Raw genomic sequence first — 82,028 nt, forward strand, 5'->3', positions numbered from 1 at the left:
ACGAGGTCGTGACCGCGGGGAAGAAGCGGATCACCGTGCCCTGGCTCTGGAACGGCGAGGGCGAGCCGCAGGTCCTCACGCTGAACCTTGTCATCGACGAGAACGCGTCATGACGGCGACTTTCCTGACGGAACTGGCGCACGACGCGGACCTCGCTCCTTTGTGGACGGCTGTGCACCGCAGGCTCTGCGCGGGCGTCCCGGCGGAGTCCATCGCCTCCGTGCGGGTGGAGAACCTGTCGAGTGCAGGAACTGCGGTGCTCCGATCATGGATCGACACGACCTCTCGCCGCGGTCGCGACCGTTCCGGTGTGAAAGTCGACGGCAGCTCGACCGTCGTTCCGCTCCGCGACGTGCTCGCCGCGATCGCCCTACCCGTCGCCCAGCTAGTTCCCCTGGTCGAACTCGCGGTCGGCCGTCCGGTCGTCAACAGCGCGGCATTGCGACGGCAAGCCTCTACACGACGACGTGATCTGTGGGCCGAGGTCGAGGCCCGGCTACCGCACCTGCCCGGACTCGTCGCACGGATGCGCGCTGCGGGCACCGACGACGTGGAATCGACCCGGCATTTTGTGCGCGCATTGGCCGAAGTCGTCGCGGCCCTGCCGTACCGTCCGCCGACAAGTCTCGCCAAGCTGGCCCACGACCTCGCCGGCGATCCGCACTACTTCGACCTCGACCGCAACACCGGTTCGCGCCTTGTGAGCGCGGTCGCCGAGTGGTCCGGCGAACCCGAACCTACCCGTCCTGACCATGCCCGCGGCCTGCTGGCCAGGACAGGCATCCTGGCAGACCGGCTGTCCTCGACGGTCCTGCTCCACCGGGTACGAGTGGTCGGCGACGGCCCGTTAGATCGCCGTCTGCGGGAAGTAAACACCCCTGTTGCCGTGACCCTGCTTGACCTGACTGTCCACCCGCCCATGTTCGCTGAACAGATCCTCACGGTGGTGGAAAACCCCTCGGTGCTCGAAGCCGCAATGGCTCGCGGCAGTCACCACGCGTTCGCCTGTACCAGCGGACATCTCGGTAGCGTCGACCACGCACTGCTCCAGCTCGCTATCGATCAAGGCGTCGCGCTCCGGTACGCGGGTGACCTCGACGGCCCAGGTCTGCTCATTGCTCGGCAAGTGGCCGAGATTTACGGGGCCACGGTGGTTGCCATGTCCGCCGACCTCGTCCGGCGCGCGGGAGCGGAACCGTCCGCCGTGCCGTTCGTCGGCGTCGACCGTGTCGAAGATGACCTTCGTGATGCCATCACCGCCTCGGGACGGGTCCTGTTCCAGGAACATGATGTCGTCCTGGACGAGCTGCTGTCACCTGACCGTGCAGCAGACCCTGCCGTTTGACCTGTACGGACGTAATTTCGGCACGCACAGGGCTAGTGGAGCGCTTCTTGCATCCGCGCCGAGGACCTCGCTTCTCGTTCTCCACCAGGGTCACAAAGCAACGACGCTCACCGTTGCTCCGGCGATAAGCACGAGCACCGGCAACGCAAACCAGAATCGGTGTGCGGTGCCGGTGACGCGCCTGCTCCATCTGTAGAGCCGTCCTGCCTCGTGACGTTGGTCCGCTTGGCCGATCAGCTCGGTGATCGTCATTGCCTTGCCTTCGAAGAACTCCTCGTCGAGGGCCGCGCGGATGTACATAGCACGCCGCCAGTTCCGCTCGTAGAGCTCGGTGTACGTGGTCGCGAAAGCAACACCGAGCAGTCCTACCAAAATGATGATGACGCCGAGCGGAAGGTCCTTCCGGGTGATGTTCCCGTCGTTGGCAATCACCGCGATCAACACCGACGCCACGACGATCATAAAGTTCACCACGTTCGAGCGCAGCGTCTCTGCGTGTCTGGCATGAGTCCTGAGATCGGTGTACATGCCCCAGAGAAGTTCCTTCCTGGCCTTGGTTCCGTCGGACAACTCGTCAGCCATGCCGTCGCTCCCTCACACGATCCCCATGCAGCCGATTCAGTTGATCACATTCGGAGTCTAGATTTCCCAACGTGGCTGACCGGCCGGGTAGGAGGCGACGATGAGTGAGCTCCAGAACGAGGACGGTTGGCTCGAACAGCTCGAACCGCAGGTCGTCAGCGCGTTGAAAGACTGGGTGTCACACCAGGAGTTCGACCTCTACCACGAAGGCTGGTTCAGCGGCGGACGCAGCGGCGAACCAGTAGGCCGCGCAATGTGCCGCTACAACGACGACACCCGTCAGGTGGTCGTCAAGTTCTTCAAACAGGACTGCCCCGCAAGGATCACCAACCTCCACATCGCAAGGCGGCAAGCCGGGTCCTTCAAACGGCACCTCGCCAAGACCGAACGACTGACCATTCCCCTCTGCGGCGACTGGCAAGCCGTCTTCATGGTGCTGGCAGGCGGAACGCTGCGCGCCATGCGACCACTCGTCGAGCTCGTCGACCGAGAGGAGATCGCACCCGACGACATAGGCGCGATCATCAAGTCGATCGTGGGCGGTTGGAATGAAGGCAAAGCGCCTTCGGAACCCCGCAGCGTCAAGACAGTGCTCGGCGGCATCCTGCGGCACCGCGAGTCCAGCGCGAAGAAGTGGGCCCAGTCACGAGGAATCTCGCTCAAGCGGACCTCGGAGCTCATCAACTGCAACGTCACAGACGTCGACTGCTACCTGCACAACCCCTTCGACCTCCTCACCGGAGATGCCTCACAACGCCAGATCGACCACTTTTTCATCGGCAAGGCGCACGGAGACCTCAACGGCCGGAACATCCTCGTACCTCTGAGCCCAACGGTCGACGCCAACTCGTACGCGCTCATCGACTACGACCGCTACAGTCCCGAGGCACCGCTGGCCAGAGACCCGATGCATCTTCTGGTCGCGCTTGCCCTGCATGAGTTCGAAAGCCTCAAGCAGCCGCTGTGGAGAGGTCTCGCAGAGGTTCTGGTCAACCCGGATCGTGCTCAAGTGAGTTCCAAACTCCAGCTCTTCCGGCAGATCAGCCAAGCAGTCCACAAGATGTCGCTACCGAGCGAGAAGGGTCTGACCGACAAGTGGAGCGAGCAGTGCCTGCTTTCCCTTGTGGGTGCCGGCCTCCTGCACCTCGGACGAGACCTCGACCGCAACGACGAGGACGAGGTGAAGGAGTGGTGCCTCTACCTCGCGGCGCTGGCGACCCAGACCTACATGGACGAGTTCGCCTCCAAGGCGCAAGCCTCCATCAGACCCGCGGTAGACCGCACGGGAAGCACGCCGGACGACGGCATGGTCGATCGCAAGGAGGATGTGGCAGGACTGCACGCCAGGCTGACCAACGGTCCGGGAGGCGTTGCGATCTTGCGCGGTGCTCAGGGCATCGGCAAGACCAGGCTGGTCAACGCCGTGCTTACTCGGCTGAAGGGGTACACACCGCACATCCACCGGCACACCGCGAACCCGATCACTAAGCTCGACACCGGCACTCTGGTCGACTACGTCGCGGCAAGCGCCGGCCAATCCGCACAGAACCAGCAAGGCTCGGCGTTTGTACGACTCGAAGTGGCGCTCAAGGCTCTCGGCGACGCGCCGGTGGTCATCGCGGTGGACTCTGCGGAGAACCTCCTCGATCCCGAGACAAAGCAACTGATCGACCCTGATCTGGACGACGCGCTAGAGGCTCTCGCCAACGCACGGGGCCATCGCGTGACGGTGCTTCTGGTCAGCCAGGAGGAGATGACGTCGCCGGGTGGCGCAGCATGGCCGGTCAGCCGATCATCGATCGTTCTGGACCAACTTCCCGAAGAGTACTTTCGCCAGTACCTCAAGAACCTTGACCACGACGGAACTTGCGATCCCGATGTACTGCCCGAGCAGCGCCGCGCCGAACTGCACGGCAAGTTGCTGGGCAACCCCCGGCTGGCGGAATTGGGACGGGCAGTCGTCTGCGAGGACGGCACAGGGCTGGACCTGCCCGCGCTCACCGAATTGCTGAGCAACCAGGACACCAGGCACGTCCAAGCGTTCCTGGTGCGCCACCTGCTGGACGGAGTCAGCCTGGTGAGGCGCCGGGTCCTCGAGGCGCTCGCGGCCTTCGGTACACCGGTTCCCGCCAGTGCCGTGATCGCGCTGCTTCCGAACAAGCGGCCCGACGTGGTGCGACGCGCTTTAACCTCGCTGACCGCCTCGAATGTCATCCAGACCGTCGACACCGACATGTACACCGTCTCGTCCCACGACGCACGGCTGATCCTTGAGGAGGACTCGGATGCCAACCGCACATTGTACTTCCGCGCCGCTTCCCAGCTCACCAAGCTGCAGATCCTGAATCCACGTCGAGTCGGCGACCTCCGAGTTCACCTCGCTCGAATCAAGGCTCTGTTGAACGCAGGCGAACATCGATCGGCCTACGGCATGATCGAGTATGTCCACGACCTGCTGGCTCAGTGGAACTGCACTTATCTACTCCGCGCCGATCGCGAGGAGCTGAAGGGCAAGCTCGACGATCCAGGTCTGGAACTGGCGAACCACAACGCTCTCGCCGGCATCTACACGTCCCTCGACCACTTCGACCGAGCGTCCGACGAGTTCGGGCGCGCGTTCAAGCTCGCGGAGCGGCTGCATCACGACGTCAGCAAAGTGAAGATCCATTTGAATCTGGCAGCCATGTACCGGCACCAGAACCTGGCCAACGAAGCGTTCAACCAGTACGACTGGGCCCACGAGTTGGCCGAGCGTCTGGACCGGCCGTTGGAACTCATGGGGGCGCTGGAAGGAATGTCTTTCTGCCATCAGCGGTTCGGGGAGTACGATCTCGCCTTCGACTGCGCCACGACCGCGCTCACCCTGCCCGATCGCCTGGGGCTTGCGGGCAGCGCCAACGATCAGCTACTGGCGGACACCCTCCGCGTATCGCTCGCGCTGAAGACGGCCCGATGGCACACAGAACTCGGTAGAACGCCGGAGGCGGACCGTATGCTGTCAGTCGCTCAGACCACCGCCGCCCGGCATCCCGACGGATGGCTGCCAACTTCCTACCTGGACGGACAAGCTGACCTGCTGTACTGCCGAGGCGACCGCCTGCGGGCCGAAGCTGTGGCACACAGCGCCGTCGACAGAGCACTTCAACTCAATGACCGGTTCACGTTGACACGAGCACGCACGACGTTGTCGATGATCTATCTGAGCACCGGTCGGCATCCTCAGGCTTGGGATGAGATCGATCGGGTGCAGCGCAGCCGCCGCGAAGGCCGGTCGCTGCTCGTCCTCGCGCTGCACGCGCTCGCCACCCATCAGCGGGGTGACCGCCTGTCTGCACACGACCGGTTTAAGCTCCTGCTCAGGCAGTCGACCGCACGTACGGACAGCGACTCCCGCGACTTCGCGGCCTGGGACTTCCGCGGCTTCGCACTGTGCGGACTCCATCTCCAGCAGCGAGGCGACCTCGGCGAAGCCGTCATGGCTTTCCAGAAGGCGCGAAGCCGGACGCCCCGGACACCGGTGTTGATTGACCAGATGAGGTTCTTGCTGGCGCAGTTGCACAGCGACGACCTGCAACCCGTGATTGACGCCGTTGGCTGAACGGCTCACAGCCAGCCGCTGGCCTGGGCGTGCAAGATCGCCTCGATCCGGTTGCGTACGCCCAGCTGACTGTAGAGGGACTGCAGCATTCGGAACATCGCTCGCTCCGAGTAGCCCACTCTGTCCGCGAGCTGTGCGACGGTGTCGCCCGCAACTAAGTGGCGCAACCAGGAAAGCTGGTCAGCTGTCGGGAAGAGGGCTGAGTCCGGGGTCGGACCTGTCGCCAGCGCGGCAGTCGCTTCCGCGGGCAAAACGGATCGCCCGCTGGCGGTCACCTCCACCGTCAGCTTCAGCGTCTCGGCGTCGAAGTTTCTGGGCAAGACCGATCTCGCGCCGGCCCGTACCGCTTTGACTCCAGGCACCCCCGACTCATCCTCGAGCACCGCGATGACCAGGTGAGATCTGGTCGGATCAGCTACCAATGCGAGCAAGTCCCAGTCGTCCTCGGTGAGCACACTCAGCAGTACGAGCGACGTACTGGCACGGCGTAACCACGTCCGGACGTCACGCGGTGTCTCCACGGTATGTCCGGCTGCCGACAACACAGCGGCGGTCCCCTGCCGGAACATCGGCAGAGGATCGACCACGGCGATCCGAGCGGCCACCTGGATGACAGACCTTTCCTGGAAGTGTGTGCGTAGATCATCCCTCTCGGGCCTGGCCAGTCGTGCTCGGCAGTCACCAACACGTCGAGTTGCGTCAGGGCCCCGCCCGCTGATCTGTCATGGACCGGCGCACACGGTCATTCCTAGCGTCGATATCCCTGATCTGCCGAAACGCAGGGGGACGCTGATGATCTACGACGACGACGACAGCAGACCGATCCACTACGAAATCCGCGCGAACGACTTTCCCGCACCTGTGCATCCGCCGGCGCACCCACCGACACAAGAGACCCAACGGCAGATCATCGAGCTCGCTCAGCAGCCTGGATGGACGGCGGATGCGGTGCACGCCCACTTTCGCCGCACACGACACGACATCTCGTTAGCCACCATCAAGTGGGTCTTGGCGCAGGCGTCCGCAAGGCAGCGGCGTTAGGGTGCACCGGTCGACCGACCAGAACTCCGCAGCGCTGTACGAACTGCTCTGGCAGCCAGGACTGCGTTTGCCTGTGGGGTACCAGAACTCTGAACTCGCCCGCTGAGCTGCAGTGATCGGGTTTCTGACGTCTGACGGCATGATCGTGAGCGTGGCGCTGCAACTGCTCTAACTCCTCTTTGTCCAGCTCGGTGGCTGGTTGGCTCTGCTTGTGTCGGACGATGTCGCGGAACGACCAGACCAACTCAGACTGCACGACGCCGCTGACATCCTGGACCACCTGACGAGCGTCGTCGGAGAAGAACCCGACGTAGTCCTGTTCGAGCTCGCCTACCGGCCGCTTCTACTGCGAGACCGGGAGACGAAGGCTTTGTACGTGCGGGCGCAACCATTCCGGCGGTGTTCCGGCTCCGCACCGCCGACCCATACTCGGGTGATGCCAGACCCGCCCAGGACGATCAACAAGGTCAGCGGACAGACGATCGGCGCGGTGGTCCAGGCCGAGCGGGTCGAGCGGATTGAGCTGAGTACCGGCCGCGCACGCCCGGTCGCCGTGACCGGACTGCCTCCCGCGGTGCCCGCCCTGGTGGGGCGCCGGGCGCAGCTCGCGCAGCTCGACGAGTTGTTGCGACCCCGCGAATCGACGGAGGAACCAGCGCGCGGCGTGGCGGTTGTCGCCGGGCTCGCGGGAGTGGGCAAGACTGCTCTCGCGCTCGCCGCGGCCCACGGCGCGTGGCGCGACGGGTGGTTCCCCGGCGGTGTCCTGATGATTGACATGCTCGGCTACGACCCTCCCGAGCTGCGGGTGAGTCCGGAGCAGGCGCTGGGAAGCGTGCTGGGCAACGTCGGCATCGCGGGCAAGCACATCCCGGCGGACGGGCCCGGCCGGGAACGCCTCTGGCGATCGGTGCTCGCGGAGCGCGCCGAGGCCGGCGACCGGATGCTGATCGTCATCGACAACGTGTCGAGCGCCCGCCAGGTGCGTCCCCTGCTTCCCGGGGTGCCTCCGCATCGCGTGCTGATCACGAGCAGGCACACGCTCGCCGACGTCGAGGCCGCCGTGCTCATCCGACTCGGGGTGCTGAGCGCGGATGAGAGCGCCTCGCTGTTGTGCCAGCAGCTCGACGGGGCGGTTGCCGGAGACCGCCGAGCTGTGTCGCGTTCCGTGCACGCGCGGGAGATCGCGCGGATGTGCGGCGGACTGCCCCTCGCGATCCGCATCGCCGGTGCTCTCCTCGCGGCCGACGTCGGGCAGCCCCTCTCCGAAATGGCCGGAACGCTCGCGGACGAACGCAGCCGCCTCGAGGAGCTGAGCTACGACGGCAGCTTCGCCGTCCGCTCCGCCTTCGACCTCTCCTACCGCCTGCTGGGGGAGACCGACGCGCGGCTGTTCCGCCTGCTCGCCGCGCATCGCGGCCGGGAGTTCCCGGCGGAGATCGCCGACGTCCTGCTGGGCGAGAGGTCGGGCCCGAGTCTGCGTCGGCTGCACCGGGCGAACCTCATCGAGGCGGGCAGCGAGCGCGGCCGGTGGCGCATGCACGACCTCGTGCGGCTCTACGCGCAGGAACTCGCTGCCGAGGAGGACGACTACACGGCCGTCGTCGAGAAGCTGGCTGGCCACTACCTGTCGTTGTGCGGGCGTGCGCAGCACCGGCTCAACGCTGCCGTCCGGACCTCGCCGGTCGACGAGGAGGTGAGCGATGTGCTGACCAAGGTCGACCTGGAGCTGCAGAACGTGGCCGCCACGGTCACGCAGCTGCACGAGCTCGGCCGCGACGACCAGGTGACCCGGTTGGCCGAGTCGATGTTCACTTACTTTGACCTCCGCAAGTGCTGGGACGTCTGGGTCCATGTCGACCAGGTGGCGCTGAAGTCGGCACTGCGCCGCGGCGACGGGGAAGCGGCGAGCAGGATCCGGATCAGCCTTGGCGTGGCACTGCGGGACCTGGGACGCTTCGACGAGGCGATCGACCTGTTCGGCCAGGCGCTCGCGCACTTCCGGTCGACCGGGCAGCACCGCCGGGAGGCCGAGGCGCGCAACAACCTTGCCGTCGTGCTGCGCAAACGCGGCCGGTTGGACAGCGCGCTGCGCGAACTCGACACCGCACTATCCATCTGGGAGCGATCGGGAGACGCGCTGGGACAGACCCGCGCGCTGAATAACTTGGGGTTGGTCCACTCGACCGCGGGCTCGCACGCGGTCGCCGTCGACTGCTTCGAACGCGCGCTGGAGCTCGCGCGAACGAGCGGCGACGAGAGGAGGAGAGCGAAGGTGCTGCACAACCTCGGCGCGGTGTGCCTGCGCCTCGGCCAGCTGGAGGAGGCCACGGCACACCTGCGGCTCGCCCTGGAGATCAGGCGGCGCCTCGGCGACCGGCACCGGGAGGCCAAGTCGCTCGCCATGCTCGGTACGGCTCTGCTGGACCTCGACCGGCCGGACGAGGGCACCGGCATGCTGCGCCAGGCACTGGTGGTGTTCCGCGGACTCGGAGACGAGCGCTGGGCCGACAAGGTCAGGACCTGGCTAGCCGGGGAAGGCTGATCTCATCGCCCGCAACCACTCCCGGACCTCCTCGGGCGCGGCGGCCTCGAGCACGGGATCGGGCTCGCGGCGCAGGCTGTGCGCGAGGAAGTACTCCTGAAAGGCGTGGTGCGCGAAGCGGAACAGCTGGACCCCGCCCGGCCCGCGTTCCCCGGCCGGGAGCAGGACGCTCTGCACGGCGAGGGCTTCCGGGTCGACGTCGGCGAACCAGCCCGGTCCGCCATCCAGCACGTCGTCGATCGGGACCACGGGCAGCAGCGTCAGCTCTCCCGTCGGTTCGACGGCGATCATCGCGCGTGCGGCGGCCGCCATGAGTTGGAAGGCGCGGTTCTTCGTGCGGTCCAAGGTCTCGGTACGGCCGGTGCGGATCGGGGGACGGGTCGCGTCACCGGTGATCTTGGGCAGGGCCCAGTCGCGTTCGACCTTGCGGTGCAGCCAGTCCGTCATCAGGTCGAGCCTCGACCGCTCCCGCAGGCCTTCCTCGCGGATGTCCTCGATCAGCATGGCCAGGAACAGCGGGCGGCGCGGGATGTCGCCGTACAACTTGCCGTACCCGTCGTTCTCGAGCAGACGGCGGAAGTCCTCCAGGCCGGCGTCGGGGCCGTCCAGCGCGAGTGACCGGTCGACCAGGACGAGCATGCCGGCCGCGGTCCATGGCCGCAGTTCCGTGGTGGCGATGTGCTGCACCGTGTTGGTGGTGGCCGAGATCGCCGCGCGCACCTCGTCCAGGCGGCTGTTCCAGAACTCGGTGCGCACGCTTACCAGCACCGGAACGTCGATCTTGCGGAATGTCCGGAGCAGGTCAAGCAACCCGGAACGGCGTTGCACCAACGGCGCCTCATCGAGGCCGTCGACGATCAGCAGCAGGTCTTCGCCGGGGGTTTTGAGCCTGATCTTGAGGCACTGAGGGGAGATCTCGTCCCACAACTGCCCGACCATGCCCGTCCACCCACCGCCGGTACGGCCTTCGCGTTGCAGCACCGCGGACATGACCTCCGCCAGGTGCATCTTCTCCGAGGTCAGCCGTGCGGCGGGCAGGAGCAGCACCCTGCGGCTGGTCGCCTTCGAGGCCCGCACGGCGAGGGTGGTCTTGCCGTAGCCGAACTCGCCAACGACCAGCTGGATCCCGCGCGTGGCTTCGACCAGGCCGGGCACCGGGTCGGCCACCCCCTCGCTCGGTTCACCGATCCTCTCCAGCCCCCTGTTGGAGAACGTAGCCCGGTACCGCCGGAACGGGACCTCGGTCACGGGGTCGTGGTGCGTGAGGCCGCTCAGCACCTCCGCCGCGCGGGCCGAGTACTCGGAGATCACCAGGTCGCACTGGTCGCTCACCGCCTGCCACACGTGCCGAGCCAGGTCGCGGTAGTCCCACAGGGTCGTCCACGCGACGTCACCGAGCGAACTCAGCGGCCGCAGCGCTTCCGCGACGGCCGCGTTGTACCGCTGGTCGCGATGGTCCCGGTTGTGGACGAACAGGTAGTGGTCGGCCCGCTGCCCGCTCTGCTGGAAGCGCCGGATCAGGCGGACGGAGTCCTCGGCGTGGCTCGTGAACCAGTCCTCCCCGGCACCGAGGTCGGCGAACTGAACCGCGATCAAGAGAGGCTCCCCGTGAGGGTTTCCCTTGTGCGCGAGGAAGAGGCCGGGGACGGTCTCGCTCGCCGTCGTCCGCACCCCACCGCCCAGCCCGCCGAACGCCACGGACAGCATTGCGCGCGCGACGCGGGCGAACTCGTCACCGGGTTCCGCCAGCCGCAGATGGCTTCTCGTGTTTTCGAACTGCTGTCGTTGCCGCCATGCCGACCTGGGTTCGGTCAGTGAGGGCGGCGTGGCTCCGGTCGACGCTCGTGCGCGAGGGACGTCCTCCTCGGCTGACTTGGGCGGGAGCTTCGCGATCTCGTCCGCGCCGATCGTCACCGGCGTGCCCGGTTCGAGCACGCCGAGCTTCGCGAGCAACGCCTTCAGCAGCCGGGCGGCGAGCTGGAAGAACCACCAGCGCTGCTCAGGGGTCAGGGTCGACCGGCCCGTCAGGATCAGCGCGCTGCTCACCTCGGCGGCCTGGAACTGCGCGCGCCAGTCGATCAGGCGGCCGCGCCGTTCGGCCCACCGGTCACCCGTCTTCCTGATCGCCGCGATCGCGTCGACCAGACCGGAGGGAAGCCCGCCCGGGCCCGTCTCCCCGGCGAGGAAGAACAACAGCCGGCGCGCCTGCTCCGGATCGGGGAGTTCGTCGAGCCAGTAGCGGACGACCGACATCAGCAGCGACGCCTGGTCCCAGGCCAGAGGCAGGTCGACCGAGTACGAAGCGAGGTCCACGAGCCGGAACCCGAAGGGCTCATCCTCCGGCGGTGTGCACACGACGTTGTTGACGTGCAGATCACCGTGGACCTTGCCGTGCTGCACGCGGAGCATGGCCGAACCGCTCAGCCGGGGCGCTAGCGCGAAGGCAAACGGGTTGGGCAGCGTGTCCCCCGTGATCTCCAGCCAGGCCGCGGGAGAACTGAGCAGTGCGGGAACGTCGCGCGCCCAGGCCGCGATCTTGCCTCCGGGCTCGATGCGCACGCCGAGGTGCCGGCTCATCATCTCGGCGAGGCTCAGTGACTGCGGGCGGGTGCCGGTCGAGTTCCACTTCTCCAGCAGCGACTCGCAGATCATTCCGCACGCCGTGGCGGCCGAAGGCGTGCCGATCGACTTCTGCACGGGGGCGTGGTCCCGCAGGCCTCCCGCGGCGAGCTCCTGGAACATCACGACGCTGCCGTCGGGACAGACGATCGAGTCGAACGCCAGGCAGACCAGGTGGTGTTCCGCGAACTCCGGCGCGTCCGCCAGTGCCGCCCGGTGGCGGCTCGCCTCGTTGTCCCTGGCGGACTCGGTGCCGAACGTCTTGGCGACGATTCTGCGTTCGGGAGCCCGGTCGTCCTGCTGCACGTGGACGATCGCGACACCGGCGGTGCTGTGCCCGTGCAGGGAGTGATCGACCTCGACGGACCTGCGGTTGACCGCGGCCCAGTCGGCCACGGCACGGCCCGGCACCTCGCCGAGCGCGGCTACCAGCGGTCTGAGGATCGAGTCGTCACTGGGCAAGGGAAACCTCCGTCACGCGGCGTGTGCGCTTATCGTATTGAGACGGCGTCGCTAGGGTTGGCCACCGGGAGGAACCTGTGGCGTCGGAAGACATCCTGGATCACGCGCTCGAACGACTGCTCGGCACCGCCGCGCCCGCACTGCGGGCCGTCGGAGCCGCACGAGGGTTGCGCTGGGAGCTCGACCGCCGGCTGGTGGAGGGACGATCCGGTGCGATAGTGGCGTTCGTGCGCGAAGTGCGGCCCTTGGGCGGTGGCACGAGGCGCGGCACGACGCCCTACCTGATGAAGCTCGACACCTACCCGGACGCTGGGGACGGTGAGTTCGCCCGCCACCGCAAGGCGTTCCTCGACGAGCCCGCCTTCGCGCACGCCTACCTCACGGAACTGGCTCCGGAAGGCCATGATCTCGTGCCGGTCGGCGACGGCAGGTGGATCGTCTTCCAGCGGGTGGCGACGCAGTCGGTGGACGGGTTGGGAGACAAGGAGGAGATCCACGACCTGGACGTGGTGTCGAAGGCGCTCGCGAGTGTCTGCGCCAGCGGCCCAGTCACCACGACCTTGGAACCGGTGCGGTGCGAGCCCCCCGACTTCGTGGGCTTCTGCGGCAGGGTCGTCGACGTCGTGCTGCGGGAGTGGGTGAGCGCGCCGGACCACGAGTCCATGAACGTCCCCGCGTACTTGAAGGCGCACCTGCTCAAACGCACGGACGAGGGCAAGCCGCTCCAGGTCGTCGAGAGTCTGCTCAAGCACGACTGGTTGCTGATCGGAACGGACCGCGAGCGGCAGCCGAACCCGTTCCCGCTCCTGCGCGCGGACGGCCCCGCCGCCGAGGTGATGGTGAAAGCACTGCTCGGCTGCGCCCACGGAGACCTGCACGTGGTGAACGTGCTCGCGCCGCTCGCCGCGCTCACGCCCGGCGCGCCGTTCCGGCTGATCGACCTGGCCAAGTACGAGTCACGCGGGCCGCTCGCCCGTGACCCGGCGGGGTTCCTGCTGCACATCGTCGTCCGGGTGCTGCGGCACTTCGACGAGTCCGCGCAGGACGCGATCAGCTGGTTCCTGTTCTGCGACGAGGAGGAACGAGCGGAGTGGATCGGCGATGTACCCGGATGGCTCGCCGATCTCGCCGAGACCGTCCGGCGGACCGCGGAGCGCTGGGCCCACGGGCACGTCCGGCTCGACGACTGGCGTGCGCAGTGGCGGCTGTCGTTGCTCGGGTGCGCCCTGATCCTGCTGGCCCGCGGTTCGACCCGGGTCGAGGACAGGGTCTGGCTGCTGCGGTTCGCCTCGCGGACCACGCGCCGCGTGCTGGGACCGAAGAGGCTTCCCACGAGCGGCCTCGCGACCGAGGTGACCCCGGAGATGCTCGTGGTCGCACCACCGGTCCCGTCCGGGAGCGAGGACGAGTCGTGGGTGGAGTGGTTCTGCGACGTCCAGCAACGGTTGTCGCGCAAGGCCGCCACGCCTGAGCACCGTCAGCGGCTGGCCGAGCTGCACCGGTCGGCGCTGGCCGGTGAGGACCGCGAGGACCAGTTCCTCGACCTCGCCCGCGAGATCGACCCGAAGCTCTTCCTCACCCGTGACGCCGGGGGCCACGACGGCCTGGTCGACGAAGTCCTTACCTGTCCGTTGGAGGAACACAGATGTGGCAAGGTGGTCCGTCCCCGGCCCGGCGAGGACCTGGCGCGGTGCTCGCTGCTGCCCGGCGGGATGCGGCACGAGTTCTGGTGACGCCGCGGTTGCGCGCGCTCGTCTCACGAGGTTAGGAGCACGTCGTGGGGGAGGACATCGACGCGAAGCTCGGCGTCGCCGCTGGACTCGTGGAGAGGTACCTGAACTCCGCGCGGCAGGACGACACGGATCTGGTCTACGCCGACAAGATCTTCACCGCCGCGCTGGACTCGTGCTCCGCCGGTCGCGAGTCGGTGGCATCGGGGTTCCACGACCACGCCACCGCCCTGTTCCTGCTCTTCCACGACGGAACCGACTGGGCGCTGCTGAAGCGCGCGATCGAGCGCGAGCAGTGCGCGATCGCCCGCGCCGCGCCCGACCACCCCGGCCTGGGCGTCATGTGGGCGCGCCTGGCGGAGATGCTGGAGGCCGCGGCCGCGGGGCGTTACGGCGTCGAGGACAATCATGACGAGCTCGCCGCGATCGTCGGCGCCGCGCAATCGTCCGGTTTCGAGACCGCCCGGCTGCACCTCGTGCAAGCGACGATCGCGCGACGCCGGTTCGACCGCGAGCCGGACCTCGCCGTTCTGGGCGAGGCGATCGACGCGGCACACCGAGCGGCCGAGTCGGCGGGAGAGTTCCTGGTGTCGGCGTTGATGAAGGAGGCCGACCTGCGGCACGTGCGCTGGCGCCGCGCCGATGATCGTGACGATCTCGACGCGGCCGTCGAGCTCCGGCTGCGCGCGCTGGAGGCGGGGCCTGGTCCGGCTCAGCTGTCGGCACTGCACGCGGGGTTGTGCGGCGCCTACCGCGATCGGTTCGAGCGGTTCCTCCAGGTGCGCGACATCGAGCGCGCGGTGTCCTTCGGCCGGCATTCGGTGCGTTCCTGCCCGGAGGATCAGGGCCGTCAGCGGGCGAGCTGCCTCACGAACCTGAGCGGGGCGTACCGCACGCGGTTCGAGCACACCCGTCGGCCGAAGGACCTCAGGCGTGCCGTTGTCCACGCGCGGGCGGCCGTCGACGCGAGCCCGCCCGGCGATCCCGAACGGCCTCGCCACCTGTCCACGCTCACGCTCGCGCTGTGGTGCGGGCTTCGCTTCCGCTGGGACCCGAGCGGTGCGGACGAGGCGATGCGCGCGAGCCGCGAAGCGCTGGAGTTGACCGGAACCGGACGCCACCCGCTGCGTCCCGCGCTGCTGGCGAACGCCGCGAACGTGCTGCGGGGTCAGGTACGAGTGGACGAGGGATCTGACCGACCTCAACGAGTCGGTGGCGATGATGAGATCGTCGGTGGACGCCACCGACAAAGGGGACGTCGCGCGATTCCGGCGCCGTGCCGGGCTGTGCGCGGCACTGTTGCGCAGGTTCGAGAACACCGGCGAGCGAGCGGACGTCAACGCTGCGGTCCGGGAAGCCACGGGAGCGTGGAAGGACGCGCCGGAGGACCACGGCCAGCGGCTCGGTCTGGGCATGAACGCCGGACTCGCGCTGTACCGGCGCTACGAGGCGTACCGGGCCGAGCGCGACCTGTTCGACTGCCTTCGCGCGTACGGTGAGACCGTCGAGGCTACCCCGGCCGACCACCCCGATCTCGCCCGCTGGCGCTCGCAGATGTCCGCTCCCGCGCGAGAGTTGTACCTCCTCACCGGCAACGAGGCGGATCTCGCCCTGGCCGTCAGCTTCGCGGCGGCGGGCGCGCACGGCACCGATGACGGGGGAGCCTGGTTCAACCTTGGCATGGCGCTTTCGCTGGCGCACGAACTAGAGGTGCTCGCCGGCGAGGACCGGAACTGCGGCCGAGCCGCCGAGGACGCCTTTCGGCAGGCCGTTCTCAGCGAGCGGACGGCACCCTGGAACCGTGCGGCCGCGGCAGTGCGGCTAGCGAGGCTGAGCGCCGGCCGCGCTGACTGGGAGGCCGCCGACGCGGCCTACGGCGAGGCGTTGCGGTTGCTGCCCGTGCTGACCGGCAGGGACCTTGGGTGGGACAGCCGCCAGCGTCAGCTGTCCCGCCTGGCTGGCCTCGGTGTGGACGCTGCGGCGGTGGCTTTGCGGCGGCATGACAGGGCGCGTGCGCTGCTGATCCTGGAGCAGGCCCGGGCAGTCCTCATCGGACAGTCCGTCGAGCAGCAGCACCACGTCGCGGCAGTGCGTCGCGTCGACGAGGGGCTCGCGGACGAGTTCGAGCAGCTGGCCGAACTCCTCGGTGCCGACACCGCGGCGGCGAGTGAGATGAACGCCGATCTCGTCACCTTCGCCGACCCCGCCGAGGCTCGTCGTGCTCTCGCCCGGAGGTGGAACGACGTGGTCGACACGATTCGACGCACGGTTCCCGGACAGGAGCGATTCCTCGCCCCACCGGAGATCGGTGAGCTGCTCGCGGCCTGTGCGGACGGCCCGGTCGTGGTCGTGAACGCCTCGCGGCACCGCTGCGACGCGCTCGTCCTGCGGTCGAATCGGATCGACGTCGTGCCGCTGCCGGATTCAGTGTGGGAGGAGGGAAACCGGTGTGCGGAGCGGTTCCTCGAAGCGACCGCCGCGAACGACGACGGCACGAACGGCGTGATCGTCAAGACCCTGGACTGGCTCTGGATGCAGATCGCCGAGCCTGTGCTGGACGCGCTCGGCCCCGCTGTCTCGCGCGTGTGGTGGATTCCCGCAGGAGTGTTGAGCGCCTTGCCGTTGCACATGGCTCAGAGCGAGGACGGCCTGCCCGGGGTCCTGGACCGGGTCGTGTCCTCGTTCGCTCCGACGGTGCGGGCGCTGACCCAGGCTCGGCGCCGTCCCACGACGAGACCGGAGTCGGACCTGCTGGTCGTCGCGATGCCGGAGACTCCGGGCCACAGGTCACTTCCCCGTGCCGCGCAGGAGGCGGCCGACATCGCCCGGCACGTCGACGGCAGGACTACGTGCCTGGAGGACGCCGACGCCGAGACGGTGCGCGACGCGTTAATGCACGCGGCCTGGGCACACTTCGTGTGCCACGCGCTCGCGAACCTCGTCGATCCAGCCGCCGGCGCGCTCCTGTTCGCGCGAGGCAGGCTGGCCGTGCGGGAGATCGCCGCGCTGCCCCGGCTCGACAGGTACCTGGCCTACCTCTCCGCGTGCTCGACGGCGAAGGGGGCGGGGCTGCTCGCGGACGAGGCCATGCACCTGGCATCGGCGTTTCTGCTGATCGGATTCCGTTCGGTGGTCGGAACCCTTTGGCAGGTCGAGGACGACGCGGCGAGGCGAGTCGCCGACGACTTCCACAGCGCGCTGCGGAAGGGGAAGGAGCCCGCCGTCGCCCTGCACGAAGCTGTCGTGAGCCTGCGTGCCGCGTATCCCCGGATGCCCGCGTTGTGGGCGGGTTTCGCGTACTTCGGTCCGTGACCGGACCCACTCCGCCGGGCCGATCAGCTGCCGGTCCTGCCACACCTGCTTCGCCATGTTTTAGTCCAGCACACCGGTGACCCGGCCAACCACCAAGTAACGTCCGGCAACTCCAGTTCCGGCAGCTGCCGATTGTGCAGCCGCGCGAGGCGGGTCACCCACTCGGAGGACAGCTCGAACTTCGTGGTGAGCCAGTGCATGGGTCTGCTGCACCGTTAGGTGACGTCTTGAGTTGGCTCGCCGCGACCGCGAGGTGGCCGACGTCTGGTGTGGCTCGCTCTTGGTCTGTTCGGGTGGAAGATGGACAGGACGTCGTCACGACGCCTCTGGCAGTTGGGTCTCGGTTGTGACCGAGGGAGCTGACTGTGGCCACGTTGACGAACGCTGAACTGGTTGCCGCATTGACGGGACGTCGCCGTCCAGCACCGTCTGAGGAGCCTGGCCTGAGGTTTGCGTTCTACGGCCGGATGTCGACGAGCACGTTTCAGGACGTCCAGACATCACGTGCGTGGCAGCGCGCCGTGTCGGATGAGTTGGTCGATGGTGTCGGCTCGGTTGTCGTGGAGTTCTTCGATGTAGGTGTGTCGCGGCGGTGGTCGTGGCTGGACCGTCCGGAGGCGGCGGCGTTGCTGGTCGCCGCTGCAGATCCTGATCGTGACTTCGATGCGGTCGTGGTGGGGGAGTACGAGCGCGCTTTTCATGGTGATCAGTTCCGTGAGGTCATGGCTCGGCTGAACGCACTGGGTGTCGAGGTATGGCTTCCGGAAGCGGGCGGCCCGGTGGAACTCGGGAGCCCTGTGCATGAGGCGTTGATGGTGTTGCTGGGTGCGCAGGCGCAGCGTGAGGTGGCGCGGGCTCGCCAGCGGGTGTTGGCGGCGATGCGTTCTCAGACGCGGTTGCAGGGCCGGTTTCTGGGTGGTCGTCCGCCGTATGGGTATCGGTTGGTTGATGGTGGTCGTCATCCGAATCCTGTGCATGGTCGGTGGGGTCGGCGGGTGCAGGTGTTGGTTCCGGATTCGGTGACGGCGCCGTGGGTGCGGTGGATGTTCGCCGAGCGTGCTCGCGGTCGTACGGTGGCGTCGTTGGTGCGCGAGCTCAACGAGCGTGGCGTGGTGTGTCCGTCGGGTGCGGATCGCGAGCGGAACGCGCATAGATCGGGGGAGCGGTGGATCGTCCGGACGGTAGCGATGATTCTGGAGAACCCGCGCTACACCGGTCGGCCCGAAGCAGTACAACTGGTCACGGACCTGGTGGACGTGCAGGCGGGCGCGGTTCGGGTGCGCTGCGGTGGAACCCTGTCAGCGAGTGGGAGGTGTCCGAGCGGATCGCGCATGAACCTCTCGTTGATGACGAGACCTTCGTTGCGGTGCAGGGAATGCGGGTGGCGAAGCCTGCCAAGGACGGCGAAGTCCGGTCTTACATACTGGCTGGTCTCGTTGTATGTGGTTTGTGTGGCCGACGGATGGATGGGCACTGGGTTCACGGGCGAGCTGGCTATCGATGCCGGCATGGCTTCACGAGCGCCAAGCGACGTTCCGACGGCGAACCGCGGAACATCTACGTTCGAGAAGACCACCTGCTCAAGGCCCTGCCACGCCTACTTGAGCGGACCGCTGGACCCGTGGAAGAAGGCGCGGGTGAGGAGTTGGTCGATCACGTCCGCGAGCAGCGTCTGCAGATTCACTATGACGATCGGTGTCTTGAAATTCGCTCCGTACAACTAACGTTTGAATCCGTGGAACCTGCTCGTCGCCCAGTTCAGCCAGCGCTTGCGTTGAATTGGTGTGCTGACGTAGAAGTGGCCGAAATATGAATTACCCCACGGGATTCTGTTGAATCCCGTGGGGTAAGAGAATGTCCGAGGACGATCTTGCTCGCTAAGCACACGCCTTACCTAGGCGATCACGGTCGGCGACCCGTCCTGTCCGTCCTGCGAGCACCAGATGTGGGACGGGGTGAGCGGGACGGGCGAACTCTGGTGTCTACCTGGGAAGACGGCCTAATCGGTGACAGTGGGACGGGGGAGCGCACGCCGTCCCACTGTCACTTTTCTGGGAGCGGCGCCGGGGCTCGGTGACGTCCAGAGAAGGGGACGGGACGCCCTCCTGGTGGGCGAACTATTCATGGCGGTCGCACGACGGGCTGCAAAGTGGCATCAAGAAGTCGAAGGCTGCGGTCGTCGTCCGAGGCATCACCAAGTGGCGTGCTTGCTCTAAGCGGGCCAGTATCAACGGCTAGTTAATGAAGCCGCGCAATTTGGATGCAATGGCCTCAGTTTCAGATATCGGCGCTTCCTCAACATGATGCCATTCGGTGCCGCCATCAGGAAGCGTTCCTGCGACGTGGAAGTGTACATGTGGGATTGTCTGATGTGCAGGAACGCCGTTGTTCTGCCAAACTGCGATGCCTTCTGCTATGTATGCGTCGGCAATCGCCCTGGTGGCAACCAATATCGCAGACATAATCGCTGATGCTTCTGGTTCGTTAAGGTCAAGAAGCGTTGGGCGATGAGATTTCGGTATGACAAGAAGGTGACCAACTCCACGCTGCTCGCGAGTTACGAGTGTGGCAGTAAGGTCGTCCTGTGTGAGTATGGTGAACGGGCGTGAACCGTTCAGGTACTCACAAAAAGGGCAAGGCTTGACCTGGGGAACGTCTATCGATGCGCTCATGAAGGCCTCAGGGACTTTAGGAAGGCTTGCAGTTCGAGCATGTCAAGGTTATCCGCGACTCTCTTCTCGACAACTATATTAAGGCGACTCGAAACCTTCTCTCGCCTGGACGAGAACATATATGAGAGCGCTATAAAGCGGATTGAATCCTGCGCCGGGAAATACTGGGATATTCGGGCCTGGCCGCCGCCTACAACTGCGATTGAAATTGGGTCGCCATTCCCTCGGGTTCTGGCTTCATCCCACACGTTATTCAGGCTGCGCCAAACTCCGTCGATGGTTCCGCGAGCCTCATTTCTGCTGTTCATCTTCGTGTACGCCACACAAAAGTATAGTTTTCGAACTGATGGCTCAATCGTCGCCACGGTTCCAATTGGGTAGGCGACTTGCTTGCCCGGCTTTCGATCTTCGACGGTAAATTTTTCCTCAAAAGCCTGTGATTCAAGCGCTGTTTCTAGTGCGTTGTCTAGTTTCTTGCGATCGCTCCTGTATACACGAGTGAGGAGCTGAGCTTGAACGCCCCTTTCGTCGATAATATGCGGAATCTCTGTGTCGAAGGTATTGGTCATTCCGATGACGATATTCCCGTCTTGCTCGAACAGGTCACCTTCAACGATGTGAATTTCCGTATTGGGAGAGCTGTAGCTTTGTTCGACAGGCCGCGGCCATGCGCGAATTAATCCATAGATGGCAGCCACGGTGACGATTCCGGCTAAGAAGTACGGTCCGATGGGAGGGAGAAAATTTGGAAAAAGGGCGTCGGTGATGCCTGTAAAGATGGCGAAGAGCCCGATGCTCGCTAGTGTCTGCGTCGAGAACTTCGCCCAGAATCGACGTTTTGTGAGATCCCTTCCGATGCTCATTGGAGCTACAGTCCAAGCCTGGTGTAAACCTCAGGCTTGTAGTAGCGGGGACCACCGGTTCCGTCGGATTTATGAAATGCTGGAACGTAGCTGTCGAGCGCGTATTGAATAATCTTGGCCTGGAAGGAAGTCGAGATAGTGTAGTACTCGCTGTCCAAGAATCGCTGAGGTATCAAAGCGCGGTCAATCGAGCGGTCCCCGTCCAGGTTCGCCACGACCACAGGTAGCCCGAGCTTCGCGATCACTTCAATCTCGTAGTACAAGAAGGATGCGCCGTCACCCGCTTTTGCCTTTCCTTTCGGGCTGCCCAAATAGATGACCTGCTTAGTATTAGCAAGACGGAGACGAAGGCTGCGCCGGATAGTTTCTGGGAGGCTGGTGTCCCGAGCTTGGGCGAGATCGTGAGCATTGTGGAAATCGAACTCCATATGCTCGTTCTCGCACCACGCTTTCATCATGTAATAGCTCTTGATGTCTTCGCTTGCAAAAGCAACATAGGTCTTGTTCCTGTAGCTCAAGTGCGGCGCTCCTGTCTTGCGGTTGACAGAGCGCAGGCTACTCGAAGCTGACCTCTACATGCACGTCTTAGGTTGTGAAAGATTGTCAAGGTATCAAGCAGTATGGTTATTTTGTGATCATTCCCGGCCTTGGCACCTGTTTCGAGGGTCGTCGACGCGCCGGTTGTCCTGTTTTTGTCAACTATAGAAGTACCTGATGAGCATCGGCTAGGGCGTGTCGCCGAGGAAGTGGCTCGCTCGTGTCTCTGGCGGTCAGGGTGGAGCTCACTGGAGTCGGCGTCGCAATGTGGGGCTGATGCCAATAACTCTCGTGCCGCCGTTCGCGAACCGGATGACATTGACGGCGCGCTCGCGCTCAAGAACCTTTAGGAACTCGTCGACGATGAACTCACTAGTGCCGACGGCAGCAGCAATGATGGGCAAGGCGTCTGGTTCGGTGGGTGTCTGATTAACCAGCGTCGTGATGATGCTAGTGTGAATATCGTCGATATTTGGCACGACGGTTGCAATTGTGGCCAGATATCCGGAGCTTGTCAGCCAGATATTGATAACTCCGCCACCAAGTGCTGGCGTGATTGTGACGTAGCCAGCCTCGGTGATTGCGTGAAGTGATTCCTCAAGCGCTTTTCCGGTTAGTCCTCCCTGCTCGGCGCGAGTTTCAACCAATGGCCAGTTACGTACCAATCCGTGACCGGCCTGCATGGCCTCAAGAAGAACGGCGGTAAGTAGGAACTGATCACTTTTGGTGAGTCCGGGAATCGTGGCGTGGGTGGAAGCGTAAGCCGGGCGAGGCGCTGTTACTGGGCGTCCCTCGAAGCTGTAAATCGCATTGGCGATTTGTTCTGCGGTATTTTTTACTCCTTCATCGGTACGATCACTGTTGATCCATACCAGATGTTGCAACGGCGCGGGCATATCGACACCGTCCAGTCGGACAGGGATGAGTCGAGTGCCGTGTGCGATCCTGCTGACGGTCGCATGGTCGAGTTCCTCGCGAACCCAGGGTTTCGTGGCTGAGTAAGTTGAAACTACGACGACTACAGCCTGGCTGAGTGCTAGCCCTTCGTCAAACAACTTTTTTACGAGGCTGTCGCCGGGCTTGATCTCCCATTTGTCGAGCCACGGCTGTATGCCGCGTCTGGCAAGTTCGCGCGCGAGAGGTTCCGCAAAGAGCGCCTTGTCTTCACTGGCATGAGAGAGGAAGGTGACAGGAGTAGATGGGGGCTGGTTGGCAGTCATTGGCTAAGCATGCCTGAGTTCCTGTGGCTGGCCAACGCGACACGGCGTCTTCGGGCTATTCAAGCTGTTGGATGTGTTGCATCGTCCATCAGAGTTCGCTAGCGCCGAGGGTGCAGAGAAGGCGGAAAGGCTTCATCTAGCGGGAGCAATCTTGATCCACTCATGCGGACCTTTGGCTCTCGACGCTTGCGATGGTCAATTTGCGTCTTGCCGCGTGGACGGATCTGCTCGTGACTCTGGCATCGGAGCGTGCCACTCTACGCACCTGGTGCAACCCGGGGCGCAGCGGCTGGAAAGCCAGCTCACGCACCGTTCACGTGCCTGAAAGATCCGCTCGTGATTCTCGTCAGGCTGCGGCGTCCGACGTTCCAGTCTCATTGTGGATGACGCTGACGAGGTGCGGCGTCCGGTGCTCGGTGTCGCGCCTGGTCAGGGGAAAGTCGGCGGACGGCCAGGCGGGCGGCGAATTCGCCGTACGCGACGGCGATGATCACGGCGAGAACCGCAACTAGGACCGTGTTAACTCCGCAGATGCACAACGCCCCGGCCATCACCGCTGTCGCTCCTCGCGTTTGGCGAGCGAGCGAAGCTGCGCCGACAGCATGGAGGCGAAGTTTTCGGCACCTTGCGGGAGGAAGCCGAGCAGCACTGGGCACGGGCTGGCGGGCAGTGTGACGTAGATCAGGTCATCTTCGCCGAGGTGCGCGTCGATCGTTGTGCTCGACCGAACGACGGCGACCACGTAGCCCGAGCCGAGAAGGCCTTCGGTCGCCGGGTGTCGTTCGCTGGGCATAGTCACGATGACCTCCGTTGCGAGGTGTCCGGCGGCGCTGAGGCGGACAGGAGGTGTCCACGCCGCCGGACGGCTCGGGGGACCGCTTGTGAGCGACCCATGTCAAACTGAAATCAACATCTCATCAGCACTTGGTCAGCGGAACGACCTGGCGGCGACATATAGGCGACATGGGTGAATCGGGAGGTGGGGCGGCGTGCGGACGTTCCGGACGGTCCTGGAACAGAAGATCCGGGAACGACGTCAGACCCTTCAGGAGTTCATCGACTTCGCTGAGGTGTTCGCGCGCGAGCACAACGAGCCGGGGACGATCGGCAAGCGTCATCTTCAGCGGCTCATCGCTGGTCGGAAGGCCTCTGGGGAACTGCTCGGGCCGACTGTCCAGCCGGCGACAGCGCGCCTGCTGGAACGGATCTTCGAGGTCGGGATCGACGACCTGCTGTCGCCACCGAAGCCACCCATGATCGTCGGTCGGCAACGGCCGGAACGGAACGCGGTCGAGTTGGCTGTTGCTCTTGACTGGCTCGACGAACGTGCGGGGTGGGAGCCGGGGACGAGCCGTTCGGAGGTGCGCGCGAGGCTTGACGCGCTCGACTTGGAGGCATTGCTGGACCGGGGAGCGCGGCGAGCAAGGGTTGGGCGGACGGCGTTGGCCCGCGCGCTCGTCGGGTACTACGGCGGCAAGGGCGTCTATCGGGCGGTCTGTGCGGATGCCGAGATCTTGACGAGCGTTGTGAGCCGTGCGGACTGGCTCGATCTGGCCTGCCCGCTCGGTGGTGCCCGTAGTGAGTTGACGCTGGCCGAGGAGACCAGCGACCACCGGGCGCTGGACGCGGTCGAGGCGTCGGCGGCCCTGTCGCGATTGGTAGAGTCGGTCGCGCTCGGCGTGCGGTTCGCCAACCTGCCGCTGTATCGCCTTCGAAGCGCTGACATCGACCAAGGCCGGGTGCGGGGGAGCGTCGGCATCGTGCCGTTCGTCGAGTACGCGCTGACGGCCGACCTCCTCGAACGAGAGCTGATCGATGCCGTCGGAGCCGGGAGTATTGCTCGACGAACTCCGTTGCGGGACAAGCAATTGCCGAGCCTCGACGCGGTGCACGACCTGTCCGGTCGCGTATGTGCTGGTGGTGTTCTGGCTCTATGTGCAATCGCTAGGCCGCATGATCAAGTCCGCGGTTCGGCTGACTACGCCCTGCTGGTGCAGGAGCGTTCCGCTCAGGTGCTGAACGCCGCTGGACGGCTCGCGGTGATCCCGAAAGGCTTCCATCAGCCGCTGACCGATGTACGGGCCGAGGCGGCGGTGGGCGCGACGCTTCGGCGCGAATTGGAAGAGGAGCTGTTCGGACGTCATGACGTCGATGCGACGGTGGGTGACGCGCGCTCGGCGGCGCCAATGCATCCGAGTCGACGATCGGAGCCGATGAAGTGGCTGGCCGGAGCACCGGGGCGGTTGCGGATGGAGTGCACCGGCTTCGGGCTGAACCTAGTCAGCGGGAACTACGAGTTCGCGAGCCTCGTCGTGATCGAGGATGAGGAGTTCTGGCACCGGTTCGCCGGGCAGGTCGAGGCCAACTGGGAAGCAAGTGGGCTGCGGCTGTACTCCAGCCTCGACGGCGACCTGGTGAGCGAGTTGATCTTGCAAGAGTCCTGGAGCAACGAGGGGCTGTTCGCGTTGCTCCAGGGCTTGCGACGGCTACGTGAGATCGGCGGCGACCGGGTCAGCCTGCCGCCGGTCGAGTGGCGTCTTGGCGGCTGATCAGGTCTGGGACGGCCAGCGGACCGTCATGACCACCGAGTCTTCGACGGCTTCCCATGAGTGGTCGATGCCGGGACCCCACATCACGTAGTCGCCCTGGCGCGTCATCGTCGCGCTTCCCTCGGTGAGGTCAACGCGGAAGTTCCCTTGTACCAACAAAACCAGGGTCGTTCGCTGGTCGTCTGAAGTCCACTCGACACGCTTGTCTCCGGCGGGGTGACTGAACCACTTCACCTCGACGTCCTTCGACGACCGCACACCCTCCGACGGGTCGATGAAGTGTCCGACCAGCCAGCCGCGCGTGGCGCTTCCGTCTTCCGCAGCGTTGCCCTGGCTCCAGTTCGCGGTCACCGTATCTCCCATTCGATCGTTGGCACGTTCACGCGGCTACCGCCGATCTCTTGGAGTCGGCGAAGCCCTTGCAGGAGCGCGAACAAGCCCTCGTTGCTCCACGCCGTGTCGGCTGCGAGTTCCTCGACGAGCTCGGCATCGGCACTGGAGTACTGGCGAAGGTTCGCCGTCTCCCAATTCGCCTCGATCTGCCCGCCGTAGCGCTGCCAGAACTCCTCGTCATCAACGACGATCAGACTCGGGAACTCGAAGTTCCCGCTGACGAGGTTCAGCCCGAAGCCAGTGCATTCCATCCGCAGACGCCCCGGTTCGCCGAGGAGCCAGCGCATCGGCTCGGAAAGGCGGCTCGGGTGCATCGGATCGGCGCTGCGTTGGTCGCCCACCGTGTTGTCGATGTCGTGGCGGCCGAACAGTTCTTCTTCCATCTCGCGTCGGAGCGTTGCGCCCACTTGAGCATCGGCTCGGAAGTCCACCAGCGGCTGGTGGAAGCCCTTCGGGATCACGGCAAGCCGACGCGCGGCGTTGATGACGTGACCTGAGCGCTCCTGCACCAGAAGAACGTAGTCTGCCGGGCCTCGGAACGGGTCGGCTGGTCGAGCGAACGCGCACAGCGCGAGCGTGCCGCCTGCAGTAAGGCGTCCGCCGACGTCCAGCACAGTGTCGAGGTCCGGCAAGTAGCGATCACGAAGCGGAAGCTCGCCCGTCTGCACGCCGCCGGCCAGCGCGTCGACCAGCTCACCTTCCAGGAGATCCATCGTCACGATGTACTCGACGAACGATGAGATCCCGACCGTGCCGCCGAGCGACTCCCTGCCCATGTCGAAGTTGAGCAGGCGGTACAGCGGCATATTGACGAAGCGGATGCCGAGCGCGAGCGATTCGGCCAGACGCTGAGCGGCCTGGTCGAACGCCTCCTCGTCGAGGGACACCGGCGTGGTACCAGCCGCGCGCATCAGCTTGAGACGGTCATCAGTTGCGATCAGCGGGCAGTTGAGGTCGAGCCAGTCGGAGCGTGTGAAGACGCTCGTGTCGGCCTCGACGTCGCCGAACCGGGCGGCATATCGGCCGTACCCGTCGGAACCACGGCCGTAGTAGTCCGCGAGAGCCTGCGCGATCTTGTTCTGATCAACGCGTCCGCGACGACTTCCCCTGTCCTGCAAGGAATTCACGTCGACCTGTGCAAGTCGTGACGCGACCGCGCGGCGGGCGGTTCCGGGCTCGCGGGTGCCGCGCTCGTCGAGCCAGTCGAGCGCGGCGACGATGTTCGGATCGGCCGCGAGTCGCTGTTCGGCATCGGCTGAGGCATCGGGCGCTGGGTGCGGCGCACCTGCGCGTGCCTCGGTGAAGCGCGCCTTTACCTCGTCGGACGCTCGATCGAGCGCTGTGTCCAAGGCCTGTTGCAGCTCTGATTTGGGTCGTGAGCTGGGCTTTTTGTGCCAATTGCCCACCGTGCGCCAGTGAACGCCGAGGTGATCAGCGAACGCTTCCTGACTGAGGCGTAGCGCGTTCTGCAACGCGCACGCGTCGGCCCCGGTCCAGCCGTTCGGCAACGTCATCTCGTCGCTACCCCCGAAGCGCGATATGTAGGGAACTTGTCATGGTTGTGTATGGGTCTTGCGTGGGCTCAGGCGCGTTTTCGCAGTGGAATTAGTGCCATGGAAAACAGCAGCTCCACCAGGACGAACAGCGAACTACCGACGGCCGCGGACGTGCTTCGCGACTTCCGCGAGTTGGCTCATTACGGAAGCAACGTCGGATTTGAGAGCGTCGAGCCGCTCAGTGATGTCTTCGAGTCGCTCTTCGACCCTGTCCATTCGAGTCCACAGGGTGTCGGCAAGGTCCACCACGGGGTCGCCGACCTCGGGAGGCGTGCGCCCCCGCAACACGGCGTCCAGGTGCAGCGGGTGCCAACCCAGCGCTGTGGACAGGGATTCCAGGGTTCGAGGGCTTCGCCGGCGCTCCACGAGGTTGTGCTGAATCTCGCGGACGATCGCGAGCGATACGTGCGACCGCTCGGCGAGTTCCTTCTGTCGCAATCCCAGCTCGTCCACCCGCTGGTTGATCGCCTTGGCGACTGCCGCCCAATCCTCCGACACGTATTCCTCCGCGCTCCGCCTCGGCGCTGAGATTAGTCACTGTTTCGAGCGCTGCGGCGTGACACGGCGTTTCACGCGCCGTTTGCGACTCTGCATGTCTTCATGAGTGCTGATATCAGCACTCATGAAACTGAAATCATCATTTCTCGTAGAAAGGTTATTCCTCATGCGTACTTCTCTGTCTTCCTCCGCCCACACCATCCGCGAGACCGCGTGGCTCCTCGGCGTCGACCGGTCCGAGGTCTGCCGCGCCATCCGACTCGGCAAGCTGCACGCCGAACGTCGGCGCGGTCAGACCGTCATCCCCGTGAGCGCACTCCTGCCGCTGCTCGCCAGCGCCGGTCCGGGGGTGCTCCGTGACTGACGACCGACTGATCGGCATCGCGTGGTCGCTGGAACGCCTGCGCTGGGTGCCGACCGACCAACTCGCCGAGCTGATCGAACGCGACGGCCTGTGCATGTGGGCGTTCACGAACGAGCCGCCCGACGCTGGCGAAGAACTGACTGATCACGAACTCGCCGAGCGCACCTGTGCCGGTTGCCCCGTGCAAGACGAGTGCCTGGAACTGGAGCTGCGCACGGCCGGTGAGAACACCACCGGCGTGTGGGGCGCGCTCACCGATGACGAGCGGCGGGAGTTGTACCCGCACTGGCTCCGACGCGGTGAACGCTTCGAGAGGGGGCCGCGTTCATGAACGCTCTCACCCTCAGCCCGACCCAGGTCATGGCCGCTGTAGGCGCGCTGCTGGTCCTGGTGCTCGTGTGGCGAACGGCGTCCCGTCGCGCGAAGGCTGCGGCGAGCGCGGCACGCACGGGAGCGCGGTTCGCATCGCTCGCCGGGCGCGTGCTGTTCAACGCCGCGCTGATCGTCGTGGCGCAGTGGATCGTGATCACCCAACGAGGTAGCGGTTGGCTGCTCGTCGCGGTGCTCGCCGTGCCTGCGCTGTTCGCGTCGTACACGCTGACCAAGGCCCTGACCGTGACGACGTACGAGCCTCGTCGCCGAGGCGGTGAACGGCGATGAGCGAGCCGATCGAGCGTGTAGCAGTACAGGTCGATCGATTGTGCTGGACCGGCATCCTGCTCGGGCTGGCGTTCACGATGACCAACGTTCAGCAGTTCGCGGCGGCCGGTTCTCCGGTGTGGTCACTCGCCTGGTGCGCTGCGTGGCTGCTCGACCCGATGGTGTCGCTGGTGCTGCTGGCGATCCTTCGAGCCGAGCAAGTCACGGCGAGGCACGGCGTCCGCATGGGTGGCTGGGTGCGGGCGGCGAAATGGTTCACGCTCGGCGCGACGTACGTCATGAACACCTGGAGCGCGTACGCCGCCGGATCGGCCGCGCTGGTGGTGCTGCACTCGGTTCCGCCGCTCGTCGTGTTCGTCGCCGCCGAGGCGGTGACCGACCTTCGAGACAAGCTCGGCTCGGCGGTCGCCGCGTACACGGCGGTGCAGGCGGAACCGCAGGCTGCATCGAGTCCTCGGCGAGAGGCACCGAAGCGCGCGTATCCGAGGACGTCGTTTGACGACTACCTCACGGTTGCCAGGGCGGCTCGCACGCCGGACGTGACGGTCACGCCCGCGTGGGTGCGCGAGGTGACGGCGTGCTCGCGCGGCCTGTCCTCACGGTTGGCTGCGGCACTGAACGCCGAGGTGAAGCCATGAACGGCGAAGTGGTTCCGGCGGGACCGGTGTTTGAGGGTGAACTCGTCGATGACCAGCAGGACGCGATCCAGCCGCCACCTAGCCACCGGCTCGCCGGCTGGTGGCTGCGATCGCGGTTCGTTCCGGCGGCGTTGAAGTCGCGGCAGGCACTCGCCTACGCCGCGAAAGACGGGCTTGAGTGGTTGGTTCGGTCGCCGTTCCGCCTCGTCCGGGCTGTGTGTCGCGGCCTGGTGGTCGCGGTGCGCGGCTGGCGGCGTTGGGTGCGGGTGCGCGACTACCGCGAGGCGGCCGAGCAGTCGGAGAAGCTCGCGGACAAGTTCGCGGAGATCCGTGGACTGACGTTGTTCCGATGGAAGGTGACCGGTGCTGTAGCCGTCGTTTCCTTTGCCTCCGTTGCGATCCTTGATCTGCTCTACGGGCACCGAGTGTTGTGGATCGCTGGTGTCGTCGGCTCGGCGGCGTTGGCGATCCTCGGCAGGCAGAAGGATGGGAACCCTGGTCGTAAGGCTGCTCTCGCCGGTCCGCGCTCGCTCGCGTGGACGATGGACCCGCAGATCTTGGTGGACGCGTTCCGCGACGCCAAGCTGATTGGCAAGGACGAGATCCTGCGGCTTGTCGAGCGAGCGAAACATCAGGGCGGGGGATGGGCGGTCACCGTCGATCTTCCCGCTACCCGCAAGGCGGCCGACGTCGTGAAGCACCGGGAAGACTTGGCATCGGCTCTGGCGGTCGATGAGATTCAACTCAGTGTCGAGCGAGTGCGGGGTAACGGTGGGCACGCCGGACGCGTCGCGATGTGGGTTGCCGATGAGGACCCGTACGCCAAGCCGCCGATCCGCACGCCGTTGCTGGCGGTCGAACGTTGGGACGCGTGGCGGCCGGTGCCGTTCGGCACCGACGCACGCGGCAGACGGATCACGCTGCCGCTGGTTTGGACATCGCTCCTGATCGGCGCGCTTCCGAGGCAGGGCAAGACAATGGCCGAACGACTGGCAGCCGCGGGCTTGATCTTGGACCCGCACGTCCGGCTCTATGTCGCCGACTTCAAGAACGGCAAGGACTGGAAAGCCGCCGAGAACGTCGCCTATCGGTTCATGGCGGGCGACGACGCCGAACACGTGCTCGCGTTCCTCGACTGGCTCGTTGAGCTGGTCGCGGATGTCCAGAACCGCTACCGGCGGATGCAGGACCTCGACGACGTGACCTGTCCCGAGTCGAAGGTGACACCGGACATGTCCCGTGACCAGTCGCTGGCAATGCCGATCACGGCACTGATCGTCGACGAGGTCCACATCGCACTAGAGGACCGCACTCCCGTTGAGGTGCAAGGGAAGAAGCTCACAGCAGGGGAGTACATCGGCGAGCTGCTGGCGTGGCTGGCCAAGAAAGCTCCAGCCGCCGGCGTCATCCTCGTTCTGGCGACGCAGCGACCGGACAGCAAGACCATCCCGACCAAGTTGCGCGCCGTGCTCGGCTCCCGTTTCGCCCTGCGCGTCATGGACTTCCGAGACAGCAACATCATCCTCGGCGAACAGATGAACACGCGCGGATACGACAGCAGCCGCCTACTTCCGTCCCATCGCGGCGTGGGCATCCTGCGGCCGGACGGCGAGACCCAAGCAGGTGCCGACGTACTCGCGCTGACCGTGCGTACCTACTACATGCCCAACGAGGACTGGCGCGAGATCTGCCAGCGCGGCCGTGCCCTGCGCGAGGCGGAAGGGACGCTGAGCGGTCATGCGGCAGGACAGGACGTTCCGCCGATGCTCGACCGCTCGACGGCGGTCAAGGCCATCGGAGCCGGCACCGTGGCGAGCCTGGCCGAGGTCGAGCTGCCCGAACCGCTGGCATCGCTCGTCGGCTACCTCGGCGACGACCTGAACGAGCGGGACTTCGTGCCGACAGCCGAACTCATCGAAGCGCTGGAAGTCGAGGCGACGGCGTTCGGCGCGGACATGGCCGAGTTCGAGTGTCGGCCGACGCGCCAGTACGTCCAGGACGGCGACAACACCCGGCGGGTACGCGGCTACCTGACGGCCGACATCCGAGCAGCGATCACTGAAATCAGTTCATCGGGTGGCTCGTCATGACGGCCGATGACCAGCCAGGGAAGCGCGTCACAGTGCACGTGCCGGTAGATCCGCCTGTCCTAACCAAGCAGGTAAGACGCATACTGCTAGCGATGCTGATCGAGAAAACCGAGATCGAGGTACTCGACGTGCCTCGGAGAGGGGAGGTGTGATGACTGCTGAAATCAGCACAGACCCATGGACGACGCTCGACGGCCTGTGGGGCGTCGAGGTGGCGAGCGTCATCGACGAGGGAATCGGGCCACTGGCGTTCAGCGGCCGATGCTCGACCGAGGACAACCAGGACCCGGAGACGTCTCGCGGCTGGCAGTTCGGCAACGCCCAGAAGTTCGTCGAGCCGCTCGGTGGGGCCATCGTCGAGGAGTTCTTCGACGTTGGTCAGTCGCGGTCCGTGCCTTGGGAGCGGCGGCCTGAAGCTGCGCGGTTGCTGGAAGCGCTGAAGGACCCCAACCGTGGCTGGACCGGCGTTGTCGTCGGCGAAGGTACGCGGTGTTGGTTCGGCAATCAGTTCTCGTTGATCGCACCACGGTTTGAGGCCTACGGAGTCGACCTCTGGGTTCCCGAACTCGGCGGAAAGTTCGACGCCCGCAACCCATCGCACAAGATGCTGATGAGCGTGCTCGGCGGCATGAGCGAGTCGGAACGTCAGCACGTGCAGGCGCGCGTCCGTGCCGCTATGGATGCCCAGGTGGTCAACGAGGGGCGGCACCAGGGCGGCCGAGCACCGTACGGCTACGTCGTGGTGGACGGCGGCCCTCACCCGAACCCGCGTAAGTCGGCGGAGGGCTACAGGCTGCGAGTGCTCGCCGTTGACGACTCGGCGGCCGAGGCGGTGCGCCGGATCTTCGCCGACTACCTCGGCGGTGACCTCGGGGACAGGGCCATTGCGACTCGGCTCAACCGCGACGGCGTGCCGTGTCCGTCGGCCCTGCGGCCGGATCAGAATCGGCACCGGCAGGGCGACGGCTGGCAGGGGAGCACGGTCCGGGCGATTCTGGAGAACCCCCGCTACACGGGCTATGCGTTCTTTGGCCGGTGGCGGAAGTTCGAGACGCTGCTCGACCCGGACGACGTGGCGGCCGGTCACGTCGTCAAGTTCCGCCGATCGAGCCCGGACCGCGTCGTTCGCTCTCGCCGACCTGCTCACCCGGCGCTCGTGTCGGTCGAGGAGTTCACGCAGGCCCAGCTACTCCGCAAGTCGCGGGCGGCCGGTGGAATGCGAGGAAGGGCGAAGCTCGAACGTACTCGCACCAGCGGAGCACGGCCGTACATCCTGAAAGGCCGGATGCGGTGCGGAATCTGCACGCGGAAGATGCAAGGGGCGATCATCCGGAAAGAGCACACCTACTACCGGTGCCTGGCGCGCTCGTTGGCCCCAGGGTCAGCGGCATTGAACAGCCATCCCAGGACGGTGAATCTCGCCGAGGACTTGGTGTTGGAACCGCTCAACAAGTGGTTGTGCCAGATCTTCGACCGCAAGAGCATCGATCGGACGGTGTCGCACCTCGTCGAGTCGCAGGGTGGCTCGGTGGAGAAGTCGACGACGCGTGATGCCGCGAAGAAGCGGCTAGAAGTCGCCGAGGCCAAATTGCGGCGGTTTCAGGCAGCGATCGCGGCAGGAGTCGATCCGGTCGCATTGGTGGATGCGATCAACGAGGCGGAGGAGCAGCGCGCGGCGGTGAGCGCCGAACTGAAAGGATTGCCCGCACCGACAGCACTCACAGCCGCTGAAGTCCAAGCGAGGCTCGACGGGCTCGACGACGTGACGACGATCATCACGGAAGGGAAGCCGGAAAGGCTCGCCAAGCTCTATGAAGACCTCGGCATCGAACTCAAGTACGACATAGCAGAAGAGGCCGTCTATGCGACGACCTCTCCGCGTGTGTTTAACGTCCGTGTCCGAGGGGGGACTTGAACCCCCACCCCCTTTCGGGGACTAGCACCTCAAGCTAGCGCGTCTGCCATTCCGCCACCCGGACGTATTCAGTTCTGCTTCGGCTCTCGCCGTGGTGTGTGGATAGATTACATGATCGTCGTCGCGCGCCAAAATCGGGGCCCGATGCGGGCGTTTGTGCTGGTGGGGTGCGTGTGGAGGTGGCGCGCGGGAGTTAGGGTCGGGGTGTGGATGAGCTGACTGGGTGGTTGCTCGACTCCGATCCCGCCTTGCGGTGGCAGGTGCAGAGGGACCTGGTGGGTGCGCCGGCTGAGGTGTGGCAGGCCACGCGGGCCCAGGTTGCCGTGGAGGGGTTCGGGGCTCGGTTGCTCGCCTTGCAGGGGGACGACGGGATGTGGGCCGGTGGGCCCTTCTTCCCTGCCGGGTTCGACGGGACCGAGGAGGGCCAGCCTTGGACGGCGACCACGTGGTCGTTGAACTCGTTGCGGGAGTGGGGGGTCGATCCGGAGGTACTCCGGCAGCGGCGGACTGTCGAGTTGCTCGAGGCCGGGGCTCGGTGGGAGTACGAAGGTCTGCCCTTCTGGGGTGGGGAGGTGGACTGCTGCATCAACGCTTGGACGTTGGCCAACGGTGTGTGGCTCGGGGTTGATGTCGAGGAGAACGCGCGTTGGTTCGTTGAGCATCAGCTGGGGATGGTGGGTGGAACTGCGAGTGGGTCGAGGGGTCGACGCGGTCGTCGTTCCACTCGACGCTCAACTCTGTCAAGGGGTTGCTGGCTCACGAGCTGGGGACTGGGGGTACTGAGGCGACCAGGGCGGCTCGGCAGCGCGGGGAGGAGTGCCTGCTCGAGCGGGAGTTGTTCAGGCGGTTGTCAACCTGGGCGCCTGTGGGGGAGTGGGTTTCGCAGTTCCGGTCGCCGTTTCGGTGGGGGTACAGCGTGCTCAACGCCATGGACCACTTCCGGCTCGCGGGTCGCAGGGACGAGCGGATGGGGGCGGCCGTCTCGATGATCGAGGATGCTCGGCAGGCTGACGGGACCTGGTTGCAGGCTGGACGGCACCCTGGGCGGGTGTGGTTCGAGACCGATGTGGGCCAGGGGGAGCCGTCCAAGTGGCTCACGTTCTGCGCGCTGCGCGTTCTGCGGTGGTGGCGGGCCTAGATCCAGCCCTTGGCCCTGGCGTAGCGGGCTGCCTCGTGGCGGTTCGAGGCGCCGGTTTTGCCCACGGCTGAGGAGAGGTAGTTGCGGACCGTGCCGGGGGACAGGGAGGCGCGGCGGGCTATCTCGTCCACCGGGGCGCCTTCCAGGGCCAGTTCCAGGACGTCGGCTTCTCGTGGGGTCAGGGGGCTGTCGCCTGCGCTGATGGCTTCCGCGGCCAGGGCCGGGTCGACGTAGCGGCCTCCGTTGTAGACGGTGCGCACCACTGTGGCGAGGACGTCGGACGACACGGTTTTCGGGAGGAAGCCCCGGACGCCTGCGGCCAGGGCCTGTTTCAGGTGGCCGGGGCGGCCGTGGCTGGTGACGATCATGGTGCCGCAGGCCGGCAGGTCCACGGACAGGGCCCGGGCCACGGCCACGCCGTCCAGGTCCGGCATCTGCAGGTCGATCACGGCCACGTCCGGTTGCACCTTGCGGGCGGTGGCCAGGGCTTCGGCGCCGGTGGCCGCCTGGGCCACGACCTCCAGGTCGTCCTCCAGCGACAGGAGTGCGGCCATGGCGCCGCGGATCAGGTGTTCGTCGTCGGCCAGCAGGATGCGGATCACGGGAGCTCCACGGTCAGGACGAAGCGGTGGGGAGCTTCTGGGGTCGCGGTCACCGAGCCGCCGAGGGCGGCGACGCGTTCGCGCAGGCCGGTGAGGCCGCTGCCGAAGCGGGTTTCGGCAGGGGAGGCGCCGTCGTTCGACATGGTGAGGATCTTTCCCCGCAACGTGATCGTGCACGTGGTCGCCTTGCTGTGGCGCAGGACGTTGGTCACGCCCTCGCGCACGGCCCAGCCCAGGGCGCCCGCCGCTTCGCCTTCGAAGGTGACGTCGCCGATCACCCGGCAGTCGATCCCGGCCGAGGCGAGCAGCGACCTGGCGCCGGCCAGTTCCGCGGAGAGGTCGGCTGTGCGGTAGCCGCTCACGACCGCGCGGAGCTCGTCGAGCGAGTCCTGGGCTATGCGGCGGACTTCGAGCATCTCGTCGATCGCCGACTCACGGCCGCGGCGCGCCAGTTGGGCCGCGAGGTCGGCTTTCAGGGCCACGACGGACAGGTTGCGGCCCACCACGTCGTGCAGGTCCCGTGCGAAGCGGAGGCGTTCCTCGGCCACGGCGAGGTTGGCGCGGATCTCGCGGGAGTGGTCGAGCTCCCAGACCAGGCCGAGCATCCACAGCGTGCTGCGGAACGCGAAGGCGAGGAACACCAGCATCAGCGACGCCGCCACGGCGTGGCCCATCGGGGCGGTCAGGAACAGGTACAGGCAGCTGAGCGGGGTCACCAGCAGCAGCGGCCGGGTGGGGCGCAGGGCGGAGAGAGTGGTGATCGTCAGCGCCAGGAACAGGGCCGTCAGGCCGTCCGCGGGGCTGTCGGGTCTGCCGGGGGACGGGTGCGGGTAGGCCAGCTCCGCGGTGATCAAGAGGGCGGCGGTGTAGAGCAGGTACGCCGCCAGCAGCTGGGCGGGGAAGGTGGTCCTGCCCAGGTAGTGCTCGATGCCCCGGTGGGCCAGGCGGATGCCGAGCACCACGTGGACCAGCACCGCCGCCGAGGCGATCACGACGGCGGCGGTGCCGATCTCGTTGGCCATCGCCAGGATCAGGAACGGTGGCAGGAACAGGTAGGCCAGGTAGAACGTGCCGCGGACGAAGACGTCGAACCGCGCCGCGTTGCCTCGGGACCGCCACCAGCCGAGCAAGATCACCTCCGGGGGTCCCAGCGGAACCAGCGTCGCACAGCGTAGGCGCCCAGGACGACCCAGGCGGCGAGGATGATCGCCGGGCGCAGCAGCGGGCCGTCCTGCCAGGCGGCGCGCAGCAGGTCCAGCACCGGGGTCAGGGGCAGCAGCCGCGCCACCGTCTGGAGGTTCTCCGGCAGCAGCTCCAGCGGGAACATCAGGCCCGAGCCGAGGATGCACGCCATCAGCACCGGCAGCGACGTCACCTGGGCCATCTCCACGGTGCGGGTGAACGCCGACGACGCGGCCGCCAGCAGGGCGAACACCACCACCCCGCCGAGCACGGCCGGCAGGATGAACCACGGGCGCGACGGCAGCGGGACGCCGGTGATCACGCCGACGATCACCGTGAACAGCACCATCTGCCCCACCGCGACCGCGACGGACGGCAGGGACGCGCCCACCAGGATCTCCGGGTCGGTCAGCTCGCCGACGCGCAGGCGCTTGAGCACGAGCTCCTCGCGGCGCGCGACGAACGTGGTGACCAGGTTGTAGTACACCGCCATCACCAGCGCGAACCCGATCAGGCCGACCATGAGCGGCGTGCCGTCGGCCTCCACCGACACGAGCACCGGGATCAGCAGCAACGGCAGCACGAGCGAGTTGAACAGCGCGGTCTTGTTGCGCCAGAACAGCTTCAGCTCCGCCTGCCCGACAGCCACGGCCCTCATGCCGCCTCCTCCGCGATCGCCAGGAACGCTTCCTCGAGTGACGCCGACCGGGCGTCCAGACCGGACAGTGCGACGCCGTTGCGGTGCGCCCACGCCAGTAGCTCGTGCAAGGTCTGCTGCAGGTCGTTGGTCCGCACGGTCACGCGCCCGGACGTGTCCGCGTCGGCCACGACGGGCAGTGCGACGCCGGGCGGCGGCACGAACGAGATGCGTGACGGGTAGGCGTCGACCACCTCGGACACCGTTCCCTGCGCGACGATCCGGCCGCGGTGCATGATCGCCAGCCGGTCGGCCAGCGCCTGCGCCTCCTCCAGGTAGTGCGTCGTCAGCAGCACCGTCACGCCCTCGAGCAACAGCCCCCGGATCAGCTCCCACGTGTTGCGCCGGCTCTCCGGGTCGAGCCCGGTCGTCGGCTCGTCGAGGAACAGCACCTCGGGCTTGCCGAGCAACGCGAGCGCGAGGTCCAGGCGGCGGCGTTCACCGCCGGAGAGCTGCTTCACCCGCACCGACGCCCGGTGTGCCAGGTCGACCAGCGCCAACGCCTCGTCGACCGGGCGCGGCGACGTCAGCGTCCGCGCCCACATCCGCGTCGCCTCGACGACGGTCAGGTCCGGCGGGAACCCGCCCTCCTGCAGCATCACGCCCACTCGCGGCCGGACCGCGGCCCGCTCGCTGAACGGGTCGTGGCCGAGCACCCGCACGGTCCCCTCCGCCGGGCGGGAGAGCCCTTCCACGACCTCGACCGTCGACGTCTTGCCCGCTCCGTTCGTGCCGAGCAGCGCGAACATCTCGCCCCGCTCCACGTCGAACGACACCCCTCGCACGGCCTCGAACCCACCGGTGTAACGGCGAGTCAGCCCGCGCACCTCGATCGCTGTCATGCCTCCACGATCTCGGCACGAACCCCGCTCCGGCAGTGCGCCACCACACCAGTTCCCCATGACAGATGTCATGGCACCCCTGGTAATCTCACGACTGTATTAAAAAAAGCGGCTTGGGGGATGCGTGGAACTGGGGCTGGTGGCGGCGCTGGCGGGGCTCGCGCTGCTCGACTCGACGAGCATCGGGACGCTGTTCGTGCCGATCTGGCTGATGCTGACGCCGGGGAGGCCGAAGCTGGGCCGGTTCGGCGTCTACCTCGGCACGATCACGGTGTTCTACTTCGCTGTCGGCGTGCTGATCGTGCTCGGGGCGTCGAAGGTGGCCCGTCACCTCGACAACCCGGTCGCGTACTGGGTCCAGCTGGTGATCGGCGCCGGGCTGTTCGCGGTCAGCTTCCGGTTCGACGGCAAGAAGAAGCCGAGCACCGGGAAGTGGCAGAACCGGGTCGACGCCAACGGGTCCGCGGCGGCGCTCGCGGGTGTCGCGCTGCTGGCCGGGGTCGTGGAGCTCGCGACGATGCTGCCCTACCTCGGCGCCATCGGGATGATGAGCGCCGCGGACCTGCCGCCGGCCGCGGTCGGGCTGCTGCTCGCCGGGTACTGCCTGGTCATGATCCTTCCCGCGGTCGTGCTGCTCGGCGCCCGGCTGGCGCTCGGGGAGCGGGTCGACGCGCTGCTCACGCGGATCAGCAGGTGGTTCGCGGAGAAGGGCGCGAGCATGACGGGCTGGGTGCTCGGCATCGCCGGCTTCCTGGTGGCGCGCGACGCGATCGCGCGGCTGTTCTTCCTGTGAACCACTTGGTCCGGTTGGCTGAACGACCCGGTTTCGTTTTCCTCCTACACTCGTCGGGATGACTCAGCCGGACGATCCGCGCAGATCCGTCCCGCGCGAGCTGGCGCCGCTGCTCCGAATGGAGGTCGCGCCGGTTTCGGTGAGCATTTTCGAGGCCATCGAGAAAGCAATTCCGGAATACAGCGAGTTCCGCGACAACGTCGTCGACGGCATTCGGCAGGCGCTGGTCAAGTTCGTCGACCTGATCGCGGCGCCGGACACCGAGCCCGCGCCGCACGACGACATCCACCGCCAGCTCGGCGCGTGGGAGTTCCAGTCCGGCCGCAGCCTCGACAGCCTGCAGGCCGCCTACCGGATCGGCGCGCGGGTGGCGTGGCGGCACGTGTGCGGGTTCGCCGAACGGCGCGAGCTCTCGCTGCACCTCATGTCCGTCCTGGGCGAGGCGATGATCGCGCACGTCGACGAGCTGGTCAGCCTGTCGGTCGAGGGGTACGCGGCGGCGCAGGCCAGTGCGGCGGGCACGCTCGAGCGCAAGCGGCGCAGGCTGATGGAACTGCTCGTCGGCGACCCCGCGGGCAACGGGCAGGCGGTGCTCGACGCGGCGCGGGCGGCGGCGTGGCCCCTGCCGGACCGGCTCGTCGCCGTGGCGCTCGAGCCATCGGCGGCTCCCGTGGGCGACCTGCCGGCCGACGTCCTGGTGAACTTCGAGGACGCCACGCCGTACCTGCTGGTGCCGAACCCGGCCGCCGTCTCGCGGTGGCTCAGGAGGGCGCTGCCGGGCTGGCGGGCGGCCGTGGGGCTGCCCGTCGCACCGGCCGACGCGCGCACATCGCTGGCCTGCGCCCGGCGCGTGCTGGAGCTGAGCAGGGAGAAGGTGCTGCCGGACCGGCCGGTGCTCGACAGCGCCGAGCACCTGGTCGAGCTGACCGTGCTCGCGGACGAGTTCCTCGCGCGGCAGCTCGCCGGCCGGGCGCTGGCGCCGCTCGCGCCGCTGACCGACCGGCAGCGCACGAAGCTCGCCGAGACGCTGCTCGTGTGGCTCTCCGCCCGCGGCGGCGCGCCCGAGGTGGCCGCCCGGCTGCAGGTGCACCCGCAGACCGTCCGCTACCGGGTGAACCAGTTGGAGGAACTGTTCGGCGACCGGATGCACGACGCGGGGGAGCGCTTCACCCTCGAACTCGCGCTGCGCGCGCACTATTTGTTGCAGCCCCGCTGACAAATCGCCGGAACACAATTCGCACGCGGATGACAAAAGCCGGTTTTCGCTTGCCTCCCGGAATGCGCGGTGGTTACTTTACTGGCGAGTAAAGCAACACCGCCTTCTTGCAGTTCAATGTCGTACTCAGGAGGTCCCTGCACATGAAAACCGGACTTTTCGCGCGCGTCGCCGCCGTCGCCCTGGTCGCCGGAGCGCTGGGCGTGGCGACGGCCGGCACCAGCTCCGCCGCGGTCGCCACGCTGAGCATCACCTACTCCTGCCAGTTCTCGATCGCCGGCACGCACGACATGCCGTCCGTGGTCAGCTCGCCCAACGCGACGGACTCCGCGACCGTCGGCGTGCCGACGGCGCCGTCCGCGACGACGGTCACCACGACCGTGTCCGACGACGTCCGCAACACGCTGTGGTGGATCGGCGGCCGGTCCGTCGACGGAACGCTGACCACGCCCGTCACCGTGACCAACGGCGCCTCCGTGCAGAACCTCACGGCGACGCTGACCATCCCGAACACGCCCGTGCCGTCCTCGGGCTCGTTCCAGGTCGTCGCCAACGGCTCGTTCCCGGCGCTGACCCTGCCCAACGCGGGCACGGCGGCGATCAACCTCGGCAACGCCTCGCTCGCCCTGACGCCGCGCTACGCCAACGGCGAGCCGACGTGGATCGGTGTCGTCAACGTCCCCTGCACCGTGAAGCCCGGCCAGGTCACCAAGTTCCACGAGTTCCCGGTGGCGTAGCCCCGGCGGCACGCTGACGGCCTCGCCGCACTGGTGGCGGGGCCGTCGGTGGTAGGAAGACGGGGTGAGCACACCGGGGAACGCACTGGCACTGGCCGAGGACGAGGCCGTCACGCTCGTCAGCGAGCTGATCAAGATCGACACGACCAACACGGGTGACCCCGCGACGGTCGTGGGGGAGCGCAAAGCCGCCGAGTGGGTGGCGGAGAAGCTGTCCGAGGTCGGCTACGAGACGACCTACGTCGAGTCGGGCGCCCAGGGCCGCGGCAACGTGGTCGCGCGGCTGGCCGGTGCCGATCCGAGCCGGGGCGCGCTGCTGGTGCACGGCCACCTCGACGTCGTGCCCGCCGACGCGTCCGAGTGGTCGGTGCACCCGTTCTCCGGCGCCGTGCAGGACGGGTACGTGTGGGGCCGCGGCGCGGTCGACATGAAGGACATGGTCGGCATGACGCTGGCCCTCGCGCGGCACTTCAAGCGCGAGAACGTCGTGCCGCCGCGCGACATCGTCTTCGCGTTCCTCGCCGACGAGGAGGCAGGCGGCCTGTACGGCGCGAAGTGGCTGGTGGAGAACCGGCCCGAGCTCTTCGAGGGCGTCACCGAGGCCATCAGCGAGGTCGGCGGCTTCTCGATCACGCTCAAGGACGACGTCCGCGCCTACCTCGTCGAGACCGCCGAGAAGGGCATCCGCTGGCTCAAGCTGCGGGTCAAGGGCACCGCGGGCCACGGCAGCATGATCCACCGCGACAACGCGGTCGCGAAGCTCGCCGCCGCCGTGACGCGGCTCGACCAGCACCAGTGGCCGCTGATCATCCGGCCGTCGGTGCGCGAGTTCCTCGACGGAGTCACCGAGATCACCGGCCTCGAGTTCCCCGACGACGACGTCGAAGGCTCGATCGGCAAGCTCGGCGCGCTGTCGCGGATGATCGGCGCGACGCTGCGCGACACGGCGAACCCGACGATGCTGTCCGCCGGGTACAAGGCGAACGTCATCCCGTCGACCGCCGAGGCCACTGTGGACTGCCGCATCCTGCCCGGCCGCGAGGAGGCGTTCGACCGCGAGCTCGCCGAGATCCTCGGGCCGGACGTCGAACGCGAGTGGATCGGCCTGCCGCCGGTGGAGACGACGTTCGACGGCGCCCTGGTCGACGCGATGACGGCGTCGATCATCGCCGAGGACCCCGGCGCCCGCGTGCTGCCGTACATGCTCTCCGGCGGCACGGACGCGAAGTCGTTTCAGCAGCTCGGCATCCGCAACTTCGGCTTCGCGCCGCTGAAGCTGCCCTCGGACCTCGACTTCTCCGGTCTCTTCCACGGCGTGGACGAGCGGGTGCCGGTGGACGCCCTTAAGTTCGGTGTGCGCGTACTGGACCGTTTCCTGCGCAACAGCTGAGGAGGCCGTCGTGACCGCAGTGGACTTGACCGGGAAGGTCGCACTGGTCACGGGAGGCGCGGGCGGCATCGGGTCCGCCGCGGTGCGCCGGCTCGCGAAGCTCGGCGCACGGGTCGCGGTGCTGGACCTCGACGCCGCCGGTGCCGAGCGGGTCGCCTCCGCGGCCGGCGGTCTCGCCGTGTGCGGTGACGTCGCGGACCCGGCGACGATGCCCGCCGCCGTCGCACGGGTGGAGGAGGAGCTCGGCCGGCTCGATGTCGTGCTGCTCAACGCCGGGATCGGCGGGGGACAGGCCGGGATCGACGACGCGCTGGACGTGGCCCGGTACCGCAAGCTCGTCGGCGTCAACGTCGACCACGTCGTGTACGGGCTGTGCGCGGCGGTGCCGGCGCTGCGGCGCCAGGGCGGCGGGAAGGTCGTGATCACGGCGTCGCTGGCCGGGCTGGCGGCGATGACCGCCGATCCGCTCTACACGCTGACCAAGCACGCCGTCGTCGGGTACGCGCGGGCGGCGGGGCAGGCGTTGGCGCCCGAGGGGATCGTGGTGTCCGCGCTGTGTCCCGGGTTCGTGGACACGTTGCTGCTCGGGGCGGCGAAGGAGGAGTTCGACGCCGTCTCGTTCCCGTTGCTGACCCCGGCCGACATCGCGGACGCGCTCGAGTCGGTGCTGTCCGGCGGTGAGGCGGGGGAGGCCTGGGTCGTCCAGCCCGGCGGGGCGGCGTTGCCGTACCGGTTCCGCGGCGTGCCCGGCGCCGGGCAGCTGCCACCGGACGTCGTGCTCGGCCGCGGCTGAACCGTGTCCTTCACCGGGTCGTCTCGTTAGGACGAACAGACGACCCGGTGAAAGGAACTGCGCATGGTGCTGCTGGAGGACGGGACCGAGCTCAACGTGGTGCGCGCGGGCAACCCCGACGCCCCGGTCACGATCGTGCTGGCGCACGGGTACGCGCTCGACCACCGCAGCTGGCACAAGGTCGCGGCCGGCCTGAGCGCCGACTTCCAGGTGATCTCCTACGACCACCGCGGGCACGGCGCGTCGGCGGCCGCCACGAAGGAGACCGCGACGATCGAGCAGCTCGGGGACGACCTGGGGGAGCTGATCGAACGGGCGGTGCCGTCGGGGCACGTCGTGGTCGCCGGGCACTCGATGGGCGGGATGGCGGCGCTCGCGATGGCCGAGCGGCGGCCGCGGTTGTTCCAGCAGCGGGTGCTGGGCACGGTGTTCGTGTCCACGGCGGCCAGCGGGATGTCGGAGACGTCGCTCGCGTGGCCGAAGGCGCTGGGCAAGCTCGTGCGGGAGCTGGAGCGGGCGTTCGGGCCGATCGTGCGGGCGGTGCGGGAGAAGATCGAGCCGACGAAGACCGCGGGGCTGCGGTGGTGGCTGTTCGGCGACGAGCCCGCCGCCGAGGACGTCGAGCTGACCGCGGACATGGTCTGGGGGCACTGGCCGGAGACGATCGCGCTGTTCCGGCCGGCGGTGGACCGCTACGACCGGGAGGCCGGTCTCATGGTGGCGGGGGAGAAGACCGTCGTCGCGGTGGTGGGGGACGAGGACCGGCTGGTGGCGGAGTCCGACGCGGTGAAGTTCGGCGGCACGCCGGTCGTGCTGCCCGACGCCGGGCACATGTTGCCGCTGGAACGGCCGGCGGAGCTCGCCGGCCTCATCCGCGAGGTGGCCGCGAAGGCGTAGCGGGGGCCGGGCCGCTCGGGGGAGCGACCCGGCGTCGTGGCCTCTCAGGCGCTGGAACGGCGCCTGCCGGGCGGGCGGCCGAAGAGGCGGACGTGCTCGTCGACCAGCCATTCCTTGAGCGGCGCCCACTCCGGGTGGTGGTTGAGCACCAGCAGGCGGTGCATCCACCAGTTCGGGTCGTCGTGGCGGGGGAACGCGGCGAGCCAGGCGGCCCGGTCGTCCGCCGACAGGCCCCACAGGTGCGCCAGCTGGCCCTGGGCGTCGGTGTCGAGCTGGGCCGTGATGCGGCCGTCCTCGGTCTGCCACTCCGCGCGCAGTTCGCGCAGCACGGCTTTGGCGCGTTCGTCGTCCTCCGGCGCGGTGACGACGACGGTGTGCAGGCCCTGCGTGGCGGCTTCGGTCAGCAGGGCACGGGTTGACTCTTCGTCGTGCGGCAGTGCGCTGTGAGCGACCCCGACTTCGTGCGGCACGAGCTCCATGACACGGAATCTGATCATATGGTCCAACCACTTCGGTGAATTTTATTTTTTCAGTGTTGACTGATGAGTCACCTTCCGCGAGGTGGCCGGGGCGGTGGGGGAGCTCAAGGTTCGTTATCTCTATTGCTTCAGTGTTGACTGAAAAACGCCATCACCCGGTGCTCGCCTTCACCGGAGAGGTACAGCGTCTCGAAGGCGAAGACGTTAGCGCCCCAGCGCTCGGTGCCGGTGGCGGGAGGCAGGGACGCGGCCGCGTCGTAGCGGTTCGTGAACTCGGTGCCGGCCGTGATGGAGAGCTCGAACGCGAGCGCCGCGGCGGTGTGGTCACCCAGGTCGGCGGCCGCGCGCAGCCCGGCGGCACGGCTGGACGCGACGGCGTCCCAGTCGGGGTAGTGGGCCCGGCCCCCGGTGCCGAACGCGAAGCGGACGAGGTTGGGCTCGCCGTCGAGGCCCGAGATCTCGTCGAACCGCGCGGTGCTCGCAAGGACGTCGCCCGCGGGGGTGAGGACGCAGGCGGCGGTGGGGGCCAGGGTGTCGAGCAGGGCGAGCACGGTCGGCCGCAAGCGCGGTGGCGGGGGAGGGGAGCAGGTGCTCTCCGCCTTGACGAGGCGGTACAGGTGGACGCGTTCGTCGGCTGTCAGGTCCAGGGCGGCGGCGAGAGAGGCGAGGATCTGGCCGGAGGGGGAGCGGTCGGTACCGCGCTCGAGGCGGGTGAGGTACTCGACGCTGATGCCGGCGCGGTCGGCGAGCTCACCGCGGCGCAGGCCGGGGGTGCGGCGGCGGTGGGTGTCCGGTGGGGTGGTCGCTTCGCGGCGGGCGCGCAGGAAGCGGCCCAGGGCGTTGGTCACGCAACCGGATCCTAGAGGGGCCCTGGGCGGGACTCCCTCGGTTCCCGGCGGGCCGTGATGCTGTTGATCATGCGATACCGACTGTTCGGCCGGACCGGCCTGCGCGTCTCGGAGTTGTTGCTGGGCACGATGACGCTGCGTTCGGAGGACGTCGCCCGGAGGGTGGTCGGCGCGGACGCCGACGCGGGCGGCAACTTCCTCGACACGGCGTCGGCGTACGGGGAGAGCGAGGAGGTCCTCGGGGCGGTGCTGACGCGGCGGGACCGGTTCGTGGTGGCGACGAAGTACGCGTTGTCGCGGGACGTGCGGGACCCGAACGCGGGCGGGACCCACCGCAAGAACCTGGTGCTGTCGCTGGAGCGGTCGTTGCGGCGGCTGCGCACCGACTACGTGGACGTGCTGTGGGTGCACCTGTGGGACCGCCACACGCCGGCGGAGGAGACGATGCGTGCGCTCGACGACGTGGTGCGGGCGGGGAAGGTGCTCCACGTCGGGGTGTCGGACGCGCCGGCGTGGTTCGTCGCGCGGGCGAACACGCTGGCGCAGTGGCGGGACTGGACGCCGTTCGCGGGGCTGCAGGTGCCGTACAACCTGCTCCGGCGCGACGTCGAACGGGAGCTGCTGCCGATGGCGGCGGAGCTGGGCCTGACGGTGGCGGCGTGGGCGCCGCTGGCGGCGGGGAAGCTCTCGGGTGGCACGCGGCGGGCCGGGGAGCTGACCGAGGTGGAGGAACGCGGGGCGCGAGCCGTGCGGTCGGTCGCGCAGGAGCTGGGGACGACGCCGGCTCGGGTGGCGTTGGCGTGGGTGCGCGCGAACGGGGCGTTGCCGCTGGTGGGGGCGCGGACTCCGGAGCAGGTCGCCGACTGCGCGGGTGAGGTGGTGCTGCCGCCGGAAGCGGTCGCGCGCCTGGAGGCGGCGGCCCCGTTCGAGCGGGGCTTCCCGGCGGACTTCCTCGCGGAGTGCGAGGCGAGCCCGTTCGCGTTCGGCGAGGGCGTGGTGCTCAGGTGATGAGGCCGGGCACGAGGTCGGGCTGGCGCTTGCGGCGCAGCCAGACCTTGCGGGAGCCGTCGCCGTAGAGCAGCGTGCGGGACAGCTCCCAGCCCGCGAACTCGGCGTGGATGGCCAGCTGCGTGGTCGCGGTGCGGCGGGAGATGCCGGGTGGCAGGCGCAGCGGCCGGTACTCCCAGTCCCCGTCGATCACCCCTTCGGTCATGGCGAGATCACCTGTACCCCTCCGTTGTCGCCGGACGTGACCGTGACACGTCCGGTCTCCTGGTCGACGCTGACGGTGTTGGGCTGGCGCACGGTCGGGAACCGGTGCTTCTCGGCCGGTTCGCCGCCGGCGACGTCCAGGCCGACGACCTCGTTGCGCTCGGTCAGCGTGATCCACGCGATGTCGCGCTTGGCGTCGTAGGCGATGCCGTACGGGGTGCCGGGCACGGGGTAGCGCTGCCGCATGATCAGCGGGTTGATCGAGAACGCGAGGAACTCGCCGCCGCGGGTGTCGACGACGAGCAGGCGTCCGTAGCGGTCGGGGACGGCGTTGGTGGCGCCGTCGCCGGCGCGCAGGCCGGTGCCCCTGGTCTCGGCGCCCTTGTCGTCCTTCGTCATCTCGAAGACCGCGCTGCGCAGCCGGTCGAGCTCGACGTCGCGGCCGTTGACCTGGAACTTCAGCGTGGTGTCGCCCTCGGTGAAGCTGCCGCCGGGCGTGACGGAGCCGGGGAGGGCGGCGTTCTGGGCGGGGGAGAGGGCGGGCTTGGCGGCCTCGAGCGTCTCCGCGACCTGCAACGGGTCCTGGGAGGTCTCGCTCTGTCCGCACGCTGCCAGGGCGGCGGTGGTCAAGAGCAGAGCGGCGAGCCGGCGCAAGATCGGGTCCTCCTGTGGAGCGTCGTGAACTTCCAGCATCCACCACGTTCGGTCGGAGGTCACGCAAGGGGTGGGGTGAAACTCGTCCGCTCCACGGCGCAATATTCTCTATTGCCTCAGTGTCAACTAAAATTAAACCCCTGTCGTGTTTCCGGACCAGGTACACCCACGACCTCAAACAGCCAAGAAGTCAGGGAAGCGGACGCTCGGGGTAGGCGAGCTCGATGGCGCTGACGTCGTCGAGGGCGGCGCGGATCGCCGGGGGCAGGGTGAGCTGCTCGGCTTCGAGGGAGGCAAGCAGCTGGTTGGTGTCGCGGGCGCCGACGACGGGGGCGACGACGCCGTTGCGGTCGCGGACCCAGGCGAGGGCGACGCACAGCGGCGAGGTGCCGAGACCGTCCGCGGCGGTGACGACGGCCTGGACGATGCGGGCGGCGCGGTCGTTGCGGTGCTGTTCGACGTAGCCGGCGAAGTGGGTGGAGGCGCCGCGGGAGTCGGCTGGGGTGCCGTTGCGGTATTTGCCGGTGAGGACGCCGCGGCCGAGGGGGGCCCACGGAAGCAGGCCGAGTCCGTGGTGCAGGGCGGCGGGGACGACTTCGCGTTCGACGCCGCGTTCGAGCAGGGAGTACTCGACCTGGGTGGAGATGAGGGGGTGGGTGGAGGGGGTCATGGCGGCGGTGGCGGTTTGCCAGCCGCTGTAGTTGGAGATGCCGGCGTAGCGGACCTTGCCGGTGTTGATGGCGTGGTCGACGGCGGAGAGGGTCTCGTCGACGGGGACGGTGGTGTCCCAGGCGTGGAGTTGCCAGAGGTCGACGTGGTCGACGCCGAGGCGGCGCAGTGAGCCGTCGAGGGCGGTGAGCAGGGCGCCGCGGGAGGCGCCGCCGCCGAAGGGGCCGTCGGTGCGGCGGGCGACGGCTTTGGTGGCGATGACGAGGTCGTCGCGGGGGGCGACTTCGCCGAGGAGGGTGCCGAGGATGCGTTCGGCTTCGCCTTCGGTGTAGACGTCGGCGGTGTCGACGAGGGTGCCGCCGGCGTCGGTGAAGGCCATGAGCTGGGTGGCGGCCTCGTCGGCGTCGGTGTCGCGGCCCCACGTCATCGTGCCCAGTGCTGTCCTGGAGACGCGCAGGCCGCTGCGGCCGAGGTGTCGCTGTTGCACGTGCGCGATGCTAAGGGGTGATCATCGTGTGAGCCTGGCAATCGGTGTTACTGACCGGTAGGGTCTCGCTGCGTGAAGCTCGGACTGAACCTCGGATACTGGGGCGCCGGCAACGACGCGGCGAACCTCGAACTGGCCAAGGAGGCCGACCGGCTCGGCTTTTCGGTGGTGTGGGCCGCGGAGGCCTACGGCTCCGACGCGCCGACGGTGCTCGCGTGGGTGGCCGCGCAGACCGAACGCATCGACGTCGGCAGCGCGATCTTCCAGATCCCGGCGCGGACGCCCGCGATGGCGGCGATGACGGCGGCCACGCTGGACACGTTGTCGGGTGGCCGGTTCCGGATGGGGCTGGGCGTGTCGGGGCCGCAGGTGTCGGAGGGCTGGCACGGTGTGCGGTTCGACAAGCCGCTGGCGCGGACGCGGGAGTACGTGGAGATCGTCCGGAAGGCGTTGTCGCGGGAGAAGCTGCGCTTCGAGGGCGAGCACTACACGCTGCCGCTGCCGGACGGTCCCGGCAAGGCGTTGCAGTTGACGGTGCACCCGGTGCGGGAGCGGATTCCGGTGTACCTGGCGGCGGTGGGTCCGAAGAACCTGGAGCTGACGGGGGAGATCGCGGACGGCTGGCTGGCGATCTTCTTCTCGCCGGAGTTCTCGGCGGAGTCGCTGGCGTCGGTGCGGGCGGGCCGGGAGAGGGCCGGGAAGTCGATGGACGGGTTCGACGTCGTTCCGACGGTGCCCCTGGTGGTGGGTGAGGACTGGAAGGCGTGTGCGGACCCGGTGCGGGCGTACACGGCGTTGTACGTGGGCGGCATGGGGTCGCGGAAGCAGAACTTCTACAACAACCTGATGGTGCGGATGGGTTTTCCGGCCGAGGCGGAGGAGATCCAGGAGAAGTACCTGTCGCGGGACTACGCGGGGGCGATGGCGGCGATTCCGCTGGAGTTCCTGGACGCGACGGCGTTGCTGGGGTCGAAGGAGCGCATAGCAGACAAGATGAAGGCGCTCGCTGCCGCGGGGGTCACCACGCTGTCCGTTTCGCCGATGCTGCAAGATCTCGAGCAGGGGATCGCGGGCCTTCGCACCGCGGCCGAGGCTCTGGATCTGGCAGGAGTGGGTAGTTGAGCTGGTTGCAGGCTCTGGTCCTCGGACTGGTCCAAGGACTGACGGAATTCCTGCCGATTTCCAGCAGTGCGCACCTGCGCATCACGTCGACGCTGTTCTTCGGCAACGACGCGGGCGCTTCGTTCACCGCGGTGATCCAGCTGGGTACCGAGGTGGCGGTGCTGATCTACTTCGCCAAGGACATCGGGCGCTTCATCAGCGCCTGGTTCCGCGGCTTGTTCAACGCCGAGGCGCGCAAGGAGAAGGACTACCGGCTCGCCTGGTACGTGATCATCGGTTCGGTGCCGATCTCGGTTCTGGGTTATCTGCTGAAGGACGAGATCCGGACGTCGGCGCGGAACCTGTGGATCACGGCGACGATGCTGGTGGTGTTCGGTCTGCTGCTGGGGCTGGCGGATCACCTGGCGAAGCAGCAGCGCGACGAGTTGCGGATGAAGGACGCGATCGGGATGGGGCTGGCGCAGGCGCTGGCGTTGATCCCGGGTGTGTCGCGTTCGGGTGGGACGTTGACGGCGGGGTTGTTCCTGGGGCTGACGCGGGAGGCGGCGGCGCGGTACTCGTTCCTGCTGGCGATTCCGGCGGTGTTCGGGGCGGGGTTGTTCTCGATCCCGGACGTGCTGGAGCGCTCGGGTGAGGGTGTGCAGGCGTCGATTCCGCAGATGGTCGTGGCGACGCTGATCTCGTTCGTGGTGGGGTACGCGACTATCGCGTGGTTGTTGAAGTACGTGTCGAAGCATTCGTACTCGGCGTTCGTGTGGTACCGGTTGATGCTGGGTCTGGTGCTGATGGGGCTGCTGTCGATGGGGTTGCTGCAGCCGATCTAAGGTGGGTGTCGTGGCCACGGTGATCCTGCTCCGACATGCTCGTTCGACTGCCAACGGTTCCGGTGTGCTCGCCGGGAGAGCCGCTGGTGTGGGGTTGGACGAGCGGGGGCGGGCACAGGCGGCGGCTCTGGTGGGCCGGTTGAAGGACGTTCCGGTCGCGGCGGTGGTGTCGTCTCCTCTGCAGCGGTGCGGGGAGACGCTGGCGCCGTTGCTGGCCGATCGGTCGTTGGAGGCCGTGGCGGAGCCGGACGTGTCCGAAGTGGATTACGGGGCGTGGACCGGCAAGGCGTTGAAGGACCTGTTCGACGAGCCGTTGTGGAAGGTCGTGCAGCAGCACCCGTCCGCGGCGGTGTTCCCGGACGGTGAGGGTCTGGCGCAGGTGCAGGCGCGTGCGGTGGCGGCGGTGCGGGCGCATGACGCGCGGATCTCGCAGGAGCACGGTCCTGGTGCGGTGTGGGTGTTGTGCTCGCACGGTGATGTGATCAAGGCTGTGCTGGCGGACGCGCTGGGTGTGCACCTGGACGGGTTCCAGCGGATCGTGGTGGACCCGTGTTCGATCTCGGTGGTGCAGTACACGCCGACGCGGCCTTTTGTGTTGCGGTCCAACGACAACGGCGGGGATCTGTCGGGTGTGGTGCCTGCTCCGCAGGAGGCGCCGTCGTCGGACGCTACCGTGGGTGGCGCGACCGGTTCCTGAGGTAGCGCTGTTCGGGTGCGCTGAGGGTGAGTTTCGCGGCTTTCTCGTAGTCGAGGCGGGCTTGGTCGTGGTCTCCGCGCAGGTCGAGTAGGTGTGCGCGGACGGCGTGGACCCGGTGGTGGTCGAGGTCGAGGGTGGCGAGTTCGTCGAGGGCTTGCTGGGGGCCGTGGACCATGGCGACGGCGACGATGCGGTTGAGGGTGACCATCGGGCCGGGTGCGGTGACGGTGAGCAGGTCGTAGAGGCCGAGGATCTCGTGCCAGTCGGTGTCGTCGGCGGTCTTGGCTTCGGAGTGGACGGCCGCGATGGCTGCCTGGAGCTGGTAGGGGCCGATGCGGGTGGTGGTGAGTGCCTGCCGGACGAGTGCGGTGGCTTCGTCGATGGCCTGGTGGTCCCAGGTGCTGCGGTCTTGGTCGGCGAGGGGGACGAGTGCGCCGTAGGGGTCGGTGCGGGCGGGGCGGCGGGCGTCGGTGAGCAGCATGAGTGCGAGCAGCCCGGTGAGTTCGCCGTCGTCGGGTCGTCTGCGGTGCAATTGGCGGGTGAGGCGGAGGGCTTCGGCGGTGAGGTCGACGCGGACGAGGTCGTTGCCGGAGCTGGCGGTGGAGCCTTCGGTGAAGATCAGGTAGAGGACGTGCAGGACCGCGGTGAGGTCCTGGGGTGGGCGGAAGCGGGCGCCGGCTTGTTTGATCTTCTGCTTGGCGCGGCTGATCCGTTGCGCGATGGTGGCTTCCGGTACGAGGAACGCCCTGGCGATCTCGGCGGTGGTCAGGCCGCCGACCGCTCGGAGGGTGAGGGCGATCTGGGAGGCGGTGGTGAGGCTGTCGTGGCAGCACAGCGCCAGGATCGTGAGGGTGTCGTCGTGGGCGGGGACCGGGTCGGGTGCCGGGGTGAGTGCGATGACCTTGTCTTCGCGCCGGCGGCGGGCGGCGTCGGCGCGGTACTGCTCGATCCAGCGGCGGCTGGCGGTGGTGATGAGCCAGCCCCGGGGGTTGTCGGGTATCCCGTCGGCGGGCCATTGCCGGGTGGCGGCGAGCAGGGCTTCCTGGACGGCGTCCTCGCAGACGTCGAACTGCCCGTGGCGGCGGACGAGGACGCCGAGGACCTGCGGCGCGAGGTCGCGCAGCAGGCCGTCGAGTGGTGTGGTCACAGGTCGTTGAGCAGGGAGGCGTCCCAGACGGGGCGGACCTCGATGCCGTCGTTGTGGGCGTCGGGCAGGGTGGCGGCGTGGGCGATGACCTGGTCGATGGAGTCGGCTTCGACGAGGTAGAAGCCGGCGAGGTACTCCTTGGCCTCGGCGAAGGGGCCGTCGGTGACGACGACTTCGCCGTTGCGGATGCTGACGCCCTTGCCGGTCTCGGGTCCGGGGAGTCCTTCGCTGACGACGAGTTCGCCGGAGGCGCGGAGCCGGTCGGACAGGTCGTAGTGGTCCTGGCCGAACTGGCGTTGCTGCTGTTCGGTGAGCTTGTCCCAGGCGGCCCGGGACTGGGGGTTGCTGTAGATGAGGATCAGGTACTTCACTTGCGGCCTCCTGCGCGCTGGCTGGCGGGAAATCTTCTCACCGCCATGTCGAAACCGCGGGGCTCGTCTCGACACCGGGGTGTCAGTTCGCCGTGGAGGAGGTGCCGGGATGACCCGGACGCTGGTGCAGGACGAGGTCGAGATCCGCGCGTTGTTCGCCGAGCACACCGAGGGGATGCGGGTGCGTTCGCCGGAGCGGGTGGTGGCGCGGTATGCCGGGGACGTGGTGACGGCGACGTTGGCGCCGCCGTTGCGCAACTGCGCTGCGGACTCGCGGGACGTGGAGTCGCTGGCGGGGTGGATGGCCGGGTTCGAGGGGCCGATCACGCTGGAGTACCACGACATGGCGGTGGTGGTGTCGGGTGATGTGGCGTTCGCGCACGGGTTGTGCCGGCTGGCGGCGGTGCCGGTGGGGTATCCGGAGGGGTTCTCGATGTGGATGCGCACGACGGTGGGGTTGTGCCGGCGGGAGGGGCGGTGGCTGGTGGTGCATTCGCACGATTCGGTGCCGTTCCACATGGACGGGTCGTTCCTGGCGGCCACCGACCTGGAGCCGTAGATCGGGCGTGGGCCCGGACCGTGCAGGGGATGCGGTCCGGGCCCACGCCTGTGTCGTGCGGGGGTGTTACTTCACGTTGACCGCGGCCCAGGCGCGGTTGACGGCCGCGTATTCGGCCGAGGAGGCGCCGTAGAGGTCGGATGCGGCGGCGAGGGTGCCGGTGCGGGCCGCGGCGTACTTGGTGCTGGAGGTGAACTTGGTGGTCAGGGCGCGGTACCAGATCTTCTCGGCCTTGTCGCGGCCGATGCCGGTGACGGACTGGCCGTCGGCGGTGGGGGAGTCGTAGGCGACGCCGTTGATGGTCTTGGCGCCGCTGCCCTCGGAGAGCAGGTAGAAGAAGTGGTTGGCGATGCCGCTGGAGTAGTGGACGTCGACGCTGCCGGCGCTGCTGGACCAGTAGTCGAGGCTCTTGCCGTCCTTGGAGGGCTTGTCCATGTAGCGCAGGGGCTTGCCGTCGCCGCGGATGTTGATCTTCTCGCCGATGAGGTAGTCGCCGGCGTCGGTGGTGTTGGCGGCGTAGAACTCGGTGGTGGAGCCGAAGATGTCGCTGGTGGCCTCGTTGAGGCCGCCGGACTCGCCGGAGTAGACCAGGCCCGCGGTGGCGGAGGTGACGCCGTGGCTCATCTCGTGGGCGGCGACGTCGATGCTGGTGAGCGGGTTGCGGTTCTGGGCGCCGTCGCCGTAGGTCATGCAGAAGCAGGAGTCGGTCCAGAAGGCGTTGCTGTAGTTGGTGCCGTAGTGGACCTTGCTCAGTGCGCCTTGGCCGTTGTTCTTGATGCCGTTGCGGCCATGGACGAACTTGTAGTAGTCCCAGGTCTTGGCGGCGCCGAAGGCGGCGTCGACGCCGGCGGTGGCCTTGTCGGTGTAGGTGCCGTTGCCCCACTTGTTGTCGGCGTCGGTGAACAGGGTGCCGGTGCCGGAGCCGTTGTTGAGGTTGTTGACCTGCTGGTTGCCGCGGGCGGGGTCCTTGAGCTGGTAGGTGGACCCGGACTGGGTGGTGTTGAGGGCGACGGTGCCGGTGTAGGTGGACTGGCCGGTGCCTTCGACGTGGTGGACGTCGTCGTAGGTCAGCAGGGTCTCGCCGGTGCGGGCGTCGGTGAAGGTGTGCAGTTCGGACGGGGTCTGGTCGTCCTTGACGCTGTGGGTGACCTTCTCCCACGCGAGCACGGGAGCGTGGTCGAGGGCGAACACGACCAGCGTCGCGTCGGTGGCGGTGGTGGCCGGGGCGGTGGTGTCGAGGCCCGCGAGGGTGGCCGGTGAGGCTTTGGTGACGGCGGTGACCTGGCCGGACTTCTGGGCGACGACGAGGTCGCCGCCGATGACCTCGAGGCCGTTGAGGGTGCGGTCGAACCGCAGGTGGACGGTGCCGTCGGCGTCGCGGACGACGTCGCGGGGGACGAGGTGCTCGCCGCCGGACAGGCCGAGGGCGGCGGCGATCGTGCTCGTCTGGTCGGCGGCCGGGCCGGGGGCGGCGGTCGCGGTGAAGGTGCCGGTGGCGGCGAGGGCCGCCGCGGACATCAGGGCGGTGGTGACGCCGAGGGTCGTGCGCTTCATGGACGCTCCTGTTCCGGTGCAGGGGGTGAGCGCTCCGGCGGTGCAGGGGTGCCGGGGCCGGTCACCGTGGAACAGCCCGGCCGGGTGGTGATGACCGGGCGTGGCGATCGTATTGCTCTCGGTGCATGCGACCAGGGGGTCCCAGGATGCGAGAGCGGTTCACGAATGTGGCTGCGTCGCTGGTCAGAGAGTTGCGTTTTGTCCGAATGGCGGGACGAACACGCAGCTCACCCGGTGTGGAAACGACACGGAAACGTTCAGCGCCGGTGCCTGCGGACGGGCTAGCGCGGTGCTCCGTCCGGTGCGCCTCGACCGGCGGGGATCGTGTTTACGGTCAACTCCCCAAGTGAGAGCCCGGTCACACCTTCACAGGCCCAGTCGGGTGACCGCGTTGTCCTCGAGCGGGTTGGCGGTGCGGATGTAGCGGTGCACCGTGCGCGGGTTCGTCCACCGGCCCTGCCGCATGATCTCGCGGTCGCTCGCCCCGCCCAGCGCCGCCTGCGTCGCGAACCCCGCCCGCAGCGAGTGCCCGCCGAACAGCGCCGGGTCCAGGCCCGCCCGCAGCGCGTACCGCTTCACCAGCTCCGCCACCGCGCGCCCGGACATCGCCGTGGTGCCGACGCCGCCGTGCCGGTTGATCACCGGGAACACCGCGCCCGTGCGGGTGGACCCGGCGAACCCGTGGCAGCGGTGCAGGCCGTTCTCGGTGATCTCCCGGCCGTCGAGCACGTCCGACCAGTCCGCGAACGCGCACACCGGGCACGTCGGGCGGCGGCTGCCGCGGGGCAGCACCACCGACTGCTGGTGGCGGCCGGTCTGGTCGGTCTTCGTCGTGCCGAGGCGGATCAGCAGCAGCGGTTCGTGCGTGCGCGGGTCCACGTCCACCGCGACGTCGTCGAACTCGATCGCCGCGAGCTCGCTGCGCCGCAACGCCCCCGCGAACCCGACCAGCAGCAGCACCGCGTCGCGCGCTCGTGCCGGGCCGCCGGCGGGCCGTTCGGCCAGCAGGGCCTCGAGGGTGTCGAGCAGCACCGGGCGCTTGCGGCGGGGCTGCGCCTTGCGGGTGCGGCGGATACCGCGCAGCGTCAGCCGCACCACGTCGCTGCGCGTGGGGCTCGGCAGCCCGTTCGCCGCGTGCACCGCCGCGATCGCCGCCGCCTTGCGCTCCAGCGTCGAGGCGCCGAACGCCGCCGACCCGTCCGGTTTCACCGTGTCCGCCGCCGCGGCCAGGTACACCGCCACGTCCAGCGGGTCCGCCGGCAGCGCCTGCCGGCCCTCGGCCTGGCACCAGCCCGCCCACGCGATCCAGTCCGACCGGTACGCGCGCACCGTGTTCGGCGACTGCGCGCTGCGCAGGTAACTCGACAGCGACGCCGCCTGCTCGTCGTCGAACCGCTCACGGACCCTGGCGAGCGCGTCGACGTCGACCAGCACCGAGTGCGACACCCGGACCAGCGCGTGCTGGACGGGTTCAGGCAGGCTCACACCCGCGATGGTAGTCCCTTGATCAACTCGACGACCTCGTCCGGCGTGAACTCACACCCGCTGATCCCCACGTTCACCTCGAAGCTGCACCGCCGCGGGTCCGGGTTGGACCGCGCGTAGAGGAACAGCCGGATCCCCGTGTGCGCCAGCAGGTCCTCCGCCGCCCGCAGGGCGTCCTGCCGCGACAGCGGCAGGTGGACGTGGAACAGGGGAGTGACCGGCACCTGCGGGGTCGTGTGCGCGAACCCGTCGGCGTTGATCGCCGCTGCGATCGCCTGCGCGTGGGCCTTGAACTCCGCCATCCGCGGCAGGGCATCGTCCAGGCCCATCAGCGCCGCGGCCGCCAGCGGCCACGCGTCCACGATCGCCCCGCCCAGCCGGCGCCGCCACACCGCCGCCTGCGCGATCGTGTCGTCGTCGCCCGCGAGGACCGCGCCGCGCACCCCTTCGAGTGCTTTGTAGAGCGACACGTACACCGTGTCGAACAACGCCGAGATCTCCGCCAGCGACGCGTCGTAGCCGGTCTGCGCCTCCCACAGGCGGGCGCCGTCGCAGTGCACCGCCGCACCGGACTCGCGCGCCCATTTCGCCTGCGCCGCCAGGTCCTCGAACGAGGGCAGCAGGCCGCCGATGTCGCGCTGCGGCAGTTCGACCACCACCGCCGCGAGCGGTTCCCCTGCCGTCTTGAGGTCGTCCAGGGTCATCAGCTCGTGGCGGTCGCCCATCGGGTGCAGCCGCAGCCCGTGCACCGCGCTGTAGCCCTGGTTCTCCCACACCTGCAGGTGCGTCTGCGGGTGCGCGGCGAACGTCCACCGCCCGGTGCGTTCCGCGTGCACCCGCAACGCGGCCTGCTGCGCCATCGTTCCGGTCGGGAAGAACAGCGCCTTCGGTTTGCCCAGCAGGCCCGCGACCCGGTCCTCCAGCTCCCGCACCGGGTCCTCGGGCCGCGTGCCCGGGGAGACGTAGGCGGTCAGGCGGCGCAGGACCTCGGCCGGCGACCGGCGCGAACCGCTGTGGTGCGACAGGGAACGACGGATGTCCATGCACCCAACCCTACCTATTGCCAGTAATGTGCAATAGGGCCATTCGCCGTGATCAGAGCCCCGCGCTCCGCCAGAGTCGGGCCGCACCGGGATCAGGCTGCACCGGGATCAGGCTGCGGCGAGCCGGGCGTCCAGCTCCGCCTCGTCCGCCACGAACCACAGCTGCCGGCCCGAGTTCGACTCGCGCACGAAGTCGCGCAACGCCGTGCTCGCCGCCACCTGCTCGGTGATGTCGCCGACCACGGCGACCTTGAACCCGTACTGCTGCAGCTTCTGCACCACCGTGCCCGCGACCCGCGTGCGCAGCACCAGGAAGTCCTCGCCCAGCCGCGGCAACGGCAGCGCCAGCCACTGCACGTCCTGACCCCACAACGTCGCGATCAGGTCCACGGCAGACTGCTCGTCCACCACCGGCGGGCCGTCCGGGGAGCACATCAACACCGTCGCGCCGTGGCGCGTCCGCACAACATCAGGCATGGCACGGCAACCTAGCGGCGCCCTCACGGCGGTGTCGCCGCAATTCCCGCGCGCCCGATGATCACTCCTTGCTAGCCTCACCCGGACGTGACCGGCCCGAGGAGGTGAGACCCATCAACGCGGTGAACCCCGATGGGCGCTCCCCGGCACGCGCGACCTGACGCGCATCGCCCAGGGGGAGCGCTCCACGCAGCCCCGAAAGGCGACCAGCCATGCGCTACACCTCGCACACCACCTCCGGCGACGGCACCACCGAACGCGACCTCGACCACGACGGCGTCCCCGGCGTCCTGTGGACCCCCGCCGGCACCGTCACCGGCCTCGTGCTCAGCGCCCACGGCGGCGGGCAGCACAAACGAGCCCCCGGCGTCGTCGCCCGCGCCCACCACTGCGCCGCCGCCGGACTCGCCGTCCTCACCCTCGACACCCCCGGCCACGGCGACCGGCCCCGCACCGCCCAGGACGACCACTTCGCCACCGAGATCCGCGCCCGCCTCACCACCGGCCAGGACGCCGGCGCGCTCATCGCCGAGTACAACGCCCTGCTGGCCGCACAGGCGGTCCCCGAATGGCGATCCGCGCTCGATGTTCTCACCGGCACCCTCGGCATCGGCGAGAACGTCGGGTTCTGGGGCCTGTCGCTGGGCAGCGCCGTCGGCATCCCGCTCGCCGCCGCCGAACCCCGCATCCGCACCGCCGTGTTCGGCCTCCTCGGCGCCACCGCCGACCTCACCCGCGCCGCCGCCGCGACCACCGCCACCGTCCGGTTCCTGCTGCAGTGCGACGACCAGCTCGTCCCGCGCGACGCCGCGCTCGCCCTGTTCGACGCCTTCACCACCCGCCGCAAGACCCTGCACGCCAACCCCGGCGGGCACGGCGAGGTGCCCCGCCACGAACTCGACGACGCCGTCGGGTTCCTCGCCGCGGGCTGAGAATTGCCGCGCGCCCGGCAGGCCGGGCTGGGTAGCGTCGCGGCCCATGCGGGACCTCGCGACGCTGCCCCAAGCCCACCTGCACGTGCACCTGGAAAGCACCGTGCGCCCCGGCACCCTCGCCGAACTCGCCGACGCGCACGGCATCGACGTGCGGGCGCGCACGGGACCGTTCGACGACTTCGCGCAGTTCGCCGACCACAACGGACGAGTGCGGGACTGCCTGCGGCGAGCCGAGGACTTCCACCGGATCGCGTACGAGTTCTGCGCCGAGGAAGCAGCGCAGGGGACCCGCTACGCGGAGGTGACGTTCACCGCGGCAGCGCACGGGGAACGGCTCTCGGATCCGGACATGCCGCTCGAGGCGGTGTTGTCCGGGCTCGCCGCAGGACAGGCCGCCCACGGCATCGAATGCCGTGTGATCGTGGACCACCCTCGCAAGAGGACGGTCGAACGCTTCGAGACCTCGCTGCGCCTCGCCCTGGCGCACCCGCAGGTCGTCGCGATCGGCGTGGCCGGAGCGGAGGACCACCCCCTCACCCCGTTCACCGCCGTGTTCCGCGCCGCCCGCGAAGCCGGCATCGGCCTGGTGCACCACGCCGGCGAGTGCTGCGGGCCGGCCAGCGTCGCCGAAGCCGTCACCGTCGGCCTCGCCGACCGGATCGGCCACGGGTTCCGCGCCCTCGAGGACCCCGAGGTCGTCGCACTGCTGCGCGACCGCGCGATCCCGCTCGAAGCATGCCCGTCGTCCAACGTCGCGTTGGGACTGGTCGGCTCACTCTCCTCTCATCCGCTGCCACGCCTGCTCGACGCCGGGCTGACCGTCACGCTCAGCACCGACATCCCCTCCACCACCGGCACCACGCTCACCGACGAGTACCGGCTGCTGCGCGACGAGCTCGGCCTCGACGACGACACCCTGGCCACCCTCGCAGCCAACGCCGTCGACGCCTCCTTCGCCCCCGACACCACGAAAGCGATACTGCGTCAGGACATCGCCACCTGGCGGGCCGGTTCGTAGCAGACCAGCCCGTGCTCGGCCGCCAGCAACGCCACCAGCTCCAGCACCCGCCGCCGCCCCGGCCACACCACGTGCACGATCACCGCGTCCGTGCCCACCGTCAGCGCCTCGTCCCACGACACCGCCGAACCAGGATCCGGCGACGTCCGCCGCAACTCGCGCACGAACGCCGCCACCGACGGCTCGAACGCCCCCAACGGCGACGACCGCAACTCCGCGTACCGGGCCGCCGCCTCCGGCACCGACGCCGGACCGGGAGCCCGCCACACCACCACATCGACCGGCACGTCCGCACCCGCCGAACCACCCACCGCGACGTCCATCACGCCACCTTCCCGAACAACGCACCCAGCCTCGGAAGCCGCGCCGCGATCCCCGCCGGGTCCGCGAAGTCGAACTGCTCACCCTCCGGAGCCGGGGACACCAGCAAGTCCAGCCCCCGCGAGGCCAGCTCGGTCTCCAGATCACCGTCGAGCGCCTCGCCCGCCACGTAGTCGAGGCCCTCCCAGTCCGGCCAGTCCTCATCGGCCCACGCGTGCACCCCACCCCACGACGCGAGGAAACGGATGTGCGGCGATTCGGCCAACGCGTCCGGATCCGCCGCCACCGCGTCGAACACCGCCCGCCCCTGACCGACCAGCCACGCCTGGAAGTAGAAGAACCCGTCGTCCGAGCACAGCCCGCCGCAGATCAGGTCCGCCGCCTGCCAGTGCTCCCACGTGTCGACCCGGCGTCGCACCTCATCGAGCCGCACCGCGAACTCCACCACCTCACCGGGCGGCATCACGGCCAGCGCGGCCGTCAGCCACTCCAGCCGCTCGTCCTGGCCGGAGGTCTCCGCAGCGGAGGTCTCCACCAGGCCCCAGAACGCGTTCAGGTCCATGTCGAGCACGCTAGCGACAGGGTCTGACAATTTTGGACGCCCCGACATCACCGCAGCTCAGAGCCGTTGAGACGGTGCCGGGAGCGGACCGGGAGGGCCCGCTGGGGGAAGCGAGCGGGGCGGAAAGGCCACAGGGGTGGCGGCAGCCGGGCTCGCGGGCCGGAGGAGGAGGAGGAGGAGGAGGAGGAGGAGGAGGAGGAGGAGGAGGAGGAGGAGGAGGAGGCCCGAGGGCGGTGGGACGCGTCGGCCCCCGTCGATCCGGGTGGGCAGCCGGTCGGTGCCGCGTGGACCGCACCAGGTGGACCGCGCTGGTGCTCGCCGGGGTGTTCGAGGTCGGGTGCGCGCTGCCAGTGGGCGGTAGCCGCTGGTCAGGCGTCGTGAACGTCGTCACGCGGTTATTGGCGCGAACGATTCGCACGGCCTGACTATCCTTGAACCCAAATGGACACCCCGCTCGCTGAACTGCACGAACGCCTGCCCGAGCTCATGCCGCGTGATCAACGCCGGCTCGCCAGGCGCCTCGACGGCGCACGCAAGGTCAAAGACCCCATGGCGCGCCGCAAGATCGCCGAGGAGATCTCCTCCCTGATCGACGAGGCCGCCCTCAAGGTCGCGCTGCGCCGGGAGTCCGTTCCGAAGATCAGCTATCCCGACGAGCTCCCCGTCAGCCAGCACAAGGACGAGATCAAAGAGCTCATCGCGCACCACCAGGTGGTGATCGTCGCGGGCGAGACCGGGTCGGGCAAGACCACCCAGCTGCCCAAGATCTGCCTCGAGCTCGGCCGCGGCGTCACCGGCCAGATCGGCCACACCCAGCCCCGCCGCATCGCCGCCCGCACCGTCGCCGAACGCGTCGCCGAGGAGCTGGGCACCAAGCTCGGCGACACCGTCGGCTACAAGGTCCGGTTCACCGACCAGTCCGGCGACGAGACGCTCGTCAAGCTCATGACCGACGGCATCCTGCTCGCCGAGATCCAGACCGACCGGACGCTGAGCAGGTACGACACGATCATCATCGACGAGGCCCACGAACGCAGCCTCAACGTCGACTTCCTGCTCGGCTACCTCAAGCAGCTCCTGCCGCGCCGCCCCGACCTCAAGGTCGTCATCACCTCCGCGACGATCGACCCGCAGCGGTTCAGCGCGCACTTCGAGAACGCCCCGGTCATCGAGGTCTCCGGCCGCACCTACCCCGTCGAGACCCGCTACCGGCCCCTCGACGAGGACGACGACCAGACCCAGGGCATCGTGAACGCCGTCCGCGAACTGCTGGCCGAAGGCCCCGGCGACGTCCTCGTGTTCCTCTCCGGCGAACGCGAGATCCGCGACACCGCCGACGCCCTCAAAGCCGAAGACCTCAAAAACACCGAGATCCTCCCGCTCTACGCGCGGCTGTCGGTGGGGGAGCAGCACCGGGTCTTCCAGCGCCACACCGGACGCCGCGTCGTGCTCGCCACCAACGTCGCCGAGACCAGCCTCACCGTGCCGGGCATCAAGTACGTCGTCGACCCCGGCAACGCCCGCATCTCCCGCTACAGCCACCGCCTCAAGGTCCAGCGGCTGCCCATCGAACCCATCAGCCAGGCGTCGGCCAACCAGCGCAAGGGCCGCTGCGGCCGCGTCAGCGAGGGCATCTGCATCCGCCTGTACTCCGAGGAGGACTTCGAGGCCCGCCCGGAGTTCACCGACGCGGAGATCCTGCGCACCAACCTCGCCAGCGTCATCCTGCAGATGACCAACATCGGTCTCGGCGACGTCGCGAAGTTCCCCTTCATCGACCCGCCCGACTCCCGCAACATCAACGACGGCATCGGCCTGCTGCAGGAGCTCGGCGCCATCAACGCCGCCGAGAAGAAGCTCACCCCCACCGGCCGCAAGCTCGCCGCGCTGCCGGTCGACCCGCGCCTTGGTCGCATGGTCCTCGAAGCCGACACCACGGGCTGTCTCAAAGAGGTCATGATCATCGCCGCGGCGCTGTCCATCCAGGACCCCCGCGAACGCCCCGCCGAGCACCAGGAAGCCGCGACCCAGCAGCACGCGCGGTTCGTGGACAAGGAATCGGACTTCGTCACGTTCCTCAACCTCTGGGAGTACCTGCGCGAGCAGCAGAAGGAGCTGTCGGGCAACCAGTTCCGCAAGCGCTGCAAGGCCGAGTTCCTCAACTACCTGCGCGTGCGCGAGTGGCAGGACATCTACCTGCAGCTGCGGCAGGTCGCCAAGCAGATCGGCATGCACCTGGGCGACCAGCCGGGCGACCCCCGCAACATCCACATCGCCCTGCTGTCCGGGCTGCTCAGCCACATCGGCGTCAAGGACGTCCTCAAGAAGCAGGCGCCGAACGAGAAACGCCGCCCCCTGACGGAGTTCCTCGGCGCCCGCAACGCCAAGTTCGCGATCTTCCCCGGCTCCGCGCTGGCGAAGAAACCACCGCAGTGGGTGATGGCCGCCGAGCTCGTCGAGACCAGCCGGCTGTGGGGGCGCATCGCCGCCAGGATCGAACCCGAGTGGGCCGAACGCCTCGGCGAGCACGTCGTCAAGCGCCAGTACTCCGAACCCCACTGGGAAACCAAGCGCGGCAGCGTCGTCGCGCTGGAGAAGGTGACGCTGTACGGGGTGCCGATCGTCGCCGGCCGCAAGGTCAACTACGGGCGCATCGACCCGGAGCTGTCCCGCGAGCTGTTCATCCGTCACGCCCTGGTGCAGGGGGAGTGGATCACGCACCACCGGTTCTTCCACACCAACCGGGCGATGCTCGAGGAAGTCGGCGAGCTGGAGAACCGCGCCCGCAGGCGTGACATCGTCGTCGACGAGGAGACGCTGTTCGAGTTCTACGACAAGCGGGTGGCCCCCGAGGTCGTGTCCGCGCGGCACTTCGACTCGTGGTGGAAGAAGCAGAAGGACAAGAACCAGCTCACCTTCACCAGGCAGATGCTGGTCAACGACCGGGCCGACGTCACCCCCGACGCCTACCCCGACCAGTGGCGCCAGGGCGAGCTGACGCTGCCGCTGAGCTACCACTTCGAGCCCGGCACCAAGAACGACGGCGTGACCGTGCAGCTGCCGCTGCCGGCGCTCACCACGCTCGACGACGACGCGTTCTCCTGGCAGATCCCCGGCCTGCGCCACGACCTCGTCGTCGCCCTGATCCGGTCGCTGCCCAAGCAGATCCGCCGCAACTTCGTGCCCGTGCCCGACGTCGCCACCGCCGTGCTCGCCCGCATCACCCCCGGTGAGACGTCGCTGCTCGGCGGCGTCGAACGCGAACTCAAGGCCCTGACCGGTGTCACCGTGCACCGCGAGGACTGGCAGTTCGACGCCGTCCCCGACCACCTCAAGCTCACCTTCCAGGTCGTCGACGAGCACAACCGCACCCTCGCCGAGGGCAAGGACATCGCCGCGCTCAAGGAGAAGCTGCGCGACGAGGTCCGCGAGTCCCTCAGCCAGGCCGCCGGGCACCTCGAACGCACCGGCCTGACCACCTGGGACCTCGACGCCCTGCCCAGGACCATCGAGCAACGGCAGTCCGGCATCACCGTCACCGCCTACCCCTCGCTGGTCGACCGCGGCGACACCGTCGCCATCAAGGTCCTCGACACCCCCGGCCGCCAGGCCCACGCCCACCGCCGCGGCGTGCGCAGGCTCCTGCTGCTGGGCGTCAACTCACCCGTCAAGCACCTGCAGCGCCACCTCGACAACGGCGCCAAGCTCGCCCTGACCCGCAACCCCCACGGCGGCGTCGCCGCGCTGCTGTCGGACTGCATCACGGCCGCCGTCGACCGGCTCATGGGCGACCCGGCCTGGGACGCCAAGTCCTACGCCGCGCAGCTGCGCAAGGTCCAGGCCGCGCTCAACGACACCACCTGGGTCGTCGTGCAGGAGGTCCGCAAGGTCCTCGAAGCCGCCCACGAGGCCGAGCTGAAGCTCAGCGGCCTCAAGGGCGCCCCCGACTCCGTCCAGGACATCCGCGCCCAGCTCGACTCGCTGGTCTACCAGGGTTTCGTGACCGACACCGGCTACGACCGGCTGCCCGACCTCGTGCGGTACCTCAAGGGCATCGCCCGCAGGGTCGAGAAGCTGCCCGAGAACCCGCTGCGCGACCTCGAGTGGACCGGCCGGGTCCACCAGGTCCACGCCGAGTACCGGGAGCTGCGCGCCCAGACCCCCGCCGACGAACCCGCGCCCGAGCTCGACGAGATCCGCTGGATGATCGAGGAACTGCGGCTGTCGTACTTCGCGCAGACCATCGGCACCCGCTACACCGTCAGCGACAAGAGGATCTTCAAAGCGCTCGACGCCGTGCCGCTGTAGGCCGCTACCGTGGAGCATGAAGTTCCCGGGGGATTCCACGTCGTGGGTGGTCCGAAGCGGTGACGGCGGCACGTTCGCCCTGTTCGTGCGGGACGCGCTGGGCATCAGCACCCCGACCGCCGACGCGATCCCGCGCCTGGTGCCACCGGTGCCGCGCATGACCATCGCCGGCCCGCCCGGGCTCGCGCGGGACTGGGACCGCTGGTGGGGCGGCGACGCCGCCGAACCGGCCGGCATCCCGGAGGACCAGTGGGACGGGCTGCGGCGGGCCTACGGGCGGTGGGCCGACTTCTCCTCGGCGGACAGCACCGAACGCCGCGACGAGGTGCGGCGCGAGTTCTCCGCCTCCGTCCAGGAACTCGTCGCCGACCTCGAACAGGAACTGGGGCACCGGCCCGTCTTCGAGCTCGAGGTGCTGCAGGTGCCGGTCGAGGGCCAGTTCTGGAGATGCCTCGGACGGGACAAGGTGCTCGCGTCCGAGCACCTGCTCGCCTCCCGCAACGTCCTCGCGCCGCTGGAATCGGTGATCCGCGACCTCGCCAGGTGAGGCGAGGCCGCGCACCGGCTACTCCGGTGGTTCCATCGCGCCGGTCATGATCGCCACCGCGTCCGACATCGACACCGACTTCGGGTCCACCACCGCCTTGCGGCGCCCGAGGCGCTGGATGTGGATGCGGTCGGCCACCTCGAACACGTGCGGCATGTTGTGGCTGATCAGGATCACCGGCAGGCCCCGGTCCCGCACCTGCAGGACCAGGTCCAGCACCGCGCGGGACTCCCGCACCCCCAGCGCGGCCGTGGGTTCGTCCATGATCACGACGCGGCTGCCGAACGCCGCCGCCCTGGCCACCGCCACGGCTTGGCGCTGGCCGCCCGACAGGGTCTCCACGGCCTGGCCGGGGTTCTGGATCGTCATGATCCCCAGCGCGTCGAGCTGGCGGCGCGCCTCCTCCCGCATGCCCTGCCGGTCGAGCATCCGGAACACCGAGCCGAGCACGCCGGGGCGGCGGCGTTCGCGGCCCAGGAACAGGTTCGCGGCGATGTCCAGCGACGGCGACACCGCCAGCGACTGGTGCACCGTCTCGATGCCCGCCCTCCGCGCGTCCAGCGGGGTCGAGAACGACACGGGGGAGCCGTCGACGAGGATCTCGCCCTCGTCCGGCACCACCGCCCCCGCGAGGGCCTTGATCAGCGACGACTTGCCCGCGCCGTTGTCGCCGATCACCGCGAGGATCTCGCCGGGCAGCAGCTCCAGGTCCGCGCCCGCCAGCGCCGTCACCCTGCCGTAGCGCTTGACCAGGCCGGACGCCTGCAGCACCGGTGTGGTCATGGCTTGACCTTCCTGATCCACTGGTCCAGCGACACCGCCACGATGATCAGCACGCCGACGGCCATCGTCTGCCACAGCACGTCCACCCCGGCCAGCGCCAGGCCGTTGCGGAACACGCCGACGATCAGCGCGCCCAGCAGCGACCCCACGATCGCGCCGCGGCCGCCGAACAGCGACGTCCCGCCGATCACCACCGCGGTGATCGAGTCCAGGTTGTCGGTCTGCCCCGCCTGCGGGCTCGCCGAGGCGATCCGGCCGATCAGCGTCCACGCCGCCAGCGCGTAGATCAGCCCCGCCGTCGCGTACACGCTGACCAGCACCCGCGCCGTGCGGATACCGGAGAGCCGGGCCGCCTCCACGTCGTCACCGGTGGCGTAGACGTGCCGGCCCCACGCGGTGTTCTTCAGCACGAACGCCATCACCGCCACGAGCACCACCAGCATGATCGAGCCGTAGGTGATGCGCGTGCCGCCGACGGTGACCGTCTGCCCGGTCCACAGCAGCAACGACGGCATCTCCGTGCCGCGGATCGTGGCGCTGCCGGAGTACCAGAGGTTCACCGCGAAGAACACGTTGAGCGTGCCCAGGGTGACGATGAACGGCGGCAGCTTCAGCCGCGTCACCAGCAGCCCGTTGAGCAGCCCGCACAGCGTGCCGACCGCGAAGCCCAGCAGCAACGCGGGCAGCCCCGGCAGGCCCGTCGACGACGCGACCTTCGCCATCATGATCGAGGTCAGCACCATGACCGCCCCGCACGACAGGTCGATGCCCGCCGTCAGGATCACGATCGTCTGCCCCACCGCGAGCGTTCCCACCACCGCCACCTGCTGCAGGACAAGCGAGATGTTGCCCGGGGTCAGGAACCGGTCCGACAGCAGCGCGAACACCACCACCGCGACCAGCAGCACCACCGCCGGGCCGATCGTCGCCTGCGCGTGCAGCACGTGCTGCACCCGCGCCAGCGGCGAGCGGTCCCGTTCCTCCACCACCGCGGTCACCGGCTCAGCCCCAGCAGTTCTGCAGGCCGAACGCCGAGTCCTTCGACTCCACGCCGTCCGCGGGCTGGTCGGTGATCAGCGTGACGCCGGTGTCGGTGTTCTGCGGCTTCGACCCGTCCTTCGCGAACTTCGCCACCGCCTCCACCCCCAGCTGCGCCATCTTCAGCGGGTACTGCTGCGACGTCGCGCCGATCACGCCGGCCTTGACGTTGTTCACACCCGGACAGCCGCCGTCGACCGACACGATCACGACGTCCTTGTCCTTGCCCGCCGCCTTCAACGCCTCGTACGCGCCCGCCGCCGCGGGCTCGTTGATCGTGTAGACGAGGGTGATGCCGGGGTCCTTCTGCAGCAGGTTCTCCATCGCCGTGCGGCCCCCGGCCGGGTCGCCGTTGGTGACGTCGTGGCCCACGATCCGCGGATCGGACTCGTCGCCAATGCGATTGCGGTCCTTCACGTCGACGCCGAAGCCCTCCAGGAACCCCTGGTCGCGCTGCACGTCCACCGACACCTGGTTCGGGTTGAGGTCCAGCAGCGCGATCTTGGCCTGCCGGCCCTCCTTCGCGAACTTCGCCTTCGCCCACTGCCCGATCAGCAGACCGGCCTTGTAGTTGTCGGTCGCGAACGTCGCGTCCGCGGCGTCCGCCGGTTCCAGGGGCGTGTCGAGGGCGATGACCAGCAGGCCGGCGGCGCGGGCCTTGTCCACCGACGGCACGATCGCCTTCGAGTCGCTCGGCGTGATCAGGATGCCCTTCGCGCCCGAGGCGATCAGGTTCTCGACCGCGTCGACCTGCGTCTGGTTGTCGCCGTCCTGCTTGCCCGCGAACGACTGCACCGTCGCCCCCGCAGGCGGGGCCGCCTGCTGCGCGCCCTCCTTCATCTTCACGAAGAACGGGTTCGTGTCCGTCTTCGTGACCAGTCCCACCAGCGTCGAGCCGCCGGAGGAGCCGCCACCGCTCCCGCACGCGGTGACCGCCACGAGCACTGCCGCTGCGCTGAAAACCCCGACCGTTCTGCGCATGACCACTCCTACGTCATCGTTGACGTAACCGGCTCTCCCGTCGTGCTCACCTGATGTAGTGGGAGAGCAGCTACGAGTAACCAGTCGGGTATACCGTTGCGTCATCGTTGACGCAAGGATCGTCACAGGCGGTGAGCACGGGATGGATCAACGCAGACGCGAACCCACGATGCGCGACGTGGCGGCGTTGGCGAAGGTCAGCACCAAGACCGTGTCCCGCGTCGTCAACGGGCTGCCCGGCGCCGGGGCCGAGGTCGCCGGCCGCGTCCGCGCCGCCGCCCGCACCCTCGGTTACCGGCCTGACCTCACCGCCAGCAGCCTGCGCCGCGCCGACCGCCGCAGCGCCACCATAGGCGTGCTGTTCGAGGACCTGTCCAACCCGTTCGACTCCGCCCTGCTGCGCGCCGTCGAGGACCGCGCCCGCCACAGCGGCGTCCTCGTCCTGGCCGGCAGCAACGAGGACGACCACCGGCTGCAACGCGAACTGCTCGACTCGCTGTCCGCGCGGCGCGTCGACGGCGTCGTCGTCATGGCCGCCGGCGGCCACCAGGACGCGCTGCAGCGGGAACGCGAACGCGGCACCCCCATGGTGCTCGTCGACCGGCCCCCCACCTTCGGCGGCACCGACTGCGTCACCACCACCAACCGCGCCAGCTCCCGCGACGCCGTCCTGCGCCTCGCGGACCTCGGGCACCGCGACATCGCGTTCCTCGGCGACCGCCGCACCCTGTGGACCAGCCAGGAGCGCTACACCGGCTACCTCGAAGGCCTCGCCCGCGCCGGGCTCACCCTGCGCGAGGAACTCGTGCGCACCGACCTGCACGGTGCCGGCCCCGCCACCGACGCCACCGGTGAACTGCTCGACGCAGCCAGGCCGCCCACGGCGCTGTTCACCGCCCAGAACCTCGTCACCGTCGGCGCCATGCGCGCGCTGCGGGCCCGGGAGCTGCACCGGCGGGTCGCGGTGATCGGCTTCGACGACTTCCCGCTCGCCGACCTGCTCGACCCCGGTGTCACCGTCGTGCGCCAGGACGTGCCCGGCATCGGCCGCAAGGCCGCCGAGCTCATCTTCGCCCGCATCGACGGCGACACCTCACCGCCCGTGCACGCCGTCGTGCCCGCCGCCCTGGTGCGCCGCGGCTCCGGCGAGATCGCTCCTAGCTGACCGACACGATCGCGTCGACCACCTGCGAGCCCGAGGTGAGCACCTCGTCGTTGTGGTCGGCGCCGGCGATCTCCACGAGCTTGGCCCGCGCCGCCGTGGCCACCTCGCGGCTCTGCGCGGGCGGCACCACCGAGTCCTGCGCGCCCAGCAGCACCACCGCCGGCACGTCCACCGCCGCCACGTGCTCCAGCACCGGGTACCTGTCCTGCAGCAACGCCCGCACCGGCAGCCACGGGTAGTGGTGCGAGCCCACCGCCGCCAGCGACGTGAACGGCGACCGCAGCACCAGTCCCTTCGGCGCCCGGTGCGTCGCGAGCTCCGCCGCCACCGCCGCGCCCAGCGACTCGCCGAAGAACACCACCGGCCCGTCGATCAGGTCCAGCGCCGCCCGCGCGTCCCAGGCCAGGCCCTCCTCCGACGGCTTGCCCGGGTTGCCGCCGTAGCCGCGGTAGTCGAACAGCAGCACCGACAGCCCGCGCGCGGTGAGCTGCCGCGCCAGCGGCACCCGGCCCTCGCGGTTGCCCGCGTTGCCGGGGAACACGACCACCGTCGCGAGCGCGTCCGGCAGCTCGAAGTGCCAGCCGTCGAGCAGCAGGCCGTCCGCGGTGACCAGCCGGACGTCCCGGCCGCCGGGCATCACCTCGTCCGCGGAGGGCAGCGGGCCGGGGGAGGGGAAGTACACGAACTTGCGTTGGAAGGCGAAGACCACGGCGACGATGGTGACAACCACCGCCACCGCGATCAACACCGCCCTGCGCATCGCAGCCCGTCAGCGTGCGAGCGTCCGCCCGAACAGGGCCAGCAGCTCCGTCCAGTGCCGCTCCGCCGCCTCGGCGTGGTACGCGGCCGTGTCGGCCTGCGTGTAGCCGTGGTGCGCGCCCGCGTACACCTCGCACCGGTGCCGCACGCCCGCCTCGCTCAGCGCCTTCTCCAGGCGCTCGACCTGCTCCGGCGGCATCGCGGAGTCCTCGTCGGCGTGGGCGAAGTACAGCTCCGCGGTGACGCTGCCGGCCAGTAGGTGCGGGCTGTCGTCGGCCTCGGAGGCCAGGTGGGCGCCGTGGAAGCCCGCGGCCGCGGCCACCCGGTCCGGGTAGGTGCCCGCCGTGCGCAGCGCCAGGCCCGCGCCCATGCAGTAGCCGGTGATGCCCACCGGGCCGTCCACGGTCAGCGGCGAGTCCGCGAGCCACCGCAGGTAGGTCTGCGCGTCGCTCATCAGCCGCGGCGGCGTCAGCTCCCGCAGCATCGGCATGATCTGCTCGAACAGCCCCGGCCGTGCCGCCGGGTCGATGAATTCCGGCAGCTCCACCACCGGAGCGCGACCGGCCCGGTAGAACACGTTGGGCACCAGCACCAGGTAGCCCTCCGACGCCAGCCGGTCGGCCATCTTCCGCAGGTGCGGCCGCAGGCCGAACGCGTCCATGTAGAACAACACCGCGGGGAACGGGCCGTCGCCGTCCGGGTGCGCCAGGTAGGCGTCCGCGACGCCGTCGGAGGTGGTCACGTCCACGGTCGTTCCGAGCACAGCACTCACTCTCGTCGTCTCCCCGGGAAATCAGTCCGCCGGCGCGAACGGCACCAGCACCACGGTGATGTTGTCGTGGCCGCCTGCCTCCAGCGCCACCTTCACGTACTCCTCCGGCCCCGACCCCAGCAGCGGCTCGAGGTCCTCCGGCTCCGGCCGGTAGTTGTGCAGCCCGTCCGAGCACAGCAGGAACGTCCCCGCCGAGGTCAGCGGCAGCATCACGACCTGCGGCACCACCGGCCCCGCGTCCGCGCCGATCCACCGCGACAGCACGTGCGCGCGGCGGTCCGTGCGGGCCTGCTCCTCGGTCAGCACCCCCTCCGCGACCAGCTGCGCCGCCCACGTGTCGTCCGTGGTGAGCTGCTTGGAGCCCTCCGCCGACAACCAGTAGGCGCGGCTGTCGCCCACCCAGCCGATCGTCGCCGCGTCCTCGGTGACCAGCGCCGACACGAACGTGCACGACGGGGCCACCCCGCGGCCGCCCACCTCCACCGGCTCGGCCTCGACGAGCTGCTCGACCGCGAAGCACGCCGCGGCGACCGCGTCGACCATCGCCTGCTCCGGGTCGGCGGCGTCGATCAGCGCGTTGATCAGCACGTCCACCGCGGCGTCCGAGGCCGCCTGGGAGGCCTGCTCGGCCCGCTCCGAGGAGGCCACGCCGTCGCACACCACCGCCGCGACGCCCTTGCCCGCGACCGTGCCGAACGCCATCGAGTCCTCGTTGCGGGCCCGGCGCTTGCCCCGGTCCGACACCCCGGAGACCGCGCCCAGCGCGTACTCGACGCGATCACGCGCCGAAGGCTGGTGACGGCCGCACTGGGTGCAGTAGTCCTCGTCGTCGATGTCGGGCGAGCCGCACAGGATGCACGATGCCTGCGCGGGACCGGTCGGCCCGCCCAGCGGCGTGCGGCGGACCAGCAGGTTGCGCCCGCACGCCTCGCAGAACCGGTCTTCCGGCGCTACGGGCGCGAAGCATTCCGGGCACTTCAGGGTGTCCATCAAACCAACGTCCTAGGCCTTACCGCGTTCGCGCGGTCCACCAATGCGATCCGTTCCTCCGGCGTGGCAGCGAACCGGGCGAGCGTGCGGTAGCGGCGCTCGAGACCCAGCCGAAGCTCGTGTTCGGAGAGTGCACAGTCCAGCACCCTGCCCTCGGCGGCCTGATTGCGGGTCACGTAGTCGAACGCCGCCTCCAGCACCTCCGCCGACAGCTGCGTGTGCGACGCGACGTCGATGTCCAAGTCCCGCAACCGTTCCCCGGCCGCGACGAGCTCCTCCGCACCGCAGTCGCCGAGCTGGGCGCGCACCGCCGCGATCTGCGCCGGCAAGTGTTGCGAAGACGTGTCCGGGACCGACAGCAGCACCTCGACCGCTCGCGCACGGTCACCGCACGCGAGCAGCACCCGCGCCAGCCCGAACGCCGCCGACACGTACGCGTGGTCCGTGCGCCACACCAGCTCGTACCACTCGGCCGCCGCCTTCGCGTCCCCGGTGGCCTCCGCGCACGCGCCCAGCGCGAGCTTCGGCGCCGCCTCGCCCGGCACCGCCGAGCACACCGCGTCGAAGAACCCCAGCGCGTCCCCCGGCCGGTCGTCCACCAGCGCCGCGAGCCCCCGGTACCAGTCCGGGCGCCAGTCCTCCGCGGGGTCGAGCTCCGGCTCGTCGAACATCGACGGCGCCGTCAGCGCCTCCAGCTCCCGCACCGCCCCGGCCGTGTCGCCGGACTCGATCAGCACCCGCACGATCCGCAGCCGCACCTCGACGGTGACCTCGGGCGCCTTGCGCAGGCCCGCCGGGTCCGACGCCGTCGCCGTCGCGAGCCACGACGCGGCCGCGTCCGAGGTGCTCACGCTCGGCGCGGGCAACGCCAGCGCCACCTCGGGCAGGTCCAGCGAGCCCTCCACGCCGAAGCGGCGGCGTTCCGGCGTGAACTGCCGCGACGGGCCCGGCCGCGGCACCCCGTCCTGCAACGCCAGCGCCTCCCGCAGCACACCCGTGAGCTGCTCGGCCATGTCCTCGGCGCTGCCGAACCGCAGCTCCGGGTTCGGGTGGGTGGCACGCAGCAGCAACCGGTGGAACGAGGAGTACCGGGCCAGCAGCGGCTCCTCCTGCGCGCTGGGCAACCGGTCCTTGCCCGTGCCGCGGAAGTCGAACGGGAAGCTCATCACCGCCAGCGCCCGCCCGACCGTGTAGATGTCGGAGAACACCGACGGCCCGATCGTGCCGATCTCCGGCGCCTGGTAGCCCACCGTGCCGTAGATGGGGGAGTGGTGGTCGTCGATGCGCCGCACCGCGCCCAGGTCGATCAGCTTGAGCTGCTCCTCGGTGTGGATCATGTTGTCCGGTTTGAAGTCGCAGTACAGCAGCCCCACGCCGTGCAGGTAGCCGACCGCGGGCAGGATCTCCAGCACGTAGGCGATGGCCTGCGCCAGCGGCAGCGCCTCGTCCCCGCGGCCCTCCCGGCGCCGGTGCGTGATCATGTCCTTGATCGACTCGCCGCCGACGTACTCCATCACGATGTACTCGACGAGCTTGCCGCTCGCGGCGTTCTCGTGGCGGATGAAGTTGTGGATCTTCACGATGTTAGGGTGCTCGACCTCGGCGAGGAACCGGCGCTCCGCCAGCGCCGCCGCCATCGCGTCGGCGTCACCGGAGTCGAGCAGGCCCTTGAGCACCACCCACCGGTCGCTCACCGCGTGGTCGAGCGCCAGGTACAGCCACCCCAGGCCGCCGTGCGCGAGACACCCCAGCACCTCGTACTGGTCGTGCAGCACCTCACCGGGCGCGAGCTTCGGCGTGAACGAGTACGCGTGCCCGCACTGCGGGCAGAACCCCTCCACCCGGCCGGGCTTGCCGTCCTTGGCCCGCCCGACCTTCTTGCCGCACTTGGAGCAGAACCGCTTCGCCTCCGGCACCTCCGGGTTCGCGAGCACCGCCGTCGCCGGGTCCCGGTAGGGCACCCGCGGCACCTCCACCAGCCCCGCGCCCAGCCGGCCGCGGCTGGTCGACCGGGCGCTGCCCCGCCGCACCCGCCCCGAGCTCGACCGCGCCGACCCGCGGGAGGCGTCCTGCGACGCCGACCACGGCGCCGTGCCCGGAGCGGTGCCGGGCGCGGTCGACGGCCCCGTTTCGGGCAGCTCCACCTCGTCTGTCATCTCGACCCCCTAGTCCCGATAACGACCGGCGGGCGGCGTCGGTGCCGGACCCAGCCGGCTCAGCCACCGGTCGTAGATCCCGCGCCACGTCCCGTCCGCGCGCATCCGCTCCAGCACGCCGTTGACGAACCGGACCAAGTCCTGCTGCCCCTTCGGGATCCCCACCCCGTAGGACTCGTCGGTGAACCGCGACCCCACCACCTCGGTGTACGGGTCCTGCGCCGCCAGCCCCGCCAGCAGCGTGTCGTCGGTGGAGATCGCGTCCACCTGCCCCTGCTGCAGCATCACCAGGCAGTCGGTCCAGTTCGGCACGCTCACCGCCGTCTTCGCCCTGCTCGCCACGGCGCCCAGCGACGTCGACCCGGCCGCCGCGCACACCCGTTTGTCGGCGAGCCCGTCCACGCCGCCGATGCCGGAGTTGCGGCGCACCAGCACCCGCTGCCCGGCCTGGTAGTAGACCTGCGAGAAGTCGACCTCCTCGAGCCGGTCGCAGGTGATGGTCATCGTGCGCACCACGACGTCCACGGCACCGCTCTTGAGCATCGGGATCCGCTCGGCGGAGGTGACGACCTTGAACTGCACCTTCTTCTCGTCCCCGAACACCGCTTTCGCGATCTGCCGGGCCACGTCGACGTCGAAGCCCTCGATCTCGCCGGTGAACGAGTTGCGGAACCCCATCAGGTACGAGTTCTGGTCCACCCCGGCGATCAACCGGCCGCGCTGCAGGATCCGCTCCATCGTCGACCCGGCCGGCATCTGCGCGGCCGGGGGCAGCGGGCCCGGCCGCAGGCTCGCCGTCGCGTCGCACGACGGCGCGGGGTCGGGCCGGCTGCTCGGCGGGGCCGTCACCGTGCTCGCGCCCGCCGGCTGCGGGTCCGCGGCACCGCGCGGCACGACCTCGCTGGGCGGCGGTCCCGCCGAACACGCGCCGAGCAGCAGCACAGCCGCCAGGGCCAGTCGCCTCATCGGTACTCCTTCAGCCGCTGCCACAGCCCCATCGCCGCCCCCGCGGCGCCGATCACCGCCAGCACCAGCACCCCCACCACCGTGCCCGCCAGCGATGCCCGTGCCACCGCCACCTCGTCGCTGAAGCCCTGCCGTGCCTCGCCGATCGCCCGCACCAGGTCCTGGTCGAGCTCGTCGAAGGACGGGTCGCCGATCAACGCCACCGCCTCGGTGTACTGGCCCGCGTCGTCGGCCTGCCGGATGCGCTGGTGCACCTCCTGCCACTGCCGGAAGTGGGTGGTGGCCGAGTCGAGCGCCCCGGTGCTCTGCAGCCGTTTCGCCTGGTCCAGCAGCCCCTCCAGGCGTCCCGACACCTCGACGAAGTTCTTCTCGTAGCTCTGGCCCGACCCGCGCGCCACCAGCGTCAGCGTCTCCTCGCCGCGCGCGGTGAGGGTCGCGATCCGGGCCTGGGCGAGCACGTCGGCCTTCGCCGACGCCGTGCGCGAGTCCGCCACGTCCTTCATGACCAGCACCGACACCGTCGTCACCCACAGCAGCGACAGCACCGCCGCGCCCGTGGCGACCAGCAGGCCGACGTTGAGCAGCCGGTTCGTCCTGCGGGTCAGGTACTGCTGGGTCAGCACCAGCGCGACCACGAACGCCAGCGCCACCCCCACCGGCACGACCGGGAAGTTCGCCTCGTCCTGCGCCTTGCCCACCCGGTCGGTCTCCGCCCGGTACAGCTCCTGCGCCGAGGGCAGCAGCTGCGTGCGCATCAGCCCCGAGGCCTCCCGCAGGTAGGCCGCGCCCACCGGGAAGCCCTGCCGGTTGTTCGACCGGGCCGTCTCGATCAGGCCCGTGTAGACCGGCAGCTGCGCCGCGAGGGTCGTGGTGAGCTCGGGGGAGGAGGCCGTCGCCACCGACAGCGCCGCCTGCGCCTGCGCGATGTCGGCCTCGTAGCGCTCCCGCAGCTGCGGCGGTTCCAGCCCGCCGGACAGGAACGCGCTGGCCGCCGTCGCGTCGGCGTCCTGCAACGCCCGGTACACCTCCTGGGCGGCGTGCGCGAGCGGTTCGGACCGGGTCGCGAGGTCCTGCAGGGCCCGTTCCTGCCGGTCTACGCTCCAGGTCGAGAGCCAGCCGCTCGCGAAGCTCGCCACGACCAGCACCACGGCGATCAGGCTCAGCCGCCCCGGCGTCGACCGCGCCAGGCCGGTGACCCGGCGCACCAGCGCCCGCCGGGGCTGCGAGTCGATCACCACGAGCGGGCCTCCCACGGGCAGGTTGATCGGCGTGGCGTAACTGTAGGCACCCGGACACCGGCACGTGCGGTCTGCTCGCGCTTCCCGCGCGGTGTCACGCAGGTGTAACCACGGGACAGGCCCTAGCGGCGTGCGTCCACCAGGCGTGCGACGCCGTCGAGGATCATCTCCAGCCCGAACTCGAACGAGTGCTCCGGGCTGAACGCGCTCTGGTGCGCCTGGCCGACCGCGCCGCCGACCCGTGCGGCCACCGGGTAGCGGGCGGGGTCGAACACCGTCATCAGCACCGGCGCCGCCGCGTCCCACCACTGCTGGTCGGTCAGCCCGGTCTCCTGCTCGGTCACCGCCGCCGCGGTCAGGCCCCGCGCCGAGCTCTGCACGTGCCCGAGCACCAGGTTCAGCACCGAGTCCATCTCCACGTCCGACAGGCCGATGCCCTCCAGGCCCCGCAGCTCGAAGTCGTACTTCGCCGCCACCTGCGGGCCCAGCACCGTCCGCGACGGCGCCACCTGCAGCAGCCACGGGTGCCGGCGGTGCAGCGCCAGGTTCTCCCGCGCCACGTACGCCAGGTGCGCGCGCCACCCGTCTGACGGGTGGCGGCCGGTCGCGGCCTGCACGGTGTCGACCATGACGTCGACCAGCTCGCCCTTGCCCGGCACGTAGGTGTAGAGCGACATCGTCCCCACGCCCAGCGACTCGGCCACGCGCCGCATCGACAGCGCCTTGAGCCCGTCGGCGTCGGCCAGCGCGATGCCCGCCGCCACGATGCGGTCCACGCTCAGGTCCGGTTTGCCCTTGCGGCTGGTCCGCTCCCGCGTGCGCCACAGCAGCGCCAGCGTCCGCGCCGGGTCACCGCTGCCCGTGTGTTCGATCACGAGCCGACCCTACCGTATGCTGTACGGTACATGGTGTGTTCACGCCCGCCGACCCTCCCCGTCTCGGCCAGCTCCACGGAAAACCCCTGCTCGAAGCCCTTCCCGGCGTACTGCGCCACGACGACTACTGGGGTGTCGCCGCCGCCACCGCGCTGACCCTCGTCGCTCGCGGCCGGATCGTGCCCGGCGTGACGCCCGCCGGCCACGACACCTGGCGCGTCGGGCCGCTCGACCACGCCGACGAACTGCACCTGCGCCGCCTGGCCGCCCACGGCGACTACGACGAGCTGCGCGGGTTCCTCGACGCCGTCGCCGACACGCTGCCCCGCGGCGGCGGCGACGTCCCGTTCGCGGGCACCGGGGTTCACGACGTCCCCGAACTCGCCGCGTGGGCCGACGAGCAGGTCACCCTCTCGCTGCGCATCGAGACCACCGAGGACCAGCGGTTCCGCGGGATCGTCCAGGTCCGCGCCGTCACCGACCCCTACCCGCGCGACGTGCGCGGCTCCGGCCGCGAGCTCGACGCCATCCGCGCCCTCGGCCGCATCGACTGGCCCCCGCTGCAACGCCTGCTCGACCGGGCCGACCTCACCGACGCCGAGGTCGCCGAACTGCTCGGCACCGGCATCGAGGTCCACTGGCCCCGCGACCTCACCACCACGCTGTCGGCGAAAGCCGCCATCGGCGAGCACACCGGCCGCTTCCACGCGGGCGACCTGCTCGCGTTCCGCTGGCAGCTCGCCCTCGGCGACCAGACCCTGACCGAGGCCGAGATGGACCTCGTCGCCGAGGCCAGCCGCCCGGTGATCCGGCTGCGCGACCAGTGGGTGCTCGTCGACCCCGCGCTGCGCGCGCGAGTGCGCAGCAAGCTCGAACCCCTCACCGCCGTGCAGGCCGTCACCGCCGCCCTCACCGGCACCGCCCTCGTCGACGGCGACCCCGTCGACGTCGTCCCGCACGGCCTCGCCACCGCCATCACCACCGTCCCCGACCTCCCGCAGCCCCCGGCACTGCGCGCGCGGCTGCGCGACTACCAGCTGCACGGACTGCGCTGGCTCGCCCACATGACCGGCCTCGGCCTGGGCGCCTGCCTCGCCGACGACATGGGCCTGGGCAAGACCATCACCCTCATCGCCCTGCACCTGCACCGCGCCCGCGCACACCCCACGCTGGTGGTCTGCCCGGCCTCGCTGCTGGGCAACTGGGAACGCGAGATCCGCCGCTTCGCCCCCGGCACACCGGTCAGCCGCTACCACGGTCCACACCGGACGCTCGCCCGCTCCGGCATCGTCCTCACGACCTACGGCACCATGCGCCTGGACGCCGACGCGCTGCGGCAGCACGACTGGGACATGGTCGTCGCCGACGAGGCCCAGCACGTCAAGAACCCGCATTCCGGCACCGCCAAGGCACTGCGCTCCATCCCCGCCGCCGCACGGGTCGCGCTCTCCGGCACGCCGGTGGAGAACTCGTTGTCGGAGCTGTGGTCCATCCTGGACTGGACGACACCGGGCCTGCTCGGCACCCACCGCGCGTTCCGCACCCGCTGGCCCGCCCCCGACGACACCCTCACCAGGGTCGTGCGGCCGTTCCTGCTGCGCCGCCGCAAGTCCGACCCCGGCGTCGCCCCCGAACTGCCCGCCAAGACCGAGACCGACCTGCCCGTCTCGCTCACCACCGACCAGGCCGCGCTGTACGAGGCGCTCACGAGAGAAACCCTCGACCAGATCGCCGCGAGCGACGGCATGGCCCGGCGCGGCCTCGTGCTGAAACTGCTCACCGGGCTCAAGCAGATCTGCAACCACCCGTCGCACTACCTCGGCCACGACCGCCTGCAGGGCACCTCCGGCAAGCTCGAGCTCCTCGACGAACTGCTCGGCACCATCGTCGCCGAGGACGGGGCGGTGCTGGTCTTCACCCAGTACGTCGCCATGGCGAGACTGCTGGAACAGCACATCACGCACCCGACGCTGTTCCTGCACGGCGGCACCCCCGTTGCACAGCGCGAACGGATGGTCGACGACTTCCAGCAGGGCCGCGCCCCGGTCTTCCTGCTCTCGCTCAAGGCCGCCGGCACCGGCCTCAACCTCACCCGCGCCGACCACGTCGTCCACTTCGACCGGTGGTGGAACCCCGCCGTCGAGGACCAGGCCACCGACCGCGCCCACCGCATCGGCCAGACCCGGCCCGTGCAGGTCCACAAGCTCGTCACCGAAGGCACCGTCGAGGAGCGCGTCGCCGCGTTGCTGCAGGACAAGCGCGACCTCGCCGACGCCGTCCTGCACGGCGGGGACGGCGCGCTCACCGAACTCACCGACGCCGAGCTCGCCGACCTCGTCCAGCTCAGGAGCTCCTGATGACCGCACGCGGGTTCGCCGCGTTCCCCAGGGTCAAGCGCCGCGTCGCCACCACCTGGTGGGGCAAGGCCTGGGTCAAGGCCCTCGAGGACACCGCCCTGGACACCAAGACGGTGCGCCTGGGCCGCCGCTACGCCCACGCCGGCGTCGTCGGCCCGATCACCGTCAGCCCCGGCCGGCTGCACGCCCAGGTCCACGACGACGGCACCGTCCACAACACCACCGTCGTCGTCCCCGTGCTGACCGAGGTCCACTGGGGACGGTTCCTCGACCGCGTCGCCGAGAACGCCGCCCACATCGCCGCCTTGCTGGACAACGACGTGCCGCGCGACCTCGTCGCCGCCGCGGAGGAGTCCGGTGTGGACCTGCTGCCCGGCATCGGCGACCTCGAACCCGACTGCGACTGCGACGGCTGGGAACTGCCGTGCCGCCACGCCGCCGCGCTGGCGTTCCAGGTGGGCTGGTTGCTCGACGCCGACCCGTTCGTGCTCCTGCTGCTCAAGGGAAAACCCGAACAGGCCCTCCTCGGCGCGCTCAAGGACCGCGTCGCCGGACCCGTCGGAACCAGAACACCTGTGGTGGTTTCCGTCGAACCCGCAGGTCAGCTGCCTGCCCGTCCGGCACTCCCTACCACCACACCTGTGGTGCTCGCGGTGGAGCCGCCGCCGGGGTTCGACGCCGCGGACCTCACCGCGCTGATGGAGATCGCCGCACGACGCGCCCGCGCGCTGCTGCGGTCGGGCACTCTCGACGCGTGACTTCCCAGACGCGGTCCGCGATCGAACCGCTGGTGCTGCTCGCCCTGACCGCCGTCGCGCTGGTCGTGTCCGGCATCGGCCCCCACGACCGCACGACGTGGTACCTCGAAGTGGGACCGGTCGTGATCGGCGTGGCACTGCTCATCGCGACCCGCCGCCGGTTCCGGCTCACACCGCTGCTGTACCGGTTGCTGTTCCTGCACGCGCTGGTGCTGGTCCTCGGCGGCCACTACACCTACGCCCGCGTGCCGGTGGGGTTCTGGGTGCAGGACTGGTTCGACCTGGCGCGCAACCACTACGACCGGTTCGGCCACTTCGTGCAGGGCTTCGTGCCGGCCGTGCTCGCCCGCGAACTGCTGCTGCGCCGCACCCCGCTGCGCCCCGGCGGGTGGCTGTTCACGCTCGTGGTGAGCGTGTGCCTGGCTTTCAGCGCGACCTACGAACTGCTGGAGTGGGCGTCGGCGGTGATCGGCGGGTCGGCGGCCGAGGACTTCCTCGGCACCCAGGGCGACGTCTGGGACACCCAGTGGGACATGTTCATGGCGCTGCTCGGCGCGATCGCCGCACAGCTGACCCTGGCGCGGTGGCACGACCGGCAGCTCGCTCAGCTCAGGTAGATCGACGCCAGCTGCCGCACCGCGGAGGCGACGTGCGCGCGCAGCTCGTCCGGCGCGAGCACCTCGACCTCGCCGCCCATGCGCAGCAACATGCCCGCCGCGTGGCCGACCGACTCGATCGGGATCGTCACCCGCACCCACCCGCCGTCGTCCACAGCGGACCGCTGCGCCGCGCGCGCCACCGCAGGCAGCACGTGCGAGGCGAACGACTCCCAGCCGCGCGGCGACACCCGCACGACCGCCTCGCCCGTGTACTGCCGCGACTGGAAGTCCTCCAGCGACGCCGCCCAGTGCGCCGCCAGGTCGAAGCCCTCCGGCCGCGCGAACGACTCCTCCAGCACGCGGGCCGCCTGGATCTGCGCGACCCGGTAGGTGGAGATCCGCGCACGGCCCTGCGCCACCAGGTACCAGCGCCCCGCCTTGAGCACCAGGCCGAGCGGCTTGAGCACCCGCGTCACCTCCTCCGGCGCCTGCCACCGCCGGTAGCCCACCTCCAGCAGCCGCTCCCGCCACACCGCGTCCGCCACCAGCCCCAGGAACGGCGAACGCTCCGGGTCGGAGTACCACGACGGCGCGTCGAGGTGGAACCGCTGCGCCGTGCGCGCGGCCCGGTCGCGCATCGCCGACGGCAGCGCCGCCATCAGCTTGAGCTGCGCCGCCGACACCGCCTCCCCGAGGCCCAGCTCCGCCGCGGGACCCGGCAGCCCGGCCAGGAACAGCGACTCCGCCTCCTGCTCGGTCAGGCCCGTCAGCCTCGTGCGGTACCCGTCGAGCAACTGGTAACCGCCCTGCGGGCCCGCGTCGCCGTAGAGGGGGACACCGGCGGCGTGCAACGACTCCACGTCCCGGTAGATCGTGCGGACCGACACCTCCAGCTCGGAGGCCAGGGCGTGCGCCGTCAGCCTGCCCTTGGTCTGCAGCAGGAGGATCAGGGACACCAGGCGGCTCGCACGCACGCGCTCACACTGGCACACACCACTGACACAGGTTGTCAGTGATAGCTCATACGTTCGAGCCATGGCTTTCCACGAGAAGCAGATGACGGTCGGGGAACCGCTGGTCGTCGCGGGCAGGCACGTCAAGCGCTACGAGGTCGTCACCCCGGGGCTCGAGATCACCGACGACGTCCGCGCCGCCGCCCACGCGTTCCTGCCGACGCTCTACCCGGACTTCGAGGACCCCACCCCGCCGGCCACGGTCACCGTGCTGCACCGCAGTGCCGCGGGCATGTACCTCAACGCCTACAACTGGGTCTGGGACAACGTCCTGCACTGCCGCACCGCCGTCTCCGGCGACCAGCCGTTCCTCGGCTCGACCGACCCCGACCTCACGCACTTCAGCGTCATCCCCAAGGACCTCATCGGCTGCGTGTGGGAGCTGCCGCCGCTGGAGCACGAGCGCCGCGCGTGGGTGCGGCACGTGCTCGAGCCCGCCGAGCCCGATCTCGCCGGCTACCTCGGCGACGTCATGACCGACAACCTGGTCGGCAGATGAGCGACTGGCAGGGCGCGCCCTCGAAGTGACCGGCTAATGAGGTGGACGGCGGCGCTAGGTTCGGGGGCATGACCACCCCGGAATCCGTTGTGCGCGCGCTGGCCGAACCGGCAAGGCTGCGGGCCTACGCCGCCGTCGTCCTCGGAGCGGGAACGCTCGCCGACATCGCCGCCTCCGCCGGGCTCAAGCCGAAGGACGCCGGCACCGCGCTGCGCAAGCTGCGCGAGGCCGGTCTCGTCGAGGGCGACCCCGCCCGTCCCGCCGACCTCACACCGCTCGCCACCACG

77 protein-coding genes, 1 tRNA gene and 1 pseudogene (1 of these 79 only partly in view) are annotated in these 82,028 nt (G+C 69.1%); 39 read left to right on the forward strand and 40 right to left on the reverse strand.

Features of this window, described 5'->3' with window-relative positions; genetic code table 11:
- On the forward strand, positions 1-113 hold the end of the coding sequence (locus ACFWGZ_RS00225) for an SbcC/MukB-like Walker B domain-containing protein (protein WP_382449233.1). 4,849 nt of this gene lie to the left of the window's left edge; 113 of the gene's 4,962 nt are visible here — the last part of the coding sequence; its start codon lies off the left edge, out of view; its stop codon occupies positions 111-113.
- Positions 110-1,345 carry a TIGR02679 domain-containing protein gene (locus ACFWGZ_RS00230; protein WP_382449234.1) on the forward strand — a complete coding sequence of 412 codons (1,236 nt, stop codon included), beginning with the start codon at positions 110-112 and terminating at the stop codon, positions 1,343-1,345. Before ACFWGZ_RS00225 ends, ACFWGZ_RS00230 begins: the two co-directional genes overlap by 4 nt.
- A gap of 90 nt (positions 1,346-1,435) precedes the next feature.
- Here the strand turns inward: ACFWGZ_RS00230 and ACFWGZ_RS00235 are convergent, their stop codons facing one another.
- Entirely contained in the window at positions 1,436-1,927 is a 492-nt protein-coding gene (locus tag ACFWGZ_RS00235) for a hypothetical protein (protein WP_382449235.1), read from the reverse strand.
- A gap of 100 nt (positions 1,928-2,027) precedes the next feature.
- Between ACFWGZ_RS00235 and ACFWGZ_RS00240 the strand changes: the two genes are divergently transcribed.
- Positions 2,028-5,525, forward strand: a complete 3,498-nt coding sequence (locus ACFWGZ_RS00240; protein WP_382449236.1) for an AAA family ATPase — start codon at positions 2,028-2,030, stop codon at positions 5,523-5,525.
- 5 nt (positions 5,526-5,530) lie between these two features.
- On the opposite strand, the gene ACFWGZ_RS00245 is transcribed toward ACFWGZ_RS00240, so the two are convergent.
- The gene (locus ACFWGZ_RS00245) at positions 5,531-6,130 is read right to left on the reverse strand and encodes a DNA-binding response regulator (RefSeq protein ID WP_382449237.1); all 600 of its coding nucleotides are present in this window, start codon (positions 6,128-6,130) and stop codon (positions 5,531-5,533) included.
- 187 nt (positions 6,131-6,317) lie between these two features.
- Here ACFWGZ_RS00245 and ACFWGZ_RS00250 point away from each other — a divergent pair, with 187 nt between their 5' ends.
- Both ACFWGZ_RS00250 and ACFWGZ_RS00255 read left to right on the forward strand, forming a co-directional pair.
- Positions 6,318-6,566: a hypothetical protein gene (locus tag ACFWGZ_RS00250; protein WP_382449238.1), complete on the forward strand. Its 249-nt coding sequence runs from the start codon at positions 6,318-6,320 to the stop codon at positions 6,564-6,566.
- A 436-nt stretch (positions 6,567-7,002) separates the two neighbouring features.
- Positions 7,003-9,108 (forward strand): tetratricopeptide repeat protein, encoded by a 2,106-nt coding sequence (locus ACFWGZ_RS00255; protein WP_382449239.1) that lies wholly within the window; start codon positions 7,003-7,005, stop codon positions 9,106-9,108.
- Here the strand turns inward: ACFWGZ_RS00255 and ACFWGZ_RS00260 are convergent.
- Positions 9,091-12,189: a hypothetical protein gene (locus ACFWGZ_RS00260; RefSeq protein ID WP_382449240.1), complete on the reverse strand. Its 3,099-nt coding sequence runs from the start codon at positions 12,187-12,189 to the stop codon at positions 9,091-9,093. The genes ACFWGZ_RS00255 and ACFWGZ_RS00260 overlap by 18 nt on opposite strands.
- Positions 12,190-12,266: 77 nt before the next feature.
- Between ACFWGZ_RS00260 and ACFWGZ_RS00265 the strand changes: the two genes are divergently transcribed.
- The 5 genes and pseudogenes from ACFWGZ_RS00265 to ACFWGZ_RS00285 all read left to right on the forward strand — a co-directional run bounded on the left by ACFWGZ_RS00265 (position 12,267) and on the right by ACFWGZ_RS00285 (position 19,044).
- Positions 12,267-13,922 (forward strand): hypothetical protein, encoded by a 1,656-nt coding sequence (locus tag ACFWGZ_RS00265; RefSeq protein ID WP_382449241.1) that lies wholly within the window; start codon positions 12,267-12,269, stop codon positions 13,920-13,922.
- Positions 13,923-14,116: 194 nt separating this feature from the next.
- A complete protein-coding gene (locus tag ACFWGZ_RS00270) occupies positions 14,117-15,418 on the forward strand; it encodes a hypothetical protein (RefSeq protein ID WP_382449242.1) in 1,302 nt (433 codons plus the stop codon).
- The gene (locus ACFWGZ_RS00275; RefSeq protein WP_382449243.1) at positions 15,333-17,231 is read left to right on the forward strand and encodes a CHAT domain-containing protein; all 1,899 of its coding nucleotides are present in this window, start codon (positions 15,333-15,335) and stop codon (positions 17,229-17,231) included. The genes ACFWGZ_RS00270 and ACFWGZ_RS00275 overlap by 86 nt, the downstream gene beginning before the upstream one ends.
- A 467-nt stretch (positions 17,232-17,698) precedes the next feature.
- A pseudogene (locus ACFWGZ_RS00280) lies at positions 17,699-18,391 on the forward strand (recombinase family protein); the annotation flags it as partial.
- A gap of 302 nt (positions 18,392-18,693) precedes the next feature.
- Positions 18,694-19,044 (forward strand): hypothetical protein, encoded by a 351-nt coding sequence (locus ACFWGZ_RS00285; protein ID WP_382449310.1) that lies wholly within the window; start codon positions 18,694-18,696, stop codon positions 19,042-19,044.
- A gap of 421 nt (positions 19,045-19,465) precedes the next feature.
- Here the strand turns inward: ACFWGZ_RS00285 and ACFWGZ_RS00290 are convergent, their stop codons facing one another.
- The 5 genes from ACFWGZ_RS00290 to ACFWGZ_RS00310 form a co-directional block, all read right to left on the reverse strand.
- Positions 19,466-19,903, reverse strand: coding sequence for an HIT family protein (locus tag ACFWGZ_RS00290; RefSeq protein ID WP_382449244.1), 438 nt, complete (start codon positions 19,901-19,903; stop codon positions 19,466-19,468).
- Positions 19,900-20,766, reverse strand: coding sequence for a macro domain-containing protein (locus ACFWGZ_RS00295; protein WP_382449245.1), 867 nt, complete (start codon positions 20,764-20,766; stop codon positions 19,900-19,902). The genes ACFWGZ_RS00290 and ACFWGZ_RS00295 overlap by 4 nt, the downstream gene beginning before the upstream one ends.
- Positions 20,767-20,771: 5 nt before the next feature.
- Positions 20,772-21,284, reverse strand: a complete 513-nt coding sequence (locus tag ACFWGZ_RS00300; protein ID WP_382449246.1) for a TIR domain-containing protein — start codon at positions 21,282-21,284, stop codon at positions 20,772-20,774.
- A gap of 264 nt (positions 21,285-21,548) precedes the next feature.
- Entirely contained in the window at positions 21,549-22,523 is a 975-nt protein-coding gene (locus ACFWGZ_RS00305; protein WP_382449247.1) for a toll/interleukin-1 receptor domain-containing protein, read from the reverse strand.
- 550 nt (positions 22,524-23,073) lie between these two features.
- The gene (locus ACFWGZ_RS00310; protein ID WP_382449248.1) at positions 23,074-23,322 is read right to left on the reverse strand and encodes a hypothetical protein; all 249 of its coding nucleotides are present in this window, start codon (positions 23,320-23,322) and stop codon (positions 23,074-23,076) included.
- 190 nt (positions 23,323-23,512) lie between these two features.
- On the opposite strand from ACFWGZ_RS00310, the gene ACFWGZ_RS00315 reads away from it, so the two are divergent.
- Positions 23,513-25,072: a transcriptional regulator gene (locus ACFWGZ_RS00315; RefSeq protein WP_382449249.1), complete on the forward strand. Its 1,560-nt coding sequence runs from the start codon at positions 23,513-23,515 to the stop codon at positions 25,070-25,072.
- Here the strand turns inward: ACFWGZ_RS00315 and ACFWGZ_RS00320 are convergent, their stop codons facing one another.
- From ACFWGZ_RS00320 to ACFWGZ_RS00330, 3 genes are all read right to left on the reverse strand, one after another.
- Positions 25,073-25,423, reverse strand: coding sequence for a signal peptidase I (locus ACFWGZ_RS00320; protein ID WP_382449250.1), 351 nt, complete (start codon positions 25,421-25,423; stop codon positions 25,073-25,075).
- Positions 25,420-26,979 carry a transcriptional regulator gene (locus ACFWGZ_RS00325; protein WP_382449251.1) on the reverse strand — a complete coding sequence of 520 codons (1,560 nt, stop codon included), beginning with the start codon at positions 26,977-26,979 and terminating at the stop codon, positions 25,420-25,422. The genes ACFWGZ_RS00320 and ACFWGZ_RS00325 overlap by 4 nt, the downstream gene beginning before the upstream one ends.
- A gap of 135 nt (positions 26,980-27,114) precedes the next feature.
- Entirely contained in the window at positions 27,115-27,519 is a 405-nt protein-coding gene (locus ACFWGZ_RS00330) for an XRE family transcriptional regulator (RefSeq protein WP_382449252.1), read from the reverse strand.
- Positions 27,520-27,685: 166 nt separating this feature from the next.
- Between ACFWGZ_RS00330 and ACFWGZ_RS00335 the strand changes: the two genes are divergently transcribed.
- The 6 genes from ACFWGZ_RS00335 (at position 27,686) to ACFWGZ_RS00360 (ending at position 33,186) form a co-directional block, all read left to right on the forward strand.
- Positions 27,686-27,883: a helix-turn-helix domain-containing protein gene (locus ACFWGZ_RS00335; RefSeq protein WP_382449253.1), complete on the forward strand. Its 198-nt coding sequence runs from the start codon at positions 27,686-27,688 to the stop codon at positions 27,881-27,883.
- On the forward strand, positions 27,876-28,214 hold the full coding sequence (locus ACFWGZ_RS00340) for a WhiB family transcriptional regulator (RefSeq protein ID WP_382449254.1): 339 nt from the start codon (positions 27,876-27,878) through the stop codon (positions 28,212-28,214). Before ACFWGZ_RS00335 ends, ACFWGZ_RS00340 begins: the two co-directional genes overlap by 8 nt.
- Positions 28,211-28,543 (forward strand): hypothetical protein, encoded by a 333-nt coding sequence (locus tag ACFWGZ_RS00345; RefSeq protein ID WP_382449255.1) that lies wholly within the window; start codon positions 28,211-28,213, stop codon positions 28,541-28,543. The genes ACFWGZ_RS00340 and ACFWGZ_RS00345 overlap by 4 nt, the downstream gene beginning before the upstream one ends.
- Positions 28,540-29,181 (forward strand): hypothetical protein, encoded by a 642-nt coding sequence (locus ACFWGZ_RS00350; protein WP_382449256.1) that lies wholly within the window; start codon positions 28,540-28,542, stop codon positions 29,179-29,181. Before ACFWGZ_RS00345 ends, ACFWGZ_RS00350 begins: the two co-directional genes overlap by 4 nt.
- Positions 29,178-31,271: an FtsK/SpoIIIE domain-containing protein gene (locus ACFWGZ_RS00355; RefSeq protein ID WP_382449257.1), complete on the forward strand. Its 2,094-nt coding sequence runs from the start codon at positions 29,178-29,180 to the stop codon at positions 31,269-31,271. The genes ACFWGZ_RS00350 and ACFWGZ_RS00355 overlap by 4 nt, the downstream gene beginning before the upstream one ends.
- 151 nt (positions 31,272-31,422) lie before the next feature.
- Positions 31,423-33,186, forward strand: a complete 1,764-nt coding sequence (locus tag ACFWGZ_RS00360) for a recombinase family protein (RefSeq protein WP_382449258.1) — start codon at positions 31,423-31,425, stop codon at positions 33,184-33,186.
- Here ACFWGZ_RS00360 and ACFWGZ_RS00365 read toward each other — a convergent pair.
- Positions 33,168-33,250, reverse strand: a tRNA-Leu gene (locus tag ACFWGZ_RS00365). The genes ACFWGZ_RS00360 and ACFWGZ_RS00365 overlap by 19 nt on opposite strands.
- A gap of 852 nt (positions 33,251-34,102) precedes the next feature.
- On the opposite strand from ACFWGZ_RS00365, the gene ACFWGZ_RS00370 reads away from it, so the two are divergent.
- Entirely contained in the window at positions 34,103-34,324 is a 222-nt protein-coding gene (locus tag ACFWGZ_RS00370) for a hypothetical protein (protein ID WP_382449259.1), read from the forward strand.
- On the opposite strand, the gene ACFWGZ_RS00375 is transcribed toward ACFWGZ_RS00370, so the two are convergent.
- The 4 genes from ACFWGZ_RS00375 to ACFWGZ_RS00390 are packed head-to-tail and all read right to left on the reverse strand — an operon-like array spanning position 34,321 to position 37,647.
- Positions 34,321-34,926 carry a response regulator gene (locus ACFWGZ_RS00375; RefSeq protein WP_382449260.1) on the reverse strand — a complete coding sequence of 202 codons (606 nt, stop codon included), beginning with the start codon at positions 34,924-34,926 and terminating at the stop codon, positions 34,321-34,323. The two genes, ACFWGZ_RS00370 and ACFWGZ_RS00375, sit on opposite strands and share 4 nt — an antisense overlap.
- Positions 34,923-36,062, reverse strand: a complete 1,140-nt coding sequence (locus ACFWGZ_RS00380) for a sensor histidine kinase (RefSeq protein ID WP_382449261.1) — start codon at positions 36,060-36,062, stop codon at positions 34,923-34,925. Before ACFWGZ_RS00380 ends, ACFWGZ_RS00375 begins: the two co-directional genes overlap by 4 nt.
- Positions 36,059-36,766 carry an ABC transporter permease gene (locus ACFWGZ_RS00385; RefSeq protein WP_382449262.1) on the reverse strand — a complete coding sequence of 236 codons (708 nt, stop codon included), beginning with the start codon at positions 36,764-36,766 and terminating at the stop codon, positions 36,059-36,061. The genes ACFWGZ_RS00380 and ACFWGZ_RS00385 overlap by 4 nt, the downstream gene beginning before the upstream one ends.
- On the reverse strand, positions 36,763-37,647 hold the full coding sequence (locus ACFWGZ_RS00390) for an ABC transporter ATP-binding protein (protein ID WP_382449263.1): 885 nt from the start codon (positions 37,645-37,647) through the stop codon (positions 36,763-36,765). Before ACFWGZ_RS00390 ends, ACFWGZ_RS00385 begins: the two co-directional genes overlap by 4 nt.
- 124 nt (positions 37,648-37,771) lie before the next feature.
- Between ACFWGZ_RS00390 and ACFWGZ_RS00395 the strand changes: the two genes are divergently transcribed.
- The 6 genes from ACFWGZ_RS00395 to ACFWGZ_RS00420 all read left to right on the forward strand — a co-directional run bounded on the left by ACFWGZ_RS00395 (position 37,772) and on the right by ACFWGZ_RS00420 (position 43,473).
- Positions 37,772-38,440, forward strand: coding sequence for a GAP family protein (locus tag ACFWGZ_RS00395; protein WP_382449264.1), 669 nt, complete (start codon positions 37,772-37,774; stop codon positions 38,438-38,440).
- A gap of 58 nt (positions 38,441-38,498) precedes the next feature.
- Complete coding sequence (locus tag ACFWGZ_RS00400) at positions 38,499-39,656, forward strand: PucR family transcriptional regulator (RefSeq protein ID WP_382449265.1); 1,158 nt, start codon at positions 38,499-38,501, stop codon at positions 39,654-39,656.
- A 143-nt stretch (positions 39,657-39,799) separates the two neighbouring features.
- On the forward strand, positions 39,800-40,393 hold the full coding sequence (locus tag ACFWGZ_RS00405; RefSeq protein WP_382449266.1) for a DUF6801 domain-containing protein: 594 nt from the start codon (positions 39,800-39,802) through the stop codon (positions 40,391-40,393).
- A gap of 64 nt (positions 40,394-40,457) precedes the next feature.
- Positions 40,458-41,783: a M20/M25/M40 family metallo-hydrolase gene (locus ACFWGZ_RS00410; RefSeq protein WP_382449267.1), complete on the forward strand. Its 1,326-nt coding sequence runs from the start codon at positions 40,458-40,460 to the stop codon at positions 41,781-41,783.
- A 10-nt stretch (positions 41,784-41,793) separates the two neighbouring features.
- Positions 41,794-42,576, forward strand: a complete 783-nt coding sequence (locus tag ACFWGZ_RS00415) for an SDR family oxidoreductase (protein ID WP_382449268.1) — start codon at positions 41,794-41,796, stop codon at positions 42,574-42,576.
- 63 nt (positions 42,577-42,639) lie between these two features.
- Entirely contained in the window at positions 42,640-43,473 is an 834-nt protein-coding gene (locus ACFWGZ_RS00420; RefSeq protein WP_382449269.1) for an alpha/beta fold hydrolase, read from the forward strand.
- 44 nt (positions 43,474-43,517) lie between these two features.
- Here the strand turns inward: ACFWGZ_RS00420 and ACFWGZ_RS00425 are convergent, their stop codons facing one another.
- Complete coding sequence (locus ACFWGZ_RS00425; protein WP_382449270.1) at positions 43,518-43,970, reverse strand: hypothetical protein; 453 nt, start codon at positions 43,968-43,970, stop codon at positions 43,518-43,520.
- Positions 43,971-44,080: 110 nt separating this feature from the next.
- Positions 44,081-44,800 carry a helix-turn-helix domain-containing protein gene (locus tag ACFWGZ_RS00430; protein WP_382449271.1) on the reverse strand — a complete coding sequence of 240 codons (720 nt, stop codon included), beginning with the start codon at positions 44,798-44,800 and terminating at the stop codon, positions 44,081-44,083.
- A gap of 69 nt (positions 44,801-44,869) precedes the next feature.
- On the opposite strand from ACFWGZ_RS00430, the gene ACFWGZ_RS00435 reads away from it, so the two are divergent.
- Positions 44,870-45,808, forward strand: coding sequence for an aldo/keto reductase (locus ACFWGZ_RS00435; RefSeq protein WP_382449272.1), 939 nt, complete (start codon positions 44,870-44,872; stop codon positions 45,806-45,808).
- Here the strand turns inward: ACFWGZ_RS00435 and ACFWGZ_RS00440 are convergent.
- The 3 genes from ACFWGZ_RS00440 to ACFWGZ_RS00450 form a co-directional block, all read right to left on the reverse strand.
- Positions 45,801-46,013 carry a DUF5703 family protein gene (locus ACFWGZ_RS00440; RefSeq protein ID WP_382407414.1) on the reverse strand — a complete coding sequence of 71 codons (213 nt, stop codon included), beginning with the start codon at positions 46,011-46,013 and terminating at the stop codon, positions 45,801-45,803. The genes ACFWGZ_RS00435 and ACFWGZ_RS00440 overlap by 8 nt on opposite strands.
- Positions 46,010-46,705 (reverse strand): YncE family protein, encoded by a 696-nt coding sequence (locus tag ACFWGZ_RS00445; protein ID WP_382449273.1) that lies wholly within the window; start codon positions 46,703-46,705, stop codon positions 46,010-46,012. The genes ACFWGZ_RS00440 and ACFWGZ_RS00445 overlap by 4 nt, the downstream gene beginning before the upstream one ends.
- Before the next feature lie 151 nt (positions 46,706-46,856).
- Positions 46,857-47,822: an aldo/keto reductase gene (locus ACFWGZ_RS00450; RefSeq protein ID WP_382449274.1), complete on the reverse strand. Its 966-nt coding sequence runs from the start codon at positions 47,820-47,822 to the stop codon at positions 46,857-46,859.
- A gap of 72 nt (positions 47,823-47,894) precedes the next feature.
- Between ACFWGZ_RS00450 and ACFWGZ_RS00455 the strand changes: the two genes are divergently transcribed.
- From ACFWGZ_RS00455 to ACFWGZ_RS00465, 3 genes are read left to right on the forward strand one after another with little or no spacing between them, the layout of a single operon-like run.
- Positions 47,895-48,944 carry an LLM class F420-dependent oxidoreductase gene (locus tag ACFWGZ_RS00455; RefSeq protein WP_382449275.1) on the forward strand — a complete coding sequence of 350 codons (1,050 nt, stop codon included), beginning with the start codon at positions 47,895-47,897 and terminating at the stop codon, positions 48,942-48,944.
- Complete coding sequence (locus tag ACFWGZ_RS00460; protein ID WP_253325629.1) at positions 48,941-49,768, forward strand: undecaprenyl-diphosphate phosphatase; 828 nt, start codon at positions 48,941-48,943, stop codon at positions 49,766-49,768. The genes ACFWGZ_RS00455 and ACFWGZ_RS00460 overlap by 4 nt, the downstream gene beginning before the upstream one ends.
- A 10-nt stretch (positions 49,769-49,778) precedes the next feature.
- Entirely contained in the window at positions 49,779-50,465 is a 687-nt protein-coding gene (locus ACFWGZ_RS00465; protein ID WP_382449276.1) for a histidine phosphatase family protein, read from the forward strand.
- On the opposite strand, the gene ACFWGZ_RS00470 is transcribed toward ACFWGZ_RS00465, so the two are convergent.
- Complete coding sequence (locus tag ACFWGZ_RS00470; RefSeq protein ID WP_382449277.1) at positions 50,437-51,612, reverse strand: RNA polymerase sigma factor; 1,176 nt, start codon at positions 51,610-51,612, stop codon at positions 50,437-50,439. The genes ACFWGZ_RS00465 and ACFWGZ_RS00470 overlap by 29 nt on opposite strands.
- The gene (locus ACFWGZ_RS00475; RefSeq protein WP_382449278.1) at positions 51,609-51,983 is read right to left on the reverse strand and encodes a YciI family protein; all 375 of its coding nucleotides are present in this window, start codon (positions 51,981-51,983) and stop codon (positions 51,609-51,611) included. The genes ACFWGZ_RS00470 and ACFWGZ_RS00475 overlap by 4 nt, the downstream gene beginning before the upstream one ends.
- Before the next feature lie 109 nt (positions 51,984-52,092).
- Here ACFWGZ_RS00475 and ACFWGZ_RS00480 point away from each other — a divergent pair, with 109 nt between their 5' ends.
- On the forward strand, positions 52,093-52,542 hold the full coding sequence (locus ACFWGZ_RS00480) for a YybH family protein (RefSeq protein ID WP_382449279.1): 450 nt from the start codon (positions 52,093-52,095) through the stop codon (positions 52,540-52,542).
- Between the two features lie 66 nt (positions 52,543-52,608).
- Here the strand turns inward: ACFWGZ_RS00480 and ACFWGZ_RS00485 are convergent, their stop codons facing one another.
- The 4 genes from ACFWGZ_RS00485 to ACFWGZ_RS00500 all read right to left on the reverse strand — a co-directional run bounded on the left by ACFWGZ_RS00485 (position 52,609) and on the right by ACFWGZ_RS00500 (position 57,101).
- Positions 52,609-54,096, reverse strand: a complete 1,488-nt coding sequence (locus tag ACFWGZ_RS00485) for a M4 family metallopeptidase (protein WP_382449280.1) — start codon at positions 54,094-54,096, stop codon at positions 52,609-52,611.
- A 366-nt stretch (positions 54,097-54,462) separates the two neighbouring features.
- Positions 54,463-55,581 carry a site-specific integrase gene (locus ACFWGZ_RS00490; RefSeq protein ID WP_382449281.1) on the reverse strand — a complete coding sequence of 373 codons (1,119 nt, stop codon included), beginning with the start codon at positions 55,579-55,581 and terminating at the stop codon, positions 54,463-54,465.
- Positions 55,578-56,624, reverse strand: coding sequence for a threonine aldolase family protein (locus ACFWGZ_RS00495; RefSeq protein ID WP_382449282.1), 1,047 nt, complete (start codon positions 56,622-56,624; stop codon positions 55,578-55,580). Before ACFWGZ_RS00495 ends, ACFWGZ_RS00490 begins: the two co-directional genes overlap by 4 nt.
- Positions 56,625-56,732: 108 nt before the next feature.
- A complete protein-coding gene (locus tag ACFWGZ_RS00500; RefSeq protein ID WP_382449283.1) occupies positions 56,733-57,101 on the reverse strand; it encodes a DUF4180 domain-containing protein in 369 nt (122 codons plus the stop codon).
- Positions 57,102-57,313: 212 nt separating this feature from the next.
- Between ACFWGZ_RS00500 and ACFWGZ_RS00505 the strand changes: the two genes are divergently transcribed.
- Positions 57,314-58,033, forward strand: coding sequence for an alpha/beta hydrolase (locus tag ACFWGZ_RS00505; protein WP_382449284.1), 720 nt, complete (start codon positions 57,314-57,316; stop codon positions 58,031-58,033).
- Positions 58,034-58,079: 46 nt separating this feature from the next.
- Positions 58,080-59,054: an adenosine deaminase gene (add, locus tag ACFWGZ_RS00510; RefSeq protein ID WP_382449285.1), complete on the forward strand. Its 975-nt coding sequence runs from the start codon at positions 58,080-58,082 to the stop codon at positions 59,052-59,054.
- Here the strand turns inward: add and ACFWGZ_RS00515 are convergent.
- Positions 59,021-59,377 carry a hypothetical protein gene (locus ACFWGZ_RS00515; protein WP_382449286.1) on the reverse strand — a complete coding sequence of 119 codons (357 nt, stop codon included), beginning with the start codon at positions 59,375-59,377 and terminating at the stop codon, positions 59,021-59,023. The two genes, add and ACFWGZ_RS00515, sit on opposite strands and share 34 nt — an antisense overlap.
- Positions 59,377-59,937 (reverse strand): DUF4240 domain-containing protein, encoded by a 561-nt coding sequence (locus tag ACFWGZ_RS00520; RefSeq protein ID WP_382449287.1) that lies wholly within the window; start codon positions 59,935-59,937, stop codon positions 59,377-59,379. Before ACFWGZ_RS00520 ends, ACFWGZ_RS00515 begins: the two co-directional genes overlap by 1 nt.
- 441 nt (positions 59,938-60,378) lie before the next feature.
- Here ACFWGZ_RS00520 and hrpA point away from each other — a divergent pair, with 441 nt between their 5' ends.
- Positions 60,379-64,245, forward strand: coding sequence for an ATP-dependent RNA helicase HrpA (hrpA, locus tag ACFWGZ_RS00525; protein ID WP_382449288.1), 3,867 nt, complete (start codon positions 60,379-60,381; stop codon positions 64,243-64,245).
- Between the two features lie 16 nt (positions 64,246-64,261).
- On the forward strand, positions 64,262-64,792 hold the full coding sequence (locus ACFWGZ_RS00530) for a hypothetical protein (protein WP_382449289.1): 531 nt from the start codon (positions 64,262-64,264) through the stop codon (positions 64,790-64,792).
- Between the two features lie 18 nt (positions 64,793-64,810).
- Here the strand turns inward: ACFWGZ_RS00530 and ACFWGZ_RS00535 are convergent, their stop codons facing one another.
- From ACFWGZ_RS00535 to ACFWGZ_RS00545, 3 genes are read right to left on the reverse strand one after another with little or no spacing between them, the layout of a single operon-like run.
- A complete protein-coding gene (locus ACFWGZ_RS00535; protein ID WP_382449290.1) occupies positions 64,811-65,575 on the reverse strand; it encodes an ATP-binding cassette domain-containing protein in 765 nt (254 codons plus the stop codon).
- Complete coding sequence (locus tag ACFWGZ_RS00540; RefSeq protein WP_382449291.1) at positions 65,572-66,573, reverse strand: ABC transporter permease; 1,002 nt, start codon at positions 66,571-66,573, stop codon at positions 65,572-65,574. Before ACFWGZ_RS00540 ends, ACFWGZ_RS00535 begins: the two co-directional genes overlap by 4 nt.
- Positions 66,574-66,577: 4 nt before the next feature.
- Positions 66,578-67,594 (reverse strand): sugar ABC transporter substrate-binding protein, encoded by a 1,017-nt coding sequence (locus ACFWGZ_RS00545; RefSeq protein WP_382449292.1) that lies wholly within the window; start codon positions 67,592-67,594, stop codon positions 66,578-66,580.
- A 142-nt stretch (positions 67,595-67,736) separates the two neighbouring features.
- On the opposite strand from ACFWGZ_RS00545, the gene ACFWGZ_RS00550 reads away from it, so the two are divergent.
- Entirely contained in the window at positions 67,737-68,759 is a 1,023-nt protein-coding gene (locus ACFWGZ_RS00550; protein ID WP_382449293.1) for a LacI family DNA-binding transcriptional regulator, read from the forward strand.
- On the opposite strand, the gene ACFWGZ_RS00555 is transcribed toward ACFWGZ_RS00550, so the two are convergent.
- From ACFWGZ_RS00555 to ACFWGZ_RS00585, 7 genes are all read right to left on the reverse strand, one after another.
- A complete protein-coding gene (locus ACFWGZ_RS00555; RefSeq protein ID WP_382449294.1) occupies positions 68,752-69,519 on the reverse strand; it encodes an alpha/beta hydrolase in 768 nt (255 codons plus the stop codon). The two genes, ACFWGZ_RS00550 and ACFWGZ_RS00555, sit on opposite strands and share 8 nt — an antisense overlap.
- A gap of 9 nt (positions 69,520-69,528) precedes the next feature.
- A complete protein-coding gene (locus tag ACFWGZ_RS00560) occupies positions 69,529-70,281 on the reverse strand; it encodes a dienelactone hydrolase family protein (protein ID WP_382449295.1) in 753 nt (250 codons plus the stop codon).
- 30 nt (positions 70,282-70,311) lie between these two features.
- Positions 70,312-71,280, reverse strand: coding sequence for a PP2C family serine/threonine-protein phosphatase (locus ACFWGZ_RS00565; protein ID WP_382449296.1), 969 nt, complete (start codon positions 71,278-71,280; stop codon positions 70,312-70,314).
- Entirely contained in the window at positions 71,280-73,436 is a 2,157-nt protein-coding gene (locus ACFWGZ_RS00570) for a tetratricopeptide repeat protein (RefSeq protein WP_382449297.1), read from the reverse strand. Before ACFWGZ_RS00570 ends, ACFWGZ_RS00565 begins: the two co-directional genes overlap by 1 nt.
- A gap of 9 nt (positions 73,437-73,445) precedes the next feature.
- Positions 73,446-74,402: a transporter substrate-binding domain-containing protein gene (locus ACFWGZ_RS00575; protein ID WP_382449298.1), complete on the reverse strand. Its 957-nt coding sequence runs from the start codon at positions 74,400-74,402 to the stop codon at positions 73,446-73,448.
- Complete coding sequence (locus ACFWGZ_RS00580) at positions 74,399-75,655, reverse strand: hypothetical protein (RefSeq protein ID WP_382449299.1); 1,257 nt, start codon at positions 75,653-75,655, stop codon at positions 74,399-74,401. The genes ACFWGZ_RS00575 and ACFWGZ_RS00580 overlap by 4 nt, the downstream gene beginning before the upstream one ends.
- Before the next feature lie 107 nt (positions 75,656-75,762).
- Positions 75,763-76,515, reverse strand: coding sequence for a TetR/AcrR family transcriptional regulator (locus ACFWGZ_RS00585; protein ID WP_382449300.1), 753 nt, complete (start codon positions 76,513-76,515; stop codon positions 75,763-75,765).
- Between the two features lie 35 nt (positions 76,516-76,550).
- On the opposite strand from ACFWGZ_RS00585, the gene ACFWGZ_RS00590 reads away from it, so the two are divergent.
- The 3 genes from ACFWGZ_RS00590 to ACFWGZ_RS00600 are packed head-to-tail and all read left to right on the forward strand — an operon-like array spanning position 76,551 to position 80,247.
- Positions 76,551-78,872, forward strand: coding sequence for a DEAD/DEAH box helicase (locus ACFWGZ_RS00590; RefSeq protein WP_382449301.1), 2,322 nt, complete (start codon positions 76,551-76,553; stop codon positions 78,870-78,872).
- Entirely contained in the window at positions 78,872-79,630 is a 759-nt protein-coding gene (locus tag ACFWGZ_RS00595) for an SWIM zinc finger family protein (RefSeq protein WP_382449302.1), read from the forward strand. Before ACFWGZ_RS00590 ends, ACFWGZ_RS00595 begins: the two co-directional genes overlap by 1 nt.
- A complete protein-coding gene (locus ACFWGZ_RS00600; protein WP_382449303.1) occupies positions 79,627-80,247 on the forward strand; it encodes a DUF2238 domain-containing protein in 621 nt (206 codons plus the stop codon). The genes ACFWGZ_RS00595 and ACFWGZ_RS00600 overlap by 4 nt, the downstream gene beginning before the upstream one ends.
- Here ACFWGZ_RS00600 and ACFWGZ_RS00605 read toward each other — a convergent pair.
- Positions 80,235-81,203 (reverse strand): helix-turn-helix transcriptional regulator, encoded by a 969-nt coding sequence (locus tag ACFWGZ_RS00605; protein WP_382449304.1) that lies wholly within the window; start codon positions 81,201-81,203, stop codon positions 80,235-80,237. The genes ACFWGZ_RS00600 and ACFWGZ_RS00605 overlap by 13 nt on opposite strands.
- A gap of 61 nt (positions 81,204-81,264) precedes the next feature.
- Between ACFWGZ_RS00605 and ACFWGZ_RS00610 the strand changes: the two genes are divergently transcribed.
- Together ACFWGZ_RS00610 and ACFWGZ_RS00615 are read left to right on the forward strand one after the other, a co-directional pair.
- Positions 81,265-81,741 (forward strand): hypothetical protein, encoded by a 477-nt coding sequence (locus ACFWGZ_RS00610; RefSeq protein WP_382449305.1) that lies wholly within the window; start codon positions 81,265-81,267, stop codon positions 81,739-81,741.
- Positions 81,742-81,809: 68 nt separating this feature from the next.
- Positions 81,810-82,028 (forward strand): winged helix-turn-helix domain-containing protein (locus ACFWGZ_RS00615; RefSeq protein ID WP_382449306.1); only part of this gene is annotated, 219 nt, incomplete at its 3' end.

The organism is Lentzea sp. NPDC060358 (genome assembly GCF_042725365.1).
Taxonomy (GTDB): domain Bacteria; phylum Actinomycetota; class Actinomycetes; order Mycobacteriales; family Pseudonocardiaceae; genus Lentzea.

Coding starts and splice junctions, on each gene's coding strand:
- ACFWGZ_RS00505 (WP_382449284.1), top strand. CDS start 57,314: ATGCGCTACACCTCGCACACCACCTCCGGCGACGGCACCACCGAACGC.
- ACFWGZ_RS00235 (WP_382449235.1), bottom strand. CDS start 1,927: ATGGCTGACGAGTTGTCCGACGGAACCAAGGCCAGGAAGGAACTTCTC.
- ACFWGZ_RS00425 (WP_382449270.1), bottom strand. CDS start 43,970: ATGATCAGATTCCGTGTCATGGAGCTCGTGCCGCACGAAGTCGGGGTC.
- ACFWGZ_RS00275 (WP_382449243.1), top strand. CDS start 15,333: ATGAACGCCGGACTCGCGCTGTACCGGCGCTACGAGGCGTACCGGGCC.
- ACFWGZ_RS00285 (WP_382449310.1), top strand. CDS start 18,694: ATGGATGGGCACTGGGTTCACGGGCGAGCTGGCTATCGATGCCGGCAT.
- ACFWGZ_RS00570 (WP_382449297.1), bottom strand. CDS start 73,436: ATGACAGACGAGGTGGAGCTGCCCGAAACGGGGCCGTCGACCGCGCCC.
- ACFWGZ_RS00290 (WP_382449244.1), bottom strand. CDS start 19,903: ATGAGCGCATCGATAGACGTTCCCCAGGTCAAGCCTTGCCCTTTTTGT.
- ACFWGZ_RS00500 (WP_382449283.1), bottom strand. CDS start 57,101: ATGCCTGATGTTGTGCGGACGCGCCACGGCGCGACGGTGTTGATGTGC.
- ACFWGZ_RS00345 (WP_382449255.1), top strand. CDS start 28,211: ATGAACGCTCTCACCCTCAGCCCGACCCAGGTCATGGCCGCTGTAGGC.
- ACFWGZ_RS00230 (WP_382449234.1), top strand. CDS start 110: ATGACGGCGACTTTCCTGACGGAACTGGCGCACGACGCGGACCTCGCT.
- ACFWGZ_RS00565 (WP_382449296.1), bottom strand. CDS start 71,280: ATGGACACCCTGAAGTGCCCGGAATGCTTCGCGCCCGTAGCGCCGGAA.
- ACFWGZ_RS00240 (WP_382449236.1), top strand. CDS start 2,028: ATGAGTGAGCTCCAGAACGAGGACGGTTGGCTCGAACAGCTCGAACCG.
- ACFWGZ_RS00530 (WP_382449289.1), top strand. CDS start 64,262: ATGAAGTTCCCGGGGGATTCCACGTCGTGGGTGGTCCGAAGCGGTGAC.
- ACFWGZ_RS00385 (WP_382449262.1), bottom strand. CDS start 36,766: ATGAGGGCCGTGGCTGTCGGGCAGGCGGAGCTGAAGCTGTTCTGGCGC.
- ACFWGZ_RS00555 (WP_382449294.1), bottom strand. CDS start 69,519: ATGCGCAGGGCGGTGTTGATCGCGGTGGCGGTGGTTGTCACCATCGTC.
- ACFWGZ_RS00515 (WP_382449286.1), bottom strand. CDS start 59,377: ATGGACGTCGCGGTGGGTGGTTCGGCGGGTGCGGACGTGCCGGTCGAT.
- ACFWGZ_RS00435 (WP_382449272.1), top strand. CDS start 44,870: ATGCGATACCGACTGTTCGGCCGGACCGGCCTGCGCGTCTCGGAGTTG.
- ACFWGZ_RS00350 (WP_382449256.1), top strand. CDS start 28,540: ATGAGCGAGCCGATCGAGCGTGTAGCAGTACAGGTCGATCGATTGTGC.
- ACFWGZ_RS00545 (WP_382449292.1), bottom strand. CDS start 67,594: ATGCGCAGAACGGTCGGGGTTTTCAGCGCAGCGGCAGTGCTCGTGGCG.
- ACFWGZ_RS00305 (WP_382449247.1), bottom strand. CDS start 22,523: ATGACTGCCAACCAGCCCCCATCTACTCCTGTCACCTTCCTCTCTCAT.
- ACFWGZ_RS00420 (WP_382449269.1), top strand. CDS start 42,640: ATGGTGCTGCTGGAGGACGGGACCGAGCTCAACGTGGTGCGCGCGGGC.
- ACFWGZ_RS00595 (WP_382449302.1), top strand. CDS start 78,872: ATGACCGCACGCGGGTTCGCCGCGTTCCCCAGGGTCAAGCGCCGCGTC.
- ACFWGZ_RS00355 (WP_382449257.1), top strand. CDS start 29,178: ATGAACGGCGAAGTGGTTCCGGCGGGACCGGTGTTTGAGGGTGAACTC.
- hrpA (WP_382449288.1), top strand. CDS start 60,379: ATGGACACCCCGCTCGCTGAACTGCACGAACGCCTGCCCGAGCTCATG.
- ACFWGZ_RS00390 (WP_382449263.1), bottom strand. CDS start 37,647: ATGACAGCGATCGAGGTGCGCGGGCTGACTCGCCGTTACACCGGTGGG.
- ACFWGZ_RS00480 (WP_382449279.1), top strand. CDS start 52,093: ATGACCCGGACGCTGGTGCAGGACGAGGTCGAGATCCGCGCGTTGTTC.
- ACFWGZ_RS00360 (WP_382449258.1), top strand. CDS start 31,423: ATGACTGCTGAAATCAGCACAGACCCATGGACGACGCTCGACGGCCTG.
- ACFWGZ_RS00485 (WP_382449280.1), bottom strand. CDS start 54,096: ATGAAGCGCACGACCCTCGGCGTCACCACCGCCCTGATGTCCGCGGCG.
- add (WP_382449285.1), top strand. CDS start 58,080: ATGCGGGACCTCGCGACGCTGCCCCAAGCCCACCTGCACGTGCACCTG.
- ACFWGZ_RS00610 (WP_382449305.1), top strand. CDS start 81,265: ATGGCTTTCCACGAGAAGCAGATGACGGTCGGGGAACCGCTGGTCGTC.
- ACFWGZ_RS00400 (WP_382449265.1), top strand. CDS start 38,499: ATGACTCAGCCGGACGATCCGCGCAGATCCGTCCCGCGCGAGCTGGCG.
- ACFWGZ_RS00445 (WP_382449273.1), bottom strand. CDS start 46,705: ATGCTGGAAGTTCACGACGCTCCACAGGAGGACCCGATCTTGCGCCGG.
- ACFWGZ_RS00535 (WP_382449290.1), bottom strand. CDS start 65,575: ATGACCACACCGGTGCTGCAGGCGTCCGGCCTGGTCAAGCGCTACGGC.
- ACFWGZ_RS00325 (WP_382449251.1), bottom strand. CDS start 26,979: ATGACGTTGCCGAACGGCTGGACCGGGGCCGACGCGTGCGCGTTGCAG.
- ACFWGZ_RS00495 (WP_382449282.1), bottom strand. CDS start 56,624: ATGGACATCCGTCGTTCCCTGTCGCACCACAGCGGTTCGCGCCGGTCG.
- ACFWGZ_RS00550 (WP_382449293.1), top strand. CDS start 67,737: ATGGATCAACGCAGACGCGAACCCACGATGCGCGACGTGGCGGCGTTG.
- ACFWGZ_RS00335 (WP_382449253.1), top strand. CDS start 27,686: ATGCGTACTTCTCTGTCTTCCTCCGCCCACACCATCCGCGAGACCGCG.
- ACFWGZ_RS00575 (WP_382449298.1), bottom strand. CDS start 74,402: ATGAGGCGACTGGCCCTGGCGGCTGTGCTGCTGCTCGGCGCGTGTTCG.
- ACFWGZ_RS00250 (WP_382449238.1), top strand. CDS start 6,318: ATGATCTACGACGACGACGACAGCAGACCGATCCACTACGAAATCCGC.
- ACFWGZ_RS00405 (WP_382449266.1), top strand. CDS start 39,800: ATGAAAACCGGACTTTTCGCGCGCGTCGCCGCCGTCGCCCTGGTCGCC.
- ACFWGZ_RS00520 (WP_382449287.1), bottom strand. CDS start 59,937: ATGGACCTGAACGCGTTCTGGGGCCTGGTGGAGACCTCCGCTGCGGAG.
- ACFWGZ_RS00295 (WP_382449245.1), bottom strand. CDS start 20,766: ATGAGCATCGGAAGGGATCTCACAAAACGTCGATTCTGGGCGAAGTTC.
- ACFWGZ_RS00255 (WP_382449239.1), top strand. CDS start 7,003: ATGCCAGACCCGCCCAGGACGATCAACAAGGTCAGCGGACAGACGATC.
- ACFWGZ_RS00440 (WP_382407414.1), bottom strand. CDS start 46,013: ATGACCGAAGGGGTGATCGACGGGGACTGGGAGTACCGGCCGCTGCGC.